Genomic DNA, 114664 nt, shown 5'->3' on the forward strand with positions numbered 1-114664 from the left:
ACATCAATATCAACATCTTCTCAACGCAAAACAATCCTCGGCCCAGCCGATACAAAGGGCCGCATCAGCGGCCTTTCGCTTTTGAAGCGATAAGCCTAAAATACTTCAAAGATCGGCGCACCAAATATATGATGGTGCGTCCATAACAGGAGACAAATCCTAAAGGATTTGCTCCGAAATGGTCAGGTCCCTCAGAGGACAAACAACGGTATTTTGCCTTCGGCAAAAACCAGACCAGATACGCAAACCTAAACAGGTTTGCTCTGGCGCGATAAATCCCTCCGGGATTTACGCTGGACGCGGGGTGGAGCAGCCCGGTAGCTCGTCAGGCTCATAACCTGAAGGCCGCAGGTTCAAATCCTGCCCCCGCAACCAAAACATATCCCAAATCACCGAGATAATCAGAATAAACTGCCTCAAACGGCAGCGTCCACGTTCCGACGTCAAACATAACGCCGACCATGTGGAAACATCACAGGGCGGCGATCCGAATTGGTCAGACGCCGTCCAACAACTCAACCTACCGAAGCTTCGACTTCAAGCTAGCATCCGGAAAACAGGTTGCTGCTAACCCATTCCTCGACTGCCAGTCCCCAAGCGAGCGACGCGTCTTGAAACCAGCCAAACCATCCGCCTTGCCGACGTCATAACCTTCGCTCACAAGCGCCTGCTGCATCGCCAAAACATCAGACCGAAGCATCGAGCCAACATCACTCCATTTGGATTGGAAAGAACCTGCATTGTTCTCGCCACCAACTAAAGCGCTTCTGCTCGAAGCAAATTTGTAGACAACTGCTATGTCGGTGACTCTTTTTATAGGGCATGAAAATATGTGCCGAACACGGCAACCCGACTGCCGTAGCCACCCTTACACCCATCAACCCTCCCGCGTCGCCGGGATCACGATATCTACCCGCAAACCACCTGACGGCGTGTTGCTGGCTGTTGCGCCGCCACCGTGCCATTCGGCGGCGCGGCGGGTGATGGCGAGGCCCAGGCCGAAGCCGGAGCGGGTGGTGACGGTGGAGCTTTGGGAGAAGGGCTGGAAGATGGTCTCCAGTTCTGTTTCCGGCACGCCAAGCCCTTCATCCTGAATGGAGAGTGATAGATTGGTGCCTCTCACCTCTGATGTGACGAGCACCGATGTTCCGGTTTCGGTATATGCAATCGCGTTGCGGATGACGTTTTCCAGCGCCCGGTAGATCAATTCACCATTCACCGACGCAACGAATGTCTCGACGCCCTGGTAGATGATTTTCACCTCGCGGGCCTGGCTTTCAAAGCTTGCATCTTCAACGATTTCTCGGACGAGATCTATGACGTCTAGCGTTTGTCGGTCGAAGCGCGGGGTGCCGCGTTCGGAAAGTCTGGCCAGCGTCAGGATTTCGCCGACCAGTTGGTCGAGGCGCTCCACTTCACGTCCCATGCGCTCGATCATGGCCGTCAGTCGCGCCGGGTTTTGTTGCAGAACGCCGATTGCGGCTTGCAGCCTCGACAGTGGCGAGCGAAGCTCGTGCGAGACGTCGTGAAACAGTTGCTGCTGAGTCTTTTGAAGCTCCTGCAGACGTGTGGCAGTGATGTCGAGATCGTGGGCAAGTGACGTGATTTCGTCGCGCTTGCTGCCGATTGTGTGGGCGATGCGAACGTCGAGCTGGCCATTGGCCAAAGCGCGAAGTCCGTAACGGAGCTGCTCGACTGGGCTGATGAAATAGCGAGCGAGCCAATAGGCGGCAGCCGCAGCGGTCAGTAGGGCAGCCAGCCACGGTACGGCGCGTGGCCAGGTCTTGGAAATCATACCCTGCAAAGAGCCCGCAATCTCGATGCGGTAGCAGTTCCCGTCGCTTGCGACGGCTTTCATGAATTCGCTGCCCGCTGGTGTTGCACAGTCGGTGGCAGGACCGGCTGCGCTTATGTTGATGGGAATGTCCCGGCTCGTTCTTTTTATCGCCGCGAGTAATGTCTTGGCTGCGTCCAGCCCATTGGATTGCAAAAGCTGCGACGTTGTTTCCATCGCAAACACATGTTCGCGGTGGGTGACCTCCTCCTCGAAAGGGGATTGAAACAATATGCTAATGGTGAACAGAAACGCGATGGAGCCAGCCATGGCAAGCCATACGACGGTAAAGAACTTCCAGAACAGGCGACGCATTTCTAGCCTTCCAGCAATTGATAGCCACGGCCTCTTACGGCCTGTATCCAGGGTTGTTCGTCTGCCCGTGTTCCGAGTTTTTGACGGATACTGCTGATATGCACGTCAATGCGTCTGTCGAAGGCTGTCAAAGGTTTGCCGAAGGCGCGAAGAGAAATTTCCTGCTTGGAAACCAGCTGACCAGCAGAGCGCGCAAGAACTTCGAGCAGGCTGAACTCCGTACCGGTCAGTTCCAGCGGCGTGCCGTGCCATTCGGCAGTGCGCTTGGAGGGATAAAGAACCAGATCACCGGTTCTGATTTCTTCCACCGACCCATCGCGCTCGCTTCGGCCGGATCGGCGCAGAATGGCGCGGATGCGCGCCGCCAGCTCTCCTGGCGAACAGGGCTTTGACACGTAATCATCGGCCCCGAGATTGAGACCGGAAATACGATCGACATCATCGCCACGGGCCGTCAGCATCAGCACCGGCACGTCGCTGACCTGCCGGATTTTGCGCAGAACCTCGATACCGTTCATGCGCGGCATCATGATGTCCAGAACGATGAGATCGGTTGATCGGGAAAGAGCCTTGGCGACACCGATCCTGCCGTCGGCAGTGGCTTCGACGGCAAAACCTTCTTCGGTCAGGTACTCACCAAGCAGATTGGTGAGCTCCGTATCGTCATCAATCAAAAGAACCTGGGTCATGGTGTAATCCATCGGCTAGATGGACGACCTTTAAGGCTTACCATCTGCGAATACAGCAGTTTTACATATCTTTACATATTCTTGACCGACATTAACATCGCGATCCCTAAAATACGGCCTTGAGCTTTTCCAGGCAGTCCGGATCCAATGCGCATTACGGTTTTTCATTCCTTTTCAGTTTTCGCCACGGCAGTTGTGCTCACCGGCTGCACAAGCCTTGGCGAACTGAGACCTGTGGCCTCCGTCGTTGCCGCCCACTGGCACGCCACCTTACCCCATGGCGGTCGCTCCAGCGATCTTCTGGCCTGGTGGGCGAGTTTCAAGGATGGCTCTCTGGATGCATTGCTGAGAATGGCAGAGCAGGACAATCCGTCCATTCAGGAAGCGGTGGCCAATATCGACAAGGCACGGGCGACGCTCGACAGCACCAAGGCTGGCCTTTTCCCGGCACTCGATGGCTCCGCATCCGCTTCGCGCGAAGGCAACAAGGGCGACGATCTCAATAAGCTTTCGGCGGGGACGACCAAAAGCGGCGGGCTCGATGCGTCGTGGGAACTCGATCTTTTCGGAAAAACCAAGAAACAGGTGCAGGCTGCGGCGTCGAGAGCACAGGGCAAGGTCTGGTCTTGGCATGATGCGCGCGTATCTGTTGCGGCCGAAGTCGGCGATTATTATGTGCAATACCGCGCCTGCCGACAGCTGGAGCGGCTTTACAGTGACGAACTCGCCTCCCAGAAAGAAACGATCCGGGTGACGGAAAAATCCGCGCAGTCGGGCTTTACCTCGACAGCCGATCTGGCGCTTGCCCGCGCCAGCGCCGCATCCTCTTCGTCAAGCCTTACCTCGCAGCGCGGGGATTGCGAAATCCTTCTCAAATCCATCGTTCAGCTGACAGGTGGTGACGAGACCGCTGTCAGGAAGCTTCTCGACCATGGCCCAAGCCGTATTCCGCAACCCTCCCAGCTGCGCATCGCTTCGGTTCCGGCAGAAGCTCTGCGGCAGCGGCCCGATATCAACCAGCTGGAAACCGAAATTGTCGCGACGGTTGCGGATGTCGGTGCGGCCAAGGCGGATATGTATCCCAGCCTCAGCCTGAGCGGTTCGATTTCCATCAGCCAATCCACCGTTACCGGTAGATCGGTGCCATGGTCCTTCGGCCCGGCCCTGTCCATTCCTCTGCTGGATGGGGGATCGAAGCGGGCGGCGGTCAGAAGTGCGGTTGCAGATTACGATGTCGCGGTGGCGAGTTACAAGGACGGTGTCCTGAGTGCGGTGTCCGAGGTCGAGACAGCGCTTGTGAATGTGAATACGGCGCTGAAACGCATCAATGATGCCAAGTCTGCCGCAGACAATTATCAGAGCTATTTCCGGTCTATCGATCAGAACTGGAGGTCCGGCGGGGCCAGCATTCTCGACCGTGAGGAGGCGCGCCGGTCTGCGCAGTCCGCCGCCATCAGCCTCATCGAAATCCGGCGCGATGCGGTCCAGTACTGGATTGCTCTTTACAAGGCTCTCGGAGGCGGCTGGGCTTCGCCAGCCAATGTTGCCGTTGCCTCCCTCAATGGAACACGCTGATGCAAAAATATGTCTTCATTCCTGCTGCAATTGCAGTTGCACTCGCTTTTGCCCTGAGTACCGATGCGCGCGGTGAGGACAGTCAGCCGACGACCACCCGCGCGGCGGCGCTGAGTGTCAACGTAACCAAGCCGGAGGTTGCCTCCTGGCCCGTGACTATTCCTGCCAGCGGCCGGCTTGCGGCATGGCAGGAAGCTGTCATCTCGGCTGAAGTCAGTGGCTTGCGGATCACTGACGTCAAAGCAGATGTCGGTTCTTCTGTGAAGAAGGGTGACCTGCTCGTGCAATTTGATCCCAAGACATCGCAGGCCGAACTCGATCAACAAAAAGCCGCCGTCGAAAAGTCCCAGGCAGAGCTAGACCAGGCCGTTGCAAATGCAGACCGCGCCCGCGGATTGACGGGCTCCGGTGCCCTTTCGAACCAGCAGACGACTGAATATCTCATCACCGAGCGCACTGCCAAGGCAGAGCTCGCGTCATCTCGTGCTTCTCTCGTCTCTGCGCAACTGACACTGGACCGAACCAAGGTCTATGCGATTGATGACGGCGTGATTTCCAGCCGCTCAGCCTCCTTGGGCAAGGTCGTCAATGCTGGCGACGAGTTGTTTAAGCTGATCCGCCAGAACCGCGTTGAATGGAACGCTGAACTACCGGTCAAACGTCTGGCTGACGTGAAGGAGGGGACGAAAGCCATCATCTCCACGCCTGCGGGTGATGTTCATGGCGAGGTGCGGTTGATATCGCCGACTTCGTCTACGGATAACGGGCGGGTGATTGTTTATGTCGCGCTGCATCCTGACGCAGGCATGCCGCAACCCAAGACCGGCGTTCTGGTCAGTGGTCATTTCGAGTTTGCCCAGACCGATGCCCTCACGGTGCCCGCTTCGGCGGTGACACTGAGGGACGGCTTTTCCTACATCTTCATCATGAACCCATCGCAGCAGGACACGGTTTTGCGAAAACGTGTCGATACGGGTCGGCGACAGGGGGATCGCGTCGAGATTCTATCTGGCATCGACAAGGCTGACAGCATCGTCGCATCGGGCGGCGCATTTCTGGCGGATGGCTCCGTTGTTCGAGTCATAGAGGCAGCCGAAGTTGCCGATGGGCAGGCCGCGAAATGAATTTCTCCTCCTGGTCCATCCGCAATCCGGTTCCGCCGATCCTGCTTTTTGCGCTTTTGACCGCCTGCGGTCTCTGGGCGTTCAACCGCCTCGATGTGCAGAATTTCCCCGATATGGATCTACCGACCATCGAGATTTCAGCATCGCTGGATGGTGCCGCGGCATCCCAGCTGGAAACTGAAGTTGCGCGCAAGATCGAAGATGAGCTGACGGGGCTGACGCAGCTCGATTCGGTCACGACGACGATTACCGATGGATCGGTCAGCATCTCCGTGGCCTTCAAGGTCGGCAAGGACACGCAGGTCGCGCTGGATGAGGTCAAAAGCGCCGTTGATCAGGCGCAACCCGATCTGCCACAGGATATGAACGCGCCGACCGTTTCGAAGCAGTCGCTCAACTCCTCGCCGCTCATTACCTACGTGGTTCATTCCGACAAGCTGGATGATGCGGAACTGTCATGGTTCATCGACAACGACATGTCGCGCGCTTTGATGGCCGTGGATGGCGTTGGAGAAGTCGGCAGGCTGGGCGGCGTCGATAGAGAGATTCGCGTGGCACTGAACGCCGATCTGCTGGATGGCCTCGGTCTGAAGGCCAATGACGTCAACAGCCAGGTCGAGGCGGTGCAGTCCGATCTTTCGGGCGGTAAGGGGCGCATTGGCGGCGAAAGCCAGTCTGTTCGCACGCTGGCGGCTGCCAAGAGTGCGGATGAGATACGGGCTCTGCCCATTCCGCTGTCGAATGGAAGCTGGGTTCGGCTGGATGAGGTTGCCACTGTCACCGATACTCACAGCGACCTGACATCGCTGGCCTATCTCAATGGCAAACCGGTGATTGCCGCGCAAATCAAGCGCTCCAAAGGATATTCCGATACCGCCGTGACAGACCGCGTTCGCGAGGCGATCAAAACATTCGCCGCCGCCAATCCGCAGGTGACGATCGAGGAGGCCTATAACACCGTCGTACCGACAGAGCAGAATTACGAATCCTCGATGCACATGGTCTATGAGGGAGCGATCATCGCCATTCTGGTCGTCTGGCTTTTCCTTCGCGATTGGCGCGCCACGCTTCTGGCCGCCGTGGCCTTGCCGCTTTCCATCATTCCCACCTTTCTCGTCATGTATCTGCTGGGTTACAGCCTGAACACGATCACGCTTCTGGCGCTTTCGCTGGTGGTGGGCATTCTCGTGGACGATGCCATCGTGGAAATCGAGAATATCGAGCGACATCTCAATATGGGCAAAAGCCCCTTTGATGCGGCGATGGAAGCTGCGGATGAGATTGGTCTCGCGGTCATTGCCACCACCTTCACCCTCGTCGCCGTATTTTTGCCGACCGCATTCATGGGGGGCGTCCCGGGCATCATCTTCAAGCAATTCGGCATCACGGCCTCCGTCGCCGTTCTCGCCTCGCTTCTCGTCGCGCGTCTGGTCACTCCGATGATGGCGGCCTATCTGATGAAGGCGACCGGCAAGGCCCATGATGAGGACGGGCGGATCATGACGGCCTATCTCTGGCTTGTGGAAGGCGCACTCAGACGTCGCTGGCTGCCCGTGCTAGGCACTGCGGCTTTCATGGGCTTTACGGTTCTGCTGTTAAGCCATCTTTCGACGGGCTTTTTCCCGGCATCCGACAATGCACAAACGCAGGTAACGCTCACCACCCCGTCAGGATCGACCATCGAATCCACGGACGAAGCCGCACAAAAGGCGTCCAGCATCATCGCAGGTGTGGACCATGTGACCTCGGTCTTTCAGGCAACTGGCACGGCATCGACGGGCGGTATGAACAGCACATCCACGGGCAGTACGGACAGTGCCACCATCGTCGTCAACCTGACACCCATCGATGATCGCGATATCAAACAATCCCAGATCGAGGGGGATTTGCGCAAGGCTTTGGAAAAGTTGCCCGGTGTTCGGATCGAGATTGGTTCGGGCGGCAACGGTACCCAGCTGACGCTGACGCTTGCGGGCGACGATTCCGATCTTCTGGAAAAGGCCGCCTCCAGCCTCGAAGCCGATCTGCGCACCCTGCAAGGCATCGGCAACGTCACATCGTCAGCCGCAATGCAGGCGCCGGAAATTACCATCAAGCCCAATCTGACAGAGGCGGCCTCTTTGGGGGTAACTTCCAAAGCCATTGCCGAGGCCGTGCGTGTCGCAACGTCTGGCGCCTACGATGAAGCGCTTTCCAAGCTCAATCTGCCGGAGCGTCAGGTGCCGGTTCGCGTCATGCTGGATACGGTCAATCGTCGGTCGCTGGATGCGATCTCGCTGATCCCCGTGGAGGGCAGGGACGGCAACGTCGCGCTCGGTGCGATTGCCGATATCACCATGGGTTCCAGTCCAAGCGAAATCGACCGGCTGGACCGCTCGCGCAATGTCTCGCTTACCGTCGAACTCAATGGCAGAAGTCTTTCGGAAGTCCTGGCGGAGGCTGAAAAGCTGCCGAGCTACCAGAACCTGCCGCAGGGTGTGAAATTCGTCGAACAGGGAGAATTGAAACGGCAGAGCGAGCTGTTCAGCAGTTTCGGCCTGGCCATGGCCATCGGCATTTTCTGCGTCTATGCCGTGCTGGTCCTGCTCTTCCACGATTTCCTTCAGCCGGTCACCATCCTCATGGCCCTGCCGCTCGCCTTCGGCGGTGCCATGCTGCCTCTGGTGCTGGGGGGAATGAGCTTCTCCATGCCAGCGGTCATCGGCCTGCTGCTGCTGATGGGCATCGTCTCGAAGAACTCCATTCTTCTCGTGGAATATGCGATTGAGGCGCGCAGAGGTGGCATGTCCCGCTACGATGCATTGATCGATGCCTGCCACAAGCGGGCAAGACCCATCGTCATGACCACCATCGCCATGGCCGGCGGCATGCTCCCCGCCGCCCTCAGCCTCGTCTCCGGCGACCCCAGCTTCCGCCAACCCATGGGCGTCGTCGTCATCGGCGGACTGATTACGTCCACCTTCCTCAGCCTTCTCATCATTCCTGTCGTGTTTACGTTCCTGGATGATGTGTTGATTTGGGTGAAGGGGCGTATCGGCCACTCCACCCACCATCATGCCTCGGATAAAAACGTCGCGATGACTTCCAGAAATGCCGGGCCGTAACGGTCCAGTTTGGCATCGCCGACGCCGGGGACTTTGGCCATTTCGGCGCGGGAGGTGGGTTTAGCACCTGCGAGTTCGATCAGCGTCTTGTCATGGAAAATGACATAGGGCGGCAGGTTTTGGGTGCGGGCGATTTCCATGCGGCGTTCGCGCAGGGCCTGAAACAGTGCGGCGTCCTCGTCTGGGAGGCTGATGGCCGGCCTTCCACCTGCCTTGCGATCACGGCTTGTTTTGCGTGGCGCCTGAGGCTTTCGCAGCATCAGGCTTGGTTTTTCGCGCAGGAACTGACGCCCTGTGTCCGAGATCGAAAGACCGCCGTGTCCTTCGAGATCCACTTCGATCAGGCGGGATGCGATCAGCTGCCGTAGAATGGCACGCCATGTGCGGTTATCGTGTTCCTTGCCGATGCCATAGGTGGTGATCTGGTCGTGGCCGAAACGGGTGATGCGTTCGTCTTCTGCGCCTAAGAGAACACTGATGATATAGGCCTGGCCGAAGCGTTCGCCCGTTCGGTAGATGCAGGACAGGATTTTCTGGGCGGCGATAGTGCCATCGAAGAGTTCCGGTGGCTCCGCGCAGGTATCGCAATTGCCGCAAGGGTCGCAACTGTCACCGAAGTAGGAGAGCAGGGCCTGTCTGCGGCATCCTGCCGTTTCGGCCAGACCCAGCAATGCATCCAGCTTTTGCCGTTCCATATGTTTGCGCTGGTCAGGCGCATCCGAGGTTTCGATGAAGCGGTTGCGCAGCGCGATGTCTTCGGAACCGTAGAGCATCAGCACATCGGACGGCAGGCCATCACGCCCGGCGCGGCCTGTTTCCTGGTAATAGGCTTCGATGCTGCTGGGGAGGTCGATGTGAACGACGAAGCGGACGTCTGGCTTATCGATGCCCATGCCGAAAGCAATGGTGGCGACCATGATGATGGCTTCACCATGCTGGAAACGGGTCTGGTTTTTCTCGCGCTGCTCGCGCTCCATTCCTGCATGATAAGACAGCGCATCATAACCTTCGGAGCGCAGCCATTCTGCCGTTTCCTCGGTCTTTCGTTTGGACAAGCAATAGATGATGCCGCTTTCATCCTGATGGTCCCGCAGGAAGCGTTTGACCTGCGCGCGCGGATTGTCCTTTTCCATGATGGCATAGCGAATATTGGGGCGGTCGAAACCGGCGATGAAGGCATCGCTGCCCTCTATGCGCATATGCTCCAATATTTCCGCCCGCGTCGGCTCGTCTGCCGTGGCGGTCAGCGCCATGCGCGGCGTATCGGGAAAGCGCTCGATCAGCATGTCGAGCTGACGGTATGGCGGGCGGAAGTCGTGACCCCATTGCGACAGGCAATGGGCCTCATCGATGGCGATGAGCGACAGGGGGACATTCTCCAGCGAATCCAGCACATCCGGCTTCAGCAAAGTTTCCGGTGCAGCATAGAGAAGGCTGACTTTTCCGGCGCGAATATCGGCCCATAATGCGCGGCGCTCATCCGGCAGAAGATTGGAGTTGAGTGCTTCAGCTCTCACGCCCGCCTGACGCAGGGCGGCAACCTGATCGACCATCAGTGCAATCAGCGGCGAGACGACGAGGCCCATGCCGGGGCGGGAGAGGGCAGGAATCTGATAGCAGAGCGATTTGCCTCCGCCCGTCGGCATCAGGACGAAGGCATTGTTGCCGGCAATCACGTGCTGGACGATGTCTGCCTGCTGCCCGCGAAATGTGTCGTAGCCGTAGATCGTTTTCAGAATATGGAATGGATCGGTATTCAAGGGCATCTTCTTCGAGATTCGGTTGCCCGGCACCTCATTCCATATTCATGATAATCACAACCCCTTTAGAGCGTGAAACACAGGCAATCACTCTGCTGCGGTCTTGACGCAGCCCTCGATGATCCCTCGGATTTCAGCGCGGCAAGAGCCGCAATTCGTGCCCGCGCTCAAGGTCTTGCCGATAGCTTCGACGGTTTGGCAGCCATCGCGAATGGCGGAGGTGATCTGGTTGACGCCGACATTGAAGCAGGAGCAGACGGTGGCGCCGGGGTCTGCCTTGCCGGCCCCCGGGCGCCCGGCAACAAGCGCAAAGCGCGTGCGCAAATCTTCATGGCGAGCGGAGAGTTGGGAAATTGCCCAGTTACGCGCGACGCCAACGGGTTTGTCGGCGATGAACAGCGCGGCCAACAATGTCTCGCCATCGAAAAAGGCAAGGCGGACTTGGGCGGTGCTATTGTCGGCATAGCCGATGGGTTCGATGCTGACATCGACGCCAAAAACGCTACGCGCCCAGGCGCTCCAGTCTTCGGGTATCTCATCGAAGGCCATCTCCAGACGATAGCCGCCGTCGGCTTTGGCCAGCGCCCAATAGGCGCAATCGAGGCCCTGCGGTTTAGCCTGCGTTACTGCGAAGGCATAGGCTTTCGCGTGAAAACGGCGCGCGGTGACGGCGATGTTTTTCGATGCCGGTTGGCCGGAGAAGGGGTCGGTTACCGATGGCACCAGCTTGTCGACGCGGGCATTGGCAGCAAACTGGTCGTTCCAGTGCATGGGCACGAAGATATTGCCGCGCGCCTGTCGCTCCGTGACCAGCGCCCGAACGATAATCTTGCCGAGCGGGCTTTCGATTTCAACCAGATCGGCGCTGTCGATACCTGCCTCCATCGCATCGCGCGGGTGCAGTTCAACGAAGGGTTCTGCGAGGTGAGATGAGAGGCGCGCGCTTCTGCCGGTGCGCGTCATGGTGTGCCACTGGTCGCGAATGCGGCCGGTGTTGAGGGTCAGCGGGTACTCTGCATCGATGCGGGATGTTTGCGGCAAGGTGACGCTGACGAAGCGGGCCTTGCCATCGGCATGATAGAATTTTCCGTCTGCAAAGAAGCGCGTTGTCTCGCGGTGTCCAGAGGGGGGCTGCGGCCAATTGAAGGGTGGCAGGTCGTCATAGGTCGGCTTTGTTAGCGTGGAGTATGCGCCAATGTCGAAATCACGCGACCCGTTATTCTCGAATGCGGAGAGATTGGCATGTTCCGTGAAGATATCGGCCGGGCCGGCGTAATCGAACGCCTCGGCAAAACCCATACGGCGACCAACCTGCGCCAGTTGCCACCAGTCTGCCGTGGCTTCTCTCGGTGCGGGCAGATAGCCGCGCTGGCGGGAAATGCGGCGCTCGGAATTGGTGACGGTTCCGTCTTTCTCGCCCCAGCCCAGAGAGGGCAGGAGGACATGGGCGTATTTGGCCGTGTCGGTGGTTGCGAACATGTCGGAGACGACGACGAAGGGGCAGGCTTTCAATGCGGCTTCGACGGCGCTGGCATCCGGCATGGAAACCACGGGGTTCGTCGCCATGATCCACAGCGCCTTGATCCGTCCGTCGGCGACGGCCTGAAACAGATCGACGGCTTTGAGGCCCGGCTTTTGAGCTATGGTTGGTGCGTTCCAGAAACGCTGAACACGGTCGCGGTCATCGGCATTTTCGATGGCCATATGGGCGGCTAGCATATTGGCGAGCCCACCCACTTCACGCCCGCCCATGGCGTTGGGTTGGCCTGTCAGTGAAAACGGTCCCATGCCTAGCCTGCCGATGCGACCCGTGGCGAGGTGGCAGTTGATGATGGCGTTGACCTTGTCCGTGCCGCTGGCCGATTGGTTGACGCCCTGGCTATAGCAGGTGACGGTCTTTTCCGTGCGCTCATAGAGTTCGTAGAACTGGATGAGTTCTGCGATGGTCAGCCCCGTTGCTTCTGCGATCTCGGGGAGGCTGTACTCCCTAGCGGATTGGATTGCAGCATCGAAGCCGTTTGTGAAGCTCTCGACATAGGCATGGTCGATGGTGGCGCCGTCGGCGAGATGGGCCAGAAGACCGGTGAACAGCGCCACATCACCATCCGGGCGGATTGCCAGATGCATGTCGGCAATATCGCAGGTCATGGTCCGGCGCGGGTCGATGACGACGATGCGCATATCCGGGCGCTCGGCCTTGGCGGCGGCGAGACGCTGGTAGATGACCGGATGGCACCAGGCCAGATTGGAGCCGGTCAGGATGACGAGATCGGCTTCGAATATATCCTCATAAAGTCCCGGCACCGTATCTGAGCCGAAAGCGCGTCGGTGGCCTGCGACCGAGGAGGACATGCACAGGCGCGAATTGGTATCGATGTTGGCCGAGCCGATGAAGCCCTTCATCAGCTTGTTGGCGACGTAATAATCTTCCGTCAGCAATTGGCCGGAGACGTAGAAGGCGACCGAGTCAGGTCCGTGTTCGGCAATGGCATCTGCAAATTTCGAGGCTACGTGATCAAGCGCATTGTCCCAGCCAACCCTGACGCCATCCACCCGCGGATAGAGCAGACGCCCGTCGAGATCAATGGTTTCGGCCAGCGCCGAGCCCTTGGAACAGAGGCGTCCCAGATTGGCTGGGTGATCGGGATCGCCTTTGACGGTGACAGCGCCATCGTCTTCGATGCTGGCAATCACACCGCAGCCGACGCCGCAATAGGGACAGGTGGTCTTGACCTCTTGTGCCATGCTCACTCCGCCGCGATCATGAGGCTTTCGATTGATATCGACAGCTTGCCGTCCACATTCCGAACCGGAATGGTGCGCACCGAGCCTTCATCCGCGCCAAGCGCCTTGCCAGTTTCCAGCGAAATCACCCAATTGTGCAGCGGACATGTGACCGATGCGCCGTGGACGATGCCCTGGCTTAAGGGTCCGCCCTTGTGCGGGCAATGGTCCTCGATGGCATAGACGTCGTTGTCCGCCGTGCGGAACACCGCGATCTTGCCCGATGGTGTTTTCACGCAGCGTGCGCCGCGCAGAGGAATGTCGGAGATTTCGCCGATATCGACCCAGTTCATTGCGTTCATCCTGTCCTTGTCGATGATGTCTCCGGGTGGGCGGAAACTCCTCTTTCCGCCCACCCGACTGCCCACGCGTCCGTCACGCCTTGCGGCGGTCGGTCACTCTGCGGCTTGATTAAAGCCGATGGTCGCCATCGGTTTGAACTCGTGCTTGTGTTCGCCGGACACGCGCTCCGACCAGGGATCGACCTGCGCGAATGTCTGGCTGAAGACGAAGCGCTCGAAATAGGCCTTGCGCTTTTCGGCATCACCCATGATCTGGCGGCGAACCTCGTCGTAACCGATGCGCTTGGCCCATTTGTAGATGCGCTCGAGATAACGGCCCTGTTCGCGGTACATCTGCGTCAGCGCCACGATATGCTCCAGAGCCTCGTCCTCGGTTTTGACGAGGCCAAGCACTTCCGTGCCCTTGATGTCGAGACCGGCGGCACCGGCAAAGTGGATTTCATAACCACTGTCGACGCAGATCACGCCGATATCCTTGCAGGTGGCCTCGGCGCAGTTGCGCGGACAGCCGGAGACGGCGAGCTTCAGCTTGGCCGGTGTCCAAGAACCCCACATGAATTTTTCGACGCGTATGCCGAAGCCGGTCGAATCCTGCGTTCCGAAGCGGCACCAGTCCGAACCGACGCAGGTTTTGACCGTGCGAAGGCCCTTGGCATAGGCCTGACCGGAGATGAACCCGGCCTTGCCGAGATCGGCCCAGACGGCGGGCAGGTCTTCCTTTTCGATGCCGAGAAGATCGATACGCTGGCCACCTGTGACCTTCACCATCGGTATCTCGAACTTGTCCACCACGTCGGCGATAGCGCGCAACTCATTGGCATTGGTCACGCCGCCCCACATGCGCGGCACGACGGAATAGGTGCCGTCCTTCTGGATGTTGGCGTGAACCCGCTCGTTGATATAGCGCGACTGGTAGTCGTCGGCATATTCATCCGGCCAGTCGGAAACGAGGTAATAATTCAGCGCCGGGCGGCATTTGGCGCAGCCGCACGACGTCTTCCATTCCAGTTCCTGCATGACGGCAGGAATGGTTTTCAGACCCTTTGCCTTGATCAGACGACGCACGTCATCATGACCAAGCTCCGTGCATGTGCACATGGGCTGAACGGCAGCCGGATTATAGCTGTCGCCCAGCGTCAATTTCATGACCTGTTCGACAAGGCCGGTGCAGGAACCGCACGAGGCCGAGGCCTTGGTGTGGGCGCGGACATCGTCCAGCGATGTCAGCCCCTTGCCGGTGATGGTGGAGGTGATCTTGCCTTTGCAAACGCCGTTACAGCCACAGATTTCCGCATCATCCGGCAAGGCTGCAACGGCCGCCATAGGGTCCAGTGGGGACCCTCCCTGATAGGCTTGGCCGAAAATGAGTGTGTCGCGCATCTCCGAAATATCGGTCGCTTTTTTCTTCAGGTCGTTGAACCACGCCCCATCGGAGGTTTCACCGTAAAGAACGGTGCCGATGATGCGATTGTCTTTGAGGATCACGCGCTTGTAGACGCCTGCGGTGGCATCGCGCAGCACGATTTCCTCACGGTCGTCGCCATCGGCAAAGTCACCGATGGAGAAGAGGTTGATGCCCGTGACCTTCAGCTTCGTCGGCGTATCCGCATGCACGAAAGCCGGTGTGGTGTCGCCGGCCAGATGAGAGGCTGCGACCCGCGCCATTTCGTAAAGCGGGGCGACAAGGCCATAGACCATGCCATCCACCTCGGCGCATTCGCCGACCGACAGGATGTCACCATCCGATGTTTGCATGCCCGCATCCACGACGATGCCGCGATTGACCGCAAGACCGGCATCCTTCGCCAGACCCGCATTGGGCCTGATACCGACCGCCATAACCACCAGCGTTGCCGGTATGATCGTGCCATTGTCTAGCTCGATGCCCTCGACCTTGTCGGTGCCGACAATCTGCTTGGTATTGGCCTTGGTGATGACCTTGATGCCGCGATCTTCCATCGCTTTTTGCAGCAGGTAGCCCGCTGCCGGATCGAGCTGACGCTCCATCAGCGTCGGCATCACGTGCAACACGGTCACGTCCATGCCGCGCATGGAAAGACCGGCGGCGGCCTCCAGCCCCAGCAACCCGCCACCGATGACGACGGCCTTTGCGCGGGATTGCGCAGCGAGCAGCATGGCATCGACATCATCCAGATCGCGATAGGTAATGACGCCGGGCAGATCCTTGCCGGGAACGGGAATGATGAAGGGAACGGAGCCAGTGGCGATGACCAGCTTGTCATAGCTTTCCGTCACGCCATGGTCGGATGTGACGGTCTTGGCCGTACGGTCGATGTTGACGATACGGTGGCCCTTATAGAGCGTGATGCCGTGCTGGATGTACCAGCCATCGCCATGGATGATGATGTCCTCATAGGACTTCTCACCCGACAGCACCGGCGAGAGCATGATGCGATCGTAATTGACGCGGGGCTCGGCGTTGAAAATCGTGACCTGATATCGCCCTGGTGCTTTCTCGAAGAGTTCTTCCAGCATGCGCCCGGGCGCCATGCCGTTTCCGATGATGACAAGTTTCTCTGTCATATTGGTTACTCCGCAGCTTCGACGAAGCGGTGACGTTCGTAGAGGAACTTCAACACGGCTTCGCGGCATTTGAGATAGGTTCGGTCGGAGGCAAGCTCGATGCGGTGGCGCGGCCTTGGCAGCGGCACATCGAGAATTTCGCCGATATGGGCGGCGGGACCGTTGGTCATCATGACGATGCGGTCGGACAGCAGCACGGCCTCATCCACGTCATGGGTGATCATGACCATGGTGTTGCCAAGACGGGCGTGGATTTCCATCACCGCATCCTGCAAATGGGCGCGGGTCAGCGCATCGAGCGCGCCGAAGGGCTCGTCCAGCAACAGGATTTTAGGCTCCATGGCCAGCGCGCGGGCAATGCCGACACGCTGCTTCATGCCGCCGGAAATTTCAGATGGCTTCTTGTCCTTGGCATGGGCCATCTGCACGAGGTCCAGATTGCGCATGACCCAGTCGTGGCGCTCAGTCTTTGTCTTGGTGTAGCGGAACACCTTTTCGACACCGAGATTGACGTTTTCGTAGACACTCAGCCACGGCAGCAGGCTGTGGTTCTGAAACACCACGGCGCGTTCCGGGCCGGGTTCGTTCACTTCGCGGTTCTCTAGAAGAACGACACCGGAGGAAACCTTGGTCAGGCCCGCGATGAGGTTCAGCATGGTGGATTTGCCGCAACCGGAATGGCCAATGACCGAGACGAACTCTCCCTTGCCGATGGTGAGGTTGATACCCTTCAGCACCTCGGCGCGGCTACCGCCCTTGTCGAAATATTTGTCGATGTTATCGAGCTTGAGATAGGCGTTCATGGGTTCCTCCTCAGTTGGCCGCTGCGCCGCGGGTGATGACATTGCCAAGCGCTGCGACCAGCTTGTCCAGCACGAAGCCGACGACGCCGATGTAGGCGAGGGCGACGATGATGTCGGGCAGGCGCGAGGAATTCCACGCATCCCAGATGAAGAAGCCGATGCCGACGCCACCGGTCAGCATTTCAGCGGCGACGATGGCGAGCCACGAGAGGCCGACACCGATGCGCAGACCGGTGAAGATGTAGGGCGCGGCGGATGGCAGCATGATCTTGTAGAAAAACTCCAGCTGGTTCAGCCGCAGCACCTGTGCCACGTTGCGGTAATCCTGCGGAATGTTGCGCACGCCGACAGCAGTGTTGATGATGACGGGCCAGATGGAGGTGATGAAGATCACGAAAATGGCAGATGGATTGCTGTCCTGAAAGGCGGCCAGCGACAGCGGCAGCCATGCCAGCGGCGGCACGGTGCGCAGCACCTGAAAGATCGGGTCGAGACCGCGCATCGCCCAGATGGACTGCCCGACGACCGCGCCAAGGATGACACCGGCGACGGCAGCAAGGCCGAAACCATAGGCCACGCGCTCCAGTGAAATCAGAACCCGCCAGCCCAGCCCGATATCCTGCGAGCCGTTGACGAAAAACGGATAGACGATCAGGTCGTAGCTTTCCTGAAACACCTGGCTCGGCGGCGGCAGCGTTGCGCCGGGGGCGGAACAGAGCATCTGCCAGATGACCAGCATGATCACCAGCACAACAAGCGGCGGAACGACGTTGCGGGCGATAGTGGCGGCGATCTTTTTGGCGTTCAGGGCCGGTGCCTTGCGGCGGTCGATGGCAATCACGGTGCCGCTTTTCGGAATGGCGGTGGTCGTTGCCATGCTGTCTGTCTTGCGGGCGGTTGCGGTCATGGGTCTATCCTGTTTGCAAGAGGTCCGTGCCCCTCACCCCTTGGGAGGAGGGGCGAGAGCGTCTTTAAGAAGCGGCTTTGATCGAAAGGCTTTCGAGATAGGCGGATGGGTTTTCCGGGTCGAAAACCTTGCCATCGAAGAAGGTCTCTTTGCCGCGGGATTTCGATGTCGGGATATCGGCAGCAGCCACGCCCAGTTCCTTGGCGGCTTCGCGCCACAGGTCTTCGCGGTTGACCTGGGATACCAGCGCCTTGATGTCGGTGTCGGGCGCGAACTTGCCCCAGCGAACATTCTCGGCCAGGAACCAGCTGTCATGGCTCTGGAACGGATAGGATGCGCCGTCCTTCCAGAATTTCATTTGCAAATCGGTGCCATGCGCCACGCGACCGTTGCCGTAATTGATGTCACCCTTCAGGCGACCCAGCACGTCCTTCGGCGGAACGTTGAACCATTGCCGCTTGCCCAGAATGGTCGACATCTCGTCCTTGTTGTCCATGCTGTCGCACCATTGCTGGGCTTCCATCACGGCCATCAGGATGGCTTTTGCGGCATTCGGGTTCTTTTCCACCCAGTCGGCGCGCATGCCGAGTGCCTTTTCGGGGTGGCCCTTCCAAAGCTCGCCGGTGGTACAGGCGGTAAAGCCGATGCCCTGATTGACCAGCTGCTCATTCCAAGGCTCGCCCACACAGAACACATCCATGTTGCCAACCTTCATATTGGCGACCATTTGCGGTGGCGGAACGACGATGGTGGAGACATCCTTGTCCGGGTTGATGCCGCCAGCGGCCAGCCAGTAACGAATCCATAGATCATGGGTGCCGCCGGGGAAGGTCATGGCCGCCTTGATTTCCTTGCCCTCGGACTTCTTTTTCTCGAAGGCCGCTCTCAGCTTGGACGCATCCAGCTGTACGCCGGTATCGGCATATTCCTTGGCAACCGAAATGCCCTGGCTGTCGAGGTTGAGGCGCGCAAGAATGGCCATCGGCACCGGCACATTGTTCTGCGTCACCTTGCCGGTGTGGATGAGGTAGGGCATGGGGGTAAGAATATGTGCGCCATCGATACCGTTGGACGCGCCGCCGAGAACGAGATTGTCGCGCGTTGCACCCCAGGAGGCCTGCTTGGCAACTTCCACATCCGGCATTCCGTATTTGGCGAAGAGACCTTTTTCCGAAGCGACGATGAGCGGGGCGGCATCCGTCAGCGCGATGTAGCCGAGCTTTGCGCCCGTCACCTCAGGCGCGGCAGTCGCGGCAAAGGCACCGGATGGGAAGGCGGATTTCATGGCCGTGATCAGGGCTGCGGTGGCAGTGGTCTTCAGCATGCTGCGGCGGCTTATGGTGCCGGTGAATGTCGGTTTCATGCGCATGTTCCCCATTTTTGATCCGCCATTCCGGCGCTGTTTGCGAAAGGTAAAAATAAAAAAACGCCGCTCGGAGATTGCGTTTGCCGGGAGGGAGGTCCCGGTCAGCAAAAACCTTGCGACGTCGATGTCGTTGGTAAGCAGCAGTGAAGCGCTTTTATCCTCGATCGCCGTTGACCGAGTGCTTTATACCAAGCAAACGTTGTGCCAGTTTGGTAGAGCTTGAGCAAGCATCTGATATAAAAGCGTTATTTGTGGAGGTGTATCGTTTGTGCAAAATTTAATCGCGACGTTCACGGCTCATCTTTTGCGCACATGATGTCGGCGCGGCTTTTTCGGTGCGTAGCATTTGTGCAGTGCGTTAGAGTCAGGTGTCGTCTGCGCGGGCAGTACCGAGGTTTCTTGCGCTGACTGGGAAGTTCTTCACATAGTCCTCGATCGCGCTCGGATCGAAGACGTGGCCATCCATGAAACGGTCGCCATCCGTGTTACCTTCGATGCGCGTATCGGCCTCCGCCGGTGTGTTGTTCGCGCCCAAAGCATTGCGATAGAGATCGCTGCGATAGGCCGATGCCGCAGCCTCTGTGGCTTGTTGCGTGAATTGAGCTTGCCCCCAGCGGATCATCTGGCTGTAAATCCACAGGGCCTGACTCTTGCGCGGATAATTCGCGAAATTATCATGGAAAGTGAAATAGCGCTCGATCACGCGTTGGTTGCCCTGCGCATCGACACTGAAGCGTCCGGCCAGTACCTGACGGATGATCTCCACGGGTGCGGCGATGTATTTCGCATCCGCCAGTGTCTCGGCCAATGCGCCGTGATTGTCGGCTTGGTCGCACCATCGGGCGGCGGCATCCAGCGCCACCAGCAGGCGGGAGACGGCTTCGGGCTGTGCATCCGCCCATTCCGGGCGCATGCCGATGACCTTTTCCGGTGCTGATGGCCAGATGTCCTGTTTGGCCGCGACGATGCGGCCGATGCCGCGTTCGCTCGCCACCATGTTCCACGGCGCGCCGACGCAGAAGCCATCGATGGCGCCTGCGGCCAGCGCATCTGACGTCAGTGGCGGCGGCACCACGACGAGTTTGACATCTTGGTCAGGGTCGATACCGCCAGCCGCCAGCCAGTAGCGGAATTCGTAATTGTGCGATGAGAAGGGGTAAGTGACGCCAAAGGTCGGCGCGGCTTCACCACGTGCGCGCATCTCATCCAGAAGTGTCTTTAGCGCCCTGGCATTATCCAGCGCGCCAGCGGTTTCGGACAGTCCCGTCACCTCGCGCATACGCGCAAACAACCGCGTCGACAGCGTAATCGCGTTGCCGCCACGTCCGAGCGAAAACGGCGTGATGGTGGGCGAGGGGTTGGAGCCGAGATCCAGCATCGAAGCGACCGGCATGGGTGACAGCATGTGGGCGATATCGAACTGGCGGAAGGCCAAGCGGTCGCGCACATTGGCCCATGATACGTCTTTTACGAGATCGAGCTTCAGGCCTTCCTTCTCCGCAAAGCCGAATTCGGCGGCGGCGATCAGAACGGACGCATCAACCAGCGGAATGAAACCAGCCCGCAGCGTGCGTTGGCGGTCATTGCCGATCAAGGCAGGCCCGGTTTCGCCGCTGCCGCTATTCGTTACCTCGCTGACGATGGTCGTCATATCCTGTGCTCCATTTCCTCGCCTGCGCCGCTCACATCAACAGGCCCGCAGCCGTCACGACGCTTTGCGCAATCTCGGACAGTTTTTTCTTCTCGTTCATGGCTGTCTGGCGCAGAAGGGCGAAAGCCTCTTCTTCCGAGAGCCCGCGCATCTTCATCAGAATGCCCTTGGCACGCTCGACGATCTTGCGGTCTTCCAGCGCCGATTTCGCGTCCGCCAGTTCCCGTTGCAGGCGGCTGAAGGCGTTGAAACGGCTGACCGCCATGTCGAGAATGGGTTTGACACGCTCTTTCTTGAGCCCGTCGACTATATAGGCCGAAACGCCCGCTTCGACGGCGGCTTCGATGGAGGCTGTATCCGAGCGATCCACGAACATGGCGATGGGTCGGCCGACGGTGCGGGTCAGTTGAAACAAATGCTCCATCATGTCCCGGTTGGGATTTTCGATGTCGATGACGATGACGTCGGGACAGAGCGTGTCGATAATGCGGGCGACGCCATGGACTTCATGGATGACCGTGACGCGGTCGTGCCCCGCCTCCCGCAGGCCTTCCTCGATTATGGAGGCGCGGATGGCGTTTTCATCGATCACCAGAATGGTCAGGTCGCGGTGCGTCATGTGCGCATAGATGACGCAGGGCAAAGAGATTTGCAATCTTTTTAATCGCGATTAAAAACAAGGCATTTGTTGTTGAGTGTTTGTATCAAATCCTGTCTCGTCATCGCAGGCGGCTTGACAAGTATGCCATGTTTATAAAAAGTTAGCCGCATGAGTGCTGGGGCGGAATGGTTATCTGAAACGAGCCCGATAAGCCGCAAGAGTGCGGCGGAATCGGTCTTCGAAGATTTGCGATTGGCAATCGTCTCCGGGCGATTGACGGTGGGCACCCGCTTGCCTGCGGAAACGCACCTTGCCGGTCGCTATGGCGTCAGCCGACCGATTGTGCGTGAGGCGCTACGGTCTTTGCAGACACTGGGCATGACCCAGACGCGGACGGGCAGCGGCACATTCGTTCTGACGGACAAACCAAGCCGCGAATTAAGCTATGGCGGTTATTCCGCGCGCGATCTCATCGAAGCGCGTCCCTTTATCGAGGTTCCCGCTGCCGGTTGGGCTGCGGTGCGGCGTACCAACGAGCAGTTGGCGCGCATTCTGAAACTCTGTGACGCCTTGGATTTGCAGGAAGATCCACATAAATGGGTCAAGCTGGATTCCGAGTTTCACAGCACTATCGCCGAAGCCTCCGGCAACGCGCTTTTTGCCAAAGTGGTGGCCGATGCGCGTGATTCCTTGAGTCAGCAATCGGAACTGCTGAACATCATGGCTGATCGCCGTATCGCCTCAAATATCGAGCATCGGCTGATTGCGGAAGCCATTGCTGCGGGTTCGGATGAAACTGCCCGGAGCGCCATGGAAGCGCATCTCGGGCAGGTCAAGCAGGTCGTCACCGCCATTATCGGTGATGAAAAGGCGCTCGGTTAGAGCGCATCTTCCGGCTGCGGTGTGAGGCTGAACAGCGGCAGATTGGCCAGCAATTCCGGTCGCAAGGCCCGTTCAAGCTGTTCGGCATTCAAATAGCCTTTTTCCAGAACCACCTGCGCGACCGTGCGCCCGGAGGCCAGTGCTTCCTGCGCCACCTGCGTTGCAGCGTAATAGCCGATCAGCGGGTTGAGCGCGGTTGCGAGACCGAGGGATTCTTCCAGCCTGCGCGCCATGATCTCGACATTGGCGGTAATGCCATCGACGCAGCGTTCCGCGAGTGTGCGGCAGGCGGCGCTCAGCTGCGCGATGCTATCGGACAATGAGCGAACGATGACCGGCTCGAACGCATTGAGCTGAAGCTGCCCGCCCTCTGCGGCCATTGTAATGGTGATGTCATTGCCGATGACCGAAAAGGCGACCTGATTGACCACTTCCGGAATGACCGGGTTGACCTTGCCCGGCATGATGCTGGAGCCCGCCTGGACCGGCGGCAGGTTGATTTCGCCGATGCCGGCACGAGGACCGGAGGACAGCAGGCGCAAATCGTTGCAGGTCTTCGACAGCTTGACGGCAACCCGCTTCAGCACGCCGGAGAGATGCACGAATGCACCGGGATCCTGTGTCGCCTCGATCAAATCTGCTGCGGTGACAAGCGGACGGCCCGTGAGTTCGACCAGATGCTTGCAGGCAACTTCGGCATAACCAGCGGGCGCATTCAGCCGCGTACCGATAGCCGTCGCGCCGAGGTTGATTTCATGCAGCAGGGCTGCGGATTCGATCAGGCGAAGACGATCTTCGCCCAGCATGATCGCGAAGGTGCGGAATTCCTGGCCCAATGTCATAGGCACGGCGTCCTGTAACTGTGTGCGACCCACCTTGAGAATGCCGTCAAATTTCTTGGCCTTGCGCTCGAAAGCGTCCTGCAAAATGAGCATAGAGGCGGCAAGATCATCGATGGCTTCGATCAGCGCGACATTGATGGCGGTGGGGTAAGCGTCATTGGTCGATTGGCTGAGATTGACGTGGTCGTTGGGGTGGAGATGAGCGTAGTCGCCCTTTTTGTAACCCAGAATTTCCAGTGCGCGATTGGCGATGACCTCGTTGGCATTCATGTTGGTGGAGGTGCCTGCACCGCCCTGGATGACATCGATGATGAACTGGTCGTGCAGGGCACCCTCGCGGATTTCGCGGCAGGCCTGTGAAATGGCGGTCAGCTTTTCGTTGTCCAGCAAACCCAACTCATGGTTTGCCCTTGCCGCAGCCTCCTTCACGAAGGCCAGCCCGCGAATGAGGTAAGTATATCGGCCAATGGCAATACCGGTGATCTGGAAATTTTCCGCGGCACGCGCTGTATGTACACCCCAATAAGCCTCGCTCGGAATGTCTTTTTCACCGAGCAGATCGTATTCCTTACGCATGGTCACCACGGTTTCCTCCACATGGGCAAACATTAAAATCTGTAAAGCTGCTTGACAGATTTATGTTTTGTACGCCTGGTATGGGGCAGCGTCAACGGGGGTGGATTGAGGGTTGACGCACGGTATAAGGGCCAGTATCTGGAAATAATCTGTCTTACAGCATTACAGGATCTGGTTATTTAGCATATTTTGTAGTGGTCTATACAACATTGAAAGTCGCTGATCCCGCCATGCTAGGATAGGCCATCCGGGTGGAGAGGATTTGCTGACGACGAAAGCTCTCAGGGAGGGGCGATGTCAGTGGACAAGTTGAACCAAGCCAACCATGAACGTCAGGTGGAAGCCCGGGAAGACCTCGGTTACCACAAGGCGCTGAAGCCGCGCCAGATTCAAATGATCGCCATTGGCGGCGCTATCGGAACCGGGCTTTTTCTCGGTGCGGGCGGACGTCTCGCCGTTGCCGGACCGGCTCTGATTTTCGTTTATGCCCTGTGTGGCTTCTTCGCATTTCTGGTGCTGCGTGCGCTTGGCGAACTCATCATGCACCGCCCGACATCGGGCTCCTTCGTATCCTATGCCCGTGAGTTCTACGGCGAGAAAATGGCGTTTGCTGTCGGCTGGATGTACTGGCTGAACTGGGCCATGACCTCGGTTGCCGATGTAACCGCCGTTGCGATCTACATGAATTTCTTCAAGCAATATGTGCCGTGGATGCAGGGTATCGACCAATGGGTCTTTGCCCTTGGCGCGCTGATCATCGTGCTGGCCATGAACATGCTGTCGGTGAAAGTTTTCGGCGAGCTGGAATTCTGGTTCAGCCTCATCAAGGTCATTGCTCTGGCCACCTTCCTCGTGGTCGGTGTGTACTTCGTCATTTTCGGCACGCCCATCGAAGGCCATGTCACCGGCTTCAGCCTGATTACGGACAATGGCGGCTTTTTCCCCAATGGTATTCTGCCAGCCTTCATCATCGTCCAGGGGGTGCTGTTCGCCTATGCATCTATCGAGCTGATCGGCACGACGGCGGGCGAGACGGAAGATCCGCGCAAGGTCATTCCCGGCGCCATCCGCACCGTGGTTTTCCGCCTGCTGGTGTTTTATGTCGGCTCCGTGCTGCTTCTGTCGCTGCTTTTGCCCTATACGGCGTATAAGGCTGGCGAGAGCCCGTTCGTAACGTTCTTTGGCTCCATCGGCATCGAAGGTGCTGACATCATCATGAACCTCGTGGTGCTGACGGCTGTTCTTTCGTCGCTGAATGCCGGGCTTTATTCCACCGGTCGCATTCTGCATTCCATGGCGGTTTCCGGCTCTGCGCCGGCGGCACTGGCGAAGATGAACAAGGCGGGCGTGCCCTATGGCGGCATTGCGGTTACCGCCGTTGTCACCGTCATCGGCGTCATTCTGAATGCCATCGTTCCGGCTGCCGCATTTGAAATTGCCCTTAATGTTGCGGCACTTGGCATTATTTGCGCGTGGGGTGCCATCGTGTTATGCCAGCTCAAGCTGTGGCACCTGGCCCGGCAGGGGAAAATGAATCGTCCTGATTTCAGACTGTTTGGCGCGCCTTACACCGGCATACTGACGCTTGTCTTTCTCTTTGCCGTACTGGTACTGATGGCACTGGATTATCCGGCTGGCACATGGACGGTGGGTTCGCTCATCATCATTGCACCGGCTCTTGTTGCGGGGTGGTATCTGTTGCGCAATCGCATTCACCAGCTGGCAGAGGCAGACACATTGAGAAGCGCCGATGCGCGGGGACAGAAGTGAGCATTGTGGAATCGAAATTGCTGGTGGCGGTTATTGCCACCGGCGGCACCATTGCCAGCACGCGTGATGAAACCGGTGCGGCCAAGCCCGCACTGTCGGGCGAACATCTGATTTCAGGCCTCTCCGACGCCGAGGTTCTGGTCAAGCCGGTCGAGCTGATGGCGAAGGATTCGTCCAGCCTCACCATCTCGGACATGCAGGATATCAGCGATGCCGTGGGCCGGGAGCTGGCCGATCCGGCGGTGTCGGGCATTGTCATTCTCCATGGCACCGACGCCATGGAAGAAAGTGCGCTTCTGGTTCACCTCCAGCATCGGCTGACCAAGCCGGTCGTCTTCACCGGCGCGCAGTTTACCGCGGATCATCCACATGCAGATGGCCCCGGCAATCTTTCCGCAGCCATTGCCGCATCTGCTGATCCGGCCAATGCGGACAAAGGCGTTCTTCTCTGTTTCGGCGGCAGGCTTTTGCCCGCATGGGGGCTATACAAGCGCTCCTCGGATGAGCCGGATGCCTTCGATCTTTCCGGGCAGGCAAGCTGTTCGCAAAGCCCCGGTTTTACCGCTACCGTTAAAGACGTCAGGGTGGATATCGTCGCCATCTATCCGGGTTGCGATGCGGTTCACATCGATGCCAGCCTCAACGCAGGTGCCAAGGGCATCGTCCTGTCTGCGCTCGGCTCCGGCAATGCCAATTCTTCCATCGTTTCTGCGGTCCAACGCTGTTGCGAAAACAAAGTGCCTGTGGTTGTTTCCAGCCGGGTTCCGGTTGGTGAACTGGTGGCCGGTTATGGCGGAGGTGGCGGGGGTCACGACATGGGTGCCGTGGGGGCAATCCATTCCCGCACGCTGAGAGCAGGGCAGGCAAGAATTTTGCTTGCAGCCATGATCTCTTCTGCGAAAAGCCACGAAGAAATGGTCAGCGCATTCAACGATTTTCAAAAAGTGGCGAAAGCGTGATTTTTTCAGGAACCTTTGTGACCTGATGCCGTTTCCCCGGCTGGGAGACCACCGGGGGCTATTCATGGCAGTGACATCAACTGCAGTCATCCTGACGCTTATTGGACTTGCAATTTTCGGCTTTGGTTCTCAGCTCGTTATGCTGGGTGGAAGCTTCTATTATGCATTGGCAGGCCTCGCATTCGTTGTGACGGCCATTCTTTTGTTTCAGAGAAACAAGGCGGCATTGCATTTCTATGCCGCTTTCGTCATCGCGACCCTGCTTTGGGCTTTGTGGGAAGTCGGCTTCGATTGGTGGCAGCTCGGCCCCCGTGGCGGCTTCATCATTTTGATCGGTATGTGGCTGTTGATGCCATGGATCAGAAAGCCGCTCGGCTTTACCAGCCCGACCGGCACATCTTACGGCGCCAACGCTGTTCCCTTGCTGACTGCCGTTTTGGTGTCCGTGGGTGCTGCAGCCTTTGCGATGACGCAGGACCCGCAGGATATGGAAGGCAATCTGCCCGACGAGGTGGTCACCGCCAATCCGACCTACGGAAACCCTGTGCCTGATAATGAGTGGCACCAATATGGGCGCACCTCTTATGGCCAGCGCTATTCGCCGCTGACGCAGATCACCACCAACAATGTCGGTGAGTTGAAGGAAGCGTGGCGCTACCAGACGGGCGACGTGAAGTTGCCCGGCGATGTGGGCGAGACAACCTATCAGGTGACTCCCTTAAAAGTCGGCAATTCGCTTTACATCTGCACGCCGCACAATTGGGCCATTGCCATCGATGCCGCGACCGGCAAGGAAAAGTGGAAATATGACCCCAATTCGGGCATGAACCCGGATCGTCAGCACCAGACCTGCCGAGGCGTGACCTATTATGCCGACCCAACGGCACAGGCTGGTTCGCCCTGTGCGGCACGGGTTTATCTCCCGACTTCGGATGCGCGTCTGATCGCTCTCGACGCGGAAAACGGTCAGGTCTGCACGTCCTTTGCCGACAAGGGCACGCTGCATCTGCAAAGCGGCATGGAGTATAATCCAGCCGGTTATTATTATTCGACGTCCCCACCTGCCATTGCTGGCAACAAGATCATCATCGGTGGTGCCGTCAACGACAACTATTCGACGCAGGAACAGTCCGGCGTCATCAGAGCGTTCGATGTCAACAGCGGTGCCTTGATCTGGAACTGGGATTCGGGAAACCCTACCCAGACCCAACCGCTTCAGCCGGGTCAGACCTATACGACCAACTCTCCCAACAGCTGGTCGGTTTTCAGCGTCGATGAAGCGCTTGGGCTCGTCTATATTCCGCTCGGAAATCAGGTTCCGGACCAGCTCGGTATGGGCCGGAGTGCCAATGTCGAGAAATACTCCTCCTCCATCGTCGCGCTGGATGTGAACACCGGCCAGGACAAATGGGTGCAACAGTTCGTGCATCACGATCTGTGGGACATGGATGTGCCAGCGCAGCCTGTGCTACTCGACATCACCAAGAAGGATGGTCAGACGGTTCCGGCACTGGTTGGACCGACCAAGCAGGGCGATATCTACGTGCTGGACCGCCGCAGCGGCGAGCCGATCCTGGCGATGACCGAAGAGCCTGCGCCATCCGGTACGATCCCCGAAGATTTCAGTGCTCCAACGCAGCCGACTTCGGCGCTGTCCTTCAAGCCTGATCCGCTCCAGGAAAAGAACATGTGGGGCGTCTCCATGTTCGACCAGCTGGCATGCCGCATCAGGTTCCATCAGCTGAATTACAAGGGCCGCTACACGCCGCCATCGCTCAACGGCAGCATCATCTATCCCGGCAATTTCGGCACCTTCAACTGGGGCAGCGTCGCGGTCGATCCAGAACGTCAGGTCATGTTCGGCATGCCGACCTATCTGGCCTTCACATCGCAGCTCGTGCCGCGCGCCCAGATCCCCGCAAAGGGACAGGATGAAAAGGGCAGCGAACAGGGCCTGAACCGCAATGACGGCGCACCCTATGGCGTTCTCATGGGGCCGTTCCTCGGACCGCTCGGCATTCCCTGCCAGGCTCCGCCATGGGGCTATGTGGCCGGTGCCGATCTGCGCACGGGTGAGGTCGCCTACAAGCACAAGAACGGTACCGTCTACGACATGACGCCGCTGCCGCTGCCCTTCAAAGTCGGCGTGCCCGGCATCGGTGGCCCGATGATTACCAAGGGCGGCGTTGCCTTCCTCGGCGCTGCTGTCGATGATTACCTGCGCGCCTATGACCTGACATCCGGCAAGCAGCTGTGGGAAGCACGCCTTCCCGCAGGCGGACAGGCAACGCCGATGACCTATGCGATGAATGACGGCAAGCAATATGTGGTCATCGTCGCAGGCGGACACGGCTCCGTCGGCACGAAGCCCGGCGATTATGTGATCGCTTATACGCTGCCTTGAATGGGCGGTGATGAATTGTGAAGCAATGGCCGGGACGAAAGTTCCGGCCTTTGTGCTTTGTGTTACCACCATGCTGTTTTACCGAAATCATATCTTGCAATCGATATGTAATAACATTACAGCAATCATTGCTTGACGACGGTTTCTGAATAGGTCTATCTGCACGCGACGGTTTCGAGCGAGTGATCGCGAGGAATAATAGGGAATACGGTGCGAACCTTGGTTCAATGCCGTAGCTGCCCCCGCAACTGTAAGCGGATTGTCGAACCCTTTGGCGCTCATTTAAGCGTCATGCCACTGCGGGTGAATATCGCGGGAAGGTGGGTGAAGACGCAAATCCGTGAGCCAGGAGACCTGCCGTCATAAGTTCATTCCAAGTCACGGGCGGGGATGCCCGGAACAGGAGACGTCGTGATTGCATCTTGCGCCCGCCAGCGCCTTATTCCATCTGCCATGTCCCGGTTTCGGATCGTCTCTGCCCGTGTTTTCACGGACTGAACATCGACACATGTTCACATTGGTCTGCTTCTCGCCGACCGCTGACGATTTCGGGGACTATCGGAAATGACATTCAGTTTCAAACAGACGGTTTTTGCAGCCAGTTTTGCCGTTGTGGCAATGGCAACGGCCATGCCTGCGGCCCAAGCAGCCGAGACGACCTATCCGCTGACCTTCAAGAATTGCGGTCGCGACGTGACCTTTACCCATGCGCCAGAGCGTACGGTGTCCATCGGTCAAAGCACCACGGAAATTCTCTATCTGCTCGGTCTGGCCGACAAGGTCGTGGGCACCGCGGTCTGGATTGGCCCAGTCATTAAGGGTTATGAAGAGGCCAATGCCAAGATCGACCGTCTGGCCGATAACGATCCGAGTTTTGAAAGCGTGCTGGCCAAAAAGCCTGATCTCGTCACGGCCCAGTTTCAGTGGCATGTCGGCCCAGAAGGCATCGTTGCCAAGCCGCAGCAGTTCGAAGAGCTGAAAATTCCCGTTTACACCTCGCCTGCCGATTGCACCGGCAAGGATAATTCGGGCGGCGGCGATGGCGTGCGCCATTCCGTCTTCACCATGGACCTGATCTATCAGGAAGTGACCGAACTCGCGCAAATCTTCAATGTGCAGGACAGGGGCGAAAAGCTCGTGGCCGATCTGAAGGCTCGCGAAGAAGCGGCGCGCAAGAAGATCGCCTCTGCCGATGGCAAGCTGTCTGCCGTCTTCTGGTTCTCCAGTGCGGAGCTTGATATCGATCCTTACGTTGCGGGCACCAATGGTGCGCCCGGCTACATCATGTCCGCGCTTGGCATCAAGAATGTCATCAACAGCGAGGAAGAGTGGCCGACGGTGGGTTGGGAAACCATTGCGAAGTCGCAGCCGACCCTTGTCGTTGCCGGTAAGATGGACCGCAGGCGGTTTCCGGCAGACGATATCGTGGTCAAGGAGAAGTTCCTGAAGGAAGATCCGGTCACGAGCCTGATGCCGTCCGTCAAGCAGGGGCACATCGTTGCCATGGATGCGCAGGCCATGAACCCGACCATCCGCACCATCGAAGGTATCGAAGTTCTGGCCGACGCCGTCGTCCAGCTTGGCCTTGCAAAGTAAGCCATGCGTGCCTGTTTCATCTTCACCCGTGCCGCCTTGCTGGCGGTCGGGTGTCTGGCTCTGGCGCTCTGGTTCGGAGCGGCCATCGGCGAGACATCCATTCCCATGGATGTCGTCGCCAAGACGGTCGCAAACCGTGTGTTCCATGCAGGCTATCCGCTCGATGCCATCGATGAAGGCATCATCTGGAACTACCGCCTCAGCCGGGCGGTGGTAGCCGCCTGCTGTGGTGCGGCACTGGCCATGTCCGGCGTCGTGCTTCAATCGCTCCTGCGCAATCCTTTGGCCGATCCTTATATTCTGGGGATTTCTGCGGGTGCATCGACCGGGGCCGTAGGCGTTGCCATTCTAGGCTTCGGTGCCGGCATGCTGACCATGCCGCTTGGCGCATTTCTGGGGGCAATCGTGGCATTTGCGCTTGTCAGTCTGCTGGCCTTGCGGGCAGGCAGCGGCAACAGCGCCATTATTCTCGCAGGTGTCGCCGGTTCGCAGCTTTTCAACGCGCTGACCTCCTTCATCGTGACCAAGGCGGCCAATGCTGAGCAGGCGCGTGGCATCATGTTCTGGTTGCTGGGCAATCTGTCCGGCGTTCGCTGGCCGGATGTGTGGCTGGCCTTGCCTGTCGCGATTGGCGGTTTCGTCGTGTGTCTGTGGCATGCGCGTGCTCTGGACGCCTTTACCTTCGGCTCCGAATCCGCCGCCGCTCTCGGCATACCCGTGCGCCGCGTCTACATTATTCTGACCGGCGTTTCCGCCTTGATGACGGCCATCATGGTCAGCATCGTCGGCTCCATCGGCTTTATTGGTCTCGTCATTCCCCATGCCGCACGCATGATCGTCGGCATTCGCCATGGTCGTCTTCTGCCCGCTGCTGCCTTGACGGGGGCAGTGTTCATGATCGCTGCCGATATTCTGTCGCGCACCATCATCGTTGGCCAGGTTCTGCCCATCGGCGTTATCACCGCCTTGTTCGGCGCACCCGCTTTCGCTTTCATTCTTAGCCAGCGACGGAGGGCCGTATGATGCTTTCAGCCCAGGATGTGTGCTGGTCTGCCGGTGGCGTGGACATCGTCAAAAATGTCAGTCTGGAGATCAGGCCGGGTGAATTTCTAGGGATCGTCGGGCCGAACGGCTCTGGCAAAACGAGCCTCATGTCGCTCCTCTGCGGTATTCGCAAATCGAAATCCGGCGAGGTGACGCTGGATGGTAAGGCGATGCAGGACATGAACCGCCGAGACGTCGCGCGCTCCATCGCATTCGTCGAGCAACAGGCGGAAACGCAGGAGCGGATCAATGCGCGTCAGGCCGTAGAGCTTGGCCGCACACCGCATATCGGTGCCTTGTCGCCATGGTCGGCGCAGGATGACGCTATCGTGGATCAGGCGCTGCGGGATGTGGATGCCGAACATCTTGCAAAACGCATGTGGCATACGCTGTCTGGCGGGGAGCGACAGCGTCTGCATATTGCCCGGGCGCTGGCGCAAAAGCCCAACATTCTGCTTCTGGACGAGCCGACCAACCATCTCGATATCGGCCATCAGATCGCGCTTCTGCACCTCGTGCGCAAGCAGCGGCTGACCGTTGCCGCCGCTCTGCACGACCTCAACCATGCGGCCATGTTCTGCGACCGGGTGGCCGTCATGAAAGGCGGCAAGCTGGTTGCGCTTGGCAAGCCATCCACCGTGTTCACCGTCGATCTGATCGATGATGTGTTCGGCGTTGCGGTGGATGTCGAGCGTGAAGATGGCGACATCTGCCACATCCGCTACCGCCCGCCCCGCGATGAGACCCTATCGAATTCAAGGACCGTCACATGAGCATTGTTCGCACGCTTTCTGCCAGCCTGTTTCTTGCCTGCCTCGCTTTCTCTCCGGCGCTTGGCGAAACATTCGAGGTGAAGATGCTCAATCAGGGTGAAAAAGGCTCGATGGTGTTCGAGCCGGATTTTCTTCACCTGAATCCGGGCGATAAGGTCAAATTCATCGCCACCAACAAGAGCCACAATGCCGCGACCATCGACGGCATGGTGCCGGAGGGGGCGACCGGCTTCAAAGGCAAGATCAATGAGGAAATCGAGGTCTCTTTTGATCATCCCGGCTTCTATGGCATCAAATGCTCACCGCATTACGGTATGGGCATGGTGATGCTGATCAAGGTCGGCGAAACGACGCTCCCGGAAAGCTACAAATCGGTCAACCATCCCGCCCGCGCAAAACCGCGTTTCGATGCGCTGATGGCCATTGCCGAAGGCAAATCTTAAGCCGCCACACGACTTTGCGGCATGCGCATCCGTTTTCGGCGGCGCGTCTCTTGAATTGGGAAGACGGCCTCCCACATCTGGATCAACCCGCTGGTCCGGGCCCCTCTGGTGAAAGTCTCGGCGCTTTCACGATGTCGGACCTTTTCCGATGTCTTCGCCGAGTGTGCAGAGGTTAGCGCATGATTTCCGATATTGCCGTGTGGTTCATCACGCTTTTCGTTTTGAGCCCCATTCAGGCCGAGGTGCAGGACCGTCTTCAGGGCGCCAATGCGTCGGCCCAATCCATTCAGCAGTCCCAGCAATGTATTGCGGCGCAGGGCCCAAAGCTGCTTCAGCGTGCTGGCGAAGACCCGTCCTGGGCAATTGCGACGGCTGCTGGCTATACGCTCGGCTGGACCTCACCGGTGCAGTTGCTCGATGCGAACGATCCGAATTGCGCCGAACTGACCCGTCTGTTGCAGACCGGTGAGGGAGAAGAGGCCAATAGCTAAATTCTATCTGCAATCCGGCGGCCTGAGAGATCAGGCCTTGCCGGATTGCCAGTTGCGATACCAGTCCACGAAGGCGGAAACGCCCGTTTCGATGGTGATATCTGGCGCGTAGCCGGTCAGCGCCCGCAACAGATCAGGCGAGGCGAAGGTGCGCGGTACATCGCCCTGCTGCATGGGCAGCATGTTGCGGATGGCTTTCTGGCCGAGAACGTCTTCCACCGTTTCCACGAAGCGCATCAGTTCCACCGGCTGACCACCGCCGATGTTAACGACGCGGAAGGGTGCGTGTTTCGACAGCGTGTCGGTTACACCTTCTTCGGTCACGCGATTGTCTTCCGAGGGCGGTATGTGGCTCAGCCGCACGATGCCTTCGACCAGATCGTCGATATAGGTGAAATCACGGCTCATCTTGCCTTCGCCGTAGATGTCGATGGGCTGGCCCTTCAAGATCGCATCCACGAATTTGAACAGCGCCATATCCGGGCGACCCCACGGGCCATAGACCGTGAAGAAACGGAAGGCCGTGGTCGGCACCTTGTGCAGATGGGCGTAGCTATGCGCCATCAGCTCCATGGATTTCTTGGTGGCCGCATAAATCGTCATCGGCTCGTCGGCGCGGTCGCTTTCGGCGAAGGGCACTTTTTCATTAGAGCCATAGATCGAAGAGGTGGAGGCCAGCAGCAGATGCTTCGGTTGCAGGTTCTTTGCCAGTTCCAGAATATTCCACGAGCCGATGAGGTTCGAGCTGACATAATCCTTCGGGCAATCGATGCTGTAGCGCACGCCTGCCTGTGCGGCGAGGTGGATGATCACTTCCGGCTCTGCCAGATCAGCGGCACGGTTCAGCGCATCCGCATCCTCCAGCATGCCGATCTGGGCCTTGAAGCCGTTGGAGCGGGCCAGAATGGCGTGGCGTTTTTCCTTCAGCGCAACATCGTAATATTGCGTCATGCCATCGAAGCCGACGACAAAATGGCCGTCATCCAGCAAACGCCTTGCCAGGTGAAAGCCGATGAAACCCGCCGTGCCGGTGATCAGATATCGCATGTTTTCGCCTTGCTTATGATGGACGGCCGATGCCGGCATAGGTGAAGCCGTGTGCGGTGACCTCATCCGGGCGATAGATATTGCGCAAATCCACCAGAACAGGTGAGGCCATGATCGACTTCAGCCGCTCGAGATCGAGCGCGCGGAACTGATTCCATTCGGTCACGATCACCACCGCATCCGCTCCCTGCGCCGCCTCATAGGGACCGGCGGCATATTCGATGCCTTCCATCAGCGGGCGCGCATTGACCATGCCTTCGGGGTCGTAGCCCGTGACCTTGGCGCCCGCATCCTGCAAGGTCTGGACGACGGCAATGGCCGGGCTGTCGCGCATGTCGTCGGTGTTGGGCTTGAAGGTGAGGCCCAGTACGGCGATCTTCTTGCCTCTGATATCGCCACCCACGGCAGCGATGACCTTGCGGCCCATGGCGCGCTTGCGGTTGTCGTTGACGGCAATGGTCGTCTCGATCAGGCGGACGGGGCTGTCATAATCCTGCGCGGTCTTTGCCAGTGCCAGCGTATCCTTGGGAAAGCAGGAGCCGCCATAACCGGGACCTGCATGCAGGAACTTGGCACCGATGCGGCCATCCAGGCCGATGCCGCGTGACACATCCTGAATATCACCACCGACTTTTTCGCACAGATCGGCCATTTCGTTGATGAAAGTGATCTTCATGGCGAGGAAGGCGTTGGCGGCGTATTTGATCAGCTCGGATGTGCGACGCGTGGTGAACAGCAGCGGGGACTGGTTGAGGTAAAGCGGGCGATAGACTTCCGTCATCACAGGCCGCGCGCGTTCATCGGACAGGCCGACAACGATACGGTCCGGGCGCTTGAAGTCATCGATGGCGGCACCTTCGCGCAGGAATTCCGGATTGGAGACGACGGCGATATCGGCGCTCGGGTTTTCCTCGCGGATGATGCGCTCGACTTCGTCACCGGTGCCGACTGGAACTGTGGACTTGGTGACGATGACGGTAAAGCCGGTCACGGCTGCTGCGATTTCGCGTGCCGCGGCATAGACATAGCCGAGATCGGCATGGCCATCGCCACGACGTGATGGCGTTCCAACCGCGATGAAGACGACGTCGGCATCGGCAACCGCGCTCTTGAGATCGGTGGTGAAGCTCAGGCGACCGGCCTTGGCGTTGCTGGCAACGATGACATCAAGACCCGGTTCGAAAATCGGGATCTGGCCGTTTTTCAGCGCCTCGATCTTTTCCGGCATCTTATCGACACAGATGACGTCATGGCCGAAATCGGCAAAACAGGCACCTGAAACCAGCCCGACATAACCAGAGCCAATCATTACAATACGCATCGAAAAACCTTTCGGGATCAAGGCGGACGATCGCTCGCCAGCCGCACTTGCGCGTCAAAACAGCATTTTGAGTAGCTGTTTATCCGCCTTCGTTGCCGGGGCCAAGCGTGCAGCATGTTTTCAACGGACGATTTCAAGAAATTGTTGTAAATGGAACCGGCGACAAGGCACCACAGGGCTTGTGAAGCGTTCACCCACCATGTCTTCTGCTGCTTATTTCAGGAAAAACCGGCATCCATGATCCAGCAATCCAGCCTTTCGGAAATTTCACTCTGGCTTTCGCAGCAGGGCTATGAAGGGGTTGCCGAAGAAACCTTGTTGTCCGGCTTTTGCGAACGCTGCAATGGGGCGGGGATCAGCATCTCCTCGGCGCTGATACTGATGGATACGCTGCATCCCGATTTCGAAGGGCATGCCTTTCGCTGGGACAGCCATAATGTGTTCGAATCCTCCAGCGTCTATGATTTCACCGATGACGGAGAGGCGCGGGAAGCCTGGGAAAGCTCGGTCTTTTTTCATCTCATCAAGGAAAATGCCCATGAGGCGCGGCACCGGTTTTTTCTCGGTGAAGAGACGCGGTTTCCAAAGCTCTCCGAACTGAGAGATGCCGGACATACGGATTATCTAGCGGCAGTCCACCGCTTCACGGATCGCGGCAGCATCGGGGAGATGAACGCCTTTTATTCGCAGTGGCTGACGCGCCACCCGGAAGGTTTTCACGATGATGAGCTTGCGGCCTTGCGCATGCTGTTGCCCACGCTGGCACTCGCCGTCAAGGCGGCCTGCTGCATGCGCATCATCGGTACGATCAGCGATGTCTATCTGGGCCGCGATGCGGGCCGAAAGGTCATGAGCGGAACGATTACCCGTGGCGAGGTCGAGAGGATCGATGCAGTCCTGTGGTTTTCCGACTTGCGGGATTTCACCGGCATTTCCGACCGGGCCGAACCGGACCAGATCATTCCGTTTCTGAATGACTATGCCGGTCTGGTCATCGATGCCATCCACGCCCATGGCGGCAGTGTGCTGAAGCTGATCGGGGACGGGGTACTGGCGATCTTCCGCGATGGCGATCAGCAATCAGGATGCGCTGCCGCACTGGCATCGGAAATCACCATGCGAACCAACCTCACCGTTCTCAATCATCGACGCCGCATGGAGGGACTGCCGACGACCGACGTCTATCTCGGCCTGCATGTGGGTGAGGTCTTCTATGGCAATATAGGCAGCCGCAACCGGCTGGATTTCACCGTGGTGGGTCCGGCCGTCAATATGGTCAGCCGCATCAGCGGCCTGTGCGCCTCGGTGGACCGGGATACGGTCATGTCGCGGGAGTTCACGGCGGGTTGCCCGGAAGAAATGCGCGGATTGATGGTGTCCATCGGGCGCTTCGCGCTTCGCGGTTTTGCTCGGGCTCACGAGCTTTTCACCATCGACCCGGAAATCTGCTGACAGCCCGAGCGTTCCCGAACAAAAGGGAACGATTTTTGTGCTTTCATGCCTTGTCTACCAGCGATGTGAGGCGTAGCCAGAGGTGGGGGCTATCGTCACATCACCGTCATCAGCGCATTGATTCGATGCGAGGCGGTGGCCTATTCTCCTGCCGGGATCGGTTGCCATGCAAAAAGGTTTTCTACTGGGGTTGCTCGCCTATGCCAGCTTTTCCTGTGGAGACGCCACCATCAAGTCGTTGGGGTCACAGGTCAGCGTCTTCGAGATCGGCTTTTTCAGCATTCTGTCATCCGCATCCCTGATTTTCTTTCTGAAGCCGAAGGAAGAGCGCTGGCGGCATTTCTGGCGCATGAGCAGGCCGTGGGCTGTGCATGGGCGGGCGATTTCCGGCCTGTTTGCGGGAATTCTCGGCATCTATGCCTTTACCAGCGTGCCATTGGCCGAGGCCTATGCGCTGATTTTTCTGTCTCCGCTTTTCGTCACCATTCTGTCGGCACTTGTGCTGAAGGAAGATATCGGGCTTTGGCGCTGGTCTGCGGTCATGGCGGGCATTGTCGGCGTGCTCCTCGTGGTGCGTCCTGGCTTCAAGGCGCTGGAACTCGGGCATTTCGCGGCGCTCTGCGTGGCCTTTCTGGCGGGGCTGACCATCGTTCTTTTGCGCTCGCTCGCCGGGCGGGAAAAGCGCACGTCGATCATGGGCGTGCTCATCCTGTATGGTCTGACCTTCAACGGTATCTTGATGATACCGGAATTTCAGGTGCCGACGCTGAACCAGATCGGGGCTTTCATCGTCATCGGCATGTGTACCGCTGTCGGCCAGATAACCTTGCTGACGGCCACGAAAATTGCGCCAGCCAGCCAGATCGCACCTTCGCATTATTCCCAGATCCTATGGGCGGTCGCCATCGGCGCGTCCTTCTTCGGGGAGTACCCCGATGCGCTGGCGATCTCCGGTCTGGTCGTCATTGCGTCGGCGGGGTTGCTGACGATGATGCGCGAGAAAATCCGTCTGGGATTCGTGCGCTGGAACCCGTTTTTCCGCAATCGTCTATGATTACGGGTCGCCAGCCGGTCTGCCCACTTCTTCCAGCAGCCAGTTTTGAAAAGCGCGCGCCAACACATTGTCCTGCCGCCCTTCCGGCAAGGCGATGTAATAGCTGTTTTCTGTTTGCAGCGGCACGTCGAAGACCACATTCAGCAGGCCGGATTTCAGTTCCGCCTCGATCAGATATTTCGGCAAAAGCGCAAAGCCCAAACCGCTGATCGCGGCCTCGATGAGCATGGAAAATTGATCGAAGCGACTGCCGCGATAGGCGCGGTCCGAAGCAAGGCCGATCATTTCAAACCACTCGGTCCATAATTTCGGGCGCGTGGTGACATGCAAAAGCGGGCCTTCCAACATGTCTTCGTGCGAGTTCACGGTTCGGGAGGCGAGAAGCGCAGGGCTTGCCACGGGCACGATGACCTCGTTGCACAGAAAGGTGCAGGTGCCGTGGGCCCAGACCGGCTGGCCGTAATGAATTGCGATATCGAAGCCTTCCTCATCGAAATCGAAAGGCTGCGAGCGGGAGCCGACGGTCAGCGCCGTATCCGGGCGAGCGGCCATGAATTTGTGTAGGCGAGGGGTTAGCCAGCGGCTGCCAAAGGTGGGGAGCGTGGCGATGGAGAGCGAGGCGCTGGAGGAACCGGCGGTCACGGCGCGGACCATCAACTGTTCCGATTGCTGCAACAATCTCTGCACATCCGGCAAGAATTTGCGGCCTGCATCCGAGAGCACGACGCGGCGACGGATGCGCTCGAACAGCAACATGCCGGTCTGCGCTTCCAGATCGCTGATCTGGCGACTGACGGCACTCTGTGTCAGGTTCAACTCTTCAGCGGCGCGCGTGAAATTGCCATGCCGTGCAGCGCATTCGAAGGCCTGCAAGGTAACGATATCGGGAACCAGCCGTCTGCGTGTGTCCATTCCTGTCTCGCATCAACCTACCCGCTTTCCTCATTTGAAAACGGCGCTTGAACCCGTATATGATCAGGAAAGAGAATGAAACGGGTATTGTCTGGCGTCAACCGCGATTGTTTTCGCCGCTTCAGAAAGACCCGGTGCAGCAACCCCCAGCCGGATTTGGCTTTTGGCATATCGCCACCGCCGCCGATCCCGCGTTTGGAACAACGGAGCCATTGTCATGAGCCAAACCACAACCAAGGTCGATGTTGTCAAGGAAGCCGCAGCGCTTCTGGCCAAGATGGGCGTTTCCCCTGAACTCTATCAGGGTGGCGACATGGCCTCGTTTAGCCCTGTCAGCGGCGAAGAGATCGCGCGTCTGAAAACGGTTTCTGCCGGTGATGTGGCTGCTATTATCGAGACGGCAGATGCGGCATTCAAGGCATGGCGTCTGGTGCCGGCGCCCAAGCGCGGCGAACTGGTGCGTCTGCTGGGCGAAGAATTGCGCGCCTCCAAGGATGACCTCGGTCGTCTGGTATCGCTGGAAGCCGGTAAGATCCCGTCCGAAGGTCTGGGCGAAGTGCAGGAAATGATCGACATCTGCGATTTCGCCGTCGGTCTCTCCCGCCAGCTTTACGGCCTGACGATCGCCACTGAGCGCCCCGGCCACCGTATGATGGAAACCTGGCATCCCCTGGGTGTCGTCGGTGTTATCTCCGCCTTCAACTTCCCCGTTGCCGTCTGGTCGTGGAATGCGGCACTTGCTCTGGTCTGCGGCAACTCGGTCGTGTGGAAGCCATCGGAAAAGACACCGCTGACGGCGCTTGCCGTGCAGGGCATTTTCGAGCGCGCCGTTGCCCGTTTTGGCGATGCGCCTGAAGGTCTCAGCCAGCTCATTATCGGTGATCGCACCGTGGGTGAAGCACTGGTCGATCATCCCAAAGTGCCGCTCGTCTCTGCCACCGGCTCAACCCGCATGGGCCGCGATGTCGGCCCGCGCCTTGCCAAGCGCTTTGCTCGCGCGATTCTGGAATTGGGTGGCAACAATGCCGGTATCGTCTGCCCATCTGCCGATCTCGATATGGCCCTGCGCGCCATCGCCTTCGGTGCCATGGGCACGGCCGGTCAGCGCTGCACCACGCTTCGCCGCCTCTTCGTGCATGACAGCGTCTACGATCAGCTCGTTCCGCGTCTGAAGAAGGCCTATGCGTCTGTCTCCATCGGCAATCCGCTGGAAACCTCGGCACTCGTCGGCCCGCTGGTCGACAAGGCTGCTTTCGACGGCATGCAGAAGGCGCTGAAAGAAGCCAAGGCTCATGGCGGTGTCGTCGCCGGTGGCGAACGTGTTGCCGAGGCTGGCAAGGACACGGCCTATTACGTGAAGCCAGCGCTGGTCGAAATGCCAAAGCAGGTTGGCCCTGTGCTGGAAGAAACCTTCGCGCCGATCCTCTACGTGATGAAATACAGCGATTTTGATCAGGCCGTTGCAGACCACAACGCCGTTGCCGCTGGCCTTTCCTCCTCCATTTTTACCCGCGATCTTCAGGAAGCCGAGCGCTTTATGGCAGCTGATGGGTCCGATTGCGGCATTGCCAATGTCAATATCGGTACATCGGGTGCGGAAATCGGTGGTGCCTTCGGTGGTGAAAAGGAAACCGGTGGCGGTCGTGAATCCGGGTCGGATTCCTGGAAGGCCTATATGCGCCGCGCCACCAACACGGTGAACTATTCCAAGGCGCTGCCGCTTGCGCAGGGCGTGACCTTCGATATCGAGTAATCGGAAGATCGGCTGGCGAGCATGTCTCGCCAGCCGATGATCTTTAGCCGATGGACATCAGGCTGGCATTGCCGCCCGCTGCCGTCGTGTTGACGCTGACGGAAACTTCTTCCAGCAGCCAGTTCAGATTGTAGGGCTGTTCGGTTCCCTGCAACGCCTCGGTCGTCGCGGCCTGAACCAGAACGAGCGGACCGGGAAGTTCGGCAATCCGGGCATTTATCTGCCGCACCCTGTCAGCATCACCTTCCAACAGCGCACCGGCAAAGGGGCCGGCTTTCGCCCAATCATCCGACCATGCGATGTGGGCTGCAACACTGGATGGCAGGCCGTTCAGCTCCGTTTCCAGACCCGTCTGCTTGTCGATTGCGACCGTGTTGCCGGTGGCAAGTGCTGCTGCCAGTTGGCGGAACAGCCCCTTTGCCGTCAGCGGGGCCAGAAGAACATGGCCGCGTGGATGCAGGGCGTAAAGATTGCGCTCGCCCACCGGCCCCGCAAGCTCTGTTTCGAAACCGAGGCCGGAGAGTTTGGCGGATGTACGGGCGGTTTCCGCCGCAGCCGTCTCGCCTTTCGCCTCCAGCCAGTTGGCGAAATCGGTGATGGACGTATCGTTTTGCTGACCCTTGCGCTCGACAGTGGGCGCAGTCTTCGTCAGACGACCGAGATAGAGAGGACCGCCAGCCTTCGGGCCAGTACCGGACAGACCGCGTCCGCCGAAGGGCTGGACGCCGACGACGGCACCAATGATGTTGCGATTGACATAGAGATTGCCCGCTTTGACACGCGATAGCACATGCGCAATCGTCGTGTCGAGGCGCGTATGCAGGCCGAAGGTCAGGCCGTAGCCGGTGGCATTGATGTCGTCGATCAGACGATCGAGCCTCTCACGTTTGAAGCGGATGACATGCAGAACGGGGCCGAAGACTTCGCGCTTGAGATCGGACAGCGCCGTCAACTCGATGATGGTCGGCGGCACGAAGGTTCCCTTGTCCGTCTCGCCGGCCAGCGCGATCTGCTCGATGCGGTTGCCTGACGCCCGCATGGATTCGATGTGCTTTTCGATGTTGTCTTTGGCTTCCAGCGTTATGACCGGGCCGACATCTACCGATAGGCGATCCGTTCTGCCGATGCGCAATTCATGCAGCGCGCCCTTCAGCATCGTCAGCGTCCGCTCAGCCACGTCGTCCTGAAGGCAGAGAACGCGCAACGCGGAGCAGCGCTGACCAGCGCTGTCGAAAGCGGACGCGATGACATCGGCAACGACCTGTTCTGCCAGTGCCGAGGAATCCACGATCATGGCGTTCTGACCACCGGTTTCGGCAATCAGCGGAATGGGCTGGCCTTCGCTCGATATGCGTGCAGTCAGCTGTTTCTGGATGAGGCGGGCGACCTCGGTGGAGCCTGTGAACATCACGCCTGCTGTTTGCGGAGCACCCACCAGCAGCGCGCCGGTTTTGCCATCGCCGGGCAGAAGTTGCACGGCATCTTCAGGGACGCCAGCCTCATGTAATAGCCGAATGCCTTCTGCGGCAATCAGCGGTGTTTCCTCGGCAGGCTTGGCCAGAACCGGGTTGCCGGCAACCAACGCTGCGGCCACCTGCCCGATGAAGATTGCCAGTGGGAAATTCCATGGGCTGATGCAGACGACCGGGCCAAGAGCCTGCTGCTGCGGGCCGAAGGTGTTGCGGGCCTCGGCGGCGTAATAGCGCAGGAAATCGATGGCTTCGCGCACTTCGGCAATGGCGTTGGGCGCCGACTTCCCGGCTTCGCGCATGATGAGACCGAGCAGTGTCGGCAACTTTGCCTGCATCAGATCGGCTGCCTTTTCGAGGCATGCCGCGCGCTCTTCCACGCTGGTCTGCGGCCATGTGGATGCGGCGGCTGCTTCGAGTGCTTTCGTCACATCGCCTTCGGTCGGTTCGGTGACAAAGCCGACGATATCATCGAGGTCGCCGGGGTTGAGAACAGGGCGCGTGGAACCGGTGGCAGTGGGAGATGCGGCTTTCCATTCGGTCTCGGCGCTTGCGGACAGTGCTTCGCTGAGTGAGGCGAGGGTGTCTTCATTGGCGAGATCGAGGCCGGAGGAGTTCACGCGTGCGCCATAGAGGTTGGCGGGCTTGGAAATCTTGTCGTGCTGCGCACCCGGTGTCGCCATGGATTTGACTACCGCGACCGGGTCTTCCAGCAGGGAGTCGATGGCGACATTGGGGTCGGCGATGCGGTTGACGAAGGAGGAGTTCGCGCCGTTTTCCAAAAGGCGACGCACGAGATAGGCAAGCAGCGTTTCATGTGTTCCCACTGGCGCGTAGAAACGGCAGGGGCGGTCAAGGTGTTGTCTGCCGACAACCTCGCTGTAGAGCGGTTCGCCCATGCCATGCAGGCACTGGAATTCGTAATCGCCGATTTTGAAATCAGGCCCAGCCAGATGATAGATCGTCGCCAGCGACTGCGCATTGTGGGTCGCAAATTGCGGGAAGATCACATCGCGGGCGGCAAGAAGTTTGCGCGCACACGCGATGTAGGACACATCCGTATGGACCTTGCGGGTGAAGACAGGGAAGTCTTCCAGCCCATCCAACTGCGCGCGCTTGATTTCCGCATCCCAATAGGCGCCCTTGACCAGACGCACCATGATACGGCGGTTGGAGTGGCGGGCGAGATCGATGATGTAGTCCAGCACGAAGGGGCAGCGGCGGCTATAGGCCTGCACGACAAAGCCGAGACCCTGCCAGTTACCCAGTTCCGGGTCGAGAGCGATGGCTTCCAGCAGATCGAGAGAAAGCTCCAGCCGGTCGGCTTCTTCGGCATCGATGTTGAGGCCGATATCGTAGCGCTTGGCCAGCAGCATCAGGGATTTCACGCGCGGCAGAAGCTCATCCATCACGCGCAGTGCCTGCGCACGGGCGTAACGTGGGTGCAGCGCAGACAGCTTGATGGAAATGCCGGGGCCGCCATAGACGCCGCGACCGGCAGAGGCCTTGCCGATGGCATGGATCGCCTGTTCATAATCGCGGTAATACCGCTCGGCATCCTTTGCCGTCGTCGCGGCTTCTCCCAGCATGTCGTATGAATATTGAAAGCCCTTCGCTTCCAAAGGCTTGGAGCGGCTGATGGCTTCGCCAATCGTCTGGCCGGTTACGAATTGTTCGCCCATCATCCGCATCGCCATATCCACGCCACGGCGGATAACGGGCTCCCCGGCACGGGAAATGAGCTTGGTCAGCGCAGCCGACAGGCTCTTGTCGTTGACGGTCGAGGTCAGCTTGCCGGTGATGACCAGACCCCAAGTGGCGGCATTGACGAAGAGCGAACGACCGCCACCGAGATGCGAGCGCCAGTCACCGGTGGCGATCTTGTCGCGGATCAGCGCATCACGGGTGGCAGCGTCGGGAATACGCAGCAGCGCTTCGGCAAGGCACATCAGCGCCACGCCTTCTTGGCTGGAGAGGGAATATTCCTGCACCAGACCTTCGACACCGGTGCCCTTCGCCTTGGAGCGCAGCGCCTGAACCAGCTTACGCGCCGTGGTGCGGATCGTATCGGCCTGTTCGGGCGAAACACTCGCAGCTTCCAGCAAGGGCGCGATGCAGTCAGGCTCGGCACGGCGATAGGCTGCGGTAATGGCGTGGCGAAGCGGGCTTTGCGGTCGCACCGGCGGCGCGAATTGCGCAAAAATCTTGCCGGGTTCATCTGTCTGTGTCGTGTTTATCATTGCTGCATGTTCCGCCATCGGCCCGGCCCCTGGATATTTGTTTCGAGCGCGCGTTCTCGTTGCTCTTTTTCAACGCTCAGAATATCATTGCCGGTGAAATTGCTATGGCCTTATTTTAGCGATATATCAGGACAAAATGACTTATAATGCGCGATATAAAAGGCAAAGTGGATGGCGAAACCATCAGAAACAGGCGATCTGGATCACTTCGATTTGAAGATACTGGAAGCGATGAGCGAGGATGGGCGCATGTCTATTCTGCAACTCTCCAAGCAGGTCGGTCTTTCAAAGACGCCGTGCCAGACACGTTTGAAGCGTTTGGTGGATGAGGGCTACATTCTCGGCTTTCGCGCCATGCTCAACCCGGCCAAGCTTGGGCTTGAGCATATTGCTTTTACCGAAGTCAAACTGTCCGACACGCGGGAAAAGGCGCTCGAAGATTTCAACACATCCGTTCGCAAGATCAAGGAAGTGGAGGAATGCCACATGATTGCGGGGGCGTTCGATTACCTGCTGAAAGTGCGCACCACAAACATCCGTAAATATAGACAGGTATTGGGAGAGAAAATTTCCAGCCTGCCCTGCGTGGCCAACACATCGACCTTCGTTGTCATGCAATCAGTAAAGGATGTCGGAATGTAAAAAACGGCGCAGCCCTGCAGCTACGCCGTTTTAATGTCTTTTGGACGTTTAGCGTACCGCAGCCGCTGCGGTAACAGCCGTCATCTGGGCATCCGGGCCAAACTCGTTCTCGTCTTCAATGCCAAGCAGTTCCTGCAAACGAAGGCGGGCGCGGCTGACACGGCTCTTGATCGTACCCACTGGGCAACCGCAAATCTCCGCAGCTTCCTCATAGGCAAAACCGGATGCGCCGATCAGAAGAATGGCTTCGCGCTGGTCTTCGGGCAGTTTGGCAAGCGCCGTCTTGAAATCAGCGAGATCGACGGAACCATGCTGTTCCGGCGGCACGGACAGGCGAGACGTGTATGCGCCGTCCGTATCCTGCACTTCACGGCCTGATTTTCTGATCTGGCTGTAGAACTCGTTGCGCAGGATCGTCACCAGCCATGCCCGCATATTGGTGCCGGGTTGATAGCTGTCCTGCTTGGCCCATGCCTTCATGATCGTATCCTGTACGAGGTCATCGGCCCGGTCACGCGATCTGATGAGAGATATGGCAAAGGCGCGCAGATTTGGAAGGGCTGCCAGCATTTCGCGCTTGAAATTATATTCGTTCTTGCTCGAATCTGTTGCCATCATCCCCTCGAAGCTTTCGCGTTGTTTTCAGCTTCGTCGAGCTTTTCAAGAAGATCGAGAAATTTGTCTGGAATTCCCTCATCCTGAACTGCATCATACAATTCTCGTAGTTTTCGGGAGATTACGGCGCGACCCGAATCGGGAACCGTCGGCGGTGTTCCCTTGTCAGATGGATCCTGGTCCGATTGAAACATGCTCATGATTTCCGGTATTCCTTTGGTGACGTCGCTAGTAATGCGTGGCAGAAAAAATAGTTCCAGCCAAACGGAACTTTTTTTGAAACGCCGCGTTTTTTCGTTCAGGTTTGCGCTGCAAACCGCATGAACAGGGGAGAATTCCATGTCAGTTTCTACACGCATCGCTCCGCATCTGCCCTATCTCCGCAGGTTTGCGCGTGCCGTTTGCGGTTCACAATCAACTGGCGATGCTTATGTTGCCGCCAGCCTTGAGGCACTGATCGCAGATGTCAGCATTTTTCCGCAGACGAGCAGCGATCGCGTTTCGCTTTACCAATTGTTTGTCTCCATCTTTAGTTCCGTTACCATCAACATCAAGAATGATGAGAACCTGACCGGATGGGAAAAGCGCGCCTCCGCCAATCTTTCGGCTGTTCCCGCCGTGCCGCGCCAGGCGTTCCTGTTGACAACGGTTGAAGAATTCACCCTTGCAGAAGTTGCAGAGGTGCTGCGCGTGCCGGAAGGCGAAGTCAGCAAGCTGATCGATGAAGCCGCTTCCGAAATCGCCCGTCAGGTTGCAACCGATATCATGATCATTGAGGACGAGCCTCTGATCGCCATGGATATCGAGCAGATGGTGACCGACCTCGGCCACAACGTGACCGGCATTGCCCGCACGCACAAGGAAGCGCTCGAGCTGTTCCATCGCACCCAGCCGAAGATGATCCTGGCCGACATTCAGCTCGCAGACGGAAGCTCCGGTCTGGAAGCAATGAAGGAAATCCTTCAGATGACGACGCTGCCAGTTATCTTCATCACGGCTTTCCCGGAACGTCTGCTGACCGGCGAGCGCCCAGAGCCGACATTCCTCGTCACCAAGCCATTCAACCCGGATATGGTCAAGGCCCTCATAAGTCAGGCTCTTTTCTTCAATGAAAGTTCACGCGTCGCCGCATAACTTGCACTGATTTTAAAAAGATTTTGGAACTCGGGTTCTTACCCGGCGTTGACGTCGATATGTTTTTTCAAGCATCGCGACCATCATCGCCGTTCCGCGTTAGGAGACAATATTGCATCGGCTGGCGTGGCATAATGCGGAGCGGGATGAGGGCGATCTGCACGATTCACTCGTGCTCGCACTGCTGGACTCTGACGAGACGGTTATGCTGCAAGACCGCGATAAGGAGTATATCTTTATCGCCAACCTGCCCGACGTATGGAGCCTGCCAACGGAATCCGGGCAAGACCCGACCGATGTGACGATGTTCGGCAACGACCTCGCGGTCCGTCTGTCCGAACTGAAGAAAGACCTGACCTCTGCGGGAAGCCGCGGCATGCTCGAAGTCAGCGCGGGCAAGGACCGCGTCTTCCAGTTTCACGTCTATTCCACCGTGAACATGTCCGGGCAGCGGGTTCTCAAGACCACGATCAGAGAGATCACCGTCGAGCGGCGTCGTGAGCAATTGCTTCGCTCGCTTTTGCGTGAGGTCAGTCACCGTTCCAAAAATCTTTTGGCGATCATTCAGAGCCTGTCGGCCCAGACGGCGCGTTTCAGCTTCACCAAGGAAGATTTCCTGCGCAAATTCCGAGGGCGCCTGCATGCGCTGGCGCAATCCCAGGATTTGATCACCGATTCGGACTGGCGCGGCGCGGAGACTTTCGATCTCCTCAAGCAGCAGGCCGACCTTTATCTCCCGGAATATCCCAACCTTATAAGGATGGTTGGCGAGAACCTTTTGCTGAACCCCAATGGCGCGCTCTATGTGGGCCTGGCGTTCCACGAGCTGGTGGTGAATACCGTCAGCCATGGGGGCAATCTCTCGCGCCATCTTCCCATCACGCTCGCTTGTCGCAAGGACGGCGAATTTTTCGAAGTTCGCTGGACGGAGCCGTTGGGTGGCGAAGCCGCACAATCGGCTTCCGCCGATGGCGGCAAGCGAAGCCATTTCGGAAGTGTCGTGCTGGAAAAGGTCGTGCCTGCGGCCTTGTGCGGAGAGGCGAGCTATAATGTCTCTGCTGACAATATCGACTATTTCCTGAAATTCCCGGCACCCCTTCCCACGTAATCAATAGCCGCGCGTCATAATGAAAAGGCCCGTGTGTTCACGGCTGCTATGATATGGCTACTCGTATTCTGGCTTGAAAATAGCCCTAAAACACAAAAGCACGGCTCCGTAGAGCCGTGCTATCTGTGGCAGGTTTTCAGGGGCAAAACCTGCATCGCCAAGCCTCAGGCGGGGACGGGGAGTGGCTTGGCTTGCTGTAACAACGTGACCGGCACCGGTTGGTTCCCGCCATGGTTCAATTTTATTCCAGCACCGTTGTATTTTTCTGCGTCAGGAAATGGCGCATGGGTGCGGTCAGCGTCCAGCGGAATCCGGTCTCACTGTAATCCATTGAAATATTGGCGGAAAATGCACTTTCAGCGTGGCGTTTGATGATCGTCGTGCCAAAGCCGCTGCGGGTTGGTGCAACCGCAGCAGGGCCGCCGATCTCGTTCCAGTCGATGGTCAACTGGTCGTGATCGCCCTCGACCTTCCGTGTCCAGGACAATTCGACGGTCGCGGTCTTTCTGGACAGCGCACCATATTTGATGGAGTTGGTGGTTAGCTCATGAATGATGAGGCCGAAATTCTGCGCTGCTTCCGGCGACAGCATGAAGTCTTCACCGCTGAGTTTTACCTGATCGACGGCGGTGCCGAAGACATTCATATGTGTCTCGATCAGCTTGCGCATCGGCAGGCCCTGCCATTGCACCTCTGATAACGCGCTGATCGACATGCCGAGGCCGCGAAGCCTGTGGTCTACTTCCTTCTGGAATTCGGGCACCGTGGTGTTTTCACGCGCAAGCTGGCGCATCATCGCCTGCACCAGCGTCAGCAGGTTTTTGGAGCGGTGAACCAGCTCATGCAAAATGAGGTGCGTTCGGTCTTCCGCCTGACTGCGGTCGAAAGACGCGTTGGACAGCGCCACGGCGACCTGGTTGGCCTCTTTAATTTTGGTGTCGATGGGCGCAACGATCTCGCCTTCACCAATGCGTTTTGCCATATCCACCAGTTCACGGATCGAGCCGCGCAGCTGCCGGCCAACCAGATAGGCACCGGCGATGGCAATGATGACAAGCACGAAGCTGCCGATCATCATTTTTCGCCATGTGCTGACCAAAGCTGACTGGCTGTTATCGGCGGGTCCCCAGATCACCGCTTTCCACGACCAGCCCGGAAGCTGGGAATAGGCATAGATAATGCCGTTCTGATCTTCAAAGCTGCCGCTCAAGGATCGCATCAGCCCGGTTGCGTCGCTGTGGCCGAAAGCGGTGCCCGCTGCGATCTCTTCCGGCGCGCTGGAAGCGACGACGTGGCTGTCGGCATCCAATATGGCAATCGACCAGCCGGGTGGAAGCCCGTCTGTTGAGATCAGCCCCATCAGGTCGCGGGCATTCTGGGTCATGATCAGGGCGTCGCCCGCAGCGGATAGCGCGCGCGGCAAGGGCCGCATGACGTTGAATACCCATTCCTTGCTGGTATTGCCGAAGAAAATATTGGACACGGCTGTCCGCCCACCGGCAATCACTTCCGCAAGCTTGATATCAGGCGGCACATTGCCCAGCGGTTGCTCGAAAGGCACGCGGCTGTTCAGGCGCTGTTTTCCGTCGGCGGTTGCGATGATGACATAGAGCCCCTGCTTCTGAAGGCTCTCGCTCACTCGCTTGTGAAAAGCCGAGAGGTCGCCATCTTCCAGTTCCGGGAACTGCGAGAGGAGATTGAGCGAGGTTGCCATTTCCTGCAAACGGCGATCGATGTTGCGGCTGACGGCGCGGGCATCTTCGACCGCCTCGCGCTGAAGGTCGCCTCTTTCATCTGCCTCAAGCTTTAACATCAAATAGCCGACGAAGATAATCAGCGGCAGCGTGATTACCGTTGTCATAACAACGAGATAGACGCTTATCGGCGCAGTCGGGAAAAAGCCAGCAAGGCGTTGTCTTAGTCTGGAAATGAAATCGTTCTGCATTGTTTCGCTGGTTTCGACTGCTGCTCAAGTCATGGTAGGATGGGCGCAGAATGGCTGAAGCGGAGAAGCTTCGCAATCCCATTATATGCCCGAATAAACGTCATTTTTCGCTGTTGATCGGGCGCTAGATTGCCTAAAAAAATGGCGGAACTAATTCCGACCTGCCGTCGTTTGCAAACCAACAGGCTCACACAGAAACGGACAAACCGTAGTGAGCAGGTTTCGAACGAAGACAATAAGGAAGGTACGAAATGAACAAGACACTCACCACGATCGTCACTGCCGCTCTCTTGGGTTCCACGACATTCGCACCACTCGCCATGGCACAGACAGCCGCCGAGCCAGCACCTGCTGCACCGGGCGCCGCTGCTCCCGCCACACCAGCCGCCCCTGCCGCACCGGCAACGACCGCCGCTACACCAGCAGCCAGCGGCAGCTACCTGACGGAACAGGCTGCAACGCAGATCAGCGCCAATGACTATATTGGCAACGCCGTTTACACCTCTGCCGATGAAAGCATCGGTAGCGTGACGAACCTCATTCTCGAAGAAAATGGCGGCATCGTCGCAGCTGTCGTGGGCGTTGGCGGTTTCCTCGGCATCGGTGCCAAGGACGTAGCAGTTCCTATGGACAAGATCACGGTGACCCGTGACACGCAGAGCGGCGCTGTTCGCCTGACGACAACGGAGACAGCTGAATCCTTGAAGGCTGCGCCAGAATTCGTTACCATGAAGGATAAGAAGGCAGCTGACGGCGCCGCAGCACCTGCGCCAGCCAGCGATGGTGCAACGACGACAGCACCGAAGCCATAAGGTTTCCTGGGAGAGAGGAGCTACGGGAGCGTTCCTGTAGCGGAAACACCGGTCCAAAGGACCGGTGTTTTTTTGTGCGTATGCGTTGTTACATGCTCTCGTTGCGAGACGAATGCCAGCGCCATGCGGAGCGGATAATGTCTTCCAGCGTATATTGCGGCTCCCAGCCCAGCACTTCCCGCGCCTTGTCATTGTTGGCGACGAGTGTGGTGGAGTCGCCCTCGCGACGGTCGGTATATTCCACCGGGAAGGGACGACCGGAGACTTCCGAGATCGTGTCGAGCAGTTCCTTGACTGTCGTTCCGGTGCCAGTGCCGAGATTGAGTTCGACCGTCTCACCACCTGCCAGCAGGTAATCCACGGCGCGGACGTGGGCGTCGGCCAGATCGAGGATGTGGATGTAATCGCGCACGCATGTGCCGTCACGCGTGTCGTAATCCGTACCGAACACCTTGAAGCCTTCGCGACGCCCAAGCGCCGCTTCGATGGCGAGCGGAATGGCATGGGTTTCAGGCTTGTGCCATTCGCCGATCCGGCCTTCAAAATCCGCTCCCGCCGCATTGAAATAGCGCAGCATGACGGATTTCAGACCCTTATAGATGCTGTAATCCTTGAGTGCCTGCTCGACCACCCATTTGGTGCGGCCATAGGGGTTGATGGGTGCCTGAGGGTGGGTTTCGTCCAGTGGCACGCGTTCCGGCAGGCCATAGGTTGCGCAGGTGGAGGAAAAGACGAAGGCCTTGACGCCTGCATCCATCGTGGCCGACAACAGGGTCAGCGCGCCGGTGACATTGTTATCGTAAAAGGCCACCGGGTTTTTGACGGATTCGCCGACTTCGATCAGCGCTGCAAAATGCAGAACGGCTTCCGGCTTGTGTTTCGCAAAGACTTCATCGAGGCGCGCCCGGTCCCTGATATCGCCCTGTTCGAAGGGTCCCCAGCGAACGAATTCCTCATGCCCGTTTGAAAGATTGTCGAAAACGACTGGCTCATATCCACGCTCGGCGAGCAACAGGCATGTGTGGGAACCGATATATCCGGCACCGCCGACAACAAGGACTTTCTTCCGCATCCAACATTCTCTCCGTTAAACAGATGGTTGCAACCTGCGTAACATTTTGTCGGCAGAAGGGCAGCGGGAAATTATCGCAGATGAAAAAAGGAAAGCCGCCTTTGGCGAAAGGCGGCTTATCAGATTGTCCAGATACTCGGATTACTTTTTCTTTTTAACCGTTGTGCGTGTCGCGATATAGCCGAGGGCCAATGCGCTCAGCAATGTCGTGTAGGGACGCGCCCTGAGTGCGCCGGCAGCCATGGCCTGTAGTGCCAATGGTGCAGCCGCTAACGGAGCCAAGGGCATAACCGGCCTCGTCGCATAAACGCGAGGCCTGCGCATGATCGCCAGACTAACGAGCATGATGACGCCCAGAAGAAATGCGACGCCTGCAATGACCAGTGCCGCGGGTCCGGCGCCGATTTCTTTCGCCAGATAGATCGAGCCACCGATGATCGCGGCAATGAAAGCGATGGCAAAAAATACGCCTGCCAAAACCCAGAGCAGCAGCTTGGATTTTATGCGCCGTGTTACGAGTTGGCCTTCTCGCTGGGTATCGCCGAGATAAAGCAGCAGCGCTTCAATCATGATGCTGCCTTAGCGCCGGGTGACGAGGGCGATAAGGAAACCTGCGGCCACTGCGATGCCGAGAGACTGGAGAGGGTTTTTCTGAACCTGATAGGTCAGATTGTCGTTGAGAGACTGAATTTCGTGGCGGACGTTATCGACCGTCTCTTCGCCAGCGGCCAGTGCGTCATCGGCAACCCGGGTTGCGCGTGCCTTGACTTCGGAAGAAACACCGACGCCCAAAGCCTTTACGCTGCCTGCAAGGTTTGCGAGATCTTCGCGCAACTGTGTGAGCTGCGCAGCAACATCTGCTGCATCGCCGCCTTCGAGAGTTTCACGGACTTTGTCTTCCACGTTGCGAACCGTCGCCATGATGTTTCCTTTTCTGAAGTGATGTCAAAAACGCCGTGTCCACGGCTCACGCGTAGTTTCAAAACGTGCATGCCCTTGTTTGGTTCCGCATCTTTGCGGCGAGAGTAGAAAAAAGAACTCTGTTGCAGAATCTGTCCTGCGGGTTTGTTTTCCTGTCACAAGCATCATATAAGGCCCGTCAATCAGACCCGTCTTTGACTTCCATCAACATGTGATCCGCCAATGCTTCAGACGCCATACTATCTCATCGACAAGACCAAGCTTCTTCGCAACATGGAAAAGATTGCCTATGTGCGCGAGAAATCCGGCGCGAAGGCTCTGCTGGCCTTGAAGTGCTTTGCCACTTGGTCGGTGTTCGATTTCATGTCGCAATATATGGATGGCACGACATCTTCCTCGCTCTACGAAGTGCGGCTGGGTCGCGAGAAGTTCGGCGGCGAAACCCATGCCTATAGCGTGGCCTATGCCGATTACGAGATCGACGAGGTCATCTCCAACGCCGACAAGATCATCTTCAATTCCATTGGCCAGCTGGAACGCTTCGCAGATAAGGCGTCGGGCATCACGCGCGGTCTGCGCCTCAATCCGCAGGTCTCTTCGTCCACCTTTGATCTGGCCGATCCGGCCCGTCCTTTCAGCCGTCTGGGCGAGTGGGATGTGGCGAAAGTCGAAAAGGTCATGGACCGTATCTCCGGCTTCATGATCCACAACAATTGCGAAAACGGCGATTTCGAACTGTTCGACCGCATGCTGGGACAAATCGAGGAGCGTTTCGGCTCGCTGCTGTCGCGCGCGGAATGGGTCAGCCTTGGCGGCGGCATTCACTTTACCGGTGACAATTATCCGATTGACCAGTTCTGTGATCGTCTCAAGGAATTCTCGGAAAAATACGGCGTTCAGGTCTATCTGGAGCCCGGCGAAGCCTCGATCACCAAGAGCACGACGTTGGAGACTACGGTTCTCGACACGCTGTTCAACGGCAAGAATCTCGCCATTGTCGACAGCTCCATCGAAGCGCATTTGCTCGATCTTCTGATCTACCGCGAAACGGCCAAGGTTTCTCCCAACGAAGGCGACCATCCCTATATGGTCTGCGGCAAGTCTTGCCTTGCAGGCGACGTTTTTGGCGAGTTTCGCTTCGAGAACGAACTGAAGGTGGGCGACCGCGTGTCCTTCCAGGACACGGCCGGTTACACCATGGTCAAGAAAAACTGGTTCAACGGCGTCAAAATGCCGACGATTGCCATCAAGGAACTCGACGGCACTATCCGTGCCGTTCGTGAATTCGACTTTGCCGATTTCCAGCAGAGCCTGTCTTAACATCAAACCAAGCTCATCCCTGCGGGGATAAAGGGGGTATCACCTGAAATGAAGAAGAACGTTCTCATCATCGGCGCCGGTGGCGTGGCACAAGTTGTGGCGCATAAGTGCGCCCAGAACAGCGATGTATTGGGAGACATTCATATTGCGTCACGCACAGTTGATAAGTGCCGCAAGATTGTCGAGTCCGTACGCGAAAAGAAGAGCCTCAAGACAGATGTAAAGCTTGAGGCCCATGCGCTTGACGCGATGGATATCGAGGCGACGAAAGCCTTGATCGTGAAGACCGGCGTGCAGATCGTCATCAATGTCGGTTCTGCCTTCGTCAACATGTCCGTTCTTCGTGCCTGCATGGACACAGGTGTTGCCTATATGGATACCGCTATCCATGAGGATCCAAAGAAGATTTGCGAAAATCCGCCGTGGTACGGAAACTACGAGTGGCAGCGCGCCGCCGAGTGCAAGGAAAAAGGCGTTACCGCCATTCTCGGCGTCGGCTTCGATCCGGGCGTAGTAAACGCCTATGCGCGTCTGGCCAAGGATGAGTATTTCGACAAGGTCACCTCGGTCGACATCGTCGATATCAATGCCGGCAGCCATGGCCGCTGGTTCTCGACCAATTTCGACCCGGAAATCAACTTCCGCGAATTTACCGGCGTCGTCTATTCCTGGCAGAACAACCAGTGGCAGACGAACCAGATGTTCGAAGTCGGTCAGGAATTCGACCTGCCTGTCGTCGGCAAGCAGAAGGCCTATATGACGGGCCACGACGAAGTGCATTCGCTCTCCAAGAACATGGACGGCGCAGACGTGCGTTTCTGGATGGGCTTTGGTGACCACTACATCAACGTGTTCAACGTGTTGAAGAACCTCGGTCTTCTCTCCGAAAAGCCTGTTAAAACCGCCGAAGGTCTGGAAGTCGTGCCGTTGAAGGTGGTCAAGGCCGTTCTGCCCGATCCGTCTTCGCTGGCGCCCGATTATGTCGGCAAAACCTGCATCGGCGATGTCGTCAAGGGCATCAAGGACGGCAAGGAAACTGAAGTCTTCATCTATAACGTGGCTGACCACAAGGAAGCTTACGAAGAAGTCGGCTCTCAGGGCATTTCCTACACAGCAGGGGTTCCGCCAGTTGCCGCAGCCATGCTGATTGCGACGGGCGAATGGGATGTGAAGCAGATGGCCAATGTGGAAGAACTGCCGCCACAGCCATTCCTCAACATCCTCAACCGCATCGGCCTGCCAAGCCGGATCAAGGATGAAAAGGGCGACCGCGCGCTGACATTCTAAGTGTGGAACAAAGCCTAGCTATAACGAAGAAAAGCCCCGTTTTCCGGGGCTTTTTTCTGTCTGTCTTTGTTCGCAAGCTGCTTGGGAGGAGACTTACTTTGCGGCGCTTTTGCGCGCTTTTGGTTTGCTCTTTGCCGCCTCTTCCAAGGCAACGGCAGCCTGCACATCTGCTTTCTTCCGGTGGTTCGGCTTGGTGGCCTTGGAACTCTGAAGCAGAGAATATTCGTGTTTTGCCTGTTCCCAATGGTCTGAATCGCGACCATGCGGATGGCCTTCACTCTCCCATAGGGTGTATGCGCGCTTACTAATCCAATCGTCTGCTGAAACCTGCATATTGATCTCCCGTTACTACGTCATCGCCCGCAAAGGGCCGTCTGTGTGGTCCGGCTGGAACGCTGGACAGGAATTGGCGCCGGTATTTTACGATGTAATTACATGCCATGATTCGGCGTCGCGTCAAGTGAAATTGCTGCGCTGCAAGAACGCTATGGTTGTTGTTTCCTGAGCGATATCAACGTTCAAACAATCTGCTTGTTTCACAACGGCGCGATAAATGTTGCGTGATGCTGTCGGGAGCCTCACACTGTGTGCAAATGCAATGTGTGGAGGAGGCATAATGCAGAGGGACGTCGCGACAGATGAGATCATCATCGAGAAGAAGGGCAGCGCCGGGCTGATACGCCTCAATCGGCCACGTGCCATCAACAGCCTCAATGAAGCAATGGTAGCGGGTATGAAGGCAGGGCTGGATGCCTTTGCGCGCGATCCCGACATCACCTGCGTCATTCTTTCCGGTGAAGGCGACCGTGGCCTCTGCGCGGGCGGCGATGTCCGCCAGATTTACGAAGCGAAGAGCGCGAGCGAGACGGATCGTACCCGTTTCTGGCGCAAGGAATTCCCGCTGAACTACACGATCTCCCATTATCCAAAGCCCTATGTCGCGCTGATGGATGGCATCGTCATGGGCGGCGGCGTTGGCGTTTCCGCCCATGGCCGATATCGTATCGTAACGGAACGCACCCGGCTTGCTATGCCGGAAACCGCGATTGGCTATTTCCCGGATGTCGGCGCGACGTGGTTGCTGCCGAAGGCACCGGGCGAGACCGGAACATGGCTGGGCCTGACGGGCAAGGAAATCGGTGCGGCGGACGCGATTTATGCCGGTCTTGCGGATTATCACATCGCATCCGCGCGCTTGGACGATTTGGTGAATGCTCTGGCCGAGGTATCATTCGCGGCTGACATAGGCGCTGTCATCGAAAGCTTCTCAAGCAGGCCCGAGATTACCGGCATCATTGCCGCCAATCGCCATACGATCGATGCAGCTTTCGCCTTCGATTCAATCGAGGAGATATTTCAGGCTCTTTCCGAGATGGACGATGCTTTCGCCAAGGACACACTCGCCACGCTGCAATTGCGATCTCCGACAAGCCTCAAATTGACGCTGCGGCTCTTGCATTTGGGTCGAGGCAGCTCGGGTCTCGTGGAATGCCTTGAGCGGGAGTTTGCGGCGGGCTGTGAGGTGCTGCGCAATCCCGACTTCTACGAGGGCGTGCGTGCGGCGTTGATCGACAAGGATCGTAATCCCAAATGGAACCCGGACACTCTGGCGCAGGTGGAGGAGAAGCAGATCGACCGATATTTCGCTTCCAGCACCCCCCCGCTTTTTCCAGATCACCGGTTCTGACGTCTTGAACCGCGCAACATCCGTTTTGTTAAAAGTGACGGAGAAGCAAAAAATTCTAAGTTTGACTTGGGATGGAGAGTCTCGTTCCTCGCGGTAACCAGCCCACTTCCGTATCTTGCCAGTAGAATTTGGTGCTGTGGGGACTTTCATGAAACGGATCATGCTTATCGGTGCTGCTGTCGCAGCGCTTCTGTCGAACTCTGCCTTTGCGCAGGAGCCGAAGACGCTTCTCAACGCGTCCTATGACGTGGCGCGTGAGGTGTTTGCCGCCGAAAACGAAGCCTTCACCAAGGCGCATCCGGGCGTGACCATCGACCAGTCGCATGCGGGCACGTCCAAACAGGCGCGCGCCATCGTGGAAGGTCTGGAGGCCGATGTCGTGACCTTCAACCAGGTCACCGACATTGATTTTCTGGTCAAGCAGGGCTTCGTTTCCGCCGATTGGCAGAAGAATTTCGCCAATGACGCGTCACCCTTCTATTCCTTCCCATCCTTCCTCGTGCGCGCCGGCAACCCCAAGAATATCAAGGACTGGGACGATCTGGTGCGTGACGACGTGAAGCTGGTCTTCCCGAACCCGAAAACATCAGGCAATGCGCGCTACACCTATCTGGCTGCCACCGCCTACGCGAAGGAAAAGTTCAACGGCGATGACGCCAAGGTTCAGGACTTCATCAAGAAAATCTTCGCCAACACGCCCGTCTTTGACACCGGAGGCCGTGCCGCGACGACGACTTTCGTCGAGCGTGAAGTGGGCGACGTTCTGATTACGTTTGAAGCCGAGACACGCGGCATTGCCAAGCAATACGGCAAGGACAAGGTCGAAAGCGTCGTTCCCTCGGTCAGCCTTCTTGCGGAATTCCCGGTCGCCGTCGTGGACAAGGTTGTCGATAAGCGCGGGTCGCGTGAGCTGGCTAAGACCTATCTCGATTTCCTCTACACCGAAGAAGGTCAGCGCATTGCTGCGCAGTTCGGCCACCGCGTCCACAATGAAAAGGTCGCCGCCGAGTTCAAGGACCAGTTCCCGCAGATACGCCTCGTCAATGTCAAAGACGTGTTCGGCGGCTGGGACAAAATCCAGAAAGAACACTTCGCTTCCGGTGCCGTGCTTGATACGCTTTACGGCAATCGTTAATCACTCGATAGAAGAAATGCCAAGACCCGGCGGGCCTCCCGCCGGGTCTCTCTTGCATGATGGGGGACGGGTTTGAGACGCAATGTTTTGCCGGGGCTGCGATTGTCCCTTGGCGTTACCCTGCTGTATGTCGGCATCATCGTCGTGCTGCCGCTGGCGGCCCTTGTTTTTAAGGCGGCGAGCCTTGGTCCCGCCGAATATTGGGCCATCATCTCGTCGCCTCGCGCCGTCGCCAGTTATCGCGTCACCGTGCTCTGCGCCCTTGCGGCCACACTGTTCAACGTTGTCTTCGGCTTAGCACTCGCATGGGTGCTGACCCGCTACCGTTTTCCCGGCTGGCGTCTGGTCGATGCCATTGTCGATCTCCCCTTCGCGCTTCCCACGGCCGTTGCCGGTATTGCGCTGACAGCACTTTTCGCTGGCAATGGCTGGTTCGGCTCGATCCTTGCCCATGCCGGTATCAAGGTCGCCTATACGCCGCTCGGCATCATCATCGCCATGGCCTTTACCAGCCTGCCTTTCATCGTGCGCACGGTGCAGCCGGTGCTGGAGGATTTGGACCCGGCCTTGGAAGAGGCGGCGCAGTCTCTGGGTGGCTCTGATTTCGAGATTTTCCGCAAGGTCATTCTGCCGCTGCTGACGCCTGCCATTCTCGCGGGCCTGTCGCTCTCCTTTGCCCGCAGCCTTGGCGAGTTTGGCGCAATCATCTTCATCGCAGGCAATCAGCCGTTTTCGACCGAGATCACCTCACTTCTCGTCTTCATCCGGCTGGAGGAATATGATTATCAGGCCGCTGCCGCCATCGCTTCCGTGCTGCTGATCACGGCTTTCGTTATGCTCGCCGTTACCAATTTTCTGCAAACGCGCGCCCTGCGCTACACGGTGAGGAGCTAGCCGATGAGTGCTCATTCCGCCCGCCGCAAGCCGCCCCGTGTGGGTGACGCACCTCTTGTGCGCCGTTCGCTGATTGCCTTCGTTCTGATAACAGGCGCGCTTCTCGTCGTCGCGCCCTTGCTCATTATCGGGGTCGAGGCCTTCTCGCAAGGCGTCAAGGTTTTCACCGCCACCATTGGCCACCCTGATACCCGCCATGCCATTATGCTCACGGTTATCACGGCATTGATTGCGGTACCGATCAATACCGCATTCGGTATCGCTGCGGCTTGGTCCATCACCAAGTTCGATTTCTGGGGCAGGCGGTTTCTGCTCGTCATCATCGAAATACCGTTCTCCATCTCGCCCATTGTTGCGGGTGTGGCCTATCTCTTCGTCTATGGCTTACAGGGGCTGCTCGGCCCCTTCTTTGATGGTCACAATATCAAGGTTCTGTTCGCCCTTCCGGGCATCGTGCTGGCATCCATGTTCGTGACGGCCCCCTTCGTTGCGCGTGAGTTGATACCGCTGATGCAGGCGCAAGGGCGTGATCTTGAGGAGGCCGCGACCTCGCTCGGCGCATCGGGCTGGCGCACGTTCTTTTCGGTCACGCTGCCCAATATAAAATGGGCGCTGCTCTATGGCGTGGTTCTGTGCAACGCCCGCGTCATGGGGGAGTTCGGCGCGGTCTCGGTGGTCTCCGGCAACATTCGTGGCCAGACCAACACGCTGCCACTGCATATCGAGCTGCTCTATCACGATTATCAGGCCGCTGGCGCCTTCGCCTCGGCATCCATTCTCGCGGCTCTCGCCGTCGTCACCATCATTGCCAAGGTCGCGCTGGAAAAGCGCGGGGCAGGGCGTGGCGCCAAGAAAACCGCTGCCATTTCGGAGACAACTGCATGAAAATCCGCCTCCAAAATGTGGTGAAAACCTTCGAAACCTTTCGTGCCGTGCGGGATGTGTCGCTCGATATCGAAAGCGGTGAGCTGCTGGCGCTTCTCGGCCCGTCCGGTTCCGGCAAAACGACGATCCTGCGCATGGTCGCAGGTCTTGAATATACCGATGGCGGCCAGATTTATTTCGGAGATGAGGACGCCACCAATATTCCGGTGCGTGATCGTGGCGTCGGCTTCGTGTTCCAGCATTATGCGCTCTTCCCGCATATGACGCTGCACGAAAACATCGCCTTCGGCATGAAGGTTTCCAGGGTCAAGCGTGACAGGGCTGCCATCGATGCGCGCGTGGATGAATTGCTGCGGCTGGTGAAGCTGGATGGTCTCGGCGAACGTTTCCCTGCGCAAATCTCCGGCGGCCAGCGCCAGCGTGTGGCGCTTGCCCGTGCGCTCTCGGTCGATCCCAAGGTTCTGCTGCTGGATGAGCCCTTCGGCGCGCTGGACGCCAATGTCCGCCGCGATCTGCGTCGCTGGCTGCGCGAAATCCACACCGAACTCGGCATCACCACCATTTTCGTAACACATGATCAGGAAGAAGCGCTCGATCTTGCCGATCGCGTCGTCATTCTCAATCAGGGTGAGATCGTGCAGCAAGGCACCCCGAAAGAGGTCTGCCGCCAGCCCAACTCCTCCTTCGTCATGCGCTTTCTGGGCGATGCCAACCGCATTTCCGGCACGGCCCGCGCGGGTAAGGTTTTCGTCGGCTCAGCCGAAGTTCCCTTCGCCTACAGCAAGGCCGATGGCCCTGTCGATATTTATGCCCGTCCCAATGATCTGGAATGGGAAGACCTGCATGATGGCATTCCGGCCCAGGTAACTCGCGTGCTGGACCGCGCAGGCGACCGCCGGGTGATTGCTTCGACGACAGAGGGCGACCTTCTGGAATTCGACGTTCCCCCGGAAACCGCAGTCGAGGCCGGTGACCGCGGCCATATCGTCATTCGCAGGGCGAAGATTTTCCCGGCGGGTTAACGCTGAGTTCGAACGCCGTCTCGGCCAGCGCTTCGCCATTCACCATCAGCTGTATCAGATGCAGGCCGGGATAGTGTTTGCGGGTGGTGAAATCGCGGATGGCGCGGCTGATGGACAGCGTGCAGCCTTCACCCGGTTGAAGGCTCAGTTCCTTCCATTTGAAAATCTTGGGCGAGGTACCGCCGCCCTTTTTCACGTAGTGGACGGCGTAGTCGATCACCAGCTTTTGGGGCTTGTCCGATGTCGAGCGAAGCGATGCCAAAATCCGCACATTGCCGCCCAGCGGCAAAGCGTCCGGTGAAACGTTGAACACCTCTATCGCAATATCCGCTTTCTCATGTGCCCCAAGATGCGCCAGTGCCGAGGCATCGCCCTTCTTCACCAAAGTGCGCAGAGCCTGCCGGATGATCCATGCGGTGTGCTTGTTCTCCTTCGGCCAAGTCGCGATACGCTCAAGAACCCATTGCGGATTGTCCTTGGTGATATCGTTCAGATGGTTGGCCACGGATTTGCGCACGTATAGCGCATCGTCGCTTTTCAGGTTTTCAAGAATGGTCGCGACCGGCGAGGGGTTATCGATCAGTGCCTTGATCTGGAACGACCAAGGCAAACGCGGGCGGGAACCTTCGCTGGCCAATCGCCGCACATGTTCGTTTTCATCTCGCGACCATTCCTCCATCGTCGCCAGCGCACGGGGCATATCGGCGAGGATGAAGTGACGGATTGCGAATTCCGATGAGCCGAAGCGCGTGAAAAATTTGAGCGCTTCCATGGAGGCATCGAAATGCTCCAAACCGTAGAGTGCAACATATTCCGACAGGGAAATCGAGGCAAAGCCGTGGTTGATGCGCGGTGCCAATGCGGTGAGGATTTCGAGATTGCGGGCGTAATCGCCGGGTAGGGTGGTATGAAGGCTGGTTGCAACCTGGCGCATGCGCTGCATGATGCCGAGTGTATCGAGGTTGGTTTCCGCCAGTGCCAGAAACGCCTGTTCATCAAAGCGTGGATAAACGGCTTTTGTTTCAGCGGCGATGGATTGCAGGCGGGCGCGGTTGAAGATTTCCTTCAGCGCGGGCGCTGCCGTATCGCTTGTCTCTGCCATTCATTAGCCTCATCGTTCACTCTTTGTTCGTTTAGCGAAAGTCGCTGATTTTTGCAAATGAAAAGCCCGGCGTCGCAAAACGCCGGGCTTTAAAACTTCAGCTCAAATCAGCCGAAAATCAGTTCATCTGGCTGACGAAGCGTGTTTCCAGATAGGCGCCAACGGCTTCCGAGCCACCTTCCGTGCCGTAGCCGGAATCCTTGATGCCGCCGAAGGGCACTTCCGGCAAGGCAAGGCCGTTGTGGTTGATGGTCAGCATGCCAGCCTCGACCTGACGACCAAGCTCATGGGCGGTCTTGACCGAGCCGGTGAAGGCGAAGGATGCGAGGCCGAAGGGCAGGCGGTTTGCTTCCGAGATCGCATCATCGAAGGACTTGAACGTGTTGACGATGGCAACGGGGCCGAAGGGCTCGTCGTTCATGATCTTGGCAGATGTCGGAACGTTGGCCAGCACGGTTGGCTCGAAGAAGTTGCCCTTGTTGCCGATGCGCTTGCCGCCGGTCTTCAGTTCCGCGCCGTTGGAAACGGCATCCTGAATGAGCGCTTCCATCGCGGGAATGCGGCGCTCATTGGCGAGCGGGCCCATCGTGACGCCATCTTCCAGACCGTTGCCGACCTTGACGGCCTCGGCGGCTTTGACGAAGCCATCGAGGAACTGGCTGGCAACGCCTTCCTGAACGAGGAAACGTGTCGGTGCGACGCAGACCTGACCGGCATTGCGGAACTTCGACATGGCCATGATTTCAACGGCCTTTTCGACGTTGGCATCATCGAAAATCATCACAGGCGCGTGGCCGCCGAGTTCCATCGTGGCGCGCTTCATGTGCTTGCCAGCAAGGGCAGCGAGATGCTTGCCGATCGGTGTGGAGCCGGTGAAGGAAATCTTGCGGATGACCGGATGCGGGATGAGATATTCGGAAATTTCCGAAGGCACGCCGTAGACGAGGTTAACGACGCCAGCGGGAACGCCTGCATCCACGAAGGCACGGATGAGTTCGGCAGGCGATGCCGGTGTTTCTTCAGGTGCCTTGACGATGATCGAGCAACCGGCGGCCAGCGCTGCGGAGAGCTTGCGCACGATCTGGTTGATCGGGAAATTCCAGGGCGTGAACGCCGCAACGGGACCGACCGGAACCTTGATGGCCAGCTGCGAGACGCCGGTTGCGCGGGCCGGAATGACCTGGCCGTAGGTTCGGCGTGCCTCTTCGGCAAACCAGTCGATGGTGTCGGCAGCGCCCATGACTTCCATGGCAGACTGCGCCAGCGGCTTGCCCTGTTCGCGGGTCATCAGCCAGGCAATCGTGTCCTTGCGCTCACGCAGCAGGTCAGCGGCCTTGCGCATGATCTTGGAACGCTCATAGGCGGATGTTTCGCGCCAGACCTTGAAGCTTTTGTCGGCAGCATCGAGTGCCAGATCGAGATCAGCCTTTTCCGCATGGGCAATCTGGCCGAGGATTTCGTCGGTTGCCGGATCGGATACGGCAATGGTCTTGCCGGACAAGGCATCGCGCCATTCGCCGTTGATGAGGAGCTTGACGTCGGGATAGCTGTGCATGTGAAATACCTTCGTGACTTTACCGACCGGCACGGTGCCGATGCTTGGCGTTTAACTGAGGTCTCGGAATTTACCGGTGCTGCATGACATGTCGTCCGGGCGGGACAATCGAGGGCAGCGATACCGGATAAGGCAAATGACTTTGCCAGAGACGATGATGACATCTCTATATTAATTCGCGCGGCGGCGGTTTCAACCGGTCAGCCCATTAAAAAGTATTATTTATTTCGCATCGCAGCAAAACCGGCGACGCATGGCCGCCGGTTGTCTAGGTTGATCAGTCTCAGAAAAATGCCTGAATGCCGGTCTGGGCGCGGCCAAGGATCAGCGCATGTACGTCGTGCGTGCCCTCGTAGGTATTGACCGTTTCCAAGTTCTGCGCGTGGCGCATAACGTGGTATTCGATCTGAATGCCGTTGCCGCCGTGCATGTCGCGGGCCTGACGGGCGATATCCAGCGCCTTGCCGCAATTGTTGCGCTTGACGATGGAGATCATTTCCGGGGCCATGCGGTGTTCATCGAACAGGCGACCGACGCGGAGCGACGCCTGAAGGCCGAGCGTGATTTCCGTCTGCATATCGGCCAGCTTCTTCTGGTAAAGCTGCATGCCGGCCAGCGGCTTGCCGAACTGCTTGCGGTCCATGCCATATTGGTGGGCGCGGAACCAGCAATCTTCAGCGGCACCCAGCACGCCCCAGGAAATGCCGTAGCGGGCGCGATTGAGGCAACCAAACGGACCCTTGAGGCCGGAGACGTTGGGCAGCAGCGCGACTTCGCCGACTTCGACGCCGTCCATAACGATTTCGCCGGTAATGGAGGCACGCAGCGACAGCTTGCCGCCGATCTTCGGTGCAGACAGGCCCTTCATGCCCTTTTCCAGCACGAAGCCGCGGATCTGGTTGTCATGCGCTTCGGATTTTGCCCAGACGACGAAGACGTCTGCAATCGGCGAATTGGAAATCCACATCTTGGAGCCGCGCAGGCGATATCCGCCTGCAATCTTTTCGGCGCGCGTCTTCATGCCGTTCGGGTCTGAACCGGCATCCGGTTCTGTCAGGCCAAAGCAGCCGATCAACTCGCCGGAGACGAGACCCGGCAGATACTTGTCTTTCTGCTCTTCGGAGCCGTAGGCAAAGATCGGATAGATGACGAGCGAGGACTGCACGCTCATCATCGAGCGATAGCCGCTGTCGATGCGCTCGACTTCGCGGGCAACGAGACCATAGGCAACGTAACTGGCTTCGGCAGCACCGTATTTTTCAGGAAGCGTCACACCCAGAAGGCCGGTCTGGCCCATCAGGCGGAACAACTCGGGCTCAGATGTTTCCGAGAGATAGGCTTCGTTGATGCGTGGCAGAAGCTCCGATTGGGCAAAGGCCGCTGCCGTATCGCGGATCATCCGCTCGTCTTCGGTCAGTTGGTCCTCGAGAAGAAACGGGTCCTGCCAATTGAATGCTGTGCGTTCGCTCACGGTAAATCTCCAAAATTGCTGGTGTGATTATTGGCATTTGGCGGCATCGCGGCAAGCCATGTTTACTCATTTTGCTATTACAGATAGGAATGCGCGATGACCTCGCTCAGCCGCAAACTTCTGCCCTCCACCAGCGCTCTCGCTGCCTTCGATTCCGTGGCGCGCCTGGGCAGTTTTTCGCTGGCCGCTGACGAGCTTTCGCTGACGCAAGGGGCGATCAGCCGGCAGGTTCTGTCGCTGGAAGAACAGCTTGGCGTGCGGCTGTTTGAGCGCGGCGCTCGTGGTGTCTCACTGACGGCAGAGGGCCAGACCTATGCCAAGGCCATCGGCACGGCGCTGGGCGATATCCGCTCCGCGTCTCTTCATATTATGACCAAAACGCATGGCAACACGCTGAACCTTGCCATGTTGCCCACCTTCGGCACCCGCTGGCTGTTGCCTCGCATTCCCAAATTCGTGGCCGCCCACCCGGAAATCACGCTCAATTTCGCCACCCGCATCGGCCAGTTCGATTTCGAAAAGGAAGGCCTCGATATGGCCATCCATATCGGCCAGCCGGATTGGCCCGCGGCGGAAAGCACGTTTCTGATGGATGAGATGGTGGCACCGGTGTGCAGCCCATCCTTTCTGGCGGCGCATCCCATCGCCAAGGCGCAGGACATTTCCACCCTGCCGCTGCTGCATATGGCATCCAGACCCGGTGCGTGGGACCACTGGTTTCAGAGCCTTGGGCTTGGCGCACAAAACGCACCCGCCATGCGGTTCGAGCAATTCTCCAGCGTGGCGCAGGGTTGCATCGCAGGTTTGGGCGTGGCGTTGATGCCGCTGTTTCTGATCGACATCGAATTGAAGGCCGGACAGCTGGTTGCCGCCTTCGATCATCATGTTAAAAGCCCTAGTTCCTATTATGCGGTCGCGCCGCTTTCGCGCATCAACCATGCGCCCGTGGTGCTGTTCAAGCAGTGGCTTCTGGCCGAGGTTGAAGCGTTTCGAGATGAAACCGGGCGATAATTTCGCCCTTGTTTTCGGCACTTAGAGTTTTCGCACAAAAATCCAGCCATCCCCGACTCGACAAAAACGAGCATTGGCCTTACGCTGATTAAACGTTTAATCATGCGGGTGGGCAGGCCATGACCTCGGGTCGTGCGGGTGCAAATTTGACGGCGATTGCTACGGCACTGGGTGTGTCGGCGGCAACCGTGTCCAATGCACTGTCCGGCAAGGGCCGCGTTTCCGCAGAGCTTTCCGAGAAAATCCGTCTCAAGGCCGATGAGCTGGGCTATGTGCCAAGCGTGGCCGGTCGTGCGTTGCGTACCGGCAAAAGCGGCGTGCTGGGTCTCGTACTGCCGGATATCGCCAATCCTCTGTTCCCGCAGATCGCGCAGGCCATCGAAAAAGCCGCTGACAAAGCCGGTTACGGCGTGCTGATTGCCGACTCCCATGGCGATGTCGCCAAGCAGACGGACGCCATCAACCGGCTGATCGAACGCGGCGTCGAAGGCATGGTGGTGGTGCCGCGCCGTGGCACGCGCATCGGCAATGTCGATTGCCCGGTCGCCGTCATCGATTCCCCTTCCACACCCGGCAACACGGTTGCTGCCGATCATTGGGAGGGCGGCGTCCAGATCGGTCGTCATCTTGCGGAACTTGGCCACCGCAAAGTGGTCATTATCGGCAACAATCCTGACTCCAACGTGCAGAACGACCGCGTCGGCGGCATCCGCTCCGGCCTTTCCGGCAGTGCTGAAACCGAAACGCTGTGGATCGCCTCTCTGGAAAAGCAGGATGGGGCAGGGTGCCCCTTGGGCGTTGCAGCCAAGGTGGCGCAGGGCTTTACGGCTTTTGCCGCCGTCTCCGATCTTCATGCGCTTCGCGTTCTCACCGAATTGCAGCGCGATGGTATCACTGTGCCCGAGCAGGCCAGCGTCACCGGTTTCGATGACCTCATCTGGGCACCTGTCGTCACCCCGGCGCTGACGACCATTCGCATGGACATGGTGCGGATTGCCGATCTGGCTGTCACCGCGCTGGTGCGCGCAATCGATGCGGAGAACCCGGCGGACCGAACTGCAACGGGCGGTGTCGTGGCGGATATATCGAAAGTTGCAATGGAAATGGTCATACGCCATTCTTCCGGGCCAAATAAGAAGAAGCAAATAGCAAACAAAACCTCGACAGCAGGAGAACTCACATCATGAAGAAGATCATTCTGGCATCTGGTACGGCGTTGATGCTGTCCATGGGTGCCGCGCAGGCGCAGGACAAGACGCTGACGATTTCCGTCTATGCCTTCGCGCAGGACGAATTCAAGGAACTGGTCTACACGCCGTTCGAAGCCAAATGCGGCTGCAAGCTGGTGGTGGAAACCGGCAACAGCGTCGAGCGTCTGGCCAAGATGGAAGCCAACAAGGCAAGCCCGGTCATCGATCTCGCCATCGTTTCCATGGCCGATGCACTGTCTGCTGCCCGCAAGGACCTCGTCCAGAAGATCGATACCTCCAAGGTGCCGAATGTCGGCAAGCTCTACGACATCGCCAAGGACCCGAATGGCGATGGCATGAGCGTGGGCGTCAACTTCTACGCCACCTCCATTGTCTACCGCACCGACAAGATGAAGATCGACAGCTGGGCCGATCTCTTGAAGGATGGCATTGTCGATCACGTTGCCTTCCCGAATGTTACCACCAATCAGGGCCCGCCCGCGCTCTACATGCTGGGCAAGGCCATCGGCAAGGACACGCCTGACCTTTCCGGTGCCATTGAGGCTGTCGGTGAAAAGAAGGACGAGATCGTCACTTTCTACGTGAAGTCTTCTCAGCTGGTGCAGCTGATGCAGCAGGAAGAAATCTGGGCAGCCCCCATCGGTCGCTTCTCCTGGGCTCCTTTCACCAAGCTCGACCTGCCGCTGGCATGGGCAACGCCGAAGGAAGGCCAGACGGGCGGCATGAATGTTCTCATCGTACCTAAGAACGGCAAGAACGAGGACTTGGCGCTTCAGTTCATGGACTTCTGGCTTTCGACGGATGTGCAGAAGGCGCTGGCTGAAAAGCTGGTGGATAGCCCGACCAACAAGGAGGTGAAGGTCTCCGATGAAGTCGCCAACAACATCACATATGGCGATGAGACGGCGAAAAGCCTCCAGCTTATTCCTTCTGCTGCGACGCTGGATAACCGCGACAAGTGGTTGTCTGAGTGGAATGCGAAGGTTGGTCAGTAAGGACGGTTGATAGGTGTGAGGGCTACGTGCTGGCGCACGTCACCCCCCTCTGTCCTGCCGGACATCTCCCCCACAAGGGGGGAGATCGACCCGGGGCAACCCTTCCTCTTCCAGTGAGCGTCGCGGTTGAACTGTGACGGCGCGCCCAGCCAATCTCCCCACCCGTGGGGGAGATGCCCGGCAGGGCAGAGGGGGGCTGGCACCCACCGACGCTCAATAACAAAACCCTCCATCTGTACGCAGGCGGAGACAATTCAACACCGGAGAAGACTCCATGTTTCAAAACCGGGCTGAAGCCTTGGCGCTTGCCTTGCCCGCCGCGATCTTTGCGGCGGCGGTGTTTCTTGTGCCCGTGTTCATTCTGCTGTCGGAAGGGTTTCGCACCGCCGATGGCTGGACCTTTCAGGCCTATGTGGATTTCTTTTTCGATCCGCTGAACCGGGCCGTCTTCCTGCGGACGCTCAAGCTCGGGGCCATCGTCACCGTGGTTTCGGCCATCATCGGTTATGCGGCGGCTTTCGCCATCGTCAATCTGCCGGCCAACTCCAAAGGCCACATGATCAACCTCATCATCCTGCCGCTGATGATCTCGCCGGTGGCCCGTACCTATGCCTGGATCGTCATTCTCGGTCGCACCGGCATGGTCAACGAGTTGCTGAAGTTGGTGGGCCTCACCGATGCGCCGATCCGTATTCTGTTTTCCGAAACCGCCGTCTTCATCGGTCTGCTGCAACTCTTCCTTCCGCTGATGATCATCTCCCTCATCAGCGCGCTGGAAAACATGCCGAAAGACGTCATCGCCGCATCCCGCGTTCTCGGTGCCAACTGGTTGCAGGTGTTCTGGAAGGTCATTCTGCCGCTGACCAAGGAAGGTCTTGTCGTCGGCGGCACACTCGTCTTCACCGGCTCGCTGACGGCCTATATCACGCCCGCCATTCTCGGCGGCTCCAAGGTGCTGATGCTGGAAACGCTGCTCTACCAGCAGGTCACGGTCTCCAACAATTTCGTTGCCGCCAGCGTCATCGCCTTTATTCTGATCGTCATGAGCTTTGCGGCCAATATCCTGCTCAAGCGCATCGCCACGGCAAGGAACAAGAAATGACCCGGCACCTCTTCATTCCGCTCACGCTGGCGATCGTCATCGGCTTTCTGATCGGCCCGTTCCTCATCATCGTAGCTGCCTCGTTTTCGGCGGGCGATACGCTGGCCTTTCCGCCACAGGGCTTTTCGCTGAAGTGGATCGCCAAGGTCTTCACGGTCGAGAGCTTTCGCGAAAGCTTTGCCATGTCGATGTTTCTGGCCATCGGCGGCACATTCGCAGCGCTCATCCTTGGCATTCCAGCCGCCTATGCCATGTCGCGCTACAAGCTGCCCTTTTCAGAAACCATCCGCACCATCGTCTCGGCCCCCATCATCGTTCCCGGCATCATCGTTGGCCTGGCGCTTTTGCGCTATTTCGTCGTGCCCTTCGGCATCGGCATCACGCTGGCACTGTTTCTGGCCCATACGGCGCTGATCCTGCCCTATGCGGTGCGCGTCGTCTCGGCCAGCCTCACCAATCTGCGCTCTGACATTGAGGAAGCAGCGGTTCTGCTCGGTTCGTCTCGGTTGGGCGCCTTCTTCCGTGTCGTGCTGCCGAATATCAGGGGCGGCATTCTCTCGGCTTTCATTCTGGGCTTCGTAACCAGCTTCAACCAAGTGCCGGTGTCGCTGTTCCTCTCCGGTCCCGGCGTGCGCACCCTGCCCATCGATATGCTGGGCTATATGGAAATCGTCTTCGACCCATCCGTTGCAGCCCTCTCTTCGCTGCTCGCCTTCCTGTCCATCGGCATTGTTTTCATGGCCGAACGTTTTCTGGGGTTCTCCCGTTATGTCTGATGCAAATTATCTCTCGCTCCAGAACCTGTCGCTGGCCTATGGCAACTCCGTTGCGGTCAAGGACCTCAACCTAGACATTCGCAAGGGCGAGCTTCTGGCCCTGCTTGGCCCATCCGGCTGCGGCAAGACCACGACCATGCGCGCTATCGCCGGGCTGATGCCGGTGGCTGCTGGCCGGATCGATCTTGATGGTGCCGATATCACCCGCGTGTCCGCCAACAAGCGGGCGGTGGGGCTGGTGTTCCAGTCCTACGCGCTGTTTCCGCATCTGACGGTTTACGAAAACGTCGCCTTTGGTCTGAAGCTGAAGGGCATGAAGGGTGCGCCCCTGGACGAGAAAGTCGCATCCGGCCTTAAATCCGTTGGGCTTTCGGCTTTCGCCTCCCGCAAACCGGGGGAACTCTCCGGCGGCCAGCAGCAGCGCGTGGCGCTGGCGCGTTCCATGGTCATGGACCCCAAGGTTCTGCTGCTGGATGAGCCGCTGTCGAACCTTGATGCGCGGCTGCGGCTGGAAATGCGCACCGAGCTTCAACGCGTACAGAAGGCCACCGGCGTCACGATGATTTTCGTCACCCATGATCAGGTCGAGGCCTTGGCCCTTGCCGACCGTATCGTGGTGATGAAAAGCGGTGCCATCGAGCAGATCGGCACGCCGGAAGAGATTTACAACGCACCTGTCTCCTCCTTCGTGGCTGACTTCGTTGGCTTCGAAAACATCTTTCGTCTAGAGGGTGGTTTGCTCAAGACTGATAACGGAAGCATCCCCCTTTCTGGCCAGGTTCCGAGTACGGCGGGACTGGCATGGAGGCCGCGCATGGTAACCCTCGGTTCAGGACCTTTCGAGGGCACCGTGCGCGGCACGTCTTTTGCGGGCAACAGCCGCGAATATCTTTTGGATACACCGCTTGGGCCCATCAAGGCCGAAGTCGATGCGGCCCTGCCGGCGCATGACATCGGAACGCTCCTTGCCTTTGATCTGCCGGTGGAAAAAGCCGCCAGCCTCAAGGTGTTCAGCTGATCATGGGCATCTGGATCGATACCGATATGGGGTTTGACGACATTGCCGCTATGATGGTGGCAACGGCGCACGAGCTCCAGATCGATGGCATCTCGCTGGTCTTCGGCAACGCACCGCTCGCACAGGTGTGCCGCAATGCTGCTGGTGCCGCCGCAGCCTTCGGTTGGACATTTCCCATCCACACGGGGCGCGAAAACCCCGTTCTGGGGAGGCTCGAAACCGCACAGATGATCCTTGGCGATACCGGCATTCCCACCATCGGTGCTGGCCTGCCGGATGCTGCGGAACTGCCGAAAAGCGAGGCGTTCGATGCGCTCTGCGCCTGGCTGGCCGATGGTGATGGCGAAAAGCCTGTTCTCGCGCTTGGGCCCCTCACCAACATTGCCGCCCTCTGCCTCGCGCGGCCCGATCTGGCCGCCCGCATCACCGAGCTGACATGGATGGGTGGTGGTGTAACGGCCGGAAACCACACCGCCTCTGCCGAATTCAATGCCTTTGCCGATCCCGAAGCGCTGGCCATCGTCATCGCCCACGAACTGCCGTTGCGCATGGTCGATCTCGATCTTTGCCGCAAGGTGACGGCAGCGCTTTTCGATGTCGCACCCATTCGCGTTGCTGGCGGCAAGAATGCCAATTTGATCGCCGATATGCTGGAAGGCTTCATCAACATAGCCACCAGTCGCGGGCGTGATGCCATGGCGCTTTACGATCCCTGCGCCGCCGTCGCGCTGGTCGCGCCGGATTGCATCGAATGGAAGCAGGCGCGCATCGATGTCGAGCTTCACGGCGCCCTCACGCGTGGCCGCACCGTGGTCGAAGCGCGTGCCGCCCATGCGTCAAAATTCAATGCGCAACTTGCCGAAACGGTTGATGCTGCGCGCGCCAAAACCATCATTCTCGATGCCCTACGTCTGGAGGCCAGCCGATGAAAGAGCAGACCATTATCGTCGATCGCGACGGAATGAATGACGATACGCTGCGCGCCCGCGCGGTTGCCGCAGCACGCGGTGAGCAGCCTTTCGACATCCTGATCAGCGGCGGAACGCTGGTCGATGTCGTGACGGGCGAACTTCGGCTAGCCGATATCGGCATCGTCGGCCCGCTGATTGTCAGTGTTCACGAGGCCGGGTCACGCAAGGATGCAACGCGCATTCTCGATGCCACGGGCGCCTATGTCTCGCCGGGGCTTATCGACATGCATATGCATATCGAAAGCTCGATGATCACCCCTGCGGCCTATGCCAAGGCCGTCGTTGCGCGGGGCGTCACCACCATTCTCTGGGACCCGCATGAATTCGGCAATGTCCATGGCATCGATGGTGTCTGCTGGGCCGCACGCGCAGCCAAGGGCCTGCCGCTGCGGGCCATTATGCTGGCACCGTCCTCCGTGCCATCTGCGCCGGGTCTGGAGCAGGCGGGTGGAGATTTCGACGCTTCGGCCATGGCGGAAATGTTGTTTTGGCCTGAGGTCGGCGGCGTGGCCGAAGTCATGAATATGCGCGGCGTCATCGAGCGTGATCCGCGCATGAGCGCCATCCTTAAGGAAGGTCTGTTTTCCGACAAGCTGATCTGCGGCCACGCCCGCGGTCTTGAGGGTGCCGATCTCAATGCCTTCATGGCGGCGGGCATCACGTCTGACCATGAGCTGACATCGGCTGCCGATCTCATGGCAAAGCTACGGGCCGGGCTGACGATAGAGCTGCGCGGTTCGCACGATCATCTCCTGCCGGAATTCGTGGAAGCCTTGAACGGGCTCGGCCACCTGCCGCAAACGCTGACGCTGTGCACCGACGATGTCTTCCCCGACGATCTCCTCAAAAACGGTGGCTTAGACGACGTTGTGCGGCGGCTGGTCGGCTATGGCCTGAAACCGGAATGGGCATTGCGCGCTGCCACCCTGAATGCGGCCATGCGCCTTGCCCGCAACGATCTCGGCCTCATCGCCGCCGGTCGTCGTGCCGACATCGCGATCTTCGAAGACCTGTCGAACTTTGTCCCACGCCATGTGCTGGCCAGCGGAACACCGGTCGCCGAAGGCGGCAAGATGCTGGTTGATCTCAACGAGATGGATGCAGCACCGCTCCAGAATTCGGTCAAGCTCACGCCTCGCTCCCCCTCAGATTTCAAAGTGAAGTCCGAAGGCAAAAGAGTCAAACTTGCCACCATCGACAAACCGCGTTTCACGCAGTGGGGCGAGGCGGAGGCTGCCGTGGAAAACGGTTTCGTGCTGCCGCCCGAAGGCGCAACGATGATTTCCGTCACCCACCGCCACGGCAAGGCCGATCCCGTCACCCGCACCGGTTTCCTGACCGGCTGGGGCAAATGGGATGGCGCTTTCGCCACGACAGTCGCGCATGACAGCCACAATCTGACGGTATTCGGCGGCAATGCAGAGGATATGGCGGTCGCCGCAAACGCCGTCATCAAATCAGGCGGCGGCATGGCCGTCGCATCCGGCGGCAAGGTCACGGCGTTGCTGCCACTACCGCTCTCCGGCCTCGTCTCGGACGCAGCTTTGGAAGATGTCGCATCCGGCTTTGAAGCTGTGCGCGATGCCGTCGGTCAGATAGTAGAATGGCAACCGCCCTATCTGGTGTTCAAAGCCTGCTTCGGCGCGACACTCGCCTGCAATATCGGCCCGCACCAGACGGATATGGGCATTGCAGATGTACTGACGGGCCGGGTGATGGAAACGCCGGTGCTGGAGATTATCGAGTAAAGACTTTCGTCATGCTCGGGCTTGTCCCGAGTATCTAATCACGTTGAATGTCGGCGGTTCGTTAGATCCTCGGAACGAGCCCGAGCATGACGAAAGAGGAGAGCTTTTGCCTCTATTCTACCGCCAACTCCTGCTCCACCAGCGTCGTCCAAAACCCGACACCAGACGCAATCGCATCGTCATTAAAATCATAGGACGTATTGTGGTGCAGCGCGCCGTCCACTGCCGGACCGTTGCCGAGCCAGACGTAGCAGCCCGGGGCCTCCCCCGCAAAGAACGAAAAATCGTCTCCAGCGGTAGAGGGCGGGAATGCGGTTCGTGCTTTTTCTCCGAAAACGCTTTGTGCCGCTTCGAGTGCCCGGCGTGCCGCATCCGCATCATTGATCACGGGCGGAATGCGGCGGATGAAGTCGTAAATCACCTCGATGCCGAACATGGCGGCGGTGCCATGGGCCAACCTGCCGATTTCCTCTTCCAACTGGTCGCGGACATGCGCGGAATAGGCCCGCGCCGTGCCGCCGATTTCGACGATATCGGGGATGACGTTCAGCGCTTTCGGATCACCCGCCTGCACCGAACAGGCGCTGACGACAGCCGGTTGAAGGGGATCGACAACGCGCCCGACGATGCTTTGCAGCGCTGCCAGAAAGCTTCCTGCCGCCGTGATCGGATCGCGCCCCAGATGCGGCTTTGCACCATGGGTGCCAATACCCTTGAACGTTACGCGCCAGCTATCGGAGGACGCCAATTGCGGCCCTTCGACCACGGCCATTTCATCCACATCCAGCCCCGGCATGTTGTGCAGCCCGTAGACAGCGTCGCAGGGGAAGAGATCGAACAGCCCGTCCTCCACCATCTGTTTCGCGCCGCCGCGTCCCTCTTCGGCAGGCTGGAAGATGAAATGCACCGTGCCGGAAAAATTGCGAGTTTCGGCCAGATGCCGGGCGGCACCCAAAAGCATCACCGTATGTCCGTCATGGCCGCAAGCATGCATCTTGCCGGGAACGGTCGATTTATAGGGTCGCTCTGCAAGTTCAGGCATGGCGAGCGCATCCATATCGGCGCGAAGGCCGATGCGGCGTGTGCCATTGCCCACCTGAAGCGTGGCGACAAGACCGGTTTTGCCCAGTCCGCGATGGACCGTGAGGCCTGCATCTTCCAGCAGATCGGCGACCAGAGCGCTGGTCCGTACTTCCTCGAAGCCCAGCTCCGGGTTGGCATGCAGATCGCGCCGCAAAGCCGTTAGAAATGGCAGGTCTTCTGCAATCCGGTTCAGCGGTGTCATGCGTCATATCCTTTGATGGCCAGTGGTCGTCTTTTTCTAGTGCAGAAGCCCCTGAAAATTAATAGGAAGCCACTGGGAAAACCGAAATAATATCGCCGCGAAAGGAATGGTCATGAAGCCGCACGAGTTCTGGCAGGAAATCCACGCGCCCAGCAGCTTCGGTCTGGCAGGCCCCCATTCCAACTTCTTCCCTGTTACGCTCGATGATGGCAGACAGTTGCGCCTGCCGATCCGTCCGCTCGCCGATGGGGAACATGCGCTCGCATCGCTCATCGTCAATCAGGCGTCCTTTGCTGTGGTGGAAGCGCTGGCAGATGATTTGGCGGTAAAGCTTGAAACCTTTGACATAGATGTCATTGTCGGCCTCCCGACGTTGGGCCTCACCCTCGCAGCAGAAGTCGCGCGCCGCCTCGGTCATGGCAGGTATGTGCCGCTCGGAACCTCGCGCAAATTCTGGTATCTGGATGAGCTGTCCGTGCCCATGTCGTCCATCACCACGCAGCAGCAGAAGCGGCTTTATGTCGATCCACGCATGTTGCCGCTTCTGGAGGGCAGGCGGGTTGCGCTGGTGGATGATGTGATTTCCAGCGGCACATCCATCGTTGCAGGCCTGTCGCTCCTCGCGGCCTCCAATATCGAGCCTGTCGTTATCGGTGCCGCCATGCTGCAATCGGACAGATGGCGCGAAAGACTGGCGGATTTCGGCGCGCAATGGCCGGGCAAAGTGCAGGGCGTTTTCAGCACGCCGATGCTGAAAAAGGCAGGCGAAGGTTGGCAGCCTTGATGGCCATCAATCGCCGGTAGGCGCATTGTGGTCATTTTTTAATCCTGCACATTTTCTGACTTGCGAAGCCGGGAAAGATCGGCCTAGGATTAGCGATGACAGAAATATGGGGTGACGGCGATCTCAGCGCCATCCTCGCGCGGTAACATTCCGGCGTCTGCCAAGTCCATGGTTTTCAACGCCTTATCTCGATGCCCCGCCTTTTGGAATTTCCTGCATGCAACTGGTCTTCGATGGTCACAATGATGTTCTTCTCCGCCTGTGGCGTAACAGCAAGAGGGGAGGCGATCCGGTCGCTGAGTTCATGCAGGGCACATGGGAAGGCCATATTGATGCCCCGCGTGCCAAGGCGGGCGGTCTGGCCGGCGGCATCTGCGCCATCTATATTCCCTCCGGTGATCTGATCCTTCAGGAGCCGGATGCATCGGGCCATTACGTCACCCCGCTTGCCGCCCCGCTGGAGCGCCAGCCGTCGCTCGATATCGCGTTGGAAAAAGCCGCCATTGCGCTGCGGCTGGATCAGGCGGGCGGCTGGAAGCTCTGCCGCTCGACTACAGAAATCCGCAAGGCCATGGAAGACGGCGTGTTTGCGGCCGTGCTGCATATGGAAGGCTGCGAGGCGATTGCCGCCGATCTCGATGCGCTGGATGTGTTCTATGCCGCAGGCCTGCGCTCGCTTGGCCCGGTCTGGAGCCGCCACAATATCTTCGGCCACGGCGTGCCCTTCGCCTATCCCATGTCGCCGGACACGGCACCCGGCCTGACCGATGCCGGTTTCGAGCTGGTGAAACGCTGCAACCAGCTCGGCATTCTCATCGATCTTGCGCACATCACTGAAAAAGGCTTCTGGGATGTGGCAAAGACCACCGACCAGCCTTTGATCGCCAGCCATTCCAATGCTCACGTTTTGACGCCCGTCGCCCGCAATCTCACGGATAAGCAGATGGACGCCATCAAGGACAGCAACGGACTGGTCGGTCTCAACTATGCCGTCACCATGCTGCGCCCGGATGCGCGCGATGACGCCAACACGCCGCTTTCACTGATGGTGCAGCATATCGATTACATGGTCGAGCGTATGGGCATCGATTGCGTAGCGCTGGGTTCGGACTTCGACGGTGCGACGATACCGGCGGAAATCCGCGATGCCAAGGGCAACAATAATCTTGTTGCGGCGCTCAAATCTGCGGGCTACGCTGATCAAGACCTTGCTAAAATTTGCCGGGAAAACTGGCTGCGCGTTTTGGCTCAGGCATGGCACGAACCGGCCTGAGACCGAGTATAAACCGAGATACAAACAGGGGAAGACGATGAACAAATCGCTCAACAAAGCCGCCCGCATCCTCGCCACCAGCGTGGCCCTTTCGATGCTCTCTCTCGCACCACAGGCCTTTGCGGCAACGCCCGCCGATACGCTTGTCGAAGGTTTCGCCATCGATGACATCATCACGCTCGATCCGGGCGAGGCGTTCGAGATCACGACGGCCGAGGTCACCGGCAATACCTATAGCAAGCTCGTCTCCATCGACATCACCGACACGTCCAAGGTGAAGGGCGATCTGGCCGAGAGCTGGACGACATCGGATGATGGCCTGACCTATACGTTCAAGCTGAAGCAGGGCCTCAAATTCGCCTCCGGCAATCCTGTGACGGCAGACGATGTGGCCTTCTCCATGGAACGGGCCGTCAAGCTCGACAAAAACCCGGCATTCCTGCTCAATCAGTTCGGTCTCAAGGGTGACAATGTGACCGAAAAGGCCAAGGCGACGGATGCCAACACATTCGTTCTGACTGTCGACAAGGCCTATGCGCCCAGCTTCGTTCTCAACGTTCTGACGGCAACCGTTGCCTCCGTTGTGGACAAGAAGCTGGTCATGGAAAAGGCCAAACCCGTTACGCCAAGTGCCGATTACAAATATGAAACCGATTTCGGCAATGAGTTCCTGAAGACCGGTTATGCTGGTTCTGGCCCCTACAAAATCCTTGGCTGGAAGGCCAATGAAGCGGTTATTCTGGAAGCCAACCCGAATTATTATGCCGAAAAGCCGAAGCTGAAGCGCGTCATCTATCGCCATATGAAGGAAAGCTCCGGCCAGCGTCTGGCGCTGGAAAATGGCGATATCGACGTGGCGCGTAATCTCGAGCCCGGCGATATGGAGTCGGTTTCCAAGAAGGATGGCTTCACTGTCATCTCCGCGCCTAAAGGTACGGTCTATTACCTCGGCCTGAACCAGAAGAACGAATATCTGAAAAAGCCTGAAGTCGTTGAAGCCTTCAAATATCTTATCGATTACGAAGGCATTGGTGCCACCATCATCAAGGGCATTGGTGAGGTACACCAGACCTTCCTGCCAAAGGGCCAGCTGGGTGCGCTGGATGAAAACCCCTTCAAGCTTGATGTCGCCAAGGCCAAGGAATTGCTGGCAAAGGCAGGCCTGAAGGATGGCTTCACCGTCACCATGGATGTGCGCAACACCCAGCCGGTGACGGGCATTGCCGAGAATATTCAACAGACCTTGGCGCAGGCGGGCATCAAGCTGGAAATCATTCCCGGCGATGGCAAGCAGACGCTGACGAAATATCGCGCCCGCCAGCATGACATTTACATTGGTGACTGGGGCTCGGACTATTTCGACCCGAATTCCAATGCTGAAACCTTCACTATCAATTACGACAATTCCGATGCCGGCAAGAACAAGACGCTGGCATGGCGAAATGCCTGGGACGTTCCTGAGCTAACGAAGCAGACGCAGGCCGCGCTTCTGGAAAAGGACAACGCCAAGCGCGCCGCCATGTATCAGGACCTTCAGAAAAAGGTCCTGGAAAGCGGCCCGTTCGTGGTGATCGAACAGAAGACGGAAATTGCCGGTTTCTCCAACAAGGTCAAAGGTCTGAAGCTCGGACCGAGCTTCGACACCAACTATGTCTTCCCGGTCTCGAAGGAGTAATCCGGCAGGATTGGTCCATTGAGCATCGTTGAAACATCAGCAAGGCCACGGCGCGGCAAGAAAAGCCGCGCCAATACGCGCCTTCTCGCCATCCTTGGCTTCATCGTTACCGTCCTCACCACCTTCTTGGGTTTGATGGCGGTTACATTTTTCATTGGCCGCGTTATCCCCATCGATCCCGCCTTGGCGATCGTGGGAGACCGCGCGCCTGCCCATGTGGTGGAGCGCGTACGCGAGGAACTCGGCCTTAATCTGCCGCTCTGGGAGCAGTTTTTTATCTATATCAAACAGGCGCTTTCGGGGAATTTCGGCAACTCGGTGCTGACGACCAATCCGGTCTTTGAGGATATCAAGCGCTTCTTCCCAGCCACCATCGAGCTTGCCACCATCGGCACGCTGATCGGTGCCGTGTTCGGCATTCCGCTGGGCGTTCTCGCTGCCGTCAAGCGCGGTAGCATCATCGACCAGATCGTGCGCATCATCGGTCTCGTCGGTTATTCCGTGCCGATCTTCTGGCTCGGCCTTTTGGCGCTCTTGGTGTTTTACGCCAAGCTGAACTGGGTCGCGTATCCCGGTCGCATGGATATCACTTACGAATTCACCTTCACGCCCGTCACCGGCTTTTACCTGCTGGATGCCTTCTGGCAGGGGCAATGGGATGTGCTGTGGGACCTCTTCCGCCACATCATTCTGCCCGCCGGATTGCTCGGCTATTTTTCGCTGGCCTATATCAGCCGCATGACGCGCTCCTTCATGCTGAATGAACTCAGCCAGGAATACATCGTCGCCGCGCGTGCCAAGGGCCTGTCGGAAACCCACATCATCTGGTTTCACGCCCTGCGCAATGCCGCCGTGCCGCTGTTGACGGTCATCGTGCTGTCCTATGCCGGTTTGCTGGAAGGCTCCGTCTTGACGGAAACCATCTTCTCCTGGCCGGGGCTCGGCCTCTACATCACCAATTCCTTGCAGAATGCGGATATGAATGCCGTTCTCGGCGGCACCATCGTGATTGGCGCAGTGTTCATCAGCATCAATCTCCTGTCCGATCTGCTCTACCGGACGCTCGATCCAAGGACGCGCAGCCGATGACGACAGCTGTAACACCATTGAAACCCTACAGCCGCGAATGGCTGCTTTCCGACCGTCCCGCATCGCGCGGACAGGCCCGGCTTGGCCGCGCCTATGTCATCTGGCGGCGCTTTTCGGAAAACCGGCTTGCGCTGGCCGGTCTCGGCATTATCCTCGCGCTGGTGCTGGTTGCCATCTTTGCCGATGTGCTGGCCCCGCATTCCGCCGTGCAGGGTGATTTGCGCAATGCCCGCCTGCTGCCGCCCGGCAGTGAAGGCTACCTTCTCGGCACGGACGATCAGGGTCGCGACATTCTCTCGCGCCTCATCCACGGTTCGCGGCTGACGCTGTTTGTGGTTCTGCTGGTTGCCATCATCGCCGCCCCCGTCGGCCTCATCGTCGGAACGGTTGCCGGTTACGCCGGTGGCTGGGTGGATGCCGTCCTGATGCGCATCACCGATATCTTCCTCGCTTTCCCGAAACTGGTTCTGGCGCTGGCACTGGTTGCGGCTCTGGGGCCGGGCATCGAGAATGCCGTGCTGGCCATCGCCATCACTTCATGGCCGCCCTATGCGCGCATCGCGCGTGCCGAAACCATGACCTTCCGTCATTCGGATTTCATCGCGGCGGTTCAGCTTATGGGCGCATCGCCGTGGCGCATCGTGCTCAAACACGTCATGCCGCTCTGCATGTCATCGCTCATCGTGCGTGTGACGCTGGATATGGCGGGTATCATTCTGACCGCCGCCGGTCTCGGTTTCCTCGGCCTTGGCGCTCAGCCGCCGCTGCCGGAATGGGGCGCGATGATCGCATCCGGTCGCCGCTTCATTCTCGACCAATGGTGGGTCGCGGCAATGCCTGGCATCGCCATCCTCATCGTCAGCCTTGGCTTCAATCTGCTGGGCGATGGCCTGCGCGATGCGCTGGACCCGAAGGAGGCAGGCCAATGAGTGCGCCGCTTCTGACCGTCGAAAACCTGCGCGTCTCCTTTCCCACCCGCACCGGGTTGGTGGAAGCGGTGCGCGGCGTGTCCTTCACGCTCGGCAAGGAGCGTCTCGGCATCGTCGGCGAATCCGGCTCCGGTAAATCGCAGACCGGACGCGCCATCATGGGGCTGACGCCATCTTCTGCCAAAATCGAGGCGGATGCGTTGCGTTTCGGTGATATCGATCTGCTCAAGGCATCTGCCAAACAGCGCCGCAGCATTCGCGGCAAGCGCATCGGCATGATCCTGCAGGACCCGAAATATTCGCTGAACCCGGTCATGCCCATCGGTCGCCAGATCGTGGAAACCTTGCAGACGCATGAGCGCATCAGCACATCGGCGGCAAAACAGAGGGCGCTCGACATGCTGGAGGCTGTGCAGATTCGCGAGCCGGAACGCGTCTACGGGCTCTATCCGCACGAGGTGTCTGGCGGCATGGGCCAGCGCGTGATGATTGCCATGATGCTGGTCTGCGGCCCGGAACTGTTGATTGCGGACGAACCGACATCGGCGCTGGATGTGACCGTGCAGCTGGAAGTCCTCGGCATTCTCGACAAGCTGGTGCGCGACCGTGGCATGGGCCTCATCTTCATTTCGCATGATCTGCGGCTGGTTTCGTCCTTCTGCGACCGTGTCATCGTCATGTATGCGGGCCGTGTGGTGGAAGAACTTCAGGCATCCAATCTGGACAATGCCGAGCATCCCTACACGCGCGGGCTGCTCAACTGCCTGCCGAAAATTGGCGATAACAGACATCCGCTGCCGGTTCTGGATCGCAAGCCGGAGTGGCGCGCATGACCACAGTTCTTTCCGTAAAAGACATGGTCGTGGATTTCGACGGCCATGTCGCGCTCGATGGTGTCAGCATCGATGTTGCCCATGGCCAGTCCTTCGGTCTGGTCGGTGAGTCCGGTTCGGGTAAATCCACGCTTTTGCGCGCCATCGCAGGTCTCAACCACTTCGATGAGGGCAGCCTCATGGTGGAGGGACGGACCTACAAGAGTAAGTTGCGCGAAAAGAGCTTCTACCGCGATGTGCAGATGGTGTTTCAGGACCCCTATGGTTCGCTGCACCCGCGCCAGACGGTGGATGCGCTGCTGCTGGAGCCTCTGACGATCCATGGTCTCGACGACAAGGAAGGCCGCATTACCCGCGCGCTGGATGAGGTCGGCCTTGGAACCGGCTTCCGCTTCCGCTATTCGCACCAGCTTTCCGGCGGCCAGCGCCAGCGCATCGCGATTGCCCGCGCGCTGATCCTCGAGCCGAAAATCCTGCTGCTGGACGAGCCGACATCGGCACTCGACGCCTCCATTCAGGCCGAAATCCTCAACCTGCTTGAACAGGCCCGAAAGGACCGAAACCTCACCTTCCTCATGGTCAGCCACGACCTCGGCGTCATCAGCCACATGTGCGACCGTCTGGCCGTGATGAAAAGCGGCAAGGTGGTGGAAATGCTGGATGTGGAGGCGCTGGAAAGCCGCAAGTTCGAGGCGGATTATACGCGGCAGTTGCTGGTGGCGAGTGAGGGATTTGTCCGCGATTGAGGGTTCCGCCGTTTGCCGGTATATGCCTCATTCTTGTTGAATGCGAATTTTGCCAAGCCCACCGTCGTCATCCTCGGGCTTGACCCGAGGATCTAATCACGTTGCCAAAACCGAGAGGTGGATAGATCCTCGGGTCAAGCCCGAGGATGACGACAGAGAACTTGGCCTAGCTAAAAAATGACGGAAATAGGCAGGGGCGGAAAATCACCATGAACCTACGCGCATTGATGTATTTCGATGAGCTTGTCCGAACCAGTTCCATGCGGGCGGCGGCGGAAAATCTCAATGTTGCGCCCACTGCTGTCAGCCGCCAGATCGAAAATCTGGAGGAATACTTCGGCACGCCGCTGGTGGAGAGGTCCAGCCGTGGCGTGACCTTGACGGCAGCGGGAGAGCTTCTGGCAGAACGTGCCGGAAAGACCCTGCGTGAGCTCGGTCACGTCCACCAGCTGATCGATGATCTCAAGGGACTCGAACGCGGGCGCGTCACGATCTATGCCAACGGTGCCACCGTCGCCAGCCTGCTGGCACCGGCGCTCTCGCAGTTCAGCCAGACCTATCCAAAGCTGCGTTTCGAGGTCCATATCACCAGCGCCAGACAGGCTATCGATGCGCTGGTGTCGGCACAGGCCGATATCGCCATCACGCTGTTTGCGCCCGAGACCTCCGAGGTCAAAATCCTCGCAAAGCGGGAGATTGGCTATGATGTCATCCTTCCCGCAGATCATCCCTCGGCAGGTAAGTCTTCGATTTCATTGAAGGAACTTGCCACCATGCCGCTGGCCCTGCCGGAGAAAACCTTCGCGGCCCGGCAGGCCTTCGATGCGCTGTTTGCAGACTCCGGTATCGCCTTGGACCCGGTCTTCACCGCAAGCTCGCTGGAATTTCTGAAAGAACTGGTGCTGGATCGCGCCGCAGCCACGGTGCTGCCTGCCCTTGCTGTTATGAGAGAAATCAAGTCCGGCCAGATGGTCGCAATCCCGCTCAGCGGCGCAAAGGGTGTGCGCACGAATATGGAGCTTTGCGTTGCGCCGGACCGTGAATTGTCCTTCGCCGCCGCAACGCTTGCCAGTTTTATCGAGACCTTTATGGGCAATCTGCCGAAATAGACGGTTGATTTTTACCCTTGTTGTCGTGTAGCGATTTTCGCAACGCGCTGAACACAAAATGTTGGCGCCACTCGACCGGAGACGATGATGATGCGCAGCATGCTTTTGCAATCGGTAAACCTCACACGCCGCCTGGCCTTGGGCCTTGCCGTTGCCACCACGCTTTCAGCCATGCTGCCCGCCACGGTGGCTTTTGCAGCGCCGAAAAATTCCATTACCATCGGCATGGGCACAGAGCCTGCGGGGCTTGACCCGACAGCCGGTGCCAACGTCTTCATCGGTCAGGTCACCTGGCAGAACGTCTTCGAAGGTCTCGTCACCATCGACAGGAACGGCAAGATCCAGCCGCAACTGGCGGATAGCTGGGAGATTTCCGAAGACGGCAAGACCTATACGTTCAAGCTGCATGAGGGCGTGAAATTCCACGATGGCGAAGTCTTCGATTCTACCGTCGCCAAGGCATCGCTGGACCGTGCGCGCGGCGACGCCTCCATCAATCCGCAGAAACGCTTCTTTGCGGCCATCGACAGCATTGAAACGCCAGATGCGACGACGCTTGTTCTGAAACTGAAGCAGCCCTCCGGCAGCCTGCTCTATTGGCTCGGCTGGCCTGCCTCGGTCATGGTTGGCACCAAATCTGCCGACACCAACAAGACGACGCCCATCGGCACTGGCCCGTTCAAATTCGTCAACTGGGCCAAGGGCGAAAAGGTCGAGCTGGCCCGTAATCCGGATTACTGGAGCAAGGGCGTTCCCGTCGCGCTCGACAAGGCAACCTTCCGCTTCATTCCCGATCCGCAGGCGCAGGCCGCAGCGCTGAAATCCGGCGATGTCGATGCCTTCCCAGAGTTCGGCGCACCGGAATTGATGAGCTCTTTCGAGGGCGATGCGCGGCTTGGCACCTTCATCGGCAACACCGAATTGAAAGTGGTTGCGGGCATGAACAATGCTGTCAAGCCTTTCAACGACAAGCGCGTGCGGCAGGCTTTGATGATGGCCGTGGACCGCGAAACCGTGATTGAAGGCGCATGGTCGGGTTTCGGCACCGCCATCGGCAGCCATTATACGCCCAATGATCGCGGCTACATCGATACGACCGGCGTCTTCCCGTATGATGCGGAAAAGGCCAAGGCGTTGCTGGCGGAAGCCGGTTATCCCAACGGCCTGACCTTCACCATTAAGGCCCCGCAGATGGCCTATGCCCAGCGCAGCGCACAGGTCCTGCAAGCGATGTTTGCCGAAATCGGCGTGACGATGAACATCGAAACCACGGAATTTCCCGGAAAATGGGTGTCGGATGTTCTCAAAGGCGCCAATTACGAAATGACCATCGTCGCCCATGCCGAGCCGATGGATATCGATATCTTTTCGCGCGATCCCTATTACTTCAACTACAAGAACCCGACCTTCAACGAGATCATCAAGAATGTCGAGCTAACGTCCGATCCTTCGCAGCAGGACGAGCTTTATCGGGATGCGCAGAAGATTTTGGCGCAGGATGTGCCGGCACTGTTTCTGTTCGTAATGCCGAAGCTTGGTGTTTGGGACAAGAAGATTCAGGGGCTTTGGGAAAATGAGCCGATCCCGTCGAATGTTTTGGCGGATGTGCGTTGGGAAGAGTGAGTTGGATGGCGGGTTTGCTTCGTAGTGCGGCTCAGTGGGTGTGGGTTTCCCCCTCTGCCTGCCGGCATCTCCCCCACAAGGGGGGAGACAGCACTTTGCGCACGCACCGCCGGACTGCAACCTCTAAGATGGTCGAGAGATCGCCCCAATCTTTCTCCCCCCTTGTGGGGGAGATGCCGGCAGGCAGAGGGGGAAAGCTGCACCCGCCATCATCCAACGTCGTCCGGGCACCCACATGATCGCCCTCATCTCCCGCCGCATCCTAACCCTCCTCATCACCCTTCTGGCCGTCTCCTTCCTCATCTACTTCGTCATGGGCCTGCTACCCGGCGACCCAGCCGCCATCATGCTCGGCACCTCGGCCAGTCCAGATACGCTCGCAGCGCTGCAAAAACAGATGGGTCTCGATCAGCCCCTCGTGCTGCGCTACCTGCAATGGCTCGCGGCCATCGCGCGGGGCGATTTCGGGCAATCCTATACCTACGGCGTTCCAGTGGCCGGGCTCATCCTCGACAGGCTCACCGTCACCCTCCCACTCGCCTTCATCGCCGTCGGTCTGTCCATCCTCATTGCCCTGCCGTTGGGCGTCCTTGCCGCGCGCTACAGAGGTGGCGTCATCGATTTTCTCTGCGGCCTGTTTGCCCATGCGGGCATTGCGGTTCCCGGCTTCTGGGTCGGGCTGCTGCTGATCCTGCTCTTCTCCACCACGCTCGGCTGGATGCCCGCAGGCGGCTTTCCCGGCTGGCAGGCGGGGTTTGGCGCGGCGCTGAAAGCGCTGGTGCTTCCGGCGGTGGCGCTGGCCTTTTCGCAGGCCAGCGTGCTGACGCGGGTTTGCCGCTCGGCCATGCTGGAGGTGATGGGTGAGGATTTCGTGCGCACAATCAGGGCCAAGGGCATCGGTGAGGGTGCGACCCTGTGGAGGCACGTTCTGCCCAATGCGCTGATCCCCGTTGTCACCATGATCGGCCTGCAATTCACCTTTCTGATCGCAGGCACGGTGCTGGTCGAAAACGTCTTCAACCTGCCCGGTCTTGGGCGTCTCGCCTATCAGGCGTTGACCCAGCGCGACATCGTGGTCATGCAGTCGGTCGTGCTGTTCTTCTGCGCGCTGGTCATATCAATGAATTTCCTTGTCGATATGGCCTATCTGCTGATCGATCCACGATTGCGGGCGCGTGCCGCATGAGACATTCCCGTCGCCGTAGTATCACTCTCCTGTCGGGTGCCATAATCACCGGCGTTTTGCTTGCCATCGCGCTGCTCTCTCTCGTCTGGACACCGCAGGTGCCGACGAAAATGCAGATCGTCGCCAAACTGAAACCTCCACTGACGCAGGGCCTTCTGGGCACGGATCATTTCGGTCGCGATATTCTTTCCATGCTGATGGTCGGGGCGTGGAATTCGCTCTCCACCGCCGTCATGGCGGTTGCCATCGGCGCGACTGTAGGCACGCTGGTCGGCGTATTTGCCGCCGCGCAACGCGGTGTCGTGGAGGCTTTGCTGATGCGGCTTTGTGACATCATCTTCGCGCTGCCACCCATTCTGTCGGCGATGATGCTGGGGGCCTTCATCGGCTCCGGTCGCTTCACCGCCATCGTCGCCATCGCCACCTTCATGGTGCCGGTCTTTGCCCGGTTGACCTGCGCTGCGGCACTGCAATTATGGGCGCGGGATTTCGTGTTGGCGGCGGAAAGTCTGGGGCGCAGCAGGGGCGGCATTACCTTTACCCATATCCTGCCTAACCTCACCAACCTCATCATCGTGCAGGTCAGCATCCAGCTTGGTCTTGCCATTCTGACCGAAGCGGGCCTCAGCTTCCTTGGCCTCGGCATGCCGCCGCCCGCACCCACCTGGGGGCGGATGTTGTGGGAATCGCAGACCTATCTGTCCGCCGCGCCCTGGCTTGCGATCCTCCCCGGCCTAGCCATTGCCTTGGCGGTTCTCGGCTTCAATCTGCTGGGTGATGGTCTCAGAGATGTTCTCGACCCGAAAACCCGCCGATAGGGCTCTCCAACGACAATGTGAGGCGGATGTCGTATTGCTGCCGCCATTGATCTGCTACAGCGGGCCGTCATTTCGGAGTTGAGAACCCATGCTGCGCCTGTCGGACAATCCCGCTTTATCGGTCGATGATGCCGAGCCGACCCTGGCGGAACCTGCCGAGACCCCTGTCGGCCTTGTCGATATTCTGCAGGCACTGGCGGGCGATGAAAGCCGTGCGCGCATCTCCGTCGGTGATCTTCTGTCTGCCATGGGAGACCGGGCCTTCGGGGCACTGATGCTGGTCTTTGCGCTGCCCAATATCGTGCCCACACCGCCCGGCACATCGGCCATTACAGGCACGCCTCTCGTCTTCCTCGCCGCCCAGCTTTTTGCGGGCAAAAGCCCGTGGCTGCCGCGCGTCATTGCGGATCGTTCGCTCGCACGCGAGGATTTTGCCCGCGTCGTACAAAAGATCGTGCCAGTCTTGCTATGGGTGCAAAAGCTGCTGCGCCCGCGCATGGAAGGCCTGCTGTCACCGGTTTTCGAGCGCGTGATCGGCCTCATCTGCCTGCTGCTCGCCGTCATTCTGGCCTTGCCCATCCCGCTCGGCAATATCCTGCCCGCCATCGCAATCTGTTGTTTTTCCTTCGCTCTTCTGGAACGCGATGGCCTGTTTGCGCTGTTGGGCGGTGTCCTCTCAGTCGTCTCGGTGGCCATCGTCAGCGGCGTGATCTATGGCATCACAAAGGCCGCATTTTATTTCGTTATCGGACCATTGTTGGGCTGAGCTTGCCTTGCCGCGTTTGACATGGGCGTTGAAAAAATGTCAGCACAGTGGGGATGATGACGTAAGGGCAGGTATATGGCCAGACGATCCGAAACAGGTGGACGGCTAGACGACGCGGCGCGGGCCGGGTGGCTCTATTATGTTGCCGGTCGCACGCAGGACGAGATCGCCAGCGCCATGGGCATTTCTCGCCAGTCGGCGCAGCGCCTCGTGTCATTGGCCGTTGCCGAACGTCTGATCAAGGTCCGGCTCGATCATCCCATTGCCGCCTGCCTGGAAAAAAGCGAGGCACTGCGGGAGCGGTTTTCGCTGAAATATGTCGAGGTCGTGCCGAGCGATCCGGCGGGTGTTTCCTCCACCGTCGGCATTGCCGAGGCCGGGGCTGCGGAAATCGAGCGCTGGCTGCGCAAGACCGATCCCATCGTGCTGGCCATCGGCACAGGCCGAACGCTGAAAGCGGCGGTCGATCAGTTGCCGCCGATGGAATGCCCGCAACATCGCATCGTCTCGCTGACCGGCAATATCGGGCCGGATGGGTCTGCGGCTTACTACAACGTCATCTTCTCGATGGCCGATGCCATCAAGGCGCGGCACTTTCCCATGCCTCTGCCGGTTCTCTGTTCCTCTGCGGAAGAGCGGGAATTGCTGCATGAGCAATCCATGGTTCGCTCCACGCTGGCGCTGGGCGCCGCCGCCAATGTGACCTTCGTCGGCGTGGGCCAATTGGCAGAGGACGCGCCGCTCTGCGTCGATGGATTTCTTGAGGTCCAGGAGATGCGCGACCTGATTGCCAAGGGCGGTGCGGGTGAGATTTGTGGCTGGTCTTTCGATCGCGACGGCCAGTTTCTTGACACGCCTATCAATGATCGTGTCGCCTCCGTTCCCCTGCCGCCGCGCGAAACAAGCACGGTCATCGGTATTGCCCAGGGCAAACAAAAATCACCTGCCATTCTCGCTGCGTTGCGTGGCGGGCTGCTGAACGGTGTTATCACCGATGAGGCTTCGGCTGAATATTTGCTCAGAGATTGAGCAGAAATATCGCCTTTATTTCAGTATGTTAGCTATTCCTTGTGCATCGCAGCGCAGGTAGGTGCTTGACTTCCGTCTCCCAAAAGTGAGTAATTGCCCTAGAGCAAAGCGAATGCTCACAAACTTCTTCTGGGAGGAAGATCATGACTTTGAAGACACTTCTGCTGGGCGCGTGCTCGGCTCTCGCCTTTTCGGGCCTCGCTTCCGCAGAAACGCTGACCATCGCCACCGTCAACAACGGCGATATGATCCGCATGCAGGGACTGACATCCGAATTCACCGCCAAGAACCCAGATATCAAGGTTGAATGGGTCACGCTGGAAGAAAACGTCCTGCGCGAACGCGTCACCACCGATATCGCCACCAATGGCGGCCAGTATGACATCATGACCATCGGCAATTACGAAGTTCCGATCTGGGCCAAGCAGGGCTGGCTTCTGCCGCTCGAAAAGCTCGGCGACAACTATGACGTTGCCGACATGCTGCCCTCGATCAAGGGTGGTTTGACTGTCGATTCCAAGCTTTACGCTGCACCATTCTATGGCGAATCCGCCATGATCATGTATCGCAAGGACCTGTTTGAAAAAGCAGGCCTGAAGATGCCGGAAAACCCGACATGGGAATTCATCGGCGACGCAGCCCGCAAGATCACCGACCGTAAGGGCGACATCAACGGCATGTGCCTTCGTGGCAAGGCCGGCTGGGGCGAAAACATGGCCTTCATCACGGCTCTCACCAACTCCTTTGGTGGTCGCTGGTTCGATGAGAACTGGAAGCCCCAGTTCGATCAGCCTGAGTGGAAGAATGCGCTTCAGTTCTACGTTGACCTGATGAAGGATGCCGGTCCGTCCGGTGCTTCCTCCAACGGCTTCAACGAAAACCTGACGCTGTTCCAGCAGGGCAAATGCGGCATGTGGATCGACGCCACGGTGGCTGCATCCTTCGTGTCGAACCCGAAGGATAGCAAGGTTGCCGACAAGGTTGGCTACGCGCTGTTCCCGACGCACGCCGAGTTGAAGAACCATGGCAACTGGCTCTGGTCCTGGAACCTCGCCATTCCGAAGAGCTCGAAGAAGGCTGACGCCGCTGAAAAGTTCATCGCCTGGGCAACCAGCAAGGACTACACGCAGCTCGTCGCATCCAAGGATGGCTGGGCCAACGTTCCTCCTGGCACCCGTACCTCGCTCTACAAGAACGCGGATTACGAAAAGGCGGCAGGCTTTGCAGCGCCGACGCTGGCTGCCATGAACGCGGCTGATATCACCAAGCCAACCGTCAAGCCGGTGCCTTACACAGGCGGTCAGTTCGTGGCCATTCCTGAGTTCCAGTCGCTCGGCACCACAGTCGGTCAGCTGTTCTCGGCAGTCGTTGCCGGTCAATCCAGCGTCGATGACGCTCTTGCCGGTGCTCAGTCCACGGCTACGCGCGAAATGACCCGCTCGGGATATATCAAATAATCCTCCCGAAGATCGCCGTCCGGCTCTGAGGGTCGGGCGGCGGGTATATTCAAAGCCGTTATGTTTCCGTGAAATCCCCTCCCCAACCCCTCCCCACAAGGGGGAGGGGCTTAATCCGCCGCACCGCTGTCGCCCCGAGTGAACTTCGGCGTTTGCGGCACGGTTTCTCCCCCCTTGTGGGGGAGATGGCCGGCAGGCCAGAGGGGGTCTTCGACACCAAGCTCAGAAGGCGGAGGAAGCCATCCGATGGCGACGCAAAACACCAAGAACCTAGCGCGGATCATGATGGCGCCTTCGGTCATCCTGCTTCTGGTCTGGATGATCGTGCCACTGTCGATGACGCTGTGGTATTCGTTTCAGAACTATAATCTGCTGAACCCGGCCAATGTCAGCTTCGCTGGCCTGTTCAATTACCAGTATTTCTACACCGACCCGGCCTTCTTCCAGTCCATCTGGAACACGCTGGTCATCGTCGGTGGCGTGCTGATGATCACCGTCATCGGCGGCATCGGCATTGCGCTGTTGCTGGACCAGCCCATTTTCGGGCAGGGCATCGTGCGCATTCTGGTCATCTCGCCCTTCTTCGTCATGCCACCCGTTGCGGCTCTCGTCTGGAAGAACATGATCATGCATCCCGGTTACGGGGTGCTGGCGGACCTATCGAGGTTCTTCGGATTTCAGCCGATAGACTGGTTCTCGCAGTTTCCGCTGCTGTCCATCGTCATCATCGTGGCATGGCAGTGGCTGCCTTTCGCAACGCTCATTTTGCTGACAGCACTTCAGTCGCTGGATGGCGAGCAGAAGGAAGCCGCCGAAATGGATGGCGCGAGCTTCTTCAGCCGCTTCATCTATCTGACGCTGCCGCATTTGGCGCGTGCCATCACTGTCGTCATTCTCATCCAGACGATCTTCCTGCTCGGCGTCTACGCGGAAATCCTCGTCACCACCAATGGTGGCCCGGGCTATGCCTCGACCAATCTCGCCTTCCTCATCTATCGCACGGCGCTGCTGGGCTATGATGTGGGTGGAGCATCCGCCGGTGGCATCATCGCCGTCATCCTTGCTAACGTCGTCGCCATCTTCCTGATGCGCGCCGTCGGCAAGAACCTCGATCGATAGGAGACAGGATCATGGCTCGTAAAGTCTCGACGCGCTCCAAAATCGGCTTCACCATTGCCGCCTGGGTTATCGCGCTTCTGTTGTTCTTCCCCATCCTCTACGCCTTCCTGACATCACTGAAGACGGAACCTGAAGCCATTGCGGGCTTCAGCCTCTGGCCATCGGGCACGTTTGAAAACTACATCACGGTCAACACGCAGCGTGATTACTTCAAGCCGTTCATGAACTCGGTGATCCTGTCTGTCGGCTCTACTATCGTGGCTCTTCTGATCGCGATCCCTGCGGCCTGGGCCATGGCGTTTTCGCCCACCAAGCGCACCAAGGATATTCTGATGTGGATGCTCTCCACCAAGATGATGCCTGCGGTGGCGGTGCTGGTGCCGATCTATCTCATTTTCCGCAATGCCGGCCTGCTTGATACCCGCATCGGTCTCACCATCATGCTCACCTTCATCAATCTGCCGATTGTGGTGTGGATGCTCTACACGTACTTCCGGGAAATTCCGGGTGAAATCCTCGAAGCGTCCCGCATGGATGGCGCATCGCTGTGGAACGAGATCGTCTATGTGCTGACGCCGATGGCGATCCCCGGCATTGCCTCGACGCTTCTCCTCAACATCATTCTGGCGTGGAACGAATCCTTCTGGACCATTCGTCTCACCACCACCAATGCCGCACCGCTGACGGCCTTCATCGCCTCCTTCTCCAGCCCGCAGGGTCTGTTCTGGGCGAAGCTGTCTGCCGCTTCGATGATGGCGATTGCGCCGATCCTCGTGCTTGGCTGGTTCTCCCAGAAACAACTCGTTCGCGGCCTGACCTTCGGCGCGGTGAAATAAGGAATAAGAAAATGGGCAGCATTTCCCTTAGAAAAGTTTCCAAGGTCTTTGGTGAAGCCAAGGTCATTCCCTCCATCGATCTCGATATCGAAGATGGCGAGTTCGTGGTGTTCGTCGGCCCTTCCGGCTGTGGCAAGTCCACGCTCCTGCGCCTCATTGCGGGTCTTGAGGATGTGACCGGTGGTCAGATCATCATTGATGGCAAAGATGTGAGTGAGAAGGCACCGGCGGAACGCGGCCTTGCCATGGTGTTCCAGTCCTACGCGCTTTATCCGCATATGAGCGTGCGCAACAATATCGGCTTTCCCTTGAAAATGGCCAAGCTCGACAAGGCCGTCATCGACAAGAAGGTCAATGATGCCGCAAGCGTTCTGAACCTCACCGACTATCTCGACCGTCGCCCCTCGCAGCTTTCGGGCGGTCAGCGCCAGCGAGTTGCCATCGGTCGCGCCATTGTGCGCGAACCCTCGGCGTTCCTGTTCGATGAGCCCTTGTCTAACCTCGATGCTTCGCTTCGCGGCACGATGCGGCTGGAAATCTCCGAGCTGCACAATACGCTCAAGACCACGATGATCTACGTCACCCACGATCAGGTGGAAGCCATGACCATGGCCGACAAGATCGTCGTGCTCAATCGCGGCAATATCGAGCAGGTCGGCTCTCCGATGGAGCTTTACAAGACGCCACGCAATCTCTTCGTTGCAGGCTTCATCGGCTCGCCGCGCATGAATTTCGTCAAGGGTGCCTATGCGCAGGCCAAGGGTGCTGACACGGTTGGCGTTCGCCCGGAACATCTGCTGCTGTCCAAGGACAGCGGCCTGTGGCAGGGCAAAGTCACGGTGGCCGAACATCTCGGCTCCGACACTTTCATTCACATCAATGTCGACGATATCGGCATGATCACCGCCCGTGCCGGTGGCGAGTTTGCGTGCCAGCATGGCGATACCGTTTTCATCACGCCGGATGACAGCAAAATCCACAAGTTCGATAGCAAGGGTCTCGCCATCTAGCGCCAGACCGCATCGCCATGGCTGGCCGCATCAGCGACGAACCATGGCGATTGCTCCATGACAGGAAATTCGAGGATCGTCTCATGACATCAAAACTCTCGCTCGCAACGCTCGATCAGGTCAAGGCAACGGCCTCCGTTCCGTCCTATTCGCGCAGCGACCTTTCCGCCGGTATCGTGCATTTCGGCGTGGGCAATTTCCACCGCGCCCATCAGGCAATCTATCTGGACGATCTGTTCAACACCGGTGCCGATCATGACTGGGCCATCATCGGTGCGGGCGTTCTGCCATCTGACACCGTCATGCGCGAAAAGCTTGCAGCGCAGGATTTCCTGACGACCGTGGTGGAGCAGGACAACAACCGCACCGGCGCGCGCGTCACAGGACCCATGATCGATATCCTGCCGATTGGCGACAGCGCCGCCACCATCGAAACGCTGGCCGACCCGAAAATCCGCATCGTCTCGATGACGATCACCGAAGGCGGCTATTTCATCGATGCGTCGGGCAAATTCAATCCGCAGCACCCGGCCATTGCCGAAGACGGCAAGAACCCGGTAGCTCCCAAGACGGTCTTCGGCCTCATCGTCGCTGGCCTGAAAGCCCGTAAGGACAAGGGCATCCAGCCCTTCACCGTCATGTCCTGCGATAACATTCCGCACAACGGAAAGGTCACAAAAAACGCGGTCGTCGGGCTGGCGGCACTCTCCGATCCGGCCTTTGCCAACTGGATCAGTGACACCGTTTCCTTCCCCAATTCCATGGTGGACCGCATCACGCCCGCCACGGGCGACCGCGAGCGCGATATCGCCCGCGATGATTTCGGCATCGACGACAATTGGCCAGTCTTTTGCGAAGAGTTCAAGCAGTGGGTGATGGAAGACAATTTCCCCGCTGGTCGTCCGGCACTGGAAAAGGTCGGCGTTCAGTTCGTGCCGGAAGTTGCGCCCTATGAGCACATGAAAATCCGCATCCTCAATGGCGGTCATGCGGCGATTGCCTATCCGGCAGCGCTTCTCGACATCCACTTCGTGCATGAGGCGATGGAGCATCCGCTGATCCGCGCTTTCCTTGCCAAGCTGGAAAAGGAAGAGATCATCCCGATCATTCCGCCGGTGCCGAACACGGATCTCAACGAATATTTCGATCTGATCGAACGGCGTTTCCTCAACCCCAAGATCGGCGACACCATTCCGCGCTTGGCGCAGGATGGCTCCAACCGTCAGCCGAAATTCATCCTTCCATCCACGGCAGATCGTCTTGAAAAGGGTGATGATATCGTTGGCTTGTCGCTGGTCTCGGCGCTCTGGTGCCGTTATTTCCACGGCACGTCCGATAGCGGCGCAAAGATCGTCTTCAACGATGCCAGTGCCGAACGCCTTCAGGCCGCCGCCATCAAGGCCAAGGACGATCCGATGGCGTTTCTGGCGCTGGACGATATCTTCGGCGAGGTCGCCAAATCTGACCTTTTCCGCAAACGCTTCGCCCATGCCTTGAAGACGTTGTGGGAGAAGGGTACGGCTGAAACGCTTGAACTTTACCTTCAAAACAAACTCGTCAGCTGACGAAAAGAGATGTGCCATGCAAACCGGGAACGCGCCTTTGCTGATCTTTGATTGCGACGGCGTTCTCGTGGATAGCGAGCCGGTTTCCATAGCTGTCCTGATCGACATGGTCGCCCATCAGGGCGTCCAGATCACCGAAGAGGAGGCCTATCAGCGTTTCCTCGGCCGCAGCGTCGCTAGTATGACGGCGACGCTTTGGGAAGAATACGGTGTCGAAACCGACATCGACTTCCTCGAACACATGCGCAGCGAACTCTTTCAGCGTTTTCGCGATGAGCTGAAAGCGATCGACGGCATGGCCGAGACGCTGGATCGCCTGTCCGTGCCGCGCTGCGTCGCGTCCTCCAGCCAGCCGGAGCGCATTCGCTATTCCCTGGGGCTGACAGGTCTCTTGGACAAGCTCGAACCGCATATTTTCAGCGCGACGATGGTCAAAAACGGCAAGCCAGCCCCCGATCTCTTCCTGCATGCCGCAGGCCAGATGCAGGTGGAGCCTAGCCATTGCATTGTCATCGAAGACAGCCCTGCCGGAATTGCCGCTGCCAAGGCGGCAGGAATGCGCGTCTTTGCCTTCACCGGCGGCTCCCATGCCCGTTTCCCTGCATTTCGTGACCATATTGCCAGCCTGAAACCCGATCTGGTGTTTGACGCCATGCCGGATTTGGTCCAACTTGTGGCCGATCAAACTGCGCGGAGTTAGCGGCTGCGGGTGCCATCGGCACCCGTGCTGAAGGGTCGCGATTGAGGGATGGGAATTTAGCTTGATGCGTCAATATCTTGTTGCTGTCGATGTCGGCACGGGCAGCGCTCGCGCTGGCGTTTTCGATGCGAGCGGCAGGTTGATTGCGCGGGCAACCCACCCTATCATCATGCAGCGCCCCAAGGAAAACCACGCCGAGCATGATTCCGCCGATATCTGGAATGCCGTCTGCTTCGTCGTGCGTCACGCCATGGCAGATGCCGCCATTCCCCCATCCTCCGTCGCGGCCATCGGTTTCGATGCCACCTGTTCGCTCGTCGTGCGCGGGCCGCAGGGCCAGCAGGTTACCGTCTCCACGACAGGCGAAGACCGCTTCGACACCATCGTCTGGCTCGATCACCGCGCCATTGCGCAGGCCGATTTTCTGAGCACCTCCGGCCACCCCGTTCTGGATTTTGCAGGCGGATCGATCTCCCCGGAAATGCAGATGCCCAAGCTGATGTGGCTAAAGAAACATCTGCCCGAAAGCTGGGCCAAGGCCGGATATTTCTTCGATCTCGCGGATTTCCTGACATGGAAGGCCAGCGGTAGCGCGAAGCGTTCCAATTGCACGCTGACGGCCAAATGGAATTTTCTGGCACATGAAGGAAAAGGCTGGAGCCAGGATTATCTCGAAATGGCCGGTGTCGGTGACCTCCTGGAGCGCGGCAACCTTCCCAAAGAAACAGTCGAGCCCGGCCAGAGCGTCGGCAAGCTTTCCCCTCAGTCGGCTGAAGAACTGGGCCTAGACACCGGCTGCGAAGTCGCGGCAGGCATGATCGATGCTTATGCCGGTGCCCTGGGTGCGCTCGGCGGCAGCCTGCAATCGGATGTCGGAAGCAATGTCGCCTTGATCGCAGGGACATCCAGTTGCCTCGTCACGCTGACGCCCAAACGCATGCCCGGTCACAGCCTTTGGGGGCCATATTGGCAGGCGGTGCTTCCCGGCCATTGGTTGGTCGAGGGTGGGCAATCGGCCACCGGCGCGCTGCTGGACCACGTCGTGCGCATGCACGCCGCTGGTGGTGAACCGACGTCGGCGCTCCATGCTCGTATCGTGGACCGCGTGCTGTCTTTGCGCCAAGCGGAAGGCGAGATGTTTGCGGAGCATCTGCATGTCCTGCCGGATTTCCACGGCAACCGCTCGCCATTGGCCGACCCGCATGCCCGTGGCGTCGTCAGCGGGCTGACGCTCGACACCTCCTTCGACAGCCTCTGCCGCCTCTATTGGCGCACCGCCGTCTCCATCGCGCTGGGCGCGAGACATGTGCTGGATGCCATGGAAGGCTTTGGCTACAGGGTGGACACCCTGCATGTCACCGGCGGCCATGTGCACAATCCCATCCTGATGGAACTTTACGCCGACGTTACCGGAAAACGCATCGTCGTCCCGGCAACGGCCGACGCCGTGCTGCTCGGCACGGCCATGACAGCGGCGTCTGCGGGCGGGGTGCATCCGGGTCTCGCCGCTGCCGGTGCGGCCATGTATCCTGGCGGGGAAGAGAAACGGTCCAGCGACGCCGGCACGCGGCGTTACGACCGCGACTATCGCCGTTTCCTTGCCATGTACCGCCACCGCGAAGAACTGGAAGCGATCTAACAAGGAAAGACGTTCGAGGCCCTCAATGCTCGTGTTCACACAGGGCATGGTTCGATAGCGCGCGGATCACATAACAATCCTCGATCGAATGACCGTCGCAATGGGAGACGATCCGCTCCAGCTCGTGTTCCAGCTTCTTCAGTTTGGCGATCTTTTCCCGCACGCTGACCAGATGATCGGCGGCGATGCGATCTGCGCCATCGCAGGGCATTTCGCGGTGCTGGCTGAGCGCAATCAGCTCGCGAATGGCATCGATGTTGAGGCCAAGGTCGCGGGCATGGCGCACGAAGGCAAGCCGCTCCAGATCGGTCTTTTCATACCGTCGCTGGTTGCCTTCTGACCGTTCTGCCGCGCGCAACAAGCCCATCTGCTCGTAATAGCGAATGGTCGGCACCTTGACGCCGGTGTGTCGCGAAAGATCGCCGATGGAATACATGACCGCTCCTCATATCTCTAGCTTCTAGAGATATAGGTGAGAGGAGAGGTTGACGCAATGAGATGCAGGGCGTCGTCAATTACTTGGTCTGCAAACCATCCACCGTGTCCGTCGTGCCTGACGATCCGGCAATCTGGTCGATGCCAAGCGCACGCTCGATCGCTTCTTTAATCATATCCTCTATAGCCTGACGCTCTTCCGGCGGAAGCGCAGCCAGTTTCTCCTCTGTTAATTCCAAATCCCCCAGCACGATGGCACGGATTTTTTCTGCAGGCGTCATTTCCGAGAATTTCAGAAATTCCTCGGTGAGTGCCTTGGATTTCGCGTCGAGTGTCTTTTGCTTGTCCTCGATGGTCTCCGGCTCTCTTTTACTGTCGAGTTCCCATAAAGCGCTGGAAATGGACACGGCAAAGGTTGGCCCCTGGTAATCCCATAAGGACACCGGACCAGTCTGCTCCTCCGTGTCCGAGGCTTGTTCCTCAAGCGCGAACTGGAATTGCGCGCCGGACTCGTCATCGGCTTTTTGGCCTGCGTATCCCAGATAATATTGGTCGGACGAAGAGACTGGATAGACGGTCATGCAAACTCTCCCTTAAAATTTGAGAGTTGAGTCATGCCATCGTCAGCTTGCGCAAAAGTTGTGTTTTGAATGGATTGCCTGTCGCAACTCTATGATATAGTATACCCCCCTATACTATATGGAAGAACCTCATGTCACACACCATCCAGAATAAGGACAAGCTTCTGGCCCGCACGCGCCGCCTGAAAGGGCAAATGGAGGCGGTTGAGCGGGCGTTGGAAGGCGGCAAGCCTTGTGGCGAGGTGCTGCAACTGCTGGCGTCCGTGCGCGGTGCGCTGTCCGGCCTGACGGGGGAGGTGATGCTAGAGCATCTGCACGAACACGTCCTGCACGCCGAAAACGAAGACGAGCGTGCGCGCGCCACGGAAGAGCTGGCGCAGGTTCTCAAAACTTACATTCGATAAAGGTGCGCCATGACCGCAACGACTGATCATTCCCACGCATCCGGCACGCATAGCCACGTCTTTCTTGGCCAGAACCACGCGCGCAACGAGCGCCGGGTCTGGGCGGTCATCGCCTTGACCACGGCGATGATGGTGGCGGAAATTGCGGCGGGCAGCTGGTTTGGTTCCATGGCTTTGACGGCGGATGGCTGGCATATGGCGACCCATGCCGGTGCCATGCTGATTTCGGCGCTCGCCTATCTCTATGCCCGCCGACAGATCAAGAACGCCCGTTTCACCTTCGGCACCGGCAAGTTCGGCGATCTCGCCGGTTTCGCCAGTGCGGTCGTTTTGGGCGTTGCGGCTCTGATGATTGCCTGGGAAAGCCTGCTGCGTTTCTTTTCGCCTGTCGAGATCGATTTCAATCAGGCCATCGTGGTTGCCGCCATCGGCCTCGTGGTCAATCTCGTCAGCGCATGGCTGCTGAAGGACGACCACCACCACCACCATCATCACGGTCATGAACACGGCAGCCACGCTCATCATGGAAGCCATGCCCATCATGGCGCCCACGCTCACCACGACAACCATGGCAGCAAGGACAATAATCTACGCTCTGCTTACTTGCATGTTCTGGCAGACGCGCTGACATCGGTTCTCGCCATCGTCGCTTTGCTGCTCGGCAAATGGAACGGCTGGACATTCCTCGATCCCGCCATGGGCATTGTCGGTGGCATCGTCATTGCCCGCTGGTCCTGGGGTCTGCTGCGCTCCACCGCATCGGTGCTGGTGGATGCAGCCCCTGAAGCGCAGGATTTGTCGCAGGAAATTCGAAGTGCTGTCGAAACGGCGGACGAGCGGATCACCGATCTGCATGTCTGGCAGGTGGGGCCGGGGCATCACGCGGCCATCGTCGCCATCAAGTCGCCGTCACCGCAAGCGCCGTCATTCTATCGGCAGAAGCTGGCAGCGATCCATGAACTGTCGCATATTACGGTGGAGATCGATGCCGCCCATCCGGCTTGATGGGTTTGTGTGACAAGCACAGCACGGGGAGTTTGGCGCGCGTCGTCATAACGCAAGCCGCAAAGAGTGAATGTGGGGCGGCGCGAAAACTTTGGGCGCGGCCTCTTCATCAATTAATCAACTGTTAATCAAAAATATGCTTGCTGGCCACGTAAACGCAGTGTGGGCAGTCTGAGTCGTGCAGAGATCAATGTTCCGTATAGGCTTGACGAAGCCAGGCGCTGTCCAGCGGCATGGTCGCTTCGATCGTGCTTTGCGCGGCAGGCGCATCTGCGGTCGCGTCGTTGTTGACGGTCCAAAGGACATTGGCAAGCGACGTGGATTCGAGTGCATTCACGAAGGAAATCTTGCTGCCGCTGAGGGCGGCCTGCTGCTGCTCGGGCGCAACCGATTCCGTCTGTCTCTTTTCAATATGGTGAGAGCGGCTTTGATGCGCAGAGCCGCCGATATTATTATCGATATTCATTGCAAAGCCTCTTCCAAGATCAATTAACGATTTATTAACCGCTGAACCTTGTGCGAAACTTGCGTGATTGCGTTTGATGCCTGTTCTTCGCTTGACAGCATGGAAAGTGCTGCTTCGTTTTCGCATTTTGGGGTTGCAAAAGCGCGAAATATGCCCGTTTGAGCCGATTCCCTTACGTCAGTTGCCCTCCGCAACGTGAGTCGCGGAGGGGTGAGTCGGGGATCAGGCGATCTTCTTTTCCGCTTCCTCCGGCTCAGGCACTGCCTGCTCCGTCGGTTCTGTTTCCTGCGTGGCAGGCGTTACCATGGCGGCCACCAGCGTTTCGATGCCGATGCTGCCGACCGGCTTGCCGTCTTCGTCCACCACATGCGCGGTGGTCTCGTTGGCATCGGTCATGTCGCGGGCGATGTTTTCCAGCGTGTCCGTTTCCAGAACCGACATACTCTCGGGCGCTGTCATGACTGGGTCCATCACGGTGGTTGCCTGCAACACGCGGCCACGGTTCACGTCGCGCACGAAGTCGCTGACATATTCGTTTGCCGGGGACAGAATGATGCTCTGACCGTCGCCCTGCTGCACCATCTCGCCGTCTTTCAGGATGGCGATATGGTCGCCCAGCCGCAGCGCCTCATCCAGATCATGGGTGATGAAGACGACGGTCTTCTTCAACTCTTGCTGAAGATCCAGCAGCATGGTCTGCATATCGACGCGGATCAGCGGGTCGAGCGCGGAATAGGCCTCATCCATCAGCAGAATGTCGGCATCATTGGTCAGCGCACGGGCAAGACCCACACGCTGCTGCATGCCGCCGGACAGCTGGTTGGGGTAATAGTCTTCGTAACCATCGAGGCCAACCCGGTTCAGCCAGTAACGGCCTTTCTCGATGCTCTCCTTGCGCGATACGCCCTGAATATCCAGACCATAGACGCTGTTTTCCAGCACGGTGCGGTGCGGCAGCAGGCCGAATTTCTGGAACACCATAGCGGTCTTGTGGCGGCGGAAATCGCGCAGGTCAGAGCCGCTCATGGAGCAGATATCCTGCCCGTCATAAACCACTTCGCCCGCCGTCGGCTCGATCAGCCGGTTGATGTGGCGAATCAGCGTGGACTTGCCGGAGCCCGAGAGCCCCATGACCACGGTAATCTTGCCGCCGGGCATGGTGATGTTGATGTTGTTGAGGCCTAGAACGTGATTGTGCACATCGTTCAGTTCGCTCTTGCTCATACCGTTTCGAACGGCCTCGAGATGTTTCTCGGGGTGCTTGCCGAATATCTTGTAGAGATTCTTGATTTCAATGCCGTTAGCCATGTTGCACCTCGCGGTATTTCTGCAGACGCTTGCCGAAGGCTTGGCTTGCGCGGTCAAACATGATGGCGATGGCCACCAGCGCAAAGCCATTCAGAAAGCCGATTGTGAAGAACTGGTTGTTGATGGCCTGAAGCACATTCTTGCCCAGCCCGCCGACGCCAACCATGGAGGCGACAACGACCATTGCGAGCGACATCATGATGGTCTGGTTGATGCCGGTCATGATGGTGGGCAGCGCCAATGGCAGCTGCACATTGAACAGCTTCTGGGTGTTGGACGAGCCGAAGGCATCAGCCGCTTCCAGCGTTTCCCGGTCTACCATGCGAATGCCCAGATTGGTCAGGCGGATCATCGGGGGTACGGCATAGATGACGACCGCAATCAGTCCCGGCACCTTGCCGATACCGAAGATGACGACAACGGGAATGAGATAGACGAAGCTCGGCATCGTCTGCATCACGTCCAGCGTGGGATTGATGAAGCGTTGCAGCCGCTCGGACCGCGCCATCAGAATGCCGAGCGGCAGACCGATGATGACGGCAATCAGCGTCGCAATGGCCACAATGGACAGCGTCGTCATCGCATCGCGCCACAGGCCGACAAAGCCGATCAGACACAGCGAGACAGCGGTACCGAGCGTGATGCGAATACTGCGTCCGGCCAGATGCACCAGCGCCAGCAGACCGAGAAATATGACGATCCACGGCGTCTGAATGAAAAACCGTTCGGACGCGTTGAGAAACATTTGCAGCGGATGCACCACGGTATCGATGATATCGCCGTAGCTTCGAACGAGATCGCGAAACCCGTCATCAATCGTCTTGCGTGCCACGCGCATGGTGCTGTTGGAGAGGGCCGGAAACTTGCACAGCATATCCGGCAGAACATTACAGAGGGCCATTATTGTTGTTTTCCCTTGTTGATTTAGGACGGTGCATGCCGGGTTGATGCGGAGTTCGCGGCATACCCCCCTCTGTCCTGCCGGACATCTCCCCCTCAAGGGGGGAGATCGGCAAGACGCTCAAACATTGCCAAAGTCGCGACGTTTAAGTTGATCGGGAGGTTGCCACAGGTCGATCTCCCCCCTTGAGGGGGAGATGCCCGGCAGGGCAGAGGGGGGTGAGCCAAGACCACAAAGGATCATGGCCACCCCCCGCACCCATCACATCGAAGCCTTGATCTTCTCCGCCACCTCTGGCGAAACCCACTTCGTCCAGATTTCCTCGTGGTTTTCGAGGAAATAGGCCGCACCGTCTTCATTGGTGCCCTGGTTTTCATCCATCCAGGCCAGAACTTCGGCAACCGTGTCGTTGCCCCACTGGCGCTTCTTGACGTATTCAACGGAAGGACCGGCCTTTTCGGCAAATTCCTTGGTTACGACCGTAAACACTTCGGCAACCGGATAGGCGTTGGGCTTGGGGTCGGCGCAATCTGGCTTGGCGATGCAATTGTCGTAGGCTTCGCGGTCCAGTTCGACGCCGTCTTCCAGCTTGACCATATCGTATTTGCCCAGAATGGCAGTCGGTGCCCAGTAGTAACCGAGCCAGCCCTGCTTCTTTTCATAGGCATTGGAAATGGAGCCATCGAGGCCAGCACCGGAGCCGGTGTCAACCAGGGTGAAGCCCTTTTCATCGGCCTTGCGTGCCTTGAAGAGATTGGCCGTCGTTGGCTGGCAACCCCAGCCTGGCGGGCAACCGAAGACTGCACCCTTACTGGCATCTTCCGGTGCCGGGAACAGTTCAGGATGCTTGAGCGCATCTTCCACGGTCTTGATGTCAGGATGGGCGTCGGCGAGATATTTCGGAATCCACCAGCCTTCCACGCCCCCGTCGTTCAGGATTTTGACTTCCTGAATGAGATTGCCGGATTTGACGGCCTCTTCGTAAGGTGAGCCCAGCGTGTTCACCCACATTTCAGGCGCCATATCCGGCTGGCCTTTTTCATTCATGGAGGTGAAGGTGGGTGTGGTGTCGCCGGTCACGATATCGATCGTGCAATCATAGCCGTTTTCCATGATGAACTTATCGACGTAAGCCGCAACACCCGCGGATGCCCAGTTCATTTCTGCGATGGAGATATTGCCGCAGGTCTCAGCGGCGTTGGCGGTGCTTGCGCCAGCGGCGGCGGCAAGGGTGAAGCCCGTGACAAGAATGGTCGAGGCGAGGAGTTTCTTCATTGTAAGACCCCCAAGTCTAATGCAGTGTTTATGTGAGGCATACCGGGGCACTGCAAAGCCCGGCCTGCCAGAAGCGTCGGCGCGACATCGAAACGACACCGCTGCCAGACCGCAGAGCTAAAGCCATGGAGCGTGGATTTCACGAGCATGCGCTTGCGAAAGCTCCAGGGCAAAATGACATGCGCGGAAAGATGAGTGAAAACCCATCAAAGAACAGCCGCCAAGACGCGACGAAGAAAGCCGCAATCACCGCGGCGGAAAAGCGCATAAATATGTCAACGGGTTTTATAATACGGCGAGAAGATGATATTGCAACGCAAAATGCCGCATTGCAGCCATGCGCGGTGCTGCGGAACCATTTTGGATGATTTTCAATACTTCGCAAATTGTCATTTTTTACTGACGATATTCGTCGCTTGACTTCATAAAAAATTAAAATGCAATTAATGTCAAATATATATTCAAATAACTCTGAATTCGGATTTTTGTGGAAAAAAATCTCAAATAAATCATTTCAGGAAGTATTTTTCTCCCAAATGCGGAGAATTCGTCATCCTCGGGCTTGTTCCGAGGATCTAATCACGCTTCTGCGGATGCAACGTGGAAGATGCCCGGGACACGCCCGAGCATGACGACATACGTAATAATTAGCCTCAAACCGCAGTCTTACCCGCCACCTTCAGCGCAAACGCATATTCAAACGCGATCTCCTCCAGCCGCTGGAACCGTCCGGACTTGCCGCCATGGCCAGCCGCCATATTGGTCTTCAGCAGGATCGGTGCTTCACCCGTCGTGTGCTCCCGCAGTTTCGCCACCCACTTGGTCGGCTCCCAATAGGTCACGCGCGGGTCGGTCAGGCCTGAAATGGCCAGAAGCGGCGGGTAGGGCTTTGCGCCAACATTGTCGTAGGGCGAATAGGCGGCGATCCACTGATATTCCTCTTGTGACTCCAGCGGGTTGCCCCATTCCGGCCATTCCGGCGGCGTCAGCGGCAGCGTGTCGTCCAGCATGGTCGTCAGCACGTCCACGAAAGGAACGGCGGCGATGATGCCTGCGAATTTTTCCGGTGCCATATTGGCGACCGCGCCCATCAGCATACCACCGGCAGAGCCGCCCTCGGCAATGATGCCGTGATAAGAGGTGAAGCCGTCCTTCACCAGATGGTCGGCAGCGGCGATGAAATCTTTGAAGGTGTTCTGCTTGTGCTCCATCTTGCCGGTTTCATACCACTCGAAACCCTTGTCCTTGCCGCCGCGAATATGGGCCACGGCATAGACGAAGCCGCGATCGACCAGCGAGAGATTGTTGGTGCTGAAGGAGGCCGGAATGGAAATTCCGTAAGCGCCATAACCATAGAGCAGGCAGGGGGCTGAACCATCCAGCGGCGTATCCTTGCGGTAGAGCAGGGACACCGGTACCAGCGCCCCATCATGCGATGTCGCCATGATGCGGCGTGTCACGTAGTCTTCCGGGTTGTGGCCGGACGGCACTTCCTGTGTCTTCAGCAAGGTGCGTTCCCGCGTCACCATGTCGTAGTCGAACAGCTGGCTTGGCGTGGTCATGGAGGAGTAGCTGAAGCGGATGACATCGGTGTCGTATTCGGCGGCACCATGCAAGCCCAGCGAATAGGCTTCCTCGTCAAAGGCAATGGCGTGTTCGTCGCCGCTCACCCGGTCGCGGATGACGATGCGTGGCAGGCCATCGCGGCGCTCCAGCCAGATCAGGTGGCGGGCATAGGCATCGATATCGAGAATGAGGCGGCCCGGCTCGTGCGGTACGACTTCCGTCCAGTTTTCCTTGCCCGGTGCCGTCACCGGCGTTTCCATGATGCGGAAATCCTTGGCGTCGCCGTCATTCGTCAGAATGTAGAAAACATCGCCACCTTCGCACAGGGAATATTCGATGCCTTCCTCACGCTCCGCCACGATCTGTGGCTCGGCGGTCAAATCCTTGGTGGAGAGAATGCGGTATTCGCTGGTCTCGTGGTCGTGAATGTCGATGAAAATGAAATCGTCCAGCACGGACGCGCCCACACCCATGAAGAAGCCGGGGTCTTTTTCCTCATAGACCAGACGGTCGGACGATTGCGGCTGGCCGATAATGTGGTGGAAGACCTTGGACGGGCGGTGGTTCTCATCCTGAAGCGAATAGAAGAAGCTCTTGCCATCCGGCGCCCATGCCCCGCCGCCCGCCGTGTTCTCGATCACATCTGCCAAGTCCTCGCCGCTTTCCAGCTCGCGAATGCGCAGGGTGTAATATTCAGACCCCTTGTCGTCATAGCCCCAAATGCCGCGACTGTGATCGCTGGTCTGGTCGAGGCCCGCGAGGCGGAAATAGTCCTTGCCTTCGGCTTCCTTGTCGCCATTCAACAAAACGTGTTTCTCGCCGCCACCGCGTGGGGTGCGGAAATAATGCGGCTGCTCGCCACCGGTCACGAACAGCGTGCCGTAAGCATAAGGACCGTCATTGACCGGCACCGAGGAATCGTCCTGCTTGATGCGGCCCTTCATCTCCTCGAACAGCTTCTCCTGAAGCGGCTTGGTGTCGGCCATCGCCGCTTCCATATAGGTGTTTTCGGCCTCCAGATGGGTGCGAATGGCCGGGTCCAGCAGCGTCGGATCCTTGAACATGGCCTGCCAGTTATCGGCGCGAAACCACGCATAATCATCCGTGCGGGTGATGCCGTGATGGGTGTCGCTCACAGGCTTCTTTTCGGCAACGGGGGCGGCTGGCAGGTTCTTGAAAATGGACAAGGATATACTCGCTTTCATGAAGACATCGGTCTACGTGTGCCAAGATGTAGAGTGCTGCTCTGGGTCGATCAAGGAGGAAAACTCCTTGTGGCTTAGAAGCCATGGGCACAATTTGGTCTGCTTTCGATCACAATTTAACACTAGATCGCAAATCCGACACATCCGTGCCGATGCTGGCAAGCTGGTGGTTTTGCCTCAAGACCCCAGATTTGTCTCGAAATTCAAGACAAGAAGAAACGAAAAGCCCGACAGGACACCATGCACAAGCTTCTCTCCGTTGCCCTTCTCGCAGCCTCTTCCAGCGTGCCGATGGCCATGCCCGCCCATGCCATAGACGCCAATGTCCTTCGTCAGCTCAATGCGCTCGCCCCGGAGGAGCGTCTGGAGCAGCGCTGCGATATCGAAGCCATGGAGCGCATCGCCAAGGACCAGAAGGGCATGAAGCCGGACAAGGTCATTGCCTATGCCTTCGGCGACCCCGATGTCACCCCTGATTCCATCAAGGCTGCCGGTGCCGTGTTCAGAAGCGGTGGGGAATGGTATCGCCTGCGCTACAAATGTCAGATCGCCACCACAACGCTCGGCATCCGCAATTTCGATTACAAGGTCGGAGACAAGGTGCCGGAAGAGCAATGGGCGAAGCATTATCTGTACGACTAAGCCGTCTCGATCCTCATTTTTGTGATAACGGCGTCAAGACTGCCCGTTGCCAATACGCAACGATATCTAACTGATTTCTTATTGATATTGCCGCATGCCGATTTGCTGATTAATCCTTGTGTCAGAGGGTTTTTCAGGGGCAGGTTGCATGAATGTGAGTTTTCGCGGGCTTTCGGCCTTTCCGCTGACGCCAGCGGATGAAGAGGGGCGCGTCGATGTCGAGGCCCTGTCGCTGCTGGTGCAGAGGCTGGATGCGGCAGAGGTCGATAGCATCGGCCTTCTGGGCAGCACCGGAAGCTACGCCTATCTGTCTCGCAACGAGCGTCTGCGCGCCGTCAATGCCGCGGTGGAATGCCTGAAAGGCAAGGGCAGGCAGCTGATCGTCGGTGTCGGCACGTTTCGCACCAGTGAAGCGGTTGCGCTGGCCAAGGATGCGGAAGCCGCCGGTGCCGATGCGCTGTTGCTCGCCCCCGTTTCCTATACGCCGCTGACGCAGGAAGAGGCCTATCATCATTTTGCAGCGGTGGCCGGGGCGACCAGCCTTCCGCTCTGCATCTACAACAATCCGTCCACCACGCATTTTTCTTTCGGCGACGAGCTGCTGGTGCGGCTGGCCTATATTCCACATATCCGCGCGGTCAAAATGCCTCTGGCCGCTGAGGTGGGCTTCAAAGCCGAACTAGAGCGCCTGCGCCCACGGCTGGGCGATGATTTCACCATCGGCTACAGCGGCGATTGGGGTTGTGCAGAGGCCGTACTGCAAGGTGCAGATTGCTGGTACAGCGTCATCGGTGGGTTGCTGCCGGTGCCTAGCCTTCGTCTGCTGCGCGCCTCGCAAGCGGGAGACGCCGCCGAAGTAAAGCGTATCGAAGACTATTTCCAGCCGCTCTGGTCCCTGTTCAGGGAATTCGGCAGCTACCGCGTGGTTTATGCAGCGGCGAATCTTCTGTCGCTTACCCACCGCCAGCCGCCTTTGCCGGTCATGCCGCTCAGCGTCAGCGATTGCGCGCGGGTGGAAGAGGCGCTGGCCAAGCTTGCGGAACTGGATGGCCTGCCAGCCGCCACGCCATAATTCCGGCGTTTTGCGGGCAGTATTGCCGACATATGGCGCAAAAACTGCGAGGCGGTTTGGCGGCTGAACTTTATCGATCATCGAAGGCTCGTGACATGCTGAAGACAATCACTCTCGTCTCTTTGCTGGCCGCCATGATGTCTCCTGCCTTCGCAGCGACCGGCGGCCTTGTCGAGCCGACGCTGAAAATGCAGCCGGGCAAGGCGCATGCGCCGCGCGTCGCCATCACGCTCGATGCCTGCATGGGCAAGACGGATTTCCGCATTCTCGATACCCTCGTCAGCGAGAAAATCCCCGCAACGATCTTCGTCACCGCCCGCTGGCTCAAGCACAATCCGCAGGCGCTGGCCGTGCTGATGTCACACCCCGACCTGTTCGAACTGGAAAATCACGGCGAAAACCACATTCCAGCCGTGGATAAGCCGGTCTCGATCTACGGCATCGCCGCCGCAGGCTCACCGGCAGCTGTGGAGCAGGAAGTGGAAGGCGGCAGGCTCGCCATCGTCGCCGCCACCGGTCGCCAGCCACAATGGTTTCGCGGCGCGACCGCCAAATACACCAATTCCTCCATGTCGATCATCAATCAACTCGGAGAACGCGTCGCCGGTTATTCCATCAATGGCGATGGCGGCTCGCTGCTGGGCGCTGGCATGACAGCCAAGCACATCGCCTCCGCCAAGGACGGCGATGTCGTTATCGCCCACATCAACCAGCCCACCCACGAAGCAGGCGAAGGCGTCGTCCGCGGCCTCCTCGCGCTAAAAGCCCGGGGCGTCATCTTCACCCGCCTGGATGACCCGGCGTTTAACGCACCGTCGAATTGACCGTCAGGAGACGGCGCGCTCCAATGCTGCCGTCACCCACTTGTTGAGGCTGATGCCATCTCTTCGGGCCGCGTTTGAAACGGCCTTGTGAAGTTTCGGTTCGGTGCGCACCACGAACTGGCCCGAAAATGGTTTTTCCGGTTCTTCGCCACGCTCGGTGCAGAAGGTGAGATAATCCTCTATGGACTCTGCCAACGCCTGTTTGAGTTCTGTCGCAGAAGAGCCCTGAAAGGTGATGACGTCCCTCAGATCGATGACTTCGCCATGGAAAAGATCAGCCTCTTCATCGAATTCGATGACGGCCTCATATCCTTTATAGTGCATCACACTCATGGTTTTATCCCTGCTTCGTTCAGAAACCGCCGCACGGATTTTACCGCACCCTTGTCCGTTTCCTTCTGTGGGTGAGGACGATGAAACACCGCCCGAACACCGTTAAGAGCAACACGTACGCGTGACCCTTGGCCTTCCGTTACCTCAGCGCCGCTAGCGAGGAACAGCGCTTCAATATCCCGCCAAACGATGCCCGCTCGAACAGGATCAGAAAAGATCGCTTCCAACACGGCCTGATGCTTTTTGTTGAATTCCATATAGTATCACTATTCGATATCATTTCAAGATGTGCAGCCTGTGGAGGCTTCAAATGAGATGACATGAAAAGCAACTATTGAGGGAATTTGCAAGTGGAGCACGTGACAGTCAAGACGGCAGGTTTGGCACCACGCGACGGGAGGGAAAAAGCTCTCGTGCAACGGTCATGCCGATAAGGGAAAGCGGCAGGGCCAGCATGGCGCCTGCGGCACCCCACATCCATGTCCAGAAGATGATGGCGACGAAGACGAGGAAGGGATTGATTTCCATGTTCTTGCCCACCACTGCCGGGAATGCCAGGTTTTCCATCAGCAGGTGAATGGTGAAGAACACCATGGCGGGCAGCAGGCCCAGCAGCAGGCTGTCATGAGTCAGGATGCCGCCAATCGTCAGCGCCAGCGTCATGGCGGTGATGCCGAGGAACGGCACGAAGCTGGAGAGGAAGGCGAACAGTCCCCACAGGAACGGCATGGCAAGACCGCCCGCATAGGCGATGATGATCATGGTCACGCCAAGCCCCGCATACATCAGCGATGCGGTGGCGAAGTAGGAGCTTAGAACATGTTCGATGGAGGCGATGGTGCGGATGGTGCGCAGGCGCTGGTGGCGCTGCGGAAACGCCATGATGACGGCTTTGCGCAGGCGAATGCGGCTGTAGAGGAAAAGAAGCAGTGCTGCGAAGAAGACCAGTCCCTGCACGATCGCGGGTGTCAGGTTTGAGCCAACAACGGAAATGATATCGCCGCTGCGCGAGAGGATGGATTCAAGCGAGATCGAATTCAGACTGAAGGTCGCTGCGGAAAAATTCAGCCATCGCAGGCTTTGCAGATAGGGCACGAAACGATTGATGGCTTTCTCGACAATGTCAGGACCTTCCGATGCCAGCGTGGACAGCGGATCGATCAGCGAATTGATGACGAGGAAGAAGACGAGGGCAACGGCGGATGAGAGAATGAGCGCCACCGCAAAACCGGGAATGCCGTAAGAGTTCAGCTTGCCCGCCGCCACGCCGAGGATCATGCCAACCACGATGGCCATGACGATCGGAATGAGAATGATCGATAGTGAGTGGATGACGCCCATCAGCACGATCGCGAAAAGCCCGACGATGGACCACGCCACAGCAACATCCAGCGCCTCGCGGCCCAGTGGTTGCTGACTACGCTCATCATCATGCGCCGTCGCCAGCGCGCCTCGCATGAAGGGGTCTTTGTGATCCGTGCTGGCAGCAGCGGCTGCACCGTGTTTTCGGTTGGCTATCGTCTGGTCATTCATAAACAGTCCCCCATCAGGGCGTATAACGCTCGATGGGGTATGCAGTTCCGGGGGAGGGAATATTTACCTGTGTGGAGAAGGCCCCCTCTGCCTGCCGGCATCTCCCCCACAAGGGGGGAAAGCGCTAGAGGAGTTGACACAGCCCATTGGTAACGTATGACGTGTGTATAGCCTTGCCACATCTGTCTCCCCACCTGTGGTGGAGATGCTGGCAGGCAGAGGGGGCTGCCACACGGTAAAACGCTGGCTTGTATCTGCCTCCAGCAATCAAGCCGAAAGCTTCAACCCAATACCCCAAGGGTCCTTCACCGCAACGCTGTCGCTCTGCCGTTCCGTGGCGATTTGCAACCGGTCGAGGGCGGCGAGGGCACTGTCCAATGCTGCCTTCTCGTTGAACTTCAGCGAATAGCCGGAAAGGCCGGTCATGTTGGCAGAGCGGGCCTGCGCGCCGCGGCTGTTCCAGATGTTGGCGGCGACGTGGTGGTGGTAGGCGCCGGAGCCGAAGAAGCTGGCGCCGGGATAGCGCGCCATGATTTTCAGGCCCAGCACGTCTTGATAAAATTCATCCGCCTGTGGAAGATTGCCGACCTGAAGGTGAATGTGGCCGATGGCCGTGCCGTCTGCGGCCTTGGCAAAGGTTGCCTTGGGCGCGCTGTCATAGAGTTCCTGGAGGTTCAGCCGCAGCGTGGACATGGCAACCGTGCCATCCGGCTGGTAGGTCCATTCGTCCGGGGTGCGGTCGCGGTAGACCTCGATGCCGTTGCCTTCCGGGTCTGCCAGATAGATCGCTTCGCTGACCAGATGGTCGGATGCTCCCTGAAGCTGCACATTGTTGTGCGCCACATGCGTCAGCCACAAGGCCAGATCGCTGCGGCTCGGCATCAGGAAGGCCGTGTGGAAAAGGCCCGCCGCGCTGCTCGGCGCACGAACGGCATCATTCGACGTTGTCAGGGTCAGAAGCGGCTGGCCGCCCACACCCAGCACTTCACCGCTGGCCGATTTTTCGATGACGGAAAGGCCGATGATCTTCTGATAGAAATCCGACACCAGCGGCAGATCCCGCACCACGAGGTGGGCCTGGCCGACATAGGCGGGCCGCGTCAGCGCAAATTGCTTGTTTTTACTCATTGCTTGGCACTCCAAATCCAGCCGTCTGATTGCGGCGATGTTGGGCAGACTATGCGCGCGATTGATCGTTCAGAAAAGATAGCCGTTTGGTGATGCTGCGTGTGCTATTTGTTGACAATCACCGCATCTGGCCTTGATGCTGATCAATTCCCTCTTCGCCTTTACCGTGTAAATATAAGGAACTTCAAAAGCACGATGCGTGTTTTCAAAGTCGAAGGGAGAACATCATGTACAGCAAAATCCTCGTTCCGGTCGATCTGAGCGCCCCGGAAAAAGCTGAGAAAATCTTGAAGAAAGCCGAAGCTCTGCTCGATCCGGCGGGCCATATCGTGCTTTTGAATGTGGTGGAAGATTTGCCGAATTATCTCGCCATCGATCTGCCGATGGATTTGATCGAAAATGCCATCAAGGATGCCAAGGAGAGGCTCGCGGCGCTGAAAGGCAAATCATCACGCATCGGCGCGGTGGAAATCCGCAGCGGTGCCGCCGCCCGCGAAATTCTGGCCGCAGCGGAAGACTTGACGGTCGATCTCATCATCGTCGCGTCGCACACGCCTGATCTGACCAATTATTTCATCGGCGCAACGGCAGACCGTGTCGTCCGTCACGCCAAATGCTCCGTGCTGGTGGATCGATAAACGATAGAGATGCGGAATGGCACGCCGCCCGCGCGCCAAACCCTTACGCTGCGTAGCGTGTATAGGGCGCCGATGTGCGCCCCTGGCCTGATAGCGAGAAGCGGTTGATCAGCGTGGCCAGTTCCTGCGAACGGGCATTCATATCATTCACCGCTGCGGTGGATTGCTCGACCATGGCTGCGTTCTGCTGGGTGACCCGGTCCATCTCGTTCACCGCCGTGTTGATCTCCTGCAAGCCCGCCGCCTGCTCGCGGGCGGAGGCGGCTATGTCGGCCACCAGCCGGTCCATTTCCGTTACCTTGCCGAAGATCGCCTTCAGCGTCTGTCCCGTGGATTCCACAAGCGTCACGCCGCGTTCCACCTGCTGGGTGCTGGTGGCAATCTGGTTGCGAATTTCCTTGGCGGCATCGGCGGAGCGCTGTGCAAGCGCGCGCACTTCTGAAGCGACAACCGCAAAGCCCTTGCCGGCATCACCCGCGCGGGCGGCTTCGACACCTGCATTCAGCGCCAGAAGATTGGTCTGGAAGGCAATTTCATCGATAACAGAGACGATCTGGCCAATCTGGGTGGAGCTGGCCGCAATCTCGCTCATCGCGGTCTCGGCTTCCTTCATGATGTCGCTCGATTTTTCGGCCTCCTGCTTGGCGCTGGTGGCGGCAACGGTTGCCTGAGACGCGCCTTCGGATGTGCGCCGCACCGTTGCGGTAATCTGGTCCAGCGCCGCTGCCGTTTCCTCCAGAGAACTGGCCTGCTGTTCCGTGCGCCGGGAAAGATCGTTGGTGGACGCGTAAATTTCCTGCATGCCACGGCATATGTCGTCGGACGTGTGGGAAATTCCCGCCATCGCCTGGCGCAAAGCCTCGGCGGCGTTGTTGAAGTCGCGGCGCGCGGCCTCGTGCTTTTCGGGCAGGGGCTGCGTCAGCTGTACGGAAAGATCGCCGGAGGCAAGGCTGCTTAGCGCCTCGCCAAGCGCCGTCATCGCGCGGCTGTCAGCCTGCGCATCTTCGGCCCGCTGGCGGTCGAACTCCGCTCTCTGCCGGGCCGTTTCATCATTCATGTCGCTGATAAGATGATGGATCGCAACAGCGACATCCGTGTAAAGCCCTTTCATCAGCGTGCGGATGAACGCTTCCCGCTTGCTGGCACTCCAGCGCGTTTCCTGCAAGACCACCAGCGTCCATTCGGCGGCATAGATCGAGCAGGCATCGATGATGAAACGGGTAAAACCGATCTTGTCGTTGATGCCGCGAATGACCTTGCCCTGAGCATCGAAATAGTCGGTCTTGAAAGCGCCTTCGCATAGCCGCCGGAACTTGACGGCTTCAAGCTGCAGAAGCTCTTCCGGCACTTTCACCATGGTCGGATCGAAGGACTGAAAGCATTTTACAGCGACCTCGCGGACATGTTTTTCCAGATGTGCGTAAAGCTCCTCGCCACGCTTGCGTTCCTCACCCGCCCAAGGCTTGATCTCATCTTCGATGCGCCGCATTTTCAAAAGACCTTTTCAAAAATTGTTTGATTACGTCTCATATTGCGCAATCGTTTCGACTTCCTAAAGTTAAGGTTGTATTATCTTGCAGGGTGTTATTTTTGATGATGATCGAGTTCGACTTTTGCGACAGGCGTGAATGCAAAGTGATCGCGTTTTGCGCGGCATGTCTTGTTCCCGTCTCATATTGTCTGCATGATCCGGATATTGATGTGCGAGAACGAATATGAGTGAACTTTGGCGCTTTGGACGCCGCTATGATCTTCCTGAAATCGTGGCCGACGGTATTGTGCATGGCGTGGGCATCGTCTTTGCCCTGATTGGTGCAACCGCGCTGATTTTCTACGTCACGCTCTGGGGCAGTCTCAGCGCCATTGCGGCCGTCTGGGTCTATGCCTTTGGCCTCGTCCTGTGCCTGTCCATATCGTTCACCTACAACATCTGGCCGCATTCCAATGTGAAATGGTATCTGCGGCGGCTGGATCATTCCGGTATCTTCATTCTCATTGCCGCCACCTACACGCCTATCCTGCAACGCGGCATAGAAGATCCGTTCATTGCC

The 114664-nt window shown here is 58.4% G+C and carries 100 protein-coding genes, 1 tRNA gene, 2 pseudogenes and 1 riboswitch (1 of these 104 cut by a window edge); of the genes and pseudogenes, 63 read left to right on the forward strand and 40 right to left on the reverse strand.

All coding sequences use genetic code 11. The features are described from left to right. The first annotated feature begins 298 nt into the window (after positions 1-298). Positions 299-375 (forward strand) — tRNA-Met (locus tag AC27VJ_RS12690). 145 nt (positions 376-520) lie between these two features. Here the strand turns inward: AC27VJ_RS12690 and AC27VJ_RS12695 are convergent. The 3 genes and pseudogenes from AC27VJ_RS12695 to AC27VJ_RS12705 form a co-directional block, all read right to left on the reverse strand. Continuing rightward, positions 521-736, reverse strand: a pseudogene (locus tag AC27VJ_RS12695) (peptidoglycan-binding domain-containing protein); the annotation flags it as partial. A gap of 141 nt (positions 737-877) precedes the next feature. After that, positions 878-2149: a HAMP domain-containing sensor histidine kinase gene (locus AC27VJ_RS12700; protein WP_488684351.1), complete on the reverse strand. Its 1272-nt coding sequence runs from the start codon at positions 2147-2149 to the stop codon at positions 878-880. A 2-nt stretch (positions 2150-2151) separates the two neighbouring features. Next, positions 2152-2838, reverse strand: a complete 687-nt coding sequence (locus tag AC27VJ_RS12705; RefSeq protein WP_077106441.1) for a response regulator — start codon at positions 2836-2838, stop codon at positions 2152-2154. 147 nt (positions 2839-2985) lie between these two features. Here AC27VJ_RS12705 and AC27VJ_RS12710 point away from each other — a divergent pair, with 147 nt between their 5' ends. The 3 genes from AC27VJ_RS12710 to AC27VJ_RS12720 are packed head-to-tail and all read left to right on the forward strand — an operon-like array spanning position 2986 to position 8641. Continuing rightward, a complete protein-coding gene (locus AC27VJ_RS12710) occupies positions 2986-4413 on the forward strand; it encodes an efflux transporter outer membrane subunit (protein WP_488684352.1) in 1428 nt (475 codons plus the stop codon). Then, positions 4413-5537, forward strand: coding sequence for an efflux RND transporter periplasmic adaptor subunit (locus AC27VJ_RS12715; protein ID WP_488684353.1), 1125 nt, complete (start codon positions 4413-4415; stop codon positions 5535-5537). The genes AC27VJ_RS12710 and AC27VJ_RS12715 overlap by 1 nt, the downstream gene beginning before the upstream one ends. Next, the gene (locus AC27VJ_RS12720; protein ID WP_488684354.1) at positions 5534-8641 is read left to right on the forward strand and encodes an efflux RND transporter permease subunit; all 3108 of its coding nucleotides are present in this window, start codon (positions 5534-5536) and stop codon (positions 8639-8641) included. The genes AC27VJ_RS12715 and AC27VJ_RS12720 overlap by 4 nt, the downstream gene beginning before the upstream one ends. Here the strand turns inward: AC27VJ_RS12720 and recQ are convergent. The 9 genes from recQ to AC27VJ_RS12765 form a co-directional block, all read right to left on the reverse strand. Next, positions 8590-10401: a DNA helicase RecQ gene (gene recQ / locus AC27VJ_RS12725; RefSeq protein WP_488684355.1), complete on the reverse strand. Its 1812-nt coding sequence runs from the start codon at positions 10399-10401 to the stop codon at positions 8590-8592. The genes AC27VJ_RS12720 and recQ overlap by 52 nt on opposite strands. Before the next feature lie 87 nt (positions 10402-10488). Then, positions 10489-13146, reverse strand: coding sequence for a nitrate reductase (locus tag AC27VJ_RS12730; protein WP_488684356.1), 2658 nt, complete (start codon positions 13144-13146; stop codon positions 10489-10491). Positions 13147-13148: 2 nt separating this feature from the next. Beyond that, entirely contained in the window at positions 13149-13478 is a 330-nt protein-coding gene (gene nirD / locus AC27VJ_RS12735; RefSeq protein WP_488684357.1) for a nitrite reductase small subunit NirD, read from the reverse strand. Between the two features lie 102 nt (positions 13479-13580). After that, complete coding sequence (gene nirB / locus AC27VJ_RS12740) at positions 13581-16031, reverse strand: nitrite reductase large subunit NirB (RefSeq protein WP_488684358.1); 2451 nt, start codon at positions 16029-16031, stop codon at positions 13581-13583. Positions 16032-16036: 5 nt separating this feature from the next. Beyond that, positions 16037-16834: an ABC transporter ATP-binding protein gene (locus tag AC27VJ_RS12745; RefSeq protein WP_488684359.1), complete on the reverse strand. Its 798-nt coding sequence runs from the start codon at positions 16832-16834 to the stop codon at positions 16037-16039. Positions 16835-16844: 10 nt separating this feature from the next. Next, on the reverse strand, positions 16845-17741 hold the full coding sequence (ntrB, locus tag AC27VJ_RS12750) for a nitrate ABC transporter permease (RefSeq protein WP_077120583.1): 897 nt from the start codon (positions 17739-17741) through the stop codon (positions 16845-16847). A gap of 64 nt (positions 17742-17805) precedes the next feature. Next, positions 17806-19104, reverse strand: a complete 1299-nt coding sequence (locus AC27VJ_RS12755) for a CmpA/NrtA family ABC transporter substrate-binding protein (protein WP_488684360.1) — start codon at positions 19102-19104, stop codon at positions 17806-17808. A 367-nt stretch (positions 19105-19471) separates the two neighbouring features. After that, a complete protein-coding gene (locus AC27VJ_RS12760; RefSeq protein ID WP_488684361.1) occupies positions 19472-20758 on the reverse strand; it encodes a CmpA/NrtA family ABC transporter substrate-binding protein in 1287 nt (428 codons plus the stop codon). A gap of 31 nt (positions 20759-20789) precedes the next feature. Beyond that, the gene (locus tag AC27VJ_RS12765; protein ID WP_488684677.1) at positions 20790-21377 is read right to left on the reverse strand and encodes an ANTAR domain-containing response regulator; all 588 of its coding nucleotides are present in this window, start codon (positions 21375-21377) and stop codon (positions 20790-20792) included. Positions 21378-21527: 150 nt separating this feature from the next. Between AC27VJ_RS12765 and AC27VJ_RS12770 the strand changes: the two genes are divergently transcribed. Beyond that, complete coding sequence (locus tag AC27VJ_RS12770; protein WP_488684362.1) at positions 21528-22241, forward strand: FadR/GntR family transcriptional regulator; 714 nt, start codon at positions 21528-21530, stop codon at positions 22239-22241. On the opposite strand, the gene AC27VJ_RS12775 is transcribed toward AC27VJ_RS12770, so the two are convergent. Beyond that, on the reverse strand, positions 22238-23659 hold the full coding sequence (locus AC27VJ_RS12775; RefSeq protein WP_488684678.1) for an aspartate ammonia-lyase: 1422 nt from the start codon (positions 23657-23659) through the stop codon (positions 22238-22240). The two genes, AC27VJ_RS12770 and AC27VJ_RS12775, sit on opposite strands and share 4 nt — an antisense overlap. 294 nt (positions 23660-23953) lie before the next feature. Here AC27VJ_RS12775 and AC27VJ_RS12780 point away from each other — a divergent pair, with 294 nt between their 5' ends. The 8 genes and pseudogenes from AC27VJ_RS12780 (at position 23954) to AC27VJ_RS12815 (ending at position 33139) form a co-directional block, all read left to right on the forward strand. Beyond that, positions 23954-25429, forward strand: a complete 1476-nt coding sequence (locus AC27VJ_RS12780; protein ID WP_488684363.1) for an amino acid permease — start codon at positions 23954-23956, stop codon at positions 25427-25429. Then, positions 25426-26388, forward strand: a complete 963-nt coding sequence (locus tag AC27VJ_RS12785; protein WP_488684364.1) for an asparaginase — start codon at positions 25426-25428, stop codon at positions 26386-26388. Before AC27VJ_RS12780 ends, AC27VJ_RS12785 begins: the two co-directional genes overlap by 4 nt. Before the next feature lie 64 nt (positions 26389-26452). Then, positions 26453-28792 carry a glucose/quinate/shikimate family membrane-bound PQQ-dependent dehydrogenase gene (locus tag AC27VJ_RS12790; RefSeq protein ID WP_488684365.1) on the forward strand — a complete coding sequence of 780 codons (2340 nt, stop codon included), beginning with the start codon at positions 26453-26455 and terminating at the stop codon, positions 28790-28792. A gap of 152 nt (positions 28793-28944) precedes the next feature. Continuing rightward, positions 28945-29168: riboswitch (cobalamin riboswitch) on the forward strand. Positions 29169-29437: 269 nt separating this feature from the next. Then, positions 29438-30388: pseudogene (locus tag AC27VJ_RS12795) on the forward strand (ABC transporter substrate-binding protein); the annotation flags it as partial. 3 nt (positions 30389-30391) lie between these two features. Next, positions 30392-31411 carry a FecCD family ABC transporter permease gene (locus AC27VJ_RS12800; protein WP_488684366.1) on the forward strand — a complete coding sequence of 340 codons (1020 nt, stop codon included), beginning with the start codon at positions 30392-30394 and terminating at the stop codon, positions 31409-31411. Then, a complete protein-coding gene (locus AC27VJ_RS12805) occupies positions 31408-32205 on the forward strand; it encodes an ABC transporter ATP-binding protein (protein WP_488684367.1) in 798 nt (265 codons plus the stop codon). The genes AC27VJ_RS12800 and AC27VJ_RS12805 overlap by 4 nt, the downstream gene beginning before the upstream one ends. Next, positions 32202-32648 (forward strand): pseudoazurin, encoded by a 447-nt coding sequence (locus AC27VJ_RS12810; RefSeq protein WP_488684368.1) that lies wholly within the window; start codon positions 32202-32204, stop codon positions 32646-32648. The genes AC27VJ_RS12805 and AC27VJ_RS12810 overlap by 4 nt, the downstream gene beginning before the upstream one ends. A gap of 179 nt (positions 32649-32827) precedes the next feature. After that, the gene (locus AC27VJ_RS12815) at positions 32828-33139 is read left to right on the forward strand and encodes a hypothetical protein (protein ID WP_488684370.1); all 312 of its coding nucleotides are present in this window, start codon (positions 32828-32830) and stop codon (positions 33137-33139) included. A gap of 30 nt (positions 33140-33169) precedes the next feature. Here the strand turns inward: AC27VJ_RS12815 and AC27VJ_RS12820 are convergent, their stop codons facing one another. Both AC27VJ_RS12820 and AC27VJ_RS12825 read right to left on the reverse strand, forming a co-directional pair. Next, the gene (locus AC27VJ_RS12820; RefSeq protein ID WP_488684371.1) at positions 33170-34186 is read right to left on the reverse strand and encodes an NAD-dependent epimerase; all 1017 of its coding nucleotides are present in this window, start codon (positions 34184-34186) and stop codon (positions 33170-33172) included. 13 nt (positions 34187-34199) lie between these two features. Further along, complete coding sequence (locus AC27VJ_RS12825) at positions 34200-35507, reverse strand: UDP-glucose dehydrogenase family protein (RefSeq protein WP_488684372.1); 1308 nt, start codon at positions 35505-35507, stop codon at positions 34200-34202. A 237-nt stretch (positions 35508-35744) separates the two neighbouring features. Here AC27VJ_RS12825 and AC27VJ_RS12830 point away from each other — a divergent pair, with 237 nt between their 5' ends. Both AC27VJ_RS12830 and AC27VJ_RS12835 read left to right on the forward strand, forming a co-directional pair. Further along, complete coding sequence (locus AC27VJ_RS12830; RefSeq protein WP_488684373.1) at positions 35745-36959, forward strand: adenylate/guanylate cyclase domain-containing protein; 1215 nt, start codon at positions 35745-35747, stop codon at positions 36957-36959. Positions 36960-37125: 166 nt separating this feature from the next. Next, positions 37126-38013, forward strand: a complete 888-nt coding sequence (locus tag AC27VJ_RS12835; RefSeq protein WP_488684374.1) for a DMT family transporter — start codon at positions 37126-37128, stop codon at positions 38011-38013. On the opposite strand, the gene AC27VJ_RS12840 is transcribed toward AC27VJ_RS12835, so the two are convergent. After that, the gene (locus AC27VJ_RS12840; protein ID WP_488684375.1) at positions 38014-38925 is read right to left on the reverse strand and encodes a LysR family transcriptional regulator; all 912 of its coding nucleotides are present in this window, start codon (positions 38923-38925) and stop codon (positions 38014-38016) included. A 217-nt stretch (positions 38926-39142) separates the two neighbouring features. Here AC27VJ_RS12840 and amaB point away from each other — a divergent pair, with 217 nt between their 5' ends. After that, a complete protein-coding gene (gene amaB, locus AC27VJ_RS12845; protein ID WP_488684376.1) occupies positions 39143-40678 on the forward strand; it encodes an L-piperidine-6-carboxylate dehydrogenase in 1536 nt (511 codons plus the stop codon). A gap of 43 nt (positions 40679-40721) precedes the next feature. Here amaB and putA read toward each other — a convergent pair whose 3' ends face one another. Next, positions 40722-44405 (reverse strand): trifunctional transcriptional regulator/proline dehydrogenase/L-glutamate gamma-semialdehyde dehydrogenase, encoded by a 3684-nt coding sequence (putA, locus tag AC27VJ_RS12850; RefSeq protein WP_488684377.1) that lies wholly within the window; start codon positions 44403-44405, stop codon positions 40722-40724. A gap of 153 nt (positions 44406-44558) precedes the next feature. Here putA and AC27VJ_RS12855 point away from each other — a divergent pair, with 153 nt between their 5' ends. After that, positions 44559-45029: an Lrp/AsnC family transcriptional regulator gene (locus AC27VJ_RS12855; protein WP_488684378.1), complete on the forward strand. Its 471-nt coding sequence runs from the start codon at positions 44559-44561 to the stop codon at positions 45027-45029. Between the two features lie 48 nt (positions 45030-45077). Here AC27VJ_RS12855 and AC27VJ_RS12860 read toward each other — a convergent pair whose 3' ends face one another. Together AC27VJ_RS12860 and AC27VJ_RS12865 are read right to left on the reverse strand one after the other, a co-directional pair. Next, positions 45078-45644 (reverse strand): sigma-70 family RNA polymerase sigma factor, encoded by a 567-nt coding sequence (locus tag AC27VJ_RS12860; RefSeq protein ID WP_113086275.1) that lies wholly within the window; start codon positions 45642-45644, stop codon positions 45078-45080. Next, entirely contained in the window at positions 45644-45844 is a 201-nt protein-coding gene (locus tag AC27VJ_RS12865) for a NepR family anti-sigma factor (RefSeq protein ID WP_113086276.1), read from the reverse strand. The genes AC27VJ_RS12860 and AC27VJ_RS12865 overlap by 1 nt, the downstream gene beginning before the upstream one ends. Positions 45845-45983: 139 nt before the next feature. On the opposite strand from AC27VJ_RS12865, the gene AC27VJ_RS12870 reads away from it, so the two are divergent. Beyond that, positions 45984-46778: a response regulator gene (locus tag AC27VJ_RS12870; RefSeq protein WP_113086216.1), complete on the forward strand. Its 795-nt coding sequence runs from the start codon at positions 45984-45986 to the stop codon at positions 46776-46778. A 112-nt stretch (positions 46779-46890) separates the two neighbouring features. After that, entirely contained in the window at positions 46891-47886 is a 996-nt protein-coding gene (locus AC27VJ_RS12875) for a sensor histidine kinase (protein ID WP_488684379.1), read from the forward strand. A 241-nt stretch (positions 47887-48127) separates the two neighbouring features. On the opposite strand, the gene AC27VJ_RS12880 is transcribed toward AC27VJ_RS12875, so the two are convergent. Beyond that, a complete protein-coding gene (locus AC27VJ_RS12880; protein ID WP_488684380.1) occupies positions 48128-49831 on the reverse strand; it encodes a sensor histidine kinase in 1704 nt (567 codons plus the stop codon). Between the two features lie 251 nt (positions 49832-50082). Between AC27VJ_RS12880 and AC27VJ_RS12885 the strand changes: the two genes are divergently transcribed. Then, positions 50083-50643 (forward strand): PRC-barrel domain-containing protein, encoded by a 561-nt coding sequence (locus AC27VJ_RS12885; RefSeq protein WP_353577925.1) that lies wholly within the window; start codon positions 50083-50085, stop codon positions 50641-50643. An 88-nt stretch (positions 50644-50731) separates the two neighbouring features. Here the strand turns inward: AC27VJ_RS12885 and galE are convergent, their stop codons facing one another. The 3 genes from galE to AC27VJ_RS12900 form a co-directional block, all read right to left on the reverse strand. After that, a complete protein-coding gene (gene galE, locus AC27VJ_RS12890; protein WP_488684381.1) occupies positions 50732-51715 on the reverse strand; it encodes a UDP-glucose 4-epimerase GalE in 984 nt (327 codons plus the stop codon). A gap of 141 nt (positions 51716-51856) precedes the next feature. Then, positions 51857-52285 (reverse strand): hypothetical protein, encoded by a 429-nt coding sequence (locus AC27VJ_RS12895; RefSeq protein WP_488684382.1) that lies wholly within the window; start codon positions 52283-52285, stop codon positions 51857-51859. A gap of 9 nt (positions 52286-52294) precedes the next feature. Further along, positions 52295-52636, reverse strand: coding sequence for a DNA-binding protein (locus tag AC27VJ_RS12900; protein WP_113086222.1), 342 nt, complete (start codon positions 52634-52636; stop codon positions 52295-52297). A 222-nt stretch (positions 52637-52858) separates the two neighbouring features. On the opposite strand from AC27VJ_RS12900, the gene nspC reads away from it, so the two are divergent. Both nspC and AC27VJ_RS12910 read left to right on the forward strand, forming a co-directional pair. Then, a complete protein-coding gene (gene nspC, locus AC27VJ_RS12905; RefSeq protein WP_488684383.1) occupies positions 52859-53956 on the forward strand; it encodes a carboxynorspermidine decarboxylase in 1098 nt (365 codons plus the stop codon). A 48-nt stretch (positions 53957-54004) separates the two neighbouring features. Beyond that, positions 54005-55243, forward strand: coding sequence for a saccharopine dehydrogenase family protein (locus AC27VJ_RS12910; RefSeq protein WP_488684384.1), 1239 nt, complete (start codon positions 54005-54007; stop codon positions 55241-55243). A 93-nt stretch (positions 55244-55336) separates the two neighbouring features. Here the strand turns inward: AC27VJ_RS12910 and AC27VJ_RS12915 are convergent, their stop codons facing one another. Beyond that, complete coding sequence (locus AC27VJ_RS12915) at positions 55337-55576, reverse strand: DUF2934 domain-containing protein (protein WP_488684385.1); 240 nt, start codon at positions 55574-55576, stop codon at positions 55337-55339. 283 nt (positions 55577-55859) lie between these two features. On the opposite strand from AC27VJ_RS12915, the gene AC27VJ_RS12920 reads away from it, so the two are divergent. From AC27VJ_RS12920 to AC27VJ_RS12940, 5 genes are all read left to right on the forward strand, one after another. Further along, on the forward strand, positions 55860-56930 hold the full coding sequence (locus tag AC27VJ_RS12920) for an enoyl-CoA hydratase/isomerase family protein (protein WP_488684386.1): 1071 nt from the start codon (positions 55860-55862) through the stop codon (positions 56928-56930). Positions 56931-57078: 148 nt separating this feature from the next. Further along, the gene (cysP, locus tag AC27VJ_RS12925; RefSeq protein ID WP_488684387.1) at positions 57079-58065 is read left to right on the forward strand and encodes a thiosulfate ABC transporter substrate-binding protein CysP; all 987 of its coding nucleotides are present in this window, start codon (positions 57079-57081) and stop codon (positions 58063-58065) included. Between the two features lie 72 nt (positions 58066-58137). Beyond that, positions 58138-58959 (forward strand): sulfate ABC transporter permease subunit CysT, encoded by an 822-nt coding sequence (gene cysT, locus AC27VJ_RS12930; protein ID WP_488684388.1) that lies wholly within the window; start codon positions 58138-58140, stop codon positions 58957-58959. A 3-nt stretch (positions 58960-58962) separates the two neighbouring features. Next, positions 58963-59844 carry a sulfate ABC transporter permease subunit CysW gene (gene cysW / locus AC27VJ_RS12935; RefSeq protein WP_488684389.1) on the forward strand — a complete coding sequence of 294 codons (882 nt, stop codon included), beginning with the start codon at positions 58963-58965 and terminating at the stop codon, positions 59842-59844. Beyond that, entirely contained in the window at positions 59841-60866 is a 1026-nt protein-coding gene (locus AC27VJ_RS12940) for a sulfate/molybdate ABC transporter ATP-binding protein (RefSeq protein WP_488684390.1), read from the forward strand. The genes cysW and AC27VJ_RS12940 overlap by 4 nt, the downstream gene beginning before the upstream one ends. Here AC27VJ_RS12940 and AC27VJ_RS12945 read toward each other — a convergent pair. The 3 genes from AC27VJ_RS12945 to AC27VJ_RS12955 form a co-directional block, all read right to left on the reverse strand. Then, positions 60832-61968, reverse strand: coding sequence for a DNA alkylation repair protein (locus tag AC27VJ_RS12945; protein WP_488684391.1), 1137 nt, complete (start codon positions 61966-61968; stop codon positions 60832-60834). The two genes, AC27VJ_RS12940 and AC27VJ_RS12945, sit on opposite strands and share 35 nt — an antisense overlap. 118 nt (positions 61969-62086) lie before the next feature. Next, positions 62087-63523: an NAD-dependent succinate-semialdehyde dehydrogenase gene (locus AC27VJ_RS12950; protein ID WP_488684392.1), complete on the reverse strand. Its 1437-nt coding sequence runs from the start codon at positions 63521-63523 to the stop codon at positions 62087-62089. A 283-nt stretch (positions 63524-63806) separates the two neighbouring features. Next, a complete protein-coding gene (locus tag AC27VJ_RS12955) occupies positions 63807-64994 on the reverse strand; it encodes an acyl-CoA dehydrogenase (RefSeq protein ID WP_488684393.1) in 1188 nt (395 codons plus the stop codon). A 96-nt stretch (positions 64995-65090) separates the two neighbouring features. Here AC27VJ_RS12955 and AC27VJ_RS12960 point away from each other — a divergent pair, with 96 nt between their 5' ends. From AC27VJ_RS12960 to AC27VJ_RS12995, 8 genes are all read left to right on the forward strand, one after another. Further along, positions 65091-66005 (forward strand): LysR family transcriptional regulator, encoded by a 915-nt coding sequence (locus AC27VJ_RS12960; RefSeq protein ID WP_488684394.1) that lies wholly within the window; start codon positions 65091-65093, stop codon positions 66003-66005. A gap of 119 nt (positions 66006-66124) precedes the next feature. Beyond that, positions 66125-67192 (forward strand): LacI family DNA-binding transcriptional regulator, encoded by a 1068-nt coding sequence (locus tag AC27VJ_RS12965; RefSeq protein ID WP_488684395.1) that lies wholly within the window; start codon positions 66125-66127, stop codon positions 67190-67192. Continuing rightward, a complete protein-coding gene (locus AC27VJ_RS12970; RefSeq protein ID WP_488684396.1) occupies positions 67189-68211 on the forward strand; it encodes an ABC transporter substrate-binding protein in 1023 nt (340 codons plus the stop codon). The genes AC27VJ_RS12965 and AC27VJ_RS12970 overlap by 4 nt, the downstream gene beginning before the upstream one ends. Before the next feature lie 274 nt (positions 68212-68485). Next, positions 68486-69313, forward strand: coding sequence for an ABC transporter permease (locus AC27VJ_RS12975; protein ID WP_488684397.1), 828 nt, complete (start codon positions 68486-68488; stop codon positions 69311-69313). Next, entirely contained in the window at positions 69310-70089 is a 780-nt protein-coding gene (locus AC27VJ_RS12980) for an ABC transporter permease (RefSeq protein ID WP_488684398.1), read from the forward strand. Before AC27VJ_RS12975 ends, AC27VJ_RS12980 begins: the two co-directional genes overlap by 4 nt. After that, on the forward strand, positions 70082-71107 hold the full coding sequence (locus AC27VJ_RS12985) for an ABC transporter ATP-binding protein (protein WP_488684399.1): 1026 nt from the start codon (positions 70082-70084) through the stop codon (positions 71105-71107). The genes AC27VJ_RS12980 and AC27VJ_RS12985 overlap by 8 nt, the downstream gene beginning before the upstream one ends. A gap of 2 nt (positions 71108-71109) precedes the next feature. Further along, on the forward strand, positions 71110-72036 hold the full coding sequence (locus tag AC27VJ_RS12990; RefSeq protein ID WP_488684400.1) for a nucleoside hydrolase: 927 nt from the start codon (positions 71110-71112) through the stop codon (positions 72034-72036). Then, the gene (locus AC27VJ_RS12995) at positions 72033-73826 is read left to right on the forward strand and encodes an adenine deaminase (RefSeq protein ID WP_488684401.1); all 1794 of its coding nucleotides are present in this window, start codon (positions 72033-72035) and stop codon (positions 73824-73826) included. The genes AC27VJ_RS12990 and AC27VJ_RS12995 overlap by 4 nt, the downstream gene beginning before the upstream one ends. A gap of 112 nt (positions 73827-73938) precedes the next feature. On the opposite strand, the gene AC27VJ_RS13000 is transcribed toward AC27VJ_RS12995, so the two are convergent. Further along, a complete protein-coding gene (locus AC27VJ_RS13000; protein WP_488684402.1) occupies positions 73939-75111 on the reverse strand; it encodes a M20 aminoacylase family protein in 1173 nt (390 codons plus the stop codon). Between the two features lie 112 nt (positions 75112-75223). Between AC27VJ_RS13000 and AC27VJ_RS13005 the strand changes: the two genes are divergently transcribed. The 20 genes from AC27VJ_RS13005 to AC27VJ_RS13100 all read left to right on the forward strand — a co-directional run bounded on the left by AC27VJ_RS13005 (position 75224) and on the right by AC27VJ_RS13100 (position 97297). Then, complete coding sequence (locus AC27VJ_RS13005; RefSeq protein WP_488684403.1) at positions 75224-75895, forward strand: phosphoribosyltransferase; 672 nt, start codon at positions 75224-75226, stop codon at positions 75893-75895. A gap of 217 nt (positions 75896-76112) precedes the next feature. After that, the gene (locus tag AC27VJ_RS13010; RefSeq protein ID WP_488684404.1) at positions 76113-77168 is read left to right on the forward strand and encodes a dipeptidase; all 1056 of its coding nucleotides are present in this window, start codon (positions 76113-76115) and stop codon (positions 77166-77168) included. Positions 77169-77205: 37 nt separating this feature from the next. Next, a complete protein-coding gene (locus tag AC27VJ_RS13015) occupies positions 77206-78843 on the forward strand; it encodes an ABC transporter substrate-binding protein (RefSeq protein ID WP_488684405.1) in 1638 nt (545 codons plus the stop codon). An 18-nt stretch (positions 78844-78861) separates the two neighbouring features. Beyond that, positions 78862-79932, forward strand: a complete 1071-nt coding sequence (locus tag AC27VJ_RS13020; protein ID WP_488684406.1) for an ABC transporter permease — start codon at positions 78862-78864, stop codon at positions 79930-79932. Next, positions 79929-80861, forward strand: a complete 933-nt coding sequence (locus AC27VJ_RS13025) for an ABC transporter permease (RefSeq protein WP_488684407.1) — start codon at positions 79929-79931, stop codon at positions 80859-80861. The genes AC27VJ_RS13020 and AC27VJ_RS13025 overlap by 4 nt, the downstream gene beginning before the upstream one ends. Further along, positions 80858-81694, forward strand: coding sequence for an ABC transporter ATP-binding protein (locus AC27VJ_RS13030; protein WP_488684408.1), 837 nt, complete (start codon positions 80858-80860; stop codon positions 81692-81694). The genes AC27VJ_RS13025 and AC27VJ_RS13030 overlap by 4 nt, the downstream gene beginning before the upstream one ends. Then, positions 81691-82440 carry an ABC transporter ATP-binding protein gene (locus AC27VJ_RS13035; protein WP_488684409.1) on the forward strand — a complete coding sequence of 250 codons (750 nt, stop codon included), beginning with the start codon at positions 81691-81693 and terminating at the stop codon, positions 82438-82440. Before AC27VJ_RS13030 ends, AC27VJ_RS13035 begins: the two co-directional genes overlap by 4 nt. A 209-nt stretch (positions 82441-82649) precedes the next feature. Beyond that, entirely contained in the window at positions 82650-83549 is a 900-nt protein-coding gene (locus AC27VJ_RS13040) for a LysR family transcriptional regulator (RefSeq protein ID WP_488684410.1), read from the forward strand. Positions 83550-83633: 84 nt separating this feature from the next. Further along, positions 83634-85172: an ABC transporter substrate-binding protein gene (locus tag AC27VJ_RS13045; RefSeq protein WP_488684411.1), complete on the forward strand. Its 1539-nt coding sequence runs from the start codon at positions 83634-83636 to the stop codon at positions 85170-85172. A gap of 235 nt (positions 85173-85407) precedes the next feature. Then, positions 85408-86358 (forward strand): ABC transporter permease, encoded by a 951-nt coding sequence (locus tag AC27VJ_RS13050; RefSeq protein WP_488684412.1) that lies wholly within the window; start codon positions 85408-85410, stop codon positions 86356-86358. Then, on the forward strand, positions 86355-87176 hold the full coding sequence (locus AC27VJ_RS13055; RefSeq protein WP_488684413.1) for an ABC transporter permease: 822 nt from the start codon (positions 86355-86357) through the stop codon (positions 87174-87176). Before AC27VJ_RS13050 ends, AC27VJ_RS13055 begins: the two co-directional genes overlap by 4 nt. 184 nt (positions 87177-87360) lie before the next feature. Beyond that, positions 87361-87942 carry an exopolysaccharide biosynthesis protein gene (locus AC27VJ_RS13060; RefSeq protein WP_488684679.1) on the forward strand — a complete coding sequence of 194 codons (582 nt, stop codon included), beginning with the start codon at positions 87361-87363 and terminating at the stop codon, positions 87940-87942. Positions 87943-88017: 75 nt separating this feature from the next. Then, entirely contained in the window at positions 88018-88971 is a 954-nt protein-coding gene (locus tag AC27VJ_RS13065) for a sugar-binding transcriptional regulator (protein ID WP_353577892.1), read from the forward strand. Positions 88972-89114: 143 nt separating this feature from the next. Continuing rightward, positions 89115-90428 carry an ABC transporter substrate-binding protein gene (locus AC27VJ_RS13070; protein WP_488684414.1) on the forward strand — a complete coding sequence of 438 codons (1314 nt, stop codon included), beginning with the start codon at positions 89115-89117 and terminating at the stop codon, positions 90426-90428. Between the two features lie 246 nt (positions 90429-90674). Next, the gene (locus tag AC27VJ_RS13075; protein ID WP_045228296.1) at positions 90675-91547 is read left to right on the forward strand and encodes a carbohydrate ABC transporter permease; all 873 of its coding nucleotides are present in this window, start codon (positions 90675-90677) and stop codon (positions 91545-91547) included. A gap of 11 nt (positions 91548-91558) precedes the next feature. Further along, on the forward strand, positions 91559-92383 hold the full coding sequence (locus AC27VJ_RS13080; RefSeq protein ID WP_488684415.1) for a carbohydrate ABC transporter permease: 825 nt from the start codon (positions 91559-91561) through the stop codon (positions 92381-92383). Positions 92384-92394: 11 nt separating this feature from the next. After that, a complete protein-coding gene (locus AC27VJ_RS13085) occupies positions 92395-93393 on the forward strand; it encodes an ABC transporter ATP-binding protein (RefSeq protein WP_488684416.1) in 999 nt (332 codons plus the stop codon). 83 nt (positions 93394-93476) lie between these two features. Continuing rightward, entirely contained in the window at positions 93477-94958 is a 1482-nt protein-coding gene (locus AC27VJ_RS13090; protein ID WP_488684417.1) for a mannitol dehydrogenase family protein, read from the forward strand. A 16-nt stretch (positions 94959-94974) separates the two neighbouring features. Beyond that, positions 94975-95658: an HAD family hydrolase gene (locus AC27VJ_RS13095; RefSeq protein ID WP_488684418.1), complete on the forward strand. Its 684-nt coding sequence runs from the start codon at positions 94975-94977 to the stop codon at positions 95656-95658. A gap of 64 nt (positions 95659-95722) precedes the next feature. Further along, positions 95723-97297: an FGGY-family carbohydrate kinase gene (locus AC27VJ_RS13100; RefSeq protein ID WP_488684419.1), complete on the forward strand. Its 1575-nt coding sequence runs from the start codon at positions 95723-95725 to the stop codon at positions 97295-97297. 22 nt (positions 97298-97319) lie between these two features. On the opposite strand, the gene AC27VJ_RS13105 is transcribed toward AC27VJ_RS13100, so the two are convergent. Together AC27VJ_RS13105 and AC27VJ_RS13110 are read right to left on the reverse strand one after the other, a co-directional pair. Then, on the reverse strand, positions 97320-97733 hold the full coding sequence (locus AC27VJ_RS13105) for a MerR family transcriptional regulator (RefSeq protein ID WP_113086259.1): 414 nt from the start codon (positions 97731-97733) through the stop codon (positions 97320-97322). A gap of 79 nt (positions 97734-97812) precedes the next feature. Then, positions 97813-98313, reverse strand: a complete 501-nt coding sequence (locus AC27VJ_RS13110; protein WP_488684421.1) for a hypothetical protein — start codon at positions 98311-98313, stop codon at positions 97813-97815. A gap of 131 nt (positions 98314-98444) precedes the next feature. Between AC27VJ_RS13110 and dmeR the strand changes: the two genes are divergently transcribed. Further along, positions 98445-98717 (forward strand): Ni(II)/Co(II)-sensing transcriptional repressor DmeR, encoded by a 273-nt coding sequence (dmeR, locus tag AC27VJ_RS13115; RefSeq protein WP_113086262.1) that lies wholly within the window; start codon positions 98445-98447, stop codon positions 98715-98717. A 9-nt stretch (positions 98718-98726) separates the two neighbouring features. Continuing rightward, positions 98727-99722: a CDF family Co(II)/Ni(II) efflux transporter DmeF gene (gene dmeF, locus AC27VJ_RS13120; RefSeq protein ID WP_488684422.1), complete on the forward strand. Its 996-nt coding sequence runs from the start codon at positions 98727-98729 to the stop codon at positions 99720-99722. A gap of 187 nt (positions 99723-99909) precedes the next feature. On the opposite strand, the gene AC27VJ_RS13125 is transcribed toward dmeF, so the two are convergent. From AC27VJ_RS13125 to AC27VJ_RS13140, 4 genes are all read right to left on the reverse strand, one after another. Continuing rightward, positions 99910-100188, reverse strand: a complete 279-nt coding sequence (locus AC27VJ_RS13125; protein ID WP_488684423.1) for a hypothetical protein — start codon at positions 100186-100188, stop codon at positions 99910-99912. A gap of 222 nt (positions 100189-100410) precedes the next feature. Then, positions 100411-101496 carry a quaternary amine ABC transporter ATP-binding protein gene (locus AC27VJ_RS13130; RefSeq protein WP_488684424.1) on the reverse strand — a complete coding sequence of 362 codons (1086 nt, stop codon included), beginning with the start codon at positions 101494-101496 and terminating at the stop codon, positions 100411-100413. Continuing rightward, positions 101489-102397 carry an ABC transporter permease gene (locus AC27VJ_RS13135; protein WP_488684425.1) on the reverse strand — a complete coding sequence of 303 codons (909 nt, stop codon included), beginning with the start codon at positions 102395-102397 and terminating at the stop codon, positions 101489-101491. The genes AC27VJ_RS13130 and AC27VJ_RS13135 overlap by 8 nt, the downstream gene beginning before the upstream one ends. 261 nt (positions 102398-102658) lie before the next feature. Then, positions 102659-103672 carry an ABC transporter substrate-binding protein gene (locus AC27VJ_RS13140; protein ID WP_488684426.1) on the reverse strand — a complete coding sequence of 338 codons (1014 nt, stop codon included), beginning with the start codon at positions 103670-103672 and terminating at the stop codon, positions 102659-102661. A gap of 125 nt (positions 103673-103797) precedes the next feature. On the opposite strand from AC27VJ_RS13140, the gene AC27VJ_RS13145 reads away from it, so the two are divergent. Beyond that, positions 103798-104040 (forward strand): hypothetical protein, encoded by a 243-nt coding sequence (locus AC27VJ_RS13145; protein ID WP_488684427.1) that lies wholly within the window; start codon positions 103798-103800, stop codon positions 104038-104040. A gap of 285 nt (positions 104041-104325) precedes the next feature. On the opposite strand, the gene AC27VJ_RS13150 is transcribed toward AC27VJ_RS13145, so the two are convergent. Beyond that, positions 104326-106425 (reverse strand): S9 family peptidase, encoded by a 2100-nt coding sequence (locus AC27VJ_RS13150; RefSeq protein ID WP_488684680.1) that lies wholly within the window; start codon positions 106423-106425, stop codon positions 104326-104328. 258 nt (positions 106426-106683) lie between these two features. Here AC27VJ_RS13150 and AC27VJ_RS13155 point away from each other — a divergent pair, with 258 nt between their 5' ends. The 3 genes from AC27VJ_RS13155 to AC27VJ_RS13165 all read left to right on the forward strand — a co-directional run bounded on the left by AC27VJ_RS13155 (position 106684) and on the right by AC27VJ_RS13165 (position 108981). Then, entirely contained in the window at positions 106684-107085 is a 402-nt protein-coding gene (locus AC27VJ_RS13155) for a DUF930 domain-containing protein (RefSeq protein ID WP_488684428.1), read from the forward strand. Between the two features lie 148 nt (positions 107086-107233). Continuing rightward, positions 107234-108157 carry a dihydrodipicolinate synthase family protein gene (locus tag AC27VJ_RS13160; protein ID WP_488684429.1) on the forward strand — a complete coding sequence of 308 codons (924 nt, stop codon included), beginning with the start codon at positions 107234-107236 and terminating at the stop codon, positions 108155-108157. 95 nt (positions 108158-108252) lie between these two features. Further along, positions 108253-108981, forward strand: coding sequence for a polysaccharide deacetylase family protein (locus AC27VJ_RS13165; protein ID WP_488684430.1), 729 nt, complete (start codon positions 108253-108255; stop codon positions 108979-108981). A gap of 3 nt (positions 108982-108984) precedes the next feature. Here the strand turns inward: AC27VJ_RS13165 and AC27VJ_RS13170 are convergent, their stop codons facing one another. From AC27VJ_RS13170 to AC27VJ_RS13185, 4 genes are all read right to left on the reverse strand, one after another. Beyond that, entirely contained in the window at positions 108985-109314 is a 330-nt protein-coding gene (locus AC27VJ_RS13170) for a type II toxin-antitoxin system HicB family antitoxin (protein WP_488684431.1), read from the reverse strand. Next, a complete protein-coding gene (locus AC27VJ_RS13175; RefSeq protein WP_488684432.1) occupies positions 109311-109571 on the reverse strand; it encodes a type II toxin-antitoxin system HicA family toxin in 261 nt (86 codons plus the stop codon). Before AC27VJ_RS13175 ends, AC27VJ_RS13170 begins: the two co-directional genes overlap by 4 nt. A gap of 109 nt (positions 109572-109680) precedes the next feature. Further along, entirely contained in the window at positions 109681-110847 is a 1167-nt protein-coding gene (locus AC27VJ_RS13180; protein WP_162727909.1) for an AI-2E family transporter, read from the reverse strand. Positions 110848-111114: 267 nt separating this feature from the next. Beyond that, entirely contained in the window at positions 111115-111975 is an 861-nt protein-coding gene (locus AC27VJ_RS13185; protein ID WP_488684433.1) for a VOC family protein, read from the reverse strand. Positions 111976-112202: 227 nt separating this feature from the next. On the opposite strand from AC27VJ_RS13185, the gene AC27VJ_RS13190 reads away from it, so the two are divergent. After that, entirely contained in the window at positions 112203-112613 is a 411-nt protein-coding gene (locus AC27VJ_RS13190) for a universal stress protein (protein ID WP_353577874.1), read from the forward strand. Positions 112614-112656: 43 nt separating this feature from the next. Here AC27VJ_RS13190 and AC27VJ_RS13195 read toward each other — a convergent pair whose 3' ends face one another. Further along, positions 112657-114102, reverse strand: coding sequence for a methyl-accepting chemotaxis protein (locus AC27VJ_RS13195; RefSeq protein ID WP_488684434.1), 1446 nt, complete (start codon positions 114100-114102; stop codon positions 112657-112659). Between the two features lie 226 nt (positions 114103-114328). On the opposite strand from AC27VJ_RS13195, the gene trhA reads away from it, so the two are divergent. Then, positions 114329-114664 carry the 5' portion of a PAQR family membrane homeostasis protein TrhA gene (gene trhA, locus AC27VJ_RS13200; RefSeq protein ID WP_113089821.1) on the forward strand. Its footprint extends 333 nt past the window's final position, so only the first 336 of its 669 coding nucleotides appear in the window; its start codon is at positions 114329-114331; the stop codon falls past the right edge of the window.

The organism is Agrobacterium sp. 20P9.1.2 (assembly GCF_057799395.1).

Bases quoted from the DNA above. Each gene is read 5' to 3' on its own strand.
- AC27VJ_RS12910 (WP_488684384.1), top strand. From the start codon at position 54,005: ATGAAGAAGAACGTTCTCATCATCGGCGCCGGTGGCGTGGCACAAGTT.
- AC27VJ_RS13005 (WP_488684403.1), top strand. From the start codon at position 75,224: ATGAAGCCGCACGAGTTCTGGCAGGAAATCCACGCGCCCAGCAGCTTC.
- AC27VJ_RS13185 (WP_488684433.1), bottom strand. From the start codon at position 111,975: ATGAGTAAAAACAAGCAATTTGCGCTGACGCGGCCCGCCTATGTCGGC.
- AC27VJ_RS12840 (WP_488684375.1), bottom strand. From the start codon at position 38,925: ATGGACACACGCAGACGGCTGGTTCCCGATATCGTTACCTTGCAGGCC.
- AC27VJ_RS13035 (WP_488684409.1), top strand. From the start codon at position 81,691: ATGACCACAGTTCTTTCCGTAAAAGACATGGTCGTGGATTTCGACGGC.
- AC27VJ_RS12805 (WP_488684367.1), top strand. From the start codon at position 31,408: ATGATGCTTTCAGCCCAGGATGTGTGCTGGTCTGCCGGTGGCGTGGAC.
- AC27VJ_RS13070 (WP_488684414.1), top strand. From the start codon at position 89,115: ATGACTTTGAAGACACTTCTGCTGGGCGCGTGCTCGGCTCTCGCCTTT.
- AC27VJ_RS13190 (WP_353577874.1), top strand. From the start codon at position 112,203: ATGTACAGCAAAATCCTCGTTCCGGTCGATCTGAGCGCCCCGGAAAAA.
- AC27VJ_RS12960 (WP_488684394.1), top strand. From the start codon at position 65,091: ATGACCTCGCTCAGCCGCAAACTTCTGCCCTCCACCAGCGCTCTCGCT.
- AC27VJ_RS12970 (WP_488684396.1), top strand. From the start codon at position 67,189: ATGAAGAAGATCATTCTGGCATCTGGTACGGCGTTGATGCTGTCCATG.
- AC27VJ_RS13170 (WP_488684431.1), bottom strand. From the start codon at position 109,314: ATGAGTGTGATGCACTATAAAGGATATGAGGCCGTCATCGAATTCGAT.
- AC27VJ_RS13125 (WP_488684423.1), bottom strand. From the start codon at position 100,188: ATGAATATCGATAATAATATCGGCGGCTCTGCGCATCAAAGCCGCTCT.
- AC27VJ_RS12900 (WP_113086222.1), bottom strand. From the start codon at position 52,636: ATGGCGACGGTTCGCAACGTGGAAGACAAAGTCCGTGAAACTCTCGAA.
- AC27VJ_RS13045 (WP_488684411.1), top strand. From the start codon at position 83,634: ATGATGATGCGCAGCATGCTTTTGCAATCGGTAAACCTCACACGCCGC.
- AC27VJ_RS13000 (WP_488684402.1), bottom strand. From the start codon at position 75,111: ATGACACCGCTGAACCGGATTGCAGAAGACCTGCCATTTCTAACGGCT.
- amaB (WP_488684376.1), top strand. From the start codon at position 39,143: ATGAGCCAAACCACAACCAAGGTCGATGTTGTCAAGGAAGCCGCAGCG.
- AC27VJ_RS12775 (WP_488684678.1), bottom strand. From the start codon at position 23,659: ATGCGTAAGGAATACGATCTGCTCGGTGAAAAAGACATTCCGAGCGAG.
- dmeR (WP_113086262.1), top strand. From the start codon at position 98,445: ATGTCACACACCATCCAGAATAAGGACAAGCTTCTGGCCCGCACGCGC.
- AC27VJ_RS13025 (WP_488684407.1), top strand. From the start codon at position 79,929: ATGACGACAGCTGTAACACCATTGAAACCCTACAGCCGCGAATGGCTG.
- AC27VJ_RS13135 (WP_488684425.1), bottom strand. From the start codon at position 102,397: ATGGCCCTCTGTAATGTTCTGCCGGATATGCTGTGCAAGTTTCCGGCC.
- AC27VJ_RS13105 (WP_113086259.1), bottom strand. From the start codon at position 97,733: ATGTATTCCATCGGCGATCTTTCGCGACACACCGGCGTCAAGGTGCCG.
- AC27VJ_RS13140 (WP_488684426.1), bottom strand. From the start codon at position 103,672: ATGAAGAAACTCCTCGCCTCGACCATTCTTGTCACGGGCTTCACCCTT.
- ntrB (WP_077120583.1), bottom strand. From the start codon at position 17,741: ATGACCGCAACCGCCCGCAAGACAGACAGCATGGCAACGACCACCGCC.
- AC27VJ_RS12920 (WP_488684386.1), top strand. From the start codon at position 55,860: ATGCAGAGGGACGTCGCGACAGATGAGATCATCATCGAGAAGAAGGGC.
- AC27VJ_RS12710 (WP_488684352.1), top strand. From the start codon at position 2,986: ATGCGCATTACGGTTTTTCATTCCTTTTCAGTTTTCGCCACGGCAGTT.
- AC27VJ_RS13130 (WP_488684424.1), bottom strand. From the start codon at position 101,496: ATGGCTAACGGCATTGAAATCAAGAATCTCTACAAGATATTCGGCAAG.
- dmeF (WP_488684422.1), top strand. From the start codon at position 98,727: ATGACCGCAACGACTGATCATTCCCACGCATCCGGCACGCATAGCCAC.
- AC27VJ_RS12980 (WP_488684398.1), top strand. From the start codon at position 69,310: ATGACCCGGCACCTCTTCATTCCGCTCACGCTGGCGATCGTCATCGGC.
- AC27VJ_RS12885 (WP_353577925.1), top strand. From the start codon at position 50,083: ATGAACAAGACACTCACCACGATCGTCACTGCCGCTCTCTTGGGTTCC.
- AC27VJ_RS12825 (WP_488684372.1), bottom strand. From the start codon at position 35,507: ATGCGTATTGTAATGATTGGCTCTGGTTATGTCGGGCTGGTTTCAGGT.
- AC27VJ_RS12830 (WP_488684373.1), top strand. From the start codon at position 35,745: ATGATCCAGCAATCCAGCCTTTCGGAAATTTCACTCTGGCTTTCGCAG.
- AC27VJ_RS13085 (WP_488684416.1), top strand. From the start codon at position 92,395: ATGGGCAGCATTTCCCTTAGAAAAGTTTCCAAGGTCTTTGGTGAAGCC.
- AC27VJ_RS13015 (WP_488684405.1), top strand. From the start codon at position 77,206: ATGAACAAATCGCTCAACAAAGCCGCCCGCATCCTCGCCACCAGCGTG.
- AC27VJ_RS12730 (WP_488684356.1), bottom strand. From the start codon at position 13,146: ATGGCACAAGAGGTCAAGACCACCTGTCCCTATTGCGGCGTCGGCTGC.
- cysP (WP_488684387.1), top strand. From the start codon at position 57,079: ATGAAACGGATCATGCTTATCGGTGCTGCTGTCGCAGCGCTTCTGTCG.
- AC27VJ_RS12780 (WP_488684363.1), top strand. From the start codon at position 23,954: ATGTCAGTGGACAAGTTGAACCAAGCCAACCATGAACGTCAGGTGGAA.
- AC27VJ_RS12985 (WP_488684399.1), top strand. From the start codon at position 70,082: ATGTCTGATGCAAATTATCTCTCGCTCCAGAACCTGTCGCTGGCCTAT.
- galE (WP_488684381.1), bottom strand. From the start codon at position 51,715: ATGCGGAAGAAAGTCCTTGTTGTCGGCGGTGCCGGATATATCGGTTCC.
- AC27VJ_RS12705 (WP_077106441.1), bottom strand. From the start codon at position 2,838: ATGACCCAGGTTCTTTTGATTGATGACGATACGGAGCTCACCAATCTG.
- AC27VJ_RS12945 (WP_488684391.1), bottom strand. From the start codon at position 61,968: ATGGCAGAGACAAGCGATACGGCAGCGCCCGCGCTGAAGGAAATCTTC.
- AC27VJ_RS13160 (WP_488684429.1), top strand. From the start codon at position 107,234: ATGAATGTGAGTTTTCGCGGGCTTTCGGCCTTTCCGCTGACGCCAGCG.
- AC27VJ_RS12700 (WP_488684351.1), bottom strand. From the start codon at position 2,149: ATGCGTCGCCTGTTCTGGAAGTTCTTTACCGTCGTATGGCTTGCCATG.
- AC27VJ_RS12810 (WP_488684368.1), top strand. From the start codon at position 32,202: ATGAGCATTGTTCGCACGCTTTCTGCCAGCCTGTTTCTTGCCTGCCTC.
- AC27VJ_RS12820 (WP_488684371.1), bottom strand. From the start codon at position 34,186: ATGCGATATCTGATCACCGGCACGGCGGGTTTCATCGGCTTTCACCTG.
- AC27VJ_RS13075 (WP_045228296.1), top strand. From the start codon at position 90,675: ATGGCGACGCAAAACACCAAGAACCTAGCGCGGATCATGATGGCGCCT.
- AC27VJ_RS12770 (WP_488684362.1), top strand. From the start codon at position 21,528: ATGAGTGCTGGGGCGGAATGGTTATCTGAAACGAGCCCGATAAGCCGC.
- AC27VJ_RS12965 (WP_488684395.1), top strand. From the start codon at position 66,125: ATGACCTCGGGTCGTGCGGGTGCAAATTTGACGGCGATTGCTACGGCA.
- AC27VJ_RS12720 (WP_488684354.1), top strand. From the start codon at position 5,534: ATGAATTTCTCCTCCTGGTCCATCCGCAATCCGGTTCCGCCGATCCTG.
- AC27VJ_RS12870 (WP_113086216.1), top strand. From the start codon at position 45,984: ATGTCAGTTTCTACACGCATCGCTCCGCATCTGCCCTATCTCCGCAGG.
- nirB (WP_488684358.1), bottom strand. From the start codon at position 16,031: ATGACAGAGAAACTTGTCATCATCGGAAACGGCATGGCGCCCGGGCGC.
- AC27VJ_RS13055 (WP_488684413.1), top strand. From the start codon at position 86,355: ATGAGACATTCCCGTCGCCGTAGTATCACTCTCCTGTCGGGTGCCATA.
- AC27VJ_RS13155 (WP_488684428.1), top strand. From the start codon at position 106,684: ATGCACAAGCTTCTCTCCGTTGCCCTTCTCGCAGCCTCTTCCAGCGTG.
- AC27VJ_RS12760 (WP_488684361.1), bottom strand. From the start codon at position 20,758: ATGACGACCATCGTCAGCGAGGTAACGAATAGCGGCAGCGGCGAAACC.
- AC27VJ_RS13095 (WP_488684418.1), top strand. From the start codon at position 94,975: ATGCAAACCGGGAACGCGCCTTTGCTGATCTTTGATTGCGACGGCGTT.
- AC27VJ_RS12880 (WP_488684380.1), bottom strand. From the start codon at position 49,831: ATGCAGAACGATTTCATTTCCAGACTAAGACAACGCCTTGCTGGCTTT.
- AC27VJ_RS13065 (WP_353577892.1), top strand. From the start codon at position 88,018: ATGGCCAGACGATCCGAAACAGGTGGACGGCTAGACGACGCGGCGCGG.
- AC27VJ_RS13050 (WP_488684412.1), top strand. From the start codon at position 85,408: ATGATCGCCCTCATCTCCCGCCGCATCCTAACCCTCCTCATCACCCTT.
- AC27VJ_RS12745 (WP_488684359.1), bottom strand. From the start codon at position 16,834: ATGAACGCCTATCTCAAGCTCGATAACATCGACAAATATTTCGACAAG.
- AC27VJ_RS12895 (WP_488684382.1), bottom strand. From the start codon at position 52,285: ATGATTGAAGCGCTGCTGCTTTATCTCGGCGATACCCAGCGAGAAGGC.
- AC27VJ_RS13175 (WP_488684432.1), bottom strand. From the start codon at position 109,571: ATGGAATTCAACAAAAAGCATCAGGCCGTGTTGGAAGCGATCTTTTCT.
- AC27VJ_RS13010 (WP_488684404.1), top strand. From the start codon at position 76,113: ATGCAACTGGTCTTCGATGGTCACAATGATGTTCTTCTCCGCCTGTGG.
- AC27VJ_RS13080 (WP_488684415.1), top strand. From the start codon at position 91,559: ATGGCTCGTAAAGTCTCGACGCGCTCCAAAATCGGCTTCACCATTGCC.
- AC27VJ_RS13030 (WP_488684408.1), top strand. From the start codon at position 80,858: ATGAGTGCGCCGCTTCTGACCGTCGAAAACCTGCGCGTCTCCTTTCCC.
- AC27VJ_RS12940 (WP_488684390.1), top strand. From the start codon at position 59,841: ATGAAAATCCGCCTCCAAAATGTGGTGAAAACCTTCGAAACCTTTCGT.
- AC27VJ_RS13040 (WP_488684410.1), top strand. From the start codon at position 82,650: ATGAACCTACGCGCATTGATGTATTTCGATGAGCTTGTCCGAACCAGT.
- AC27VJ_RS12790 (WP_488684365.1), top strand. From the start codon at position 26,453: ATGGCAGTGACATCAACTGCAGTCATCCTGACGCTTATTGGACTTGCA.
- AC27VJ_RS13165 (WP_488684430.1), top strand. From the start codon at position 108,253: ATGCTGAAGACAATCACTCTCGTCTCTTTGCTGGCCGCCATGATGTCT.
- AC27VJ_RS12755 (WP_488684360.1), bottom strand. From the start codon at position 19,104: ATGAAACCGACATTCACCGGCACCATAAGCCGCCGCAGCATGCTGAAG.
- nirD (WP_488684357.1), bottom strand. From the start codon at position 13,478: ATGAACTGGGTCGATATCGGCGAAATCTCCGACATTCCTCTGCGCGGC.
- AC27VJ_RS12860 (WP_113086275.1), bottom strand. From the start codon at position 45,644: ATGGCAACAGATTCGAGCAAGAACGAATATAATTTCAAGCGCGAAATG.
- putA (WP_488684377.1), bottom strand. From the start codon at position 44,405: ATGGCGGAACATGCAGCAATGATAAACACGACACAGACAGATGAACCC.
- AC27VJ_RS12835 (WP_488684374.1), top strand. From the start codon at position 37,126: ATGCAAAAAGGTTTTCTACTGGGGTTGCTCGCCTATGCCAGCTTTTCC.
- AC27VJ_RS13180 (WP_162727909.1), bottom strand. From the start codon at position 110,847: ATGAATGACCAGACGATAGCCAACCGAAAACACGGTGCAGCCGCTGCT.
- AC27VJ_RS13110 (WP_488684421.1), bottom strand. From the start codon at position 98,313: ATGACCGTCTATCCAGTCTCTTCGTCCGACCAATATTATCTGGGATAC.
- AC27VJ_RS12715 (WP_488684353.1), top strand. From the start codon at position 4,413: ATGCAAAAATATGTCTTCATTCCTGCTGCAATTGCAGTTGCACTCGCT.
- AC27VJ_RS12915 (WP_488684385.1), bottom strand. From the start codon at position 55,576: ATGCAGGTTTCAGCAGACGATTGGATTAGTAAGCGCGCATACACCCTA.
- AC27VJ_RS13195 (WP_488684434.1), bottom strand. From the start codon at position 114,102: ATGCGGCGCATCGAAGATGAGATCAAGCCTTGGGCGGGTGAGGAACGC.
- AC27VJ_RS12855 (WP_488684378.1), top strand. From the start codon at position 44,559: ATGGCGAAACCATCAGAAACAGGCGATCTGGATCACTTCGATTTGAAG.
- cysW (WP_488684389.1), top strand. From the start codon at position 58,963: ATGAGTGCTCATTCCGCCCGCCGCAAGCCGCCCCGTGTGGGTGACGCA.
- AC27VJ_RS12800 (WP_488684366.1), top strand. From the start codon at position 30,392: ATGCGTGCCTGTTTCATCTTCACCCGTGCCGCCTTGCTGGCGGTCGGG.
- AC27VJ_RS12765 (WP_488684677.1), bottom strand. From the start codon at position 21,377: ATGACGCACCGCGACCTGACCATTCTGGTGATCGATGAAAACGCCATC.
- AC27VJ_RS12950 (WP_488684392.1), bottom strand. From the start codon at position 63,523: ATGCACAGCTATCCCGACGTCAAGCTCCTCATCAACGGCGAATGGCGC.
- AC27VJ_RS13100 (WP_488684419.1), top strand. From the start codon at position 95,723: ATGCGTCAATATCTTGTTGCTGTCGATGTCGGCACGGGCAGCGCTCGC.
- AC27VJ_RS13145 (WP_488684427.1), top strand. From the start codon at position 103,798: ATGGAGCGTGGATTTCACGAGCATGCGCTTGCGAAAGCTCCAGGGCAA.
- AC27VJ_RS12995 (WP_488684401.1), top strand. From the start codon at position 72,033: ATGAAAGAGCAGACCATTATCGTCGATCGCGACGGAATGAATGACGAT.
- AC27VJ_RS12865 (WP_113086276.1), bottom strand. From the start codon at position 45,844: ATGAGCATGTTTCAATCGGACCAGGATCCATCTGACAAGGGAACACCG.
- nspC (WP_488684383.1), top strand. From the start codon at position 52,859: ATGCTTCAGACGCCATACTATCTCATCGACAAGACCAAGCTTCTTCGC.
- AC27VJ_RS12815 (WP_488684370.1), top strand. From the start codon at position 32,828: ATGATTTCCGATATTGCCGTGTGGTTCATCACGCTTTTCGTTTTGAGC.
- AC27VJ_RS12990 (WP_488684400.1), top strand. From the start codon at position 71,110: ATGGGCATCTGGATCGATACCGATATGGGGTTTGACGACATTGCCGCT.
- AC27VJ_RS12975 (WP_488684397.1), top strand. From the start codon at position 68,486: ATGTTTCAAAACCGGGCTGAAGCCTTGGCGCTTGCCTTGCCCGCCGCG.
- AC27VJ_RS13090 (WP_488684417.1), top strand. From the start codon at position 93,477: ATGACATCAAAACTCTCGCTCGCAACGCTCGATCAGGTCAAGGCAACG.